The 112,118-nt window shown below is 65.5% G+C and carries 115 protein-coding genes (1 of these 115 running past the window's edge); 65 read left to right on the top strand and 50 right to left on the bottom strand.

Annotated features, from left to right (window positions below; translation table 11 throughout):
• The 8 genes in view from ccoN to ccoS are tightly spaced (at most 10 nt apart) and all read left to right on the top strand, a layout consistent with a single transcriptional unit that may run on beyond the window.
• Positions 1-1,361, top strand: the 3' portion of a protein-coding gene (gene ccoN / locus ABD050_RS27295; RefSeq protein ID WP_343892733.1) for a cytochrome-c oxidase, cbb3-type subunit I. It extends 295 nt beyond the left edge of the window; only the last 1,361 of its 1,656 coding nucleotides appear in the window; its start codon lies off the left edge, out of view; it ends in the stop codon at positions 1,359-1,361.
• A gap of 10 nt (positions 1,362-1,371) precedes the next feature.
• The gene (gene ccoO / locus ABD050_RS27290) at positions 1,372-2,106 is read left to right on the top strand and encodes a cytochrome-c oxidase, cbb3-type subunit II (RefSeq protein WP_343892732.1); all 735 of its coding nucleotides are present in this window, start codon (positions 1,372-1,374) and stop codon (positions 2,104-2,106) included.
• Positions 2,103-2,267 (top strand): cbb3-type cytochrome oxidase subunit 3, encoded by a 165-nt coding sequence (locus ABD050_RS27285; RefSeq protein ID WP_343892731.1) that lies wholly within the window; start codon positions 2,103-2,105, stop codon positions 2,265-2,267. The genes ccoO and ABD050_RS27285 overlap by 4 nt, the downstream gene beginning before the upstream one ends.
• Positions 2,260-3,213, top strand: a complete 954-nt coding sequence (ccoP, locus tag ABD050_RS27280; protein WP_343892730.1) for a cytochrome-c oxidase, cbb3-type subunit III — start codon at positions 2,260-2,262, stop codon at positions 3,211-3,213. Before ABD050_RS27285 ends, ccoP begins: the two co-directional genes overlap by 8 nt.
• Position 3,214: 1 nt before the next feature.
• The gene (ccoG, locus tag ABD050_RS27275; protein ID WP_343892729.1) at positions 3,215-4,735 is read left to right on the top strand and encodes a cytochrome c oxidase accessory protein CcoG; all 1,521 of its coding nucleotides are present in this window, start codon (positions 3,215-3,217) and stop codon (positions 4,733-4,735) included.
• On the top strand, positions 4,732-5,190 hold the full coding sequence (locus ABD050_RS27270; RefSeq protein WP_343892728.1) for a FixH family protein: 459 nt from the start codon (positions 4,732-4,734) through the stop codon (positions 5,188-5,190). The genes ccoG and ABD050_RS27270 overlap by 4 nt, the downstream gene beginning before the upstream one ends.
• On the top strand, positions 5,187-7,328 hold the full coding sequence (locus tag ABD050_RS27265) for a heavy metal translocating P-type ATPase (protein ID WP_343892727.1): 2,142 nt from the start codon (positions 5,187-5,189) through the stop codon (positions 7,326-7,328). Before ABD050_RS27270 ends, ABD050_RS27265 begins: the two co-directional genes overlap by 4 nt.
• Positions 7,325-7,477: a cbb3-type cytochrome oxidase assembly protein CcoS gene (gene ccoS, locus ABD050_RS27260; RefSeq protein ID WP_343892726.1), complete on the top strand. Its 153-nt coding sequence runs from the start codon at positions 7,325-7,327 to the stop codon at positions 7,475-7,477. Before ABD050_RS27265 ends, ccoS begins: the two co-directional genes overlap by 4 nt.
• Positions 7,478-7,527: 50 nt before the next feature.
• On the opposite strand, the gene ABD050_RS27255 is transcribed toward ccoS, so the two are convergent.
• Positions 7,528-8,181 carry an OmpW/AlkL family protein gene (locus ABD050_RS27255; protein ID WP_343892735.1) on the bottom strand — a complete coding sequence of 218 codons (654 nt, stop codon included), beginning with the start codon at positions 8,179-8,181 and terminating at the stop codon, positions 7,528-7,530.
• Positions 8,182-8,313: 132 nt separating this feature from the next.
• Between ABD050_RS27255 and hemN the strand changes: the two genes are divergently transcribed.
• The 3 genes from hemN to ABD050_RS27240 all read left to right on the top strand — a co-directional run bounded on the left by hemN (position 8,314) and on the right by ABD050_RS27240 (position 10,649).
• Complete coding sequence (hemN, locus tag ABD050_RS27250) at positions 8,314-9,663, top strand: oxygen-independent coproporphyrinogen III oxidase (RefSeq protein ID WP_425542519.1); 1,350 nt, start codon at positions 8,314-8,316, stop codon at positions 9,661-9,663.
• A complete protein-coding gene (locus ABD050_RS27245) occupies positions 9,653-9,883 on the top strand; it encodes a hypothetical protein (protein ID WP_343892725.1) in 231 nt (76 codons plus the stop codon). The genes hemN and ABD050_RS27245 overlap by 11 nt, the downstream gene beginning before the upstream one ends.
• Before the next feature lie 61 nt (positions 9,884-9,944).
• Positions 9,945-10,649, top strand: a complete 705-nt coding sequence (locus ABD050_RS27240) for a Crp/Fnr family transcriptional regulator (protein ID WP_343892724.1) — start codon at positions 9,945-9,947, stop codon at positions 10,647-10,649.
• Here ABD050_RS27240 and ABD050_RS27235 read toward each other — a convergent pair.
• The 4 genes from ABD050_RS27235 to ABD050_RS27220 all read right to left on the bottom strand — a co-directional run bounded on the left by ABD050_RS27235 (position 10,646) and on the right by ABD050_RS27220 (position 13,282).
• Entirely contained in the window at positions 10,646-11,131 is a 486-nt protein-coding gene (locus tag ABD050_RS27235; RefSeq protein ID WP_343892723.1) for a hypothetical protein, read from the bottom strand. The two genes, ABD050_RS27240 and ABD050_RS27235, sit on opposite strands and share 4 nt — an antisense overlap.
• 173 nt (positions 11,132-11,304) lie before the next feature.
• The gene (locus tag ABD050_RS27230; RefSeq protein ID WP_343892722.1) at positions 11,305-11,805 is read right to left on the bottom strand and encodes an NUDIX hydrolase; all 501 of its coding nucleotides are present in this window, start codon (positions 11,803-11,805) and stop codon (positions 11,305-11,307) included.
• 56 nt (positions 11,806-11,861) lie between these two features.
• The gene (locus tag ABD050_RS27225) at positions 11,862-12,386 is read right to left on the bottom strand and encodes a murein L,D-transpeptidase catalytic domain family protein (protein ID WP_343892721.1); all 525 of its coding nucleotides are present in this window, start codon (positions 12,384-12,386) and stop codon (positions 11,862-11,864) included.
• 158 nt (positions 12,387-12,544) lie between these two features.
• Entirely contained in the window at positions 12,545-13,282 is a 738-nt protein-coding gene (locus ABD050_RS27220) for a response regulator transcription factor (RefSeq protein WP_343892720.1), read from the bottom strand.
• Between the two features lie 282 nt (positions 13,283-13,564).
• Between ABD050_RS27220 and ABD050_RS27215 the strand changes: the two genes are divergently transcribed.
• From ABD050_RS27215 to ABD050_RS27200, 4 genes are all read left to right on the top strand, one after another.
• Positions 13,565-15,046: a PAS domain-containing sensor histidine kinase gene (locus ABD050_RS27215; protein ID WP_343892719.1), complete on the top strand. Its 1,482-nt coding sequence runs from the start codon at positions 13,565-13,567 to the stop codon at positions 15,044-15,046.
• Positions 15,039-15,650 carry a response regulator FixJ gene (gene fixJ, locus ABD050_RS27210; RefSeq protein WP_343892718.1) on the top strand — a complete coding sequence of 204 codons (612 nt, stop codon included), beginning with the start codon at positions 15,039-15,041 and terminating at the stop codon, positions 15,648-15,650. The genes ABD050_RS27215 and fixJ overlap by 8 nt, the downstream gene beginning before the upstream one ends.
• A 68-nt stretch (positions 15,651-15,718) precedes the next feature.
• Positions 15,719-16,105, top strand: a complete 387-nt coding sequence (locus ABD050_RS27205; protein WP_343892717.1) for a response regulator — start codon at positions 15,719-15,721, stop codon at positions 16,103-16,105.
• Positions 16,106-16,185: 80 nt separating this feature from the next.
• Complete coding sequence (locus ABD050_RS27200) at positions 16,186-16,995, top strand: universal stress protein (protein ID WP_343892716.1); 810 nt, start codon at positions 16,186-16,188, stop codon at positions 16,993-16,995.
• Positions 16,996-17,225: 230 nt separating this feature from the next.
• On the opposite strand, the gene ABD050_RS27195 is transcribed toward ABD050_RS27200, so the two are convergent.
• Positions 17,226-19,886: a bifunctional acetate--CoA ligase family protein/GNAT family N-acetyltransferase gene (locus ABD050_RS27195; RefSeq protein ID WP_343892715.1), complete on the bottom strand. Its 2,661-nt coding sequence runs from the start codon at positions 19,884-19,886 to the stop codon at positions 17,226-17,228.
• Between the two features lie 140 nt (positions 19,887-20,026).
• Here ABD050_RS27195 and ABD050_RS27190 point away from each other — a divergent pair, with 140 nt between their 5' ends.
• Entirely contained in the window at positions 20,027-20,173 is a 147-nt protein-coding gene (locus tag ABD050_RS27190; protein ID WP_343892714.1) for a hypothetical protein, read from the top strand.
• Complete coding sequence (locus ABD050_RS27185; RefSeq protein WP_343892713.1) at positions 20,170-20,844, top strand: NAD(P)H-dependent oxidoreductase; 675 nt, start codon at positions 20,170-20,172, stop codon at positions 20,842-20,844. Before ABD050_RS27190 ends, ABD050_RS27185 begins: the two co-directional genes overlap by 4 nt.
• 75 nt (positions 20,845-20,919) lie before the next feature.
• On the opposite strand, the gene ABD050_RS27180 is transcribed toward ABD050_RS27185, so the two are convergent.
• Both ABD050_RS27180 and ABD050_RS27175 read right to left on the bottom strand, forming a co-directional pair.
• Positions 20,920-21,570, bottom strand: coding sequence for a BON domain-containing protein (locus ABD050_RS27180; protein ID WP_343892712.1), 651 nt, complete (start codon positions 21,568-21,570; stop codon positions 20,920-20,922).
• Positions 21,542-22,288, bottom strand: coding sequence for a sensor histidine kinase (locus tag ABD050_RS27175; protein WP_343892711.1), 747 nt, complete (start codon positions 22,286-22,288; stop codon positions 21,542-21,544). Before ABD050_RS27175 ends, ABD050_RS27180 begins: the two co-directional genes overlap by 29 nt.
• A 386-nt stretch (positions 22,289-22,674) precedes the next feature.
• Between ABD050_RS27175 and ABD050_RS27170 the strand changes: the two genes are divergently transcribed.
• The 6 genes from ABD050_RS27170 to ABD050_RS27145 all read left to right on the top strand — a co-directional run bounded on the left by ABD050_RS27170 (position 22,675) and on the right by ABD050_RS27145 (position 28,840).
• Complete coding sequence (locus ABD050_RS27170) at positions 22,675-23,637, top strand: L,D-transpeptidase family protein (protein ID WP_343892710.1); 963 nt, start codon at positions 22,675-22,677, stop codon at positions 23,635-23,637.
• A gap of 195 nt (positions 23,638-23,832) precedes the next feature.
• Positions 23,833-25,728: a PAS domain-containing sensor histidine kinase gene (locus ABD050_RS27165; RefSeq protein ID WP_343892709.1), complete on the top strand. Its 1,896-nt coding sequence runs from the start codon at positions 23,833-23,835 to the stop codon at positions 25,726-25,728.
• Entirely contained in the window at positions 25,718-26,341 is a 624-nt protein-coding gene (locus ABD050_RS27160; protein ID WP_343892707.1) for a response regulator transcription factor, read from the top strand. The genes ABD050_RS27165 and ABD050_RS27160 overlap by 11 nt, the downstream gene beginning before the upstream one ends.
• A 484-nt stretch (positions 26,342-26,825) precedes the next feature.
• Positions 26,826-27,176, top strand: a complete 351-nt coding sequence (locus ABD050_RS27155; protein WP_343892706.1) for an ArsR/SmtB family transcription factor — start codon at positions 26,826-26,828, stop codon at positions 27,174-27,176.
• Entirely contained in the window at positions 27,169-27,669 is a 501-nt protein-coding gene (locus tag ABD050_RS27150) for an SRPBCC family protein (RefSeq protein ID WP_343892705.1), read from the top strand. Before ABD050_RS27155 ends, ABD050_RS27150 begins: the two co-directional genes overlap by 8 nt.
• A gap of 301 nt (positions 27,670-27,970) precedes the next feature.
• Entirely contained in the window at positions 27,971-28,840 is an 870-nt protein-coding gene (locus ABD050_RS27145) for an SDR family NAD(P)-dependent oxidoreductase (RefSeq protein ID WP_343892704.1), read from the top strand.
• 3 nt (positions 28,841-28,843) lie between these two features.
• On the opposite strand, the gene ABD050_RS27140 is transcribed toward ABD050_RS27145, so the two are convergent.
• Together ABD050_RS27140 and ABD050_RS27135 are read right to left on the bottom strand one after the other, a co-directional pair.
• Complete coding sequence (locus ABD050_RS27140; protein WP_343892703.1) at positions 28,844-30,550, bottom strand: class I adenylate-forming enzyme family protein; 1,707 nt, start codon at positions 30,548-30,550, stop codon at positions 28,844-28,846.
• A 94-nt stretch (positions 30,551-30,644) separates the two neighbouring features.
• Positions 30,645-31,706 (bottom strand): AraC family transcriptional regulator, encoded by a 1,062-nt coding sequence (locus ABD050_RS27135; RefSeq protein ID WP_343892702.1) that lies wholly within the window; start codon positions 31,704-31,706, stop codon positions 30,645-30,647.
• A gap of 146 nt (positions 31,707-31,852) precedes the next feature.
• On the opposite strand from ABD050_RS27135, the gene ABD050_RS27130 reads away from it, so the two are divergent.
• The 3 genes from ABD050_RS27130 to ABD050_RS27120 are packed head-to-tail and all read left to right on the top strand — an operon-like array spanning position 31,853 to position 33,809.
• Positions 31,853-32,389, top strand: coding sequence for a nuclear transport factor 2 family protein (locus ABD050_RS27130; RefSeq protein ID WP_343892701.1), 537 nt, complete (start codon positions 31,853-31,855; stop codon positions 32,387-32,389).
• Positions 32,386-33,258: an SDR family NAD(P)-dependent oxidoreductase gene (locus tag ABD050_RS27125; RefSeq protein WP_343892700.1), complete on the top strand. Its 873-nt coding sequence runs from the start codon at positions 32,386-32,388 to the stop codon at positions 33,256-33,258. Before ABD050_RS27130 ends, ABD050_RS27125 begins: the two co-directional genes overlap by 4 nt.
• Positions 33,255-33,809, top strand: a complete 555-nt coding sequence (locus tag ABD050_RS27120; protein ID WP_343892699.1) for a nuclear transport factor 2 family protein — start codon at positions 33,255-33,257, stop codon at positions 33,807-33,809. The genes ABD050_RS27125 and ABD050_RS27120 overlap by 4 nt, the downstream gene beginning before the upstream one ends.
• An 80-nt stretch (positions 33,810-33,889) precedes the next feature.
• On the opposite strand, the gene ABD050_RS27115 is transcribed toward ABD050_RS27120, so the two are convergent.
• The 3 genes from ABD050_RS27115 to ABD050_RS27105 form a co-directional block, all read right to left on the bottom strand.
• The gene (locus ABD050_RS27115; protein WP_343892698.1) at positions 33,890-34,441 is read right to left on the bottom strand and encodes a methylated-DNA--[protein]-cysteine S-methyltransferase; all 552 of its coding nucleotides are present in this window, start codon (positions 34,439-34,441) and stop codon (positions 33,890-33,892) included.
• A 61-nt stretch (positions 34,442-34,502) separates the two neighbouring features.
• Positions 34,503-35,147, bottom strand: a complete 645-nt coding sequence (locus tag ABD050_RS27110; RefSeq protein WP_343892697.1) for a DedA family protein — start codon at positions 35,145-35,147, stop codon at positions 34,503-34,505.
• Positions 35,148-35,175: 28 nt separating this feature from the next.
• Positions 35,176-36,471 (bottom strand): glycoside hydrolase family 130 protein, encoded by a 1,296-nt coding sequence (locus tag ABD050_RS27105; protein WP_343892696.1) that lies wholly within the window; start codon positions 36,469-36,471, stop codon positions 35,176-35,178.
• Between the two features lie 186 nt (positions 36,472-36,657).
• On the opposite strand from ABD050_RS27105, the gene ABD050_RS27100 reads away from it, so the two are divergent.
• The 4 genes from ABD050_RS27100 (at position 36,658) to ABD050_RS27085 (ending at position 38,277) form a co-directional block, all read left to right on the top strand.
• On the top strand, positions 36,658-37,098 hold the full coding sequence (locus ABD050_RS27100; protein ID WP_343892695.1) for a GNAT family acetyltransferase: 441 nt from the start codon (positions 36,658-36,660) through the stop codon (positions 37,096-37,098).
• A 3-nt stretch (positions 37,099-37,101) separates the two neighbouring features.
• Positions 37,102-37,455 carry an arsenate reductase gene (locus ABD050_RS27095; protein ID WP_343892694.1) on the top strand — a complete coding sequence of 118 codons (354 nt, stop codon included), beginning with the start codon at positions 37,102-37,104 and terminating at the stop codon, positions 37,453-37,455.
• 10 nt (positions 37,456-37,465) lie between these two features.
• Positions 37,466-37,747, top strand: a complete 282-nt coding sequence (locus ABD050_RS27090; protein ID WP_343892693.1) for a DUF427 domain-containing protein — start codon at positions 37,466-37,468, stop codon at positions 37,745-37,747.
• Between the two features lie 92 nt (positions 37,748-37,839).
• Positions 37,840-38,277, top strand: coding sequence for a hypothetical protein (locus tag ABD050_RS27085; protein ID WP_343892692.1), 438 nt, complete (start codon positions 37,840-37,842; stop codon positions 38,275-38,277).
• Between the two features lie 15 nt (positions 38,278-38,292).
• Here the strand turns inward: ABD050_RS27085 and ABD050_RS27080 are convergent, their stop codons facing one another.
• The 3 genes from ABD050_RS27080 to ABD050_RS27070 are packed head-to-tail and all read right to left on the bottom strand — an operon-like array spanning position 38,293 to position 39,458.
• Positions 38,293-38,505, bottom strand: coding sequence for a helix-turn-helix transcriptional regulator (locus ABD050_RS27080; RefSeq protein ID WP_343892691.1), 213 nt, complete (start codon positions 38,503-38,505; stop codon positions 38,293-38,295).
• A complete protein-coding gene (locus tag ABD050_RS27075) occupies positions 38,498-38,968 on the bottom strand; it encodes a DUF2178 domain-containing protein (RefSeq protein ID WP_343892690.1) in 471 nt (156 codons plus the stop codon). The genes ABD050_RS27080 and ABD050_RS27075 overlap by 8 nt, the downstream gene beginning before the upstream one ends.
• A 1-nt stretch (position 38,969) precedes the next feature.
• Positions 38,970-39,458, bottom strand: a complete 489-nt coding sequence (locus ABD050_RS27070) for a hypothetical protein (RefSeq protein ID WP_343892689.1) — start codon at positions 39,456-39,458, stop codon at positions 38,970-38,972.
• Between the two features lie 111 nt (positions 39,459-39,569).
• Between ABD050_RS27070 and panB the strand changes: the two genes are divergently transcribed.
• From panB to ABD050_RS27045, 5 genes are all read left to right on the top strand, one after another.
• Positions 39,570-40,430: a 3-methyl-2-oxobutanoate hydroxymethyltransferase gene (gene panB, locus ABD050_RS27065; RefSeq protein ID WP_343892688.1), complete on the top strand. Its 861-nt coding sequence runs from the start codon at positions 39,570-39,572 to the stop codon at positions 40,428-40,430.
• Between the two features lie 57 nt (positions 40,431-40,487).
• The gene (locus ABD050_RS27060) at positions 40,488-41,201 is read left to right on the top strand and encodes a tetratricopeptide repeat protein (RefSeq protein WP_343892687.1); all 714 of its coding nucleotides are present in this window, start codon (positions 40,488-40,490) and stop codon (positions 41,199-41,201) included.
• Positions 41,198-42,523 (top strand): outer membrane protein assembly factor BamB family protein, encoded by a 1,326-nt coding sequence (locus ABD050_RS27055; RefSeq protein WP_343892686.1) that lies wholly within the window; start codon positions 41,198-41,200, stop codon positions 42,521-42,523. Before ABD050_RS27060 ends, ABD050_RS27055 begins: the two co-directional genes overlap by 4 nt.
• Before the next feature lie 85 nt (positions 42,524-42,608).
• A complete protein-coding gene (der, locus tag ABD050_RS27050) occupies positions 42,609-43,991 on the top strand; it encodes a ribosome biogenesis GTPase Der (protein WP_343892685.1) in 1,383 nt (460 codons plus the stop codon).
• A 155-nt stretch (positions 43,992-44,146) separates the two neighbouring features.
• Positions 44,147-44,560: an Hpt domain-containing protein gene (locus ABD050_RS27045; RefSeq protein ID WP_343892684.1), complete on the top strand. Its 414-nt coding sequence runs from the start codon at positions 44,147-44,149 to the stop codon at positions 44,558-44,560.
• A 19-nt stretch (positions 44,561-44,579) separates the two neighbouring features.
• On the opposite strand, the gene ABD050_RS27040 is transcribed toward ABD050_RS27045, so the two are convergent.
• A complete protein-coding gene (locus ABD050_RS27040; protein ID WP_343892683.1) occupies positions 44,580-46,871 on the bottom strand; it encodes a coiled-coil domain-containing protein in 2,292 nt (763 codons plus the stop codon).
• An 81-nt stretch (positions 46,872-46,952) separates the two neighbouring features.
• On the opposite strand from ABD050_RS27040, the gene ABD050_RS27035 reads away from it, so the two are divergent.
• From ABD050_RS27035 to ABD050_RS27020, 4 genes are all read left to right on the top strand, one after another.
• A complete protein-coding gene (locus tag ABD050_RS27035) occupies positions 46,953-47,246 on the top strand; it encodes an Hpt domain-containing protein (protein ID WP_343892682.1) in 294 nt (97 codons plus the stop codon).
• Between the two features lie 68 nt (positions 47,247-47,314).
• Positions 47,315-48,478, top strand: a complete 1,164-nt coding sequence (locus tag ABD050_RS27030) for a hypothetical protein (RefSeq protein ID WP_343892681.1) — start codon at positions 47,315-47,317, stop codon at positions 48,476-48,478.
• 56 nt (positions 48,479-48,534) lie between these two features.
• Complete coding sequence (locus tag ABD050_RS27025) at positions 48,535-49,626, top strand: DUF2336 domain-containing protein (RefSeq protein ID WP_343892680.1); 1,092 nt, start codon at positions 48,535-48,537, stop codon at positions 49,624-49,626.
• Entirely contained in the window at positions 49,623-51,011 is a 1,389-nt protein-coding gene (locus ABD050_RS27020; protein ID WP_343892679.1) for an ATP-binding protein, read from the top strand. The genes ABD050_RS27025 and ABD050_RS27020 overlap by 4 nt, the downstream gene beginning before the upstream one ends.
• Before the next feature lie 45 nt (positions 51,012-51,056).
• On the opposite strand, the gene ABD050_RS27015 is transcribed toward ABD050_RS27020, so the two are convergent.
• From ABD050_RS27015 to gltX, 3 genes are read right to left on the bottom strand one after another with little or no spacing between them, the layout of a single operon-like run.
• On the bottom strand, positions 51,057-51,233 hold the full coding sequence (locus ABD050_RS27015) for a hypothetical protein (protein WP_343892678.1): 177 nt from the start codon (positions 51,231-51,233) through the stop codon (positions 51,057-51,059).
• Between the two features lie 5 nt (positions 51,234-51,238).
• Positions 51,239-52,525 carry a citrate synthase gene (locus ABD050_RS27010; protein WP_343892677.1) on the bottom strand — a complete coding sequence of 429 codons (1,287 nt, stop codon included), beginning with the start codon at positions 52,523-52,525 and terminating at the stop codon, positions 51,239-51,241.
• Between the two features lie 22 nt (positions 52,526-52,547).
• Complete coding sequence (gene gltX / locus ABD050_RS27005; RefSeq protein WP_343892676.1) at positions 52,548-53,993, bottom strand: glutamate--tRNA ligase; 1,446 nt, start codon at positions 53,991-53,993, stop codon at positions 52,548-52,550.
• Positions 53,994-54,021: 28 nt separating this feature from the next.
• Here gltX and ABD050_RS27000 point away from each other — a divergent pair, with 28 nt between their 5' ends.
• Together ABD050_RS27000 and ABD050_RS26995 are read left to right on the top strand one after the other, a co-directional pair.
• Entirely contained in the window at positions 54,022-56,298 is a 2,277-nt protein-coding gene (locus ABD050_RS27000; protein WP_343892675.1) for a ComEC/Rec2 family competence protein, read from the top strand.
• Positions 56,295-56,915, top strand: coding sequence for a 2OG-Fe(II) oxygenase (locus ABD050_RS26995; protein WP_343892674.1), 621 nt, complete (start codon positions 56,295-56,297; stop codon positions 56,913-56,915). The genes ABD050_RS27000 and ABD050_RS26995 overlap by 4 nt, the downstream gene beginning before the upstream one ends.
• Here ABD050_RS26995 and lexA read toward each other — a convergent pair.
• The 5 genes from lexA to ABD050_RS26970 all read right to left on the bottom strand — a co-directional run bounded on the left by lexA (position 56,909) and on the right by ABD050_RS26970 (position 64,003).
• On the bottom strand, positions 56,909-57,592 hold the full coding sequence (lexA, locus tag ABD050_RS26990) for a transcriptional repressor LexA (protein WP_343892673.1): 684 nt from the start codon (positions 57,590-57,592) through the stop codon (positions 56,909-56,911). The two genes, ABD050_RS26995 and lexA, sit on opposite strands and share 7 nt — an antisense overlap.
• Before the next feature lie 75 nt (positions 57,593-57,667).
• On the bottom strand, positions 57,668-58,873 hold the full coding sequence (locus ABD050_RS26985) for a molybdopterin molybdotransferase MoeA (protein ID WP_343892672.1): 1,206 nt from the start codon (positions 58,871-58,873) through the stop codon (positions 57,668-57,670).
• Between the two features lie 51 nt (positions 58,874-58,924).
• Positions 58,925-60,841, bottom strand: coding sequence for a hybrid sensor histidine kinase/response regulator (locus ABD050_RS26980; RefSeq protein WP_343892671.1), 1,917 nt, complete (start codon positions 60,839-60,841; stop codon positions 58,925-58,927).
• 128 nt (positions 60,842-60,969) lie between these two features.
• Complete coding sequence (locus tag ABD050_RS26975) at positions 60,970-62,664, bottom strand: L-lactate permease (RefSeq protein ID WP_343892670.1); 1,695 nt, start codon at positions 62,662-62,664, stop codon at positions 60,970-60,972.
• Positions 62,665-62,683: 19 nt separating this feature from the next.
• On the bottom strand, positions 62,684-64,003 hold the full coding sequence (locus ABD050_RS26970; protein WP_343892669.1) for a glycerate kinase type-2 family protein: 1,320 nt from the start codon (positions 64,001-64,003) through the stop codon (positions 62,684-62,686).
• 163 nt (positions 64,004-64,166) lie between these two features.
• On the opposite strand from ABD050_RS26970, the gene ABD050_RS26965 reads away from it, so the two are divergent.
• The gene (locus ABD050_RS26965; protein ID WP_343892668.1) at positions 64,167-65,696 is read left to right on the top strand and encodes a TolB family protein; all 1,530 of its coding nucleotides are present in this window, start codon (positions 64,167-64,169) and stop codon (positions 65,694-65,696) included.
• A 4-nt stretch (positions 65,697-65,700) separates the two neighbouring features.
• Here ABD050_RS26965 and moaC read toward each other — a convergent pair whose 3' ends face one another.
• The 5 genes from moaC to ABD050_RS26940 are packed head-to-tail and all read right to left on the bottom strand — an operon-like array spanning position 65,701 to position 69,302.
• The gene (moaC, locus tag ABD050_RS26960; protein ID WP_343892667.1) at positions 65,701-66,168 is read right to left on the bottom strand and encodes a cyclic pyranopterin monophosphate synthase MoaC; all 468 of its coding nucleotides are present in this window, start codon (positions 66,166-66,168) and stop codon (positions 65,701-65,703) included.
• Complete coding sequence (gene trpC, locus ABD050_RS26955; RefSeq protein WP_343892666.1) at positions 66,165-66,950, bottom strand: indole-3-glycerol phosphate synthase TrpC; 786 nt, start codon at positions 66,948-66,950, stop codon at positions 66,165-66,167. Before trpC ends, moaC begins: the two co-directional genes overlap by 4 nt.
• A complete protein-coding gene (trpD, locus tag ABD050_RS26950; protein WP_343892665.1) occupies positions 66,947-67,942 on the bottom strand; it encodes an anthranilate phosphoribosyltransferase in 996 nt (331 codons plus the stop codon). The genes trpC and trpD overlap by 4 nt, the downstream gene beginning before the upstream one ends.
• A complete protein-coding gene (locus ABD050_RS26945; RefSeq protein WP_343892664.1) occupies positions 67,939-68,523 on the bottom strand; it encodes an anthranilate synthase component II in 585 nt (194 codons plus the stop codon). The genes trpD and ABD050_RS26945 overlap by 4 nt, the downstream gene beginning before the upstream one ends.
• 11 nt (positions 68,524-68,534) lie before the next feature.
• Positions 68,535-69,302 (bottom strand): phosphodiester glycosidase family protein, encoded by a 768-nt coding sequence (locus ABD050_RS26940; RefSeq protein ID WP_343892663.1) that lies wholly within the window; start codon positions 69,300-69,302, stop codon positions 68,535-68,537.
• Between the two features lie 153 nt (positions 69,303-69,455).
• On the opposite strand from ABD050_RS26940, the gene ABD050_RS26935 reads away from it, so the two are divergent.
• Positions 69,456-69,899, top strand: a complete 444-nt coding sequence (locus ABD050_RS26935) for a hypothetical protein (protein WP_343892662.1) — start codon at positions 69,456-69,458, stop codon at positions 69,897-69,899.
• 2 nt (positions 69,900-69,901) lie between these two features.
• Here the strand turns inward: ABD050_RS26935 and trpE are convergent, their stop codons facing one another.
• Positions 69,902-71,425, bottom strand: a complete 1,524-nt coding sequence (trpE, locus tag ABD050_RS26930; protein ID WP_425542520.1) for an anthranilate synthase component I — start codon at positions 71,423-71,425, stop codon at positions 69,902-69,904.
• The gene (locus ABD050_RS26925; protein ID WP_343892660.1) at positions 71,421-73,373 is read right to left on the bottom strand and encodes a peptidylprolyl isomerase; all 1,953 of its coding nucleotides are present in this window, start codon (positions 73,371-73,373) and stop codon (positions 71,421-71,423) included. Before ABD050_RS26925 ends, trpE begins: the two co-directional genes overlap by 5 nt.
• 149 nt (positions 73,374-73,522) lie before the next feature.
• Between ABD050_RS26925 and tpiA the strand changes: the two genes are divergently transcribed.
• Positions 73,523-74,269, top strand: a complete 747-nt coding sequence (gene tpiA, locus ABD050_RS26920) for a triose-phosphate isomerase (protein ID WP_343892659.1) — start codon at positions 73,523-73,525, stop codon at positions 74,267-74,269.
• Positions 74,270-74,385: 116 nt separating this feature from the next.
• Here the strand turns inward: tpiA and ABD050_RS26915 are convergent, their stop codons facing one another.
• On the bottom strand, positions 74,386-75,252 hold the full coding sequence (locus tag ABD050_RS26915) for a hypothetical protein (protein WP_343892658.1): 867 nt from the start codon (positions 75,250-75,252) through the stop codon (positions 74,386-74,388).
• A 443-nt stretch (positions 75,253-75,695) separates the two neighbouring features.
• Between ABD050_RS26915 and ABD050_RS26910 the strand changes: the two genes are divergently transcribed.
• The 10 genes from ABD050_RS26910 (at position 75,696) to ABD050_RS26865 (ending at position 82,768) form a co-directional block, all read left to right on the top strand.
• Positions 75,696-75,914 carry a hypothetical protein gene (locus ABD050_RS26910; RefSeq protein WP_343892657.1) on the top strand — a complete coding sequence of 73 codons (219 nt, stop codon included), beginning with the start codon at positions 75,696-75,698 and terminating at the stop codon, positions 75,912-75,914.
• 52 nt (positions 75,915-75,966) lie between these two features.
• Positions 75,967-77,292, top strand: coding sequence for an RHS repeat domain-containing protein (locus ABD050_RS26905; protein WP_343892655.1), 1,326 nt, complete (start codon positions 75,967-75,969; stop codon positions 77,290-77,292).
• Between the two features lie 330 nt (positions 77,293-77,622).
• Positions 77,623-78,183 carry a transposase gene (locus tag ABD050_RS26900; protein WP_343892654.1) on the top strand — a complete coding sequence of 187 codons (561 nt, stop codon included), beginning with the start codon at positions 77,623-77,625 and terminating at the stop codon, positions 78,181-78,183.
• A gap of 229 nt (positions 78,184-78,412) precedes the next feature.
• Positions 78,413-78,814 carry a hypothetical protein gene (locus ABD050_RS26895; RefSeq protein ID WP_343892653.1) on the top strand — a complete coding sequence of 134 codons (402 nt, stop codon included), beginning with the start codon at positions 78,413-78,415 and terminating at the stop codon, positions 78,812-78,814.
• Between the two features lie 71 nt (positions 78,815-78,885).
• Positions 78,886-79,422, top strand: coding sequence for a DUF2244 domain-containing protein (locus tag ABD050_RS26890; RefSeq protein WP_343892652.1), 537 nt, complete (start codon positions 78,886-78,888; stop codon positions 79,420-79,422).
• 53 nt (positions 79,423-79,475) lie between these two features.
• Entirely contained in the window at positions 79,476-79,676 is a 201-nt protein-coding gene (locus tag ABD050_RS26885) for a hypothetical protein (protein ID WP_343892650.1), read from the top strand.
• Complete coding sequence (locus tag ABD050_RS26880; RefSeq protein ID WP_343892649.1) at positions 79,673-80,155, top strand: copper chaperone PCu(A)C; 483 nt, start codon at positions 79,673-79,675, stop codon at positions 80,153-80,155. Before ABD050_RS26885 ends, ABD050_RS26880 begins: the two co-directional genes overlap by 4 nt.
• Positions 80,142-80,783 carry an SCO family protein gene (locus tag ABD050_RS26875; RefSeq protein ID WP_343892648.1) on the top strand — a complete coding sequence of 214 codons (642 nt, stop codon included), beginning with the start codon at positions 80,142-80,144 and terminating at the stop codon, positions 80,781-80,783. The genes ABD050_RS26880 and ABD050_RS26875 overlap by 14 nt, the downstream gene beginning before the upstream one ends.
• A 263-nt stretch (positions 80,784-81,046) precedes the next feature.
• Positions 81,047-81,697, top strand: a complete 651-nt coding sequence (locus ABD050_RS26870; RefSeq protein WP_343892647.1) for a hypothetical protein — start codon at positions 81,047-81,049, stop codon at positions 81,695-81,697.
• A 402-nt stretch (positions 81,698-82,099) separates the two neighbouring features.
• Positions 82,100-82,768, top strand: coding sequence for a helix-turn-helix domain-containing protein (locus ABD050_RS26865; protein WP_343892646.1), 669 nt, complete (start codon positions 82,100-82,102; stop codon positions 82,766-82,768).
• A gap of 231 nt (positions 82,769-82,999) precedes the next feature.
• On the opposite strand, the gene ABD050_RS26860 is transcribed toward ABD050_RS26865, so the two are convergent.
• Positions 83,000-84,376, bottom strand: coding sequence for a leucyl aminopeptidase family protein (locus ABD050_RS26860; RefSeq protein ID WP_343892644.1), 1,377 nt, complete (start codon positions 84,374-84,376; stop codon positions 83,000-83,002).
• On the bottom strand, positions 84,376-85,788 hold the full coding sequence (locus tag ABD050_RS26855) for a serine hydrolase domain-containing protein (RefSeq protein WP_343892643.1): 1,413 nt from the start codon (positions 85,786-85,788) through the stop codon (positions 84,376-84,378). The genes ABD050_RS26860 and ABD050_RS26855 overlap by 1 nt, the downstream gene beginning before the upstream one ends.
• Before the next feature lie 165 nt (positions 85,789-85,953).
• Between ABD050_RS26855 and ABD050_RS26850 the strand changes: the two genes are divergently transcribed.
• Together ABD050_RS26850 and ABD050_RS26845 are read left to right on the top strand one after the other, a co-directional pair.
• On the top strand, positions 85,954-88,335 hold the full coding sequence (locus ABD050_RS26850; RefSeq protein ID WP_343892642.1) for a membrane-bound PQQ-dependent dehydrogenase, glucose/quinate/shikimate family: 2,382 nt from the start codon (positions 85,954-85,956) through the stop codon (positions 88,333-88,335).
• Between the two features lie 176 nt (positions 88,336-88,511).
• On the top strand, positions 88,512-88,790 hold the full coding sequence (locus ABD050_RS26845) for a hypothetical protein (protein ID WP_343892641.1): 279 nt from the start codon (positions 88,512-88,514) through the stop codon (positions 88,788-88,790).
• On the opposite strand, the gene ABD050_RS26840 is transcribed toward ABD050_RS26845, so the two are convergent.
• On the bottom strand, positions 88,787-89,134 hold the full coding sequence (locus ABD050_RS26840; RefSeq protein ID WP_343892640.1) for a hypothetical protein: 348 nt from the start codon (positions 89,132-89,134) through the stop codon (positions 88,787-88,789). The genes ABD050_RS26845 and ABD050_RS26840 overlap by 4 nt on opposite strands.
• A gap of 76 nt (positions 89,135-89,210) precedes the next feature.
• Positions 89,211-90,542, bottom strand: coding sequence for a 30S ribosomal protein S12 methylthiotransferase RimO (rimO, locus tag ABD050_RS26835; RefSeq protein WP_343892639.1), 1,332 nt, complete (start codon positions 90,540-90,542; stop codon positions 89,211-89,213).
• Positions 90,543-90,666: 124 nt separating this feature from the next.
• Here rimO and ABD050_RS26830 point away from each other — a divergent pair, with 124 nt between their 5' ends.
• From ABD050_RS26830 to ABD050_RS26820, 3 genes are read left to right on the top strand one after another with little or no spacing between them, the layout of a single operon-like run.
• On the top strand, positions 90,667-90,939 hold the full coding sequence (locus ABD050_RS26830; RefSeq protein WP_343892638.1) for a pentapeptide repeat-containing protein: 273 nt from the start codon (positions 90,667-90,669) through the stop codon (positions 90,937-90,939).
• The gene (locus ABD050_RS26825) at positions 90,936-91,508 is read left to right on the top strand and encodes a DOMON-like domain-containing protein (protein WP_343892637.1); all 573 of its coding nucleotides are present in this window, start codon (positions 90,936-90,938) and stop codon (positions 91,506-91,508) included. The genes ABD050_RS26830 and ABD050_RS26825 overlap by 4 nt, the downstream gene beginning before the upstream one ends.
• Entirely contained in the window at positions 91,505-92,701 is a 1,197-nt protein-coding gene (locus ABD050_RS26820) for an exo-beta-N-acetylmuramidase NamZ family protein (RefSeq protein ID WP_343892636.1), read from the top strand. The genes ABD050_RS26825 and ABD050_RS26820 overlap by 4 nt, the downstream gene beginning before the upstream one ends.
• A 137-nt stretch (positions 92,702-92,838) precedes the next feature.
• Here ABD050_RS26820 and ABD050_RS26815 read toward each other — a convergent pair whose 3' ends face one another.
• The 13 genes from ABD050_RS26815 to ABD050_RS26755 form a co-directional block, all read right to left on the bottom strand.
• The gene (locus tag ABD050_RS26815; RefSeq protein WP_343892635.1) at positions 92,839-92,973 is read right to left on the bottom strand and encodes a hypothetical protein; all 135 of its coding nucleotides are present in this window, start codon (positions 92,971-92,973) and stop codon (positions 92,839-92,841) included.
• 179 nt (positions 92,974-93,152) lie between these two features.
• Complete coding sequence (locus ABD050_RS26810) at positions 93,153-93,842, bottom strand: immunity protein Imm33 domain-containing protein (protein ID WP_343892634.1); 690 nt, start codon at positions 93,840-93,842, stop codon at positions 93,153-93,155.
• Positions 93,842-95,020, bottom strand: coding sequence for a vWA domain-containing protein (locus ABD050_RS26805; protein WP_343892633.1), 1,179 nt, complete (start codon positions 95,018-95,020; stop codon positions 93,842-93,844). Before ABD050_RS26805 ends, ABD050_RS26810 begins: the two co-directional genes overlap by 1 nt.
• 16 nt (positions 95,021-95,036) lie before the next feature.
• A complete protein-coding gene (locus ABD050_RS26800; RefSeq protein ID WP_343892632.1) occupies positions 95,037-96,149 on the bottom strand; it encodes a hypothetical protein in 1,113 nt (370 codons plus the stop codon).
• Positions 96,150-96,267: 118 nt separating this feature from the next.
• Positions 96,268-96,996: a class I SAM-dependent methyltransferase gene (locus ABD050_RS26795; RefSeq protein WP_343892631.1), complete on the bottom strand. Its 729-nt coding sequence runs from the start codon at positions 96,994-96,996 to the stop codon at positions 96,268-96,270.
• A 58-nt stretch (positions 96,997-97,054) separates the two neighbouring features.
• Complete coding sequence (locus ABD050_RS26790) at positions 97,055-97,618, bottom strand: CHAP domain-containing protein (protein ID WP_343892630.1); 564 nt, start codon at positions 97,616-97,618, stop codon at positions 97,055-97,057.
• 116 nt (positions 97,619-97,734) lie between these two features.
• The gene (locus ABD050_RS26785; protein WP_343892629.1) at positions 97,735-98,589 is read right to left on the bottom strand and encodes an AAA family ATPase; all 855 of its coding nucleotides are present in this window, start codon (positions 98,587-98,589) and stop codon (positions 97,735-97,737) included.
• Positions 98,590-98,713: 124 nt separating this feature from the next.
• Positions 98,714-99,379: a DUF6975 family protein gene (locus ABD050_RS26780; RefSeq protein WP_343892628.1), complete on the bottom strand. Its 666-nt coding sequence runs from the start codon at positions 99,377-99,379 to the stop codon at positions 98,714-98,716.
• 111 nt (positions 99,380-99,490) lie between these two features.
• Positions 99,491-100,402: a hypothetical protein gene (locus ABD050_RS26775; protein ID WP_343892627.1), complete on the bottom strand. Its 912-nt coding sequence runs from the start codon at positions 100,400-100,402 to the stop codon at positions 99,491-99,493.
• Positions 100,403-100,539: 137 nt separating this feature from the next.
• Positions 100,540-102,567, bottom strand: coding sequence for an RNA polymerase sigma factor RpoD (rpoD, locus tag ABD050_RS26770; protein WP_343892626.1), 2,028 nt, complete (start codon positions 102,565-102,567; stop codon positions 100,540-100,542).
• Complete coding sequence (gene dnaG, locus ABD050_RS26765) at positions 102,567-104,438, bottom strand: DNA primase (protein WP_343892625.1); 1,872 nt, start codon at positions 104,436-104,438, stop codon at positions 102,567-102,569. The genes rpoD and dnaG overlap by 1 nt, the downstream gene beginning before the upstream one ends.
• Positions 104,435-104,854, bottom strand: a complete 420-nt coding sequence (locus ABD050_RS26760) for an endonuclease domain-containing protein (RefSeq protein WP_343892624.1) — start codon at positions 104,852-104,854, stop codon at positions 104,435-104,437. Before ABD050_RS26760 ends, dnaG begins: the two co-directional genes overlap by 4 nt.
• Before the next feature lie 42 nt (positions 104,855-104,896).
• Positions 104,897-105,349, bottom strand: a complete 453-nt coding sequence (locus tag ABD050_RS26755; protein WP_343892623.1) for a GatB/YqeY domain-containing protein — start codon at positions 105,347-105,349, stop codon at positions 104,897-104,899.
• 128 nt (positions 105,350-105,477) lie between these two features.
• On the opposite strand from ABD050_RS26755, the gene carA reads away from it, so the two are divergent.
• The 6 genes from carA (at position 105,478) to ABD050_RS26725 (ending at position 112,052) form a co-directional block, all read left to right on the top strand.
• Entirely contained in the window at positions 105,478-106,650 is a 1,173-nt protein-coding gene (gene carA / locus ABD050_RS26750; RefSeq protein ID WP_343892622.1) for a glutamine-hydrolyzing carbamoyl-phosphate synthase small subunit, read from the top strand.
• Positions 106,647-107,009: a ribonuclease E inhibitor RraB gene (locus tag ABD050_RS26745; RefSeq protein ID WP_343892621.1), complete on the top strand. Its 363-nt coding sequence runs from the start codon at positions 106,647-106,649 to the stop codon at positions 107,007-107,009. Before carA ends, ABD050_RS26745 begins: the two co-directional genes overlap by 4 nt.
• Positions 107,009-107,527 carry a hypothetical protein gene (locus ABD050_RS26740; RefSeq protein WP_343892619.1) on the top strand — a complete coding sequence of 173 codons (519 nt, stop codon included), beginning with the start codon at positions 107,009-107,011 and terminating at the stop codon, positions 107,525-107,527. The genes ABD050_RS26745 and ABD050_RS26740 overlap by 1 nt, the downstream gene beginning before the upstream one ends.
• Complete coding sequence (carB, locus tag ABD050_RS26735; protein ID WP_343892618.1) at positions 107,527-110,862, top strand: carbamoyl-phosphate synthase large subunit; 3,336 nt, start codon at positions 107,527-107,529, stop codon at positions 110,860-110,862. Before ABD050_RS26740 ends, carB begins: the two co-directional genes overlap by 1 nt.
• A gap of 81 nt (positions 110,863-110,943) precedes the next feature.
• Positions 110,944-111,420, top strand: a complete 477-nt coding sequence (gene greA / locus ABD050_RS26730) for a transcription elongation factor GreA (protein ID WP_343892617.1) — start codon at positions 110,944-110,946, stop codon at positions 111,418-111,420.
• A gap of 53 nt (positions 111,421-111,473) precedes the next feature.
• The gene (locus ABD050_RS26725; protein WP_343892616.1) at positions 111,474-112,052 is read left to right on the top strand and encodes a rhomboid family intramembrane serine protease; all 579 of its coding nucleotides are present in this window, start codon (positions 111,474-111,476) and stop codon (positions 112,050-112,052) included.
• Positions 112,053-112,118: the final 66 nt, after the last annotated feature.

The following is a 112,118-nucleotide window of genomic DNA, read 5'->3' as shown; positions in this document are numbered from 1 at the left end:
AGCTCGCCTTTCCGCTGCTCAACCTCCATTCCGAATTCAGCACGTTCGGCCGGCTGCGGCCGCTGCACACCTCAGCGGTGATCTTCGCCTTCGGCGGCAACGCGCTGATCTGTACCAGCTATTATGTCGTGCAGCGCACCTGCCGGACCCGGCTTGCCTTCCCCTGGCTCGCCCGCTTCGTCTTCTGGGGATACCAGCTCTTCATCGTGCTTGCGGCGTCCGGCTATCTGCTCGGCATCACCGAGGGCCGCGAATATGCCGAGCCCGAATGGTATGTCGACATCTGGCTGACGATCGTCTGGGTCTCGTACCTGGCGGTGTTCGTCGGCACGATCGTGCGCCGCTCAGAGCCGCACATCTATGTCGCCAACTGGTTCTATCTCGGCTTCATCATCACGGTGGCGATGCTCCACCTCGTCAACAACATGTCGATGCCGGTCTCGCTGGTCGGCTCCAAATCCTATTCGGCCTTTGCCGGTGTCCAGGATGCGCTCACTCAGTGGTGGTACGGCCATAACGCAGTCGGCTTCTTCCTGACCGCCGGCTTCCTCGGCATGATGTATTATTTCGTGCCGAAACAGGCAGAGCGGCCGATCTACAGCTACCGGCTGTCGATCATCCATTTCTGGTCGCTGATCTTCCTCTATATCTGGGCCGGCCCGCACCACCTTCACTACACCGCGCTGCCCGACTGGGCGCAGACGCTCGGCGAGGTCTTCTCGGTGATGCTCTGGATGCCGAGCTGGGGCGGCATGATCAACGGCCTGATGACGCTCAACGGCGCCTGGGACAAGATCCGCACTGATCCGATCATCCGCATGATGGTCTTCGCGCTCGCCTTTTACGGCATGGCGACCTTCGAGGGGCCGATGATGTCGGTCAAGGAGGTCAACTCGCTCAGCCACTATACCAACTGGACAATCGGCCATGTCCATTCCGCCGCGCTCGGCTGGAACGGCATGATCACCTTCGGCGCTCTCTACTTCATGGCGCCGCGGCTCTGGGGCCGGACCCGGCTCTATTCGCTCCGGATGGTCAACTGGCACTTCTGGTTGGCGACGATCGGCATCGTTCTCTACGCCTCGTCGATGTGGGTCGCGGGCATCATGCAGGGGCTGATGTGGCGCGAATATGGGCAGGACGGATACCTCGTCTACTCGTTCGCCGAGGTGGTCCAGGCACTGCACCCCTATTACACGATCCGGGTCGCGGGCGGCTTGCTCTACCTCGCTGGCGCGCTGGTCATGGTCTGGAACATCTGGATGACCATAGCCGGGAAGCTTCGCGACGAGGCGCCGATGTCGTCACCCGTCTACGATCCGGCGCGCGATCGCCCGGTCCTCACCCCACACGCCGCGTAAGGACGAGACGATGGCAAGCCTGCTCCACCGCCACAAGGTGATCGAACGCAACGTGACGTTGCTCGCGATCTTCGCCTTCCTCGTTGTCGCGATCGGCGGCATCGTCGAGATCGCGCCGCTCTTCTGGATCGACTCGACCGTCACCAAGGTCGAGGGTGTGCGACCCTATTCGCCGCTCGAGCTGGCCGGCCGCGACATCTATGTCCGCGAAGGCTGTTATGGCTGCCACAGCCAGATGATCCGTCCGTTCCGCGACGAGACCGAGCGCTACGGCCATTACAGCCTCGCCGCCGAGAGCATGTATGATCATCCGTTCCAATGGGGTTCGGAGCGTACCGGTCCGGATCTCGCGCGGGTCGGCGGCCGCTATTCGGACGAATGGCATGTCCAGCATCTGAAGGATCCGCGCGCGGTCGTGCCTGAATCGATCATGCCGCCTTACGCCTTCCTCGCTGACCGGGATCTCGATCTCAGCCATATCGGCGATCACCTGGCCGCGCTGCGCCGGGTCGGGGTCCCTTATAGCGACGAGGATATCGCCAAGGCAGCCGACGACGCCGCGGCCCAGGCCTCGGGCGAGGGCGACACCGCCGGACTGGCGAAGCGCTATCCCAAGGAACAGGCCCGCGATTTCGACGGCAATCCCGGCCGGCTGACCGAGATGGATGCGCTGGTCGCCTATCTCCAGGGCCTCGGCACTCAGGTCGACTTCAAGGCAGCTGCGCCACGGGAGGAGAAACGATGAGCTACGACGCACTGCGTACCTTCGCCGACAGCTGGGGCCTGATCCTGATGGGTGTCGCCTTCCTTGCCTTTGTCGGCTGGACCTTCCTGCGCTCGGTGGCCGCCGGCCACCGGCACGCAGCAATGAGCATCTTCGAACAAGAGGACGAGATCGATGGCTGATGACAAGCACGTCGGTGATGGGCCCATCGGTGGCGGGCGCATCGACGAGCCGACCGGCACCAGCTTTGTCGGCCACGAATGGGACGGCATCGAGGAACTCGATACGCCGATGCCACGCTGGTGGCTTTACACCTTCTACGCCTGCATTGCCTTCGCGCTCGTGATGGTCGTGCTCTATCCGGCGATCCCGATGCTGCACGGCGCGAGCCGCGGCACGCTCGGCTGGACCAGCCATGGCGAGCTGGAAAAGGAGATGATGGTCGAACATGGTCGCCGCGCGCCGACGATGCGCGCGCTGGCGATGACGCCGATCGAGAGCCTGTCCGGCAACAAGCAGCTGCTGCGCACGGCGCAGGAGGGCGGGCGTTCGGCGTTCAAGGTCTATTGCACCCAGTGCCACGGCGCCGGCGCGGCCGGCAGCAAGGGCTATCCCAACCTCAATGACGACGACTGGCTGTGGGGTGGCGATCTCGCCACCATCCAGCAGACGCTCGAGCATGGCGTCCGCCAGCCCGGCGACGACAAGACCCGCATGTCGCAGATGCCGGCCTTCGGCCGCGACGGCATCCTGAAGCCGGAAGAGGTGCAGGACGTCGTGTCCTATGTCCGCTTCGTGTCGCATCAGGAGGGCGCGAACGCCTCGGCGCGGCGCGGCGCAACGATCTTCGCCAACAACTGCGCCGTCTGCCACGGGGCCAATGCCAAGGGCAATCGCACCGTCGGCGCCCCGAACCTGACTGACGGCATCTGGCTCTATGGCGGGGATCGCGACACGCTCACCGAGACCGTGACCAACGCGCGTTACGGGATCATGCCGGCCTGGGGATCGCGGCTCGATCCGGTGACGATCAAGATGCTCGCCAGCTATGTCCATTCCCTGGGCGGCGGGGAGGCGTCGCCCCCAAAGCCCGCTCCGGCCAAGCCGTTGACGGTGGCGCAGAAGTGACATGACCAGCCTCCACGAGCTGAGCGCGCCCGACGAGCACTTCTTCGAAGCGCGCCGCAAGGTCTTCCCCAAGGCGGTCGACGGTCCGTTCCGGCGCCTGAAATGGGCGATCATGGCGGTCGCGTTGCTGATCTACTACGTCACCCCCTGGCTGCGCTGGAACCGCGGACCCTGGGCGCCCGACCAGGCAGTGCTGATCGATCTGGCGCATCGCCGCTTCTACATGTTCTCGATCGAGATCTGGCCGCACGAATTCTATTATGTCGCCGGCCTGCTGATCATGGCCGGGATCGGGCTGTTCCTCGTCACCTCGGCGGTCGGGCGGGCGTGGTGCGGCTATGCCTGCCCGCAGACCGTCTGGACCGACCTGTTCGTCCATGTCGAGCGCGCGATCGATGGCGATCGCAACGCGCAGATCAGGCTGCAAAAGGCGCCATGGGGGCCGGCGAAGATCGCGAAGCGGCTGGCGAAGCACACGATATGGCTGGTGATCGGGGCGCTGACCGGTGGCGCATGGATCTTCTATTTCGCCGACGCGCCGACGCTGGGGCAAGCCTTCGTCCACGGCACCGCGCCCTATGTCGCCTATGCGACGGTCGGGGTCCTCACCGCGACGACCTATATCTTCGGCGGCCTGATGCGCGAGCAGGTCTGCATCTATATGTGCCCCTGGCCGCGCATCCAGAGCGCGATGCTCGACGAGAAATCGCTGACCGTCACCTACAAGGCCTGGCGCGGCGAGCCGCGCACGCACGGCCTGAAACGGGAAGCGGCGGCGCAGGATCTCGAACATGGCGGAATGCCGTCGCTTGTCGCGCTGGCGTCCGACCCGTCGCTCGCGCCGCGCATCGGCGACTGTATCGACTGCAATGCCTGCATTGCCGTCTGCCCCACCGGCATCGACATCCGCGAGGGGCCGCAGATTGGCTGCATCACCTGCGGTCTCTGCATCGATGCGTGCGACGGCATCATGGCGAAGATCGGCCGGCCGAGCCGGCTGATCGGCTATACGACTGATCTCGACGAACGCCTGGCAGCGTCAGGGAAGGAACCCTTGCCGGTGCTGAAGCGCCTCTTCCGGCCGCGCACGCTAGTCTATTTCGGTGCCTGGGCCGGGATCGGCCTTGCGATGCTGTTCGCGCTCGGCAACCGCACCCGGCTCGACGTCAGCGTGCTCCAGACGCGCAATCCGCAATGGGTACGGCTGTCGGACGGCAGCATCCGCAATGGTTATACGGTCAAGGTCCGCAACATGGAGGAGCGCCCGCGCACGGTCGAGATATCGATCGATGGACTACCGGGCGCCTCGCTCTGGACCGAGGCATCGGGCCGTGGCGGCGCATCGACGCGCCTGAAGCTCGACGTCGCGCCGGACCAGGTCGCTCAAACCCAGTTGTTCGTCGCCGCGCCCGGCAGCGGGCCGCAACGCGCCGACATGGCCTTCACCGTGCGCGCGCTTGATGCCGAAGGCGGAGTCGCCCACGACAAGACCTATTTCGAGCGCCCGGAGCAAAGCCAATGACCCGCGTCTTCACCGGCTGGCACATGACTGGAATCATCGTCGCGATGTTCGGGCTCGTCATCGCCGTGAACTTCCTGATGGCCGGCTATGCGATCGGCACCTTCGGCGGCACCGTGGTCGACAACAGCTATGTGGCGAGCCAGCAGTTCAACACCTGGCTGGCCGAGGCGCGCGCCCAACGCCGCCTGAACTGGACGATGGACGCGACGGTCGGCACTGACCGGCGCATCGTCGTGACGGCCCTCACACCGGCCGGGCCCTTGTCCGGGGCAAGGGTCGAGGTCGTTGCGACTCACCCGCTGGGCCGGCTGCCCTCACGCACCCTGGTGCTGCAAAGCGCCGGGCCCGGCAGGTTCGTTGCCGCACAACCTCTGCCCGCCGGAAGATGGCTGCTGCGGGTCGACGTTCGCGCGGGCGGAAACAATGCCCGGTTCGACGACGAGATTCCGGCATGAACGTCGCGGCGGGGTTTGACGAGAGCACGCGCCTCGCGACCTCGACGTTCACCGTGGACGGGCTGCGCTGCGCTGCCTGCATCGCCAAGCTCGAATCCGGCCTGCCGCAGATATCCGGCGTGGTGTCGGCGCGGGTCAATTTCACCAGCAAGCGGGTTCGTATCGACCATGCCGCCAATCTGGCGGACGAGGATTTGCTGTCGGCGATCGGCCGGCTTGGCTTCCAGGCGCAGCTCTTCGTCGGTGAAAGCGACGCGGCGACCAATAGCGAGAGCCGCAGGCTGATGACCGCGCTCGCCGTGGCTGGGTTCGCGGCGATGAACGTGATGCTGCTCTCGGTCTCGATCTGGTCGGGCGCCGGCGGGTCCACGCGAACGCTGTTCCACTGGCTGTCGGCGGCGATCGCGCTGCCCGCGATCGCCTATGCCGGGCGGCCCTTCTTCAGCAACGCCTGGAGCGCCCTGCGGCATGGCCGCACGAACATGGATGTGCCGATCTCGATCGGCGTCACGCTGACCGCTGCGATGAGCCTTTACGAAACGGTGATCGGCGGCCCCCATGCCTATTTCGACGGCGCGGTCATGCTCCTGTTCTTCCTCCTCGCCGGGCGCTTTCTCGACAGCGCGATGCGCGCGCGTGCCGCCGACGGCGTCGCTGCGCTGATGCGGCGGGTCCCGAGCGACGTGCTGGTCCGGCTTCCAGATGGCGCGACCCAGCGGCGTCTGGCAGCCGAGCTTGCCCCGGGCATGCGGATGATGGTGGCGGCCGGCGAACGGATCGGCGCCGACGGCGTGGTCGAGGCGGGCCACAGCAGCGTCGATTGCTCGCTCGTCACGGGCGAAAGCGTCGCGGTCGCGGTGGACATCGGCGACACGGTGCTGGCCGGTACGATCAATCTCAACGGTCCGCTGACGATCCGCGTTACCGCCGCTGGCGATGCGACGATGGTCGCCGATATCGCGCGGCTGATGGAGAACGCGACCCAGGGTAAGGGGCGCTATGTCTGCATCGCCGATCGCGCCTCAAGGCTCTACGCGCCGGCGGTCCACAGCCTTGCCGTACTGAGCCTGGTCGGCTGGCTGATCGCGGGCACGGGCCTGCATCAGGCGATGACGGTCGCGGTCGCGGTGCTGATTATCACCTGCCCCTGCGCGCTCGGCCTTGCCGTGCCGATCGCCCAGGTCGTCGCGGCCGGCGCGCTGATGCGGGCCGGAATCCTGCTCAAGGACGGCTCCGCGCTCGAGCGTCTCGCCGCGGCGGATACCATTTTGCTCGACAAGACCGGGACCGTGACGCTCGGTCGGGTCGAGCCGCTTGCTGGCGTCCCGGTCGATCCGTTCGAGCGCGGCGTCCTGCTCTCGCTGGCCCGGGCGAGCCGGCATCCCTTGTCGGTGGCGATCGCCGAACGGCTCGAGCGCGAGGGGGCGGTATCGGTGGACCTGATCGACTGCAGGGAGGAGTCGGGTCTAGGGGTCAGTGCGCGGCTGGGTGCCCAGATCGTGCGTTTTGGCCGGCCCGACTGGGTCGGCGCGCCGGCGATTGGGGATGGCGAGACTGTCGCTGCGTTCCGGATCGGCGGCGGCGCACCGCAAGTGATGACATTCGGCGATGCGATGCGGCCCGATGCCGCGGCGGCAGTTGCACGGCTCCAGCGCCAGGGCTTCGCGCCGCGCCTGCTCTCGGGGGATTCTGCCCGGGTGGTCGACACTATCTCGGACGCGCTCGGCATCGCCGGCGGCGCTCGCATGGCGCCCGCCGACAAATACCGCGTCATCGACGAATTCGCGGCTGAGGGACGGAAAGTGCTGATGGTCGGTGACGGCCTCAATGACGGACCAGCGATGAAGCGCGCTTTCGTCGCCATGGCGCCGGCTTCGGGCACCGATGTCAGCCAGCTCGCCGCCGATCTCGTCTTCTTCGGCGACCGGCTGATGCCGGTGCCGGTCGCCATCGCCGCCGCGCGACGCACGATGCGTGTCGTGCGCCAGAATTTCGCGCTTGCGATCGGCTATAATATCCTCGCCGTGCCGCTTGCGATCGCCGGGCAGGTCACGCCGCTGATCGCAGCGCTCGCCATGTCGGGATCGTCGCTGATCGTTGTCGCCAACGCGCTCAGGTTGCGCGGAGCCGCGAAATGACTGGGCTGGTCGTGCTGATCCCGATCGCCCTTGCGCTTGGACTGGCGGGTCTTGCGGCCTTTTTCTGGGCGGCGCGCTCGGGTCAGTTCGAGGACCTCGACGGGGCAGCGCTCCGCATCCTGATCGAGGATGACGACCCGATCCCATAAAAGGGAGGCGGCATCGCTGCCGCCTCCAGGGGGGGAACGTGTCGCGACGATCAGAGGCGAATACCGACGCCCGCGCCGAAGACGAGCGGGTTGAGGTGGACCATCATCGTCTGCGTGCCGATAGCGGTGGTGGTCAGCGTCGCCTTGGTGGACATCCTGATATATTTGACATCCAGGTTGAGGAACACGCGCGGCGAGATGTCGACATCAATGCCGGCCTGCCCGGCCAAGCCGAAGCTGTCGTTCATATGCACCTTGGTCGGGCCGACTGCGGCCACCAGGCCGTTCGACGCCTTTTCGTCGATGAAGATCGTGTAGTTGACCCCGGCACCGACATAGGGGCGGACATGACCTTGCGGGTTGAAATGATATTGCGCGGTAAGGGTCGGCGGCAGCACCCAGGTCGAGGCGAGCTTGCCAATGCTGCCGGTCGTGCCGCTGGTGCCTGAGGCCGTGTGCTTGGTCGTCGCCGCGATCAGCTCGAAACCGATATTGTCGGTCGCCATATAGGTCAGGTCGACCTCGGGCATGACTGAATTGTCGACGCTCGCATGCTCCGACGGGAAGGTCGGCCTGATCCCGCTTGTCGTTTCATTGGGGGCGACGAGGATGGCGCGCACGCGCAACAACACATCGCCTGCCTTGATTCCTCCCTCCTCGCTCTGCGCTGCGGCAGGCGTTGCGACCATGGCCAGGCCGAGCATCGCAGTCGCCGCGAATAGATTTCTGTGTTTCACTAAAAGCCTCCTTTGCTGTCGGAGGTGGCATTAGGCGGGCCGGTTACGGGCGGCCTTGAGCGCGCTCAACTGGTCGTTTGACCGTGGTCAAAGCGGCTGATGGCGGTTGCGGGCAGGCATGACGACATGTGGCGCTATCACCCCGACCTGCTCGCGACACCCGTGCCGCGCTATACCAGCTTCCCGACCGCAGCCGAGTTCGGCGATGATGTCGGCCCGCATGACATGGAGGCGGCGCTCGCGACGATTGGCGAGGATGATCCCGTCTCGCTCTATCTGCACATTCCCTATTGCCGCGAGATTTGCTGGTATTGCGGCTGCAACACCGGCGCGGCGAACCGTAGCGGCCGCGTCTCGGCATATCTCCAGCGGCTTGGCGAGGAAGTCGATCTGATCGCCCGTAACCTCGCTGGCCGGGGCCAAGTACGCCGGATCGCCTGGGGCGGCGGCAGCCCCAACGCGATCGCGCCCGAAGCGTTCGACGGCTTGATGCTCAGGATCAGCCAGGCCTTTCGCTGCAACGATCCGGTCGTGTCGATCGAACTGGATCCGCGGTGCTTCGACTCCCCATGGGCGGACGCGCTGGGCCGCAACAATGTGAGTCGCGCGAGCCTCGGCGTCCAGACCTTCGCGCCGCACGTACAGGAGGCGATCGGTCGGGTGCAGCCGCATTCGGATATCGTCCGCACCGTGGCGCAGCTGCGCGGCGCCGGGGTCGATTCGATCAACTTCGACCTAATGTATGGGCTGCCCGGCCAGAGCATGGGGGATCTGACCGAGACACTCGACGCGGCAGTCTCCATGCGCCCGGACCGTCTGGCGGTATTCGGCTATGCCCATGTCCCGCACCTGCTGCCGCGCCAGCGCCGGATCGATGCTACGGCATTGCCCGACGGCCGCATGCGCTTCGGCCAGGCGGCACTGGCCCATGACAGACTGTGCGGCGCTGGATATCAGCCGGTCGGCTTCGATCATTTCGCGCTGCCTGGTGATGCGATCGCCGTCGCGGCCAGAGCGGGGAGGCTGCGCCGCAATTTCCAGGGCTTTACCGAGGACGAGTCGGATGTGCTGATCGGCCTGGGCGCCTCGGCGATCAGTGCCTTTCCGGGCTGGCTGTTGCAGAATGAGAAAAATGCCGGGCGCTATCATCTCCAGATCGGCAATGGCCGCCTGGCAACCGCCCGCGGCCTGCGTCGCTCGCCGCGTGACCGTCTGACCGGCAGGCTGATCGAGCGGTTGCTGTGCGATGGCCGGGCTGATGTGACAGGTCTGCCCGATCTTGCGGGCATCCGACATCGGCTCGCCGGCTTCGAGAGCGAAGGGCTGATCGCCTGGTCCGGCAACCTCCTGCTGCTCGGCGACGGGGGGCTCCCCTATGCGCGCGGCATCGCGGCTGCGCTCGATCCTTACCGCAAGCACAGTCAAATCCGGTTCAGCAGTGCCGTCTAGCATCGGCGCCTTGCTTGCGGTGGCAGCGCTGGGGGGCCTTTCGGTGGCCAACATGCCGCCGGCCGCGGCCCCGGTGGCGCTCGCCGTCGAAATATGCGGCGGCCATGGCGTCGTGACGATCCCGCTCGATGGGTCGCCTCCGGCTCGGCATCGCGATTGCCCGGCGGGCTGCCATGCGGTGTGCGGACGCAGGAACCTGGTTGAAGCTGACGAGGACTGATCGGGCCGAATAAGGAGATTCACGTAGAGGCTGTGACATCTGGTCATGGCATCGCTGCCCCATGGCCACAGCAAGCAACCAATGCCTGGACTGCTCAGTTCGCGACACCTCTTTGTGCGGAGGGGCCGATACCGACGACCTGGCGGCGCTGAGCGCGATCGGACGGCGGCGCACGCTGGGTGCGGGCCAGGTCCTCACCTGGGCGGGAGATGCCAACCTGCTCTGTGCGAATGTCGTCGCCGGGATCCTGAAGGTGACGGCGGCGACCGCCAATGGTCGCGAGCAGATCGTCGGCCTGTTGTTCGCCGGCGATTTCGTGGGCCAGCCTTTCACTGACGATTCGACGGTGACGGTGACGGCGCTCTCCGAGAGCGATCTGTGCATCTATCCGCGCGAGCGCTTCGAGCGAGTTCTGGGCAAGGCTCCCGGCCTCGAACATGCGCTGCTGCGCTGGACCATGGCCGCGCTCGATAACGCGCGGGAACGCATGCTGACCCTCGGCCAGCGCGGCGCGCAGGAGCGGATCGCTGGCTTCCTGCTTGATCTGGTCGATCGTGCCTCGCCTGGTGGCCCAAGCAACGTGATCAGCATCGACGTTCCGATCAGCCGGGGGGACATGGCCGATTTCCTGGGGCTTACGATCGAGACGGTGAGCCGTCAGCTTACCCGTCTCAAGGGAATGGGCGCCGTCGCCCTGCCGAGGGGAGGCCGAACGATCCTCGTGCAGGATCGGGCGATCCTCGAAGCGCTGGCCAATCTGGGCTAGCCTTGGTGAAGCGCCTCTCGCTCGATCAGCGTCAGCACCATATTTTCCAACGCAACCGCCCGGCGGCAGCCGTCGAAAAAGCAACGCAACATATATCCGAACTCTCCCGGACGGGCGACGGTACCGCGCGCAACGCTGTCCCACAACACCGAGATCAGGTCCTCGCCGTGCATCGTGTCCATCGCATGCATCTCGGCCAGCTGCTCCAGCGCGCCTGACGCCGGCGGGACGTCAAATCCGGCCGCAGCTTCTGCAAGGATCGCATCGGCTCGCCTGAAATGGATCGACGTGACGATATCGATTTGATTGCAGAGCCGCCGGACCCGTGCCGGGGTGGGCAGGGCGGGCAAGGCATCCGCCAGCTGCTCCAGCTCGGTGCAGAGAGCCGCGCGCGCATCCTGATCGTCCTGGAGCAGGGCGCGGAGTGGCACTGAGGCGCTGTCGTCCTGGGCCGAGTCGATGAACACGTCGCTTTCCGCCATGGTCGGTCCGGTTCCATTGATCTTCGCGCCCTTTTTCTGCCTTGCGCGAGCGAGGAAGGATTTGACGCGGATCAAGCGCGGAGCGGCAGGGCGGGACCTGTGCGCGTGTTCGAGTCGATGCCGTCGCGTCGCGACCTGCGGGGCCAGGCGCCCGAAGGGGAGCCGGTGTCGCCCTACCGAGCTCCCAGCAGAGTCTCGAGGCGGTCGAGCAGCGGCAGCTGGCTCGCCAGCATCGCGGCGCGGGCCACGCCGATCGGGAACCACCCGGCGCGGTCGATCTCGGGGAAGGATCGGACGATGCCGCTGCGCGGGGGCCATTCCAGATCGAACCGATTGCTGACGATGGCGTCCGGGTCGATCTCCGCTGCCAGCGTGAACGCCTCGACCCATTTCCCGCCCGCCTGGCGTATGCGGCCAAGCGGTTGGAGAACGCCCGAAGGCTCGTTGCCGATCTCCTCGCGAAATTCGCGCCGCGCTGCGTCGGACGGGTCTTCGTCCGGTTCGACCATCCCCTTGGGGATTTGCCAGGCGCCCTGGTCGCGCGCTGCCCAGAACGGGCCGCCCGGATGGACAAGGAAGACCTCGACCGTCCCCTCATGATGGCGATATGCGAGAATTCCCGCGCTCAGGCGCCGACTTCCGCGCTTGCTGTTTGCCACCGGCATCGATTGCATTTCTGTCGCAGCGTTAAGGCGCCGGACTAAATCGCGACCGTCACCCTTGTCGAGCTTTACGTGCGATCGGCGTAGATCATGAACCCAGCGGGCAGCCGTTCCAGGACATGGGCGATATCCCCGGGCGATACCGCCAGGCATCCTTCGCTACGGCCGATCTTGCCTTGCTCGCGCGCGATCCTGTCGCCCACATAGGCGGCGGCGTGGATGACGATGGCGCGGGCTTCGGCATTGCTGTTGCCGGGATCGAGACCGATGAGCCGGCGCGAGTGGCCGTGTTTGCCCTCATAGATATCCCCGGTCAGATAGGCCCCTGCGGAAGAGGCCTGCGACCGCGGCACGTTCGAGAATCGTTCGAGCCAGCCGCTATGCTCGGGGTCCGAACCCCGGCCATGCGCGACGAGGATCGCGCTGCTTCTTCCGGTGGCGGTATCGAGGATATGGAATCTGGGGGTGGACGATGGCTTGCTGAAATCGACGATTCCAACCCGCTCGAGTGTGGCGATCCGCCCGCGATGGCGCTGCGCGGCCTCCAGGGCTCGCCTGACCAGTGTGGCGGGTGGCCCCGCCGATTCGGCCATAGTGGACGTTGCATATGCCGGGCATGCTGCTGCCAGGGCGACACTGCCTGCGCCGACGAGCGCGAGGCGTCTCGATATCAATTTCATGTAGGTACGGAACTCTTGTCGGGAGCGTCGCTTTACCATTGTCGCGGCGGGGCAGATATACGTGCGGACCCTTATGGTTGTGGCGCCCCCGTGGACGAGCCCGACTGCGGGCCACCGGAGACACGGTGCGCCGGTGAACCTTCCCGCATCCTCGCGCGAAGGGCGAAACCGATTTCCAGCAATTCGGCAAGACGGGCGACGCCCAATTTACGCATCACCCGGCCGCGATGAATCTCGACAGTACGGTGGCTGATCCCCAGTTCCGCACCGATCTGCTTGTTGGTCATGCCGCCGATGATACAGTCGAACACTTCCCGCTCGCGGTCAGTCAAGGTTTGGAGAACCGCGGGGCCAGGCGGCGGGGAAGGGGGCGCTACCGCCTGCCGGGCGCGGGCTATTGCCTGGTGCAGATGGTCAAGGCTGCAAGGGCGGACGATCACGTCAGAGGCTCCCATCCGTATCGCCGTTACAGCCTGCGCAACATCGTGGCGAGCCAGGGCGACTAGAACGAACGCCACCGCTTTGCGCCCGACGATCTCGGACAGATCGGCGAGCCGGGCGGCCTCATCTGACGGAGCAAGGATAACGGCGCCGCGCGCAAGATGCGGTGCGACGGCGAGAAAGGACTCAACATCGGCAAAGTGGCTGAGTCGCGTCTTGGGATCGGCGACGGCAACCACCTCGTCGAACGCCCGCCGATCGCCGATGACGTATATCCGCGACGGGATCGCCAGAGGGCCGCGCGTCATAAAGGGATCGCCGGACAAATCATTTCCGGAGGCTACGGCCGTCCGGTGCCATTTTGACATACGCAAAGCTACCAAGGTCGGGTTTTCGGCGATCTGGTGGTCTGCCTGCTCAGGGAGGTGCCCGTCCCTTTTCCGCCCGCTGGCGTCGGGGCCTCGGGACGGTCGCGGTCGCCTACGGGATTCTACGAATGGTCGGCGCGGCTGCCCTTGATCAAGGCTCGAGTTACCGATGAAGTCAGCTTCCTCTCTTGTCGACGCCGCGGGCCGGTCCGATCCCGCTCCACAGCAAGGCCTGTGATGGAAAATACACTCCCAGGCGTTGGCCTCTCACTGGCATCCGATATGGCGCTCTTCATCGACAGCGCCGCCGATCGGGCTATGTTCGTGACCGATTGCGCCGGCGTCGTACGGAGCTGGAACAAGGGTGCCGCCCTGCTGACCGGTTGGGACGCGGCGGAGATCATCGGGCGCCCCGTTGCCTTGCTATACCCCGGTGCCGACTTCGACCGCGGTCTTCCCGCGCAGGAGCAGGCCGCAGCGGAAACCGGAGCCATGCTGAGCAGGGAGGGGTGGCGCGTTCGCAAGGATGGTTCGGAATTCCTGGCGGAATTGACGATCGTCGCGTTGCGCGGGCCGGATGGCACTCATCACGGCTTTGGCCAGAGCATTCAGGATATCACCAGCCGCAAGGCGGCCGAACAGGCGCTGGCGCGCAGTGAAATGCTGTATCGCTCGATCTTGCAGACGGTGCCCGACGCAATGGTCGTGATCGACGACGTCGGCAAGATCCAGTCCTTCAGCAGCGCGGCCGAACGCCTGTTCGGCTATGATGAAGCCGAGGTCATGGGCCGCAATGTCGATATCCTGATGCCGAGCCCGTATCGCGAGCGGCACGATGCGTACATCGCCCGATACAAGCAGACCGGGGAGCGACGCATCATCGGCATCGGTCGCGTCGTTGTCGGCCGTCGCCGCGACGGCACCGAATTTCCGATGGAACTTTCGGTCGGCGAAGCCAGCAGCGACGGGCACCGGATCTTCACTGGCTTCATCCGCGACCTGACCGTGCAGCAACGGTCGGCCCTCAAGGTGAAGGAGCTGCAGGCTGAGCTGATCCATGTGTCGCGGGTAAGTGCGATGGGTACGATGGCCTCAACGCTCGCGCACGAACTCAATCAGCCGCTCGCGGCGATCGCCAATTATCTGGAAGCCGGGCGAGACCTGCTCGACGACCCCTCGGTGGACGCCAAGGCGCTGGTTCGGGAGGCGGTCGAGGAGGCTGCCATCCAGGCGCTGCGCGCCGGGCAGATCGTGCGGCGGCTGCGCGATTTCGTCTCGCGCGGCGAGACCGAAAAGCGGGTTGAGGATCTTCCCACGATGATCGAGGAAGCGGCCCGGCTCGGGCTGATCGGCGCTCATGAACGGGGCATTCGCGTCTTCTACGCGCTCGACCCGGCGATCTCGTCAGTGGTCGTGGATCGCGTGCAGATCCAGCAGGTGCTGGTCAATCTGTTCCGCAACGCCTTCGAGGCAGTGACCGATCGCGCCGAGCGCGACATCTTCGTGACCACGGCTGCGGATCGAAAGGGCCTGGTGCGGGTGTCAATCGCCGACACCGGGTGCGGTATCGATCCTGGCCTTGCGCCGCGCCTGTTCGAGGCGTTCGCCACCTCCAAAGAACGCGGCATGGGGCTGGGCCTGTCGATCTGTCGCACGATTGTCGAGGCCCATGGCGGCCGCATCTGGGCGGAGCCTCGCGAGGGCGGCGGCACGGTCTTTCACTTCACCATTCTCGATGCCGAAAGCGGGGACGCCGATGGATAAGCGCCTGGTCCATGTTGTCGATGACGAAGAGGCGATCCGCCGCTCGCTCGGCTTCCTGCTGCGCACGTCCGGCTTCAGCGTAAGCGTCCATGAGTCCGGTGTCGCCTTTCTCAAGGAGGTGAAGACCGCCGAGCCCGGCTGCATCCTGCTCGATGTCCGCATGCCCGATATGGATGGGCTCGCCGTCCAGGAGGAGCTCAACGCGCGCGGCGTGACCATGCCGGTCATTGTGCTGACCGGGCATGGCGACATCTCGATCGCTGTGCGGGCGATGAAGGCGGGCGCCGTCGACTTCCTCGAGAAACCCTTTGAAAAGCCGTTGCTGATGGACGCGATCGACCGGGCCTTCGAGCGGCTCGAACGCCGCGAGGAAGCCGCTGTATCGGAGCACGATGCCCAGGTCAGGGTCGCGGCACTGACGGCACGCGAGCAGGACGTGCTGCGCGGTCTCGTCCGGGGCCTGCCCAACAAGACGATCGCCTATGATCTGGGCATCTCGCCCCGGACTGTGGAGGTGCACCGTGCGAACTGCATGACGAAGCTCGACGTCAGGAGCCTGTCCGAGGCGCTGCGGATCGCCTTCGCCGCCGGCCTCGACACATAGGAAATCTGCGTAGAGACGGCGGCCGTCGAAATGGGCAAGTGATTCATCAGAAACAAGTCAGGTGCCCCATGTCCCCACTGCCACTCCCTCAGACCGATATCGACCCGCGTCGCCGCGCCGTCCTGGTCGAGGATGACGAGCCGGTCAGGCGGTCGCTGCAGCTCGTCCTCCATGCCCGCGGCTATGATGTCCGGTCCTTTGCCTCGGCTGCCCCCCTGCTCGACGATTTGCGGGTGGAATCGATCGACCTGCTGGTGACCGACTACCGGTTGCCGGACGGCGACGGACTGGGGGTGCTTCGCGCGATGCGGCGGGCCGGCTGGCAGGGCCGGGCGATCCTCATCACTGCGTTTCCCTCGCCGACGCTGGTCGAGAGCGCTCGTGCCTGCGGCTTCGACTCGATCCTGGAAAAACCTTTGAGGCCCAATGAATTGATCGGTGCGCTGGCTGGCTGAATCGGCTCCGTACATATCCCAATGTCGCGGCACCCCGGTCGACCCTACCCCTGAACCGAACCTATCTTTCGGAGGCTGATATGAAGAATATCCTGCTGCTCGTGCATGACGACGCCGGTCAGGAGGCGCGGTTCCAGGCTGCGCTTGACCTGGGCCGCGCGCTCGAAGGCCATCTCGTCTGCCTCGACGTCACCATCCTGCCGGCGCTGGTCGGCGCCGATTATGTTGGCGACGCCGGATTCAGCATGCTGCTGAAGGACGAGCGCGACCGCGAGGCGACGAATCGGACGAAGCTCGAGGGCCGCCTCGCGCACGAAGATGTGCCCTGGGAATGGAAGGAAGCGACCGGGACCCTTGCGCCCTGCCTCAGCGATGCAGCTGAACTTGCCGATGTGATCGTGGTCAATCGTCAGCTTGACGATTTTCCGCTGCCGGACATGCGCACCGTCGCCGGCGAACTGGTGGTCGGTTCGGGCAAGCCGATCCTCGCCGTTCCCGATTGCCTGAAGCGGCTCGATCTCGACACCGCGCTGGTCGCATGGGACGGCTCGCCGTCGTCGGCAGCCGCCCTGCGCGCTGCCGTACCGCTGCTGCGCCTCGCTACCCGTGTCACGATCGTCGAGATCGAGGACGACTCGATCCAGGCGCCGGCCGAGGAAGCAGCGACCTATCTTTCGCGCCACGACATCCATCCGGAGATCCGGCGCCTGCCGGCGGGTGACAAGGGCGCGGCCGAAATGATCCTGGGCCAATTGGCCGATGACGGTTTCGGGTATCTCGTGATGGGCGGGTTCGGGCATCGCCGCTTCGCTGAGGCGCTGTTCGGTGGCGTCACGCGCGCGATGCTGACCAAATGCCCGGTGCCCGTGTTCCTGGCGCACGAAGGGTAACCCTACGGCGGAACCCGGCCGCTGCTGCGGCCGGGGCGAGAGCGGACTAGCCGCATCGAGCGGTTGGCGATGTTCCGGCCTTCTCCCGGGCAGCCGAACGGACCTCCGCACAACATGATAAAGAACGGGGCGGCGCTTTTCGGTAAAGCGCGCGCCCCGACTTTGTACTCGCATCCGCTACCGATAAGGTGGTGCGCTAAAGGGCGCCGCCATTCCCTCGGCCTGGCGGATCAGCGTGCCGCGATCTCGCGACGGACCGTGATCTCGGAGCCCGAGCTCTCGCTGGCGACAGTGGTGAATCCAGCTTCGCGCTCAAGCGCCAGCGCCGAACGATTGTCGGCGCTTTCGACTGAGTCGATCGTCTTGATCCCCTCGCTGCGGGCATAGTCGATGACATGCTGGACCAGGGTCCAGCTGACGCCGCGGGCCTTGAAGTCGCTGCGCACCGAGACCGCCAGCTCCGCGCGTTCGCCATCGGGATCGGAGGCCAGCATGGCGGTTGCGATCAACGTGCCGTCCTCAGCGAAGGCCAGGAAGTTCATGGTACGGCGATAGTCGATCTGGGTCATCGCCGCGAGCCGGTCCCGACCGACCTCGCGCAAGCCGGTCAGGAACCGGAAGCGCAGGTCGTCGGGCGAGACGTGGCGGAAGAAATCCGCCAGCACAGCTTCGTCGTCCGGCCGTACCGGGCGCACGTCCATAGTGACGCCGCCGCGCGTCGTGAGCCTGGCCGCCCACTGCATCGGGATCGGCCGGATAACGGGCGGGGAGGCTTTGGCGTCATCGGCGATTCGGATGCGTGCGTCGAGCGCGATCACCCCGCGGCTGTCAGCGAGCAACGGATTGATGTCGAGTTCGGCGATCTCCGGAAAATCGACAGCGATCGCGGACAGTGCGTTCAGCACCTTGACGATCTCCGCCTGATTGGCCGGCGGCACATCCCGATACCCGCCAAGAATGTGGGCGATCCGCGTTGCCGCAATCATCTCTCCCGCCAGTGCGTCATCGAGCGGGGGCAGACCGAGCGCGCGATCGTTGACGATTTCGACCGCCTTGCCGCCCGCGCCGAAGGCGATGACCGGCCCGAAAGTCGGGTCGCGGGCAATGCCGGCGAGCAGCTCGCTGCCGTCGCGGCGCACCACCATTGGTTCAACCTCGAAGCCGGTTAGCGATGCAGTGGGATGTTCGTGCCTGAATCGCTCGGCCATTGTCTGCGCCGCTGCCACCGCGTCATCGGGGGTGGCAATGCCGAGAGCGACACCGCCAATGTCCGATTTGTGCGGGAATTGCGGCGAGACCAGCTTGATCGCATATGGGCCCTCGACCCTGGCGCAGGCGTCGGCGACCGCGTCAGCGGAGCGTGCAAGGACGCCGGAAACGCACGGCACGCCGTACGCCGTCAGCACCGACTTGGCCTCGCAGGCACTCAGCACCGTGCGACCCTCATTGCGCGCGCCGATGATCATGGCGCGGGCACGGGCGCGGTCGCTGTCGGCAATGCTGATCCCGGCCGGCGCGCGCATCAGCGCGTCGCGGCCTTTCCGCGCCTGCAGCAAATAGCCGAAGCCCCGGACGGCATCGTCGAGATTGTCAAACAGCGGAATGCCGGCGGCGTCGAACAGGCTGCGCACCGATGCTGCGTTGTCGGTACCCATCCAGCACGCGATCACCGGCTTCGCCACGTGCGGATCGGCGGTTTCGATCATCTCGATCACCCCGCGGGCAATTTCCGATCCGGCGGCGACAGCGGTTGGGCAGTGGATCACGAGCAACGCATCGACATCGGAATCCGTCAGCGCCGCGCTGGCGGCGAGCGCGAATCGCTCGGCGCGGGCATCCCCGACGACATCGATCGGATTGGCGCGCGACCAGGCACCGGGCATGTGCGGCTCGAGAGCCGCGAAGGTTTCCGGATGAAGCGTTGCCAGCCTGCCGCCGGTTGCCGGGAGCGCGTCCGCGGCCAGCACGCCGGCGCCGCCGCCATTGCTGACGATGGCGAGCCTTTCCCCGCAGCGCGGCTGGTGCCGGCACAGCACCTGGGCCGCGTCGAACAATTCGGTCAGGCTGTCGACCAGAATGATCCCGGCGCGATGAAAGGCGGCGGCATACACATCATAGGATCCGGTCAGCGCCCCGGTGTGCGACATCGCGGCGCGGCCCGCTGCGTCCGAGCGGCCGGCCTTGATCGCGATCACCGGCTTGATCCGGGACGCGGCGCGGGCTGCCGACATGAACTTGGCCGGGTTGGTGACACCCTCGACATAGAGCAGGATCGCGTCGGTCTTCGAGTCCGCCGCGAACAGGTCGATCAGGTCGCCGAGATCCACATCGGCCATGTCTCCGGCCGAGACCACGCCCGAAAAGCCGATCTCCTTCGCGCCGGCCCAATCAAGCATCGCCGTCACCAGCGCGCCGCTCTGGGAGATGAAGGCAAGCCGGCCAGGCACGGCGCGGCGCGGCGCGAACGAGGCGTTGAGCTTGGCGTGCGGCATCAGCACGCCCAGGCAGTTGGGCCCAACGAGGCGCAGAAGATGTGGCCTCGCCGCCTCGAGGATGGCGGTGCGGGTTGCCTCGTCATGCGGCTCGGCCGAGATGATCACGGCGACTCGCGTGCCACGCGCACCCAGTTCGGCGACGATACCCGGCACGGTATGCGCTGGCGTCACGATCACCGCCATGTCCGGGGTCTCGGGGAGCGCGTCGATCGTCGCCGCCCATTGGACGCCTTCGACATCCACCTGCTTCGGGTTCACCGCGAACAGCGTACCGCTGAAGCCGCCGTCGAGCAGGTTCGACAGGACGAGCTGGCCGAGCGCGCCGGGGCGCTGCGATCCACCGATCACGGCGACATTGCGCGGATGGAGAAGGGCGTCGAGATTGCGGATGGTCATGAGTCGTTCCCGTCATCGGGGCATAGCAGCGCCCCGGACCTTCAATCCCATGGCGATGGGTGGGGAGACATCCGTATAGTTCCGCATATGGCGAACCCTAAAGAAAGATAGGCTGGCGGCCGCAATGACGGGAGGCCGATATGACGACGAAAATTCTTGTGATGTCCGGCCGCGCGACCGCGCTCGCACACCGCCAGCCGCGGCTCGCGGTCGGTGGCTCGATGCTCTTCTGCATCATCCTGGCAGAGATTGTCACAGCGATGGTGCTTCACGGCGGCGCAGCGTGACGAGCGGCGTCGATCCGGCGGGCATTGGACATCTCGTCCTGCTCGGTCACCCGGCGCCCGGCAGCTTCAACCACAGCATGGCCATGGCCTATTGTGCCGCGGTTCGTGCCTGCGGGCAAAGCGCGACGCTGCGCGACCTCTATGCCATCGGGTTCAATCCGCTGCTGGGGTTCGAGGAGCGCCCTGACGCTGATTTCGCACCAGCCGCGGATGTCGCGGCGGAACTGGACCTGATCAGGGCAAGCCAGGTCATCACGCTGGTCTATCCGATCTGGTTCGGCATGCCGCCCGCAATCATCAAGGGCTATATCGACCGCGTCCTCGGCGCCGGTTTCAGCGCGCGCGCGATCAAGACGGGCGACCGGCACGAGTTGCTCCAGGGCAAGCACCTCGTCATCCTGAGCTCATCGGCTGCGACCCGGCCATGGCTCGACGAGCGGGGCCAATTGGAGGCGCTGCGCCAGGCCTTCGACAGCTATCTGACGACCATCTTTTCGCTCCACGGCTGCGACCATGTCCATTTCGATGCCGTGGTCAGCGGTATGAGCGCGCAAGTCGTCCGCGAGGATATAGAGATAGTCGAAACCCAGGCGCGCAAGACCTGCAGCGAGGTCATCGCGGAGCGGCACGCCCTGCAGGCGGAACAAAGCCTCGCGCGCCGACACTCCTGAGCGCCATCGCCGCAAGGCAGAAGAAGGGAAGGCCGCGCGAAGGCATCGGGGGCCGCTGGCCCCCGATGCGGAGGTTTACGCAACGACGATATTGTCAACGATGCTGGTCACGCCGGGCGCCGCCCAGGCCGCGCGTTCGGCGATCTGGCGTTCGGTCCAGGCTTTCACCCGGCCCCCAAGCGTTACCTTGCCGCCGTCGGTCAGCACGGTAACCGACGCAGCATCGTCGCTGGCGGAGCGCTTGATCGCCGCCATGATGCGTTCCTTGACGTCGCTCGCCACCGGCACCTGGCGCAGGCTGATGAGATTGGTGACGCCGACGACGCCGGTAATCCGGCCGGCCGCGCGGCGCGCTGCCTCCTTCTGGTAATACCAGTCGACAGTGCCGGTCAGGGTGACCCAGCCCTGTTCGACCTTGACCTTGATCCGATCGTCGGGAACCAGCGCGTCCCAGGCAAGGACGTCGACGATGCGCTTGGCGATCTCGCTGTCCGCAGTCTTGGCATCGGCTGGATAGCGGACCTTGAGCTCCTCGGCGATCGCCTTGGTGCCGGCTACCCGGTACGCGGCCTTCTCTGCTTCGAGCTTCTCGGCATAGCTGCGCACCAGACCGGACAGGGTGACGACACCGCCTGTTACCGAGACGCCGATATCGGCGTGATGGATGCTGGGATCCCATTCCAGCTCGGCCATGACATCATGCTGCAATTGGCTGTCGGTTTTCACGGATTTTCTCCTTGGCTTGGGGGAAATGACGCGCCTTGGGCGCGACGGACTCATCGACGGCCCCGCTGATGACCATCGGCAAGTTCAGCGAAACGACCGTACCCCGGCCCTTGCGGCTGCGAATGTGCATGCTGCCATCGGCCTCACGCGCGAACCGGCTCACCCGGCCAAGGCCGGTGCCGTTTGCCGATTGCGTTTCCCGGCCGTCCAGCGCGGTCGCCAACGTGCCGGCGTCCATTCCGTCACCATCGTCAGCGACGGTAAGCCAGATGCGCTTGCCTGCCGCATGCACCCGGACTGTGATGTGATTCCAGGCGGAGAGTGCCGCGCGGGCGTTGGCGACCAGTTCGAGGATCGCGGCATCGAACCCGGCCGTATCGGCGCGGACGGGCAGGGGGCCTTTCGGGCGATCGATCCGGATGGAGGCCCGTCCAGCCAGCGCCTGCATCATCGGCTCGAGCGTGGCGAGCCGTGCGCAGGCATCGAACGCGCTTGGCTCCACGGGCCAGCGGCGCGCCAGCAGATCGGTGGTGAGCTGACCACCGCGCTCGGCGGCGCTCGCAATCGCACTCAGGAGTTTTGCCCGACGCGCTTCTGAAGGGTCGTCTTCGAGCAGCCGGCCCGCGGCGGCCAGCACACCGAAGAGATTGCGAAGGTCATGAATGACCTCGCGGCTCGGTGGCGTCGACATCGTGGCAAGAACCGGTTGATCGTGCATGAAGGGTTCCTCGCTGGGAGCCGTTGTTTTCGGCTCCAGAGGGCTGGCGGAAAATGCGTAGTTGTCCGTAAGCGCCGATGCGTACCGCGGGATTCCGCCCTTTCCGGGCTGGCGGCGGTCGGGTTGGCCGAGAGGCGTAAATCCTGCCTTGCCCGGAGAAGCCACGAAGCGATCCCGAGAGGCTTTGCCCGACGTACGTAGACATCCCGATAGAGCAGCCGCCCGGCGACGCTAGAGTCGTTTGCAGCTTCGCTGAATCGGCACCAGCCCGCTCCCCCACCCGACCTCCCATCCAGGATATTCTGTGGGAGGTCGGGTGGGGGAGCGGGCTGGTGCCGTCTTACTGAAAACGACTCTAGACCGACGGCGTCGAACGGGGAAACGGGATGAATGCGCCAGTTATTGTCAGATTCCTGATCGGCCTGTGCCTGGCTGCCGCTATTGCCCAACCGCATGCCGCGGCGATCGCCGGCGACACCCAGGCGCTCACCGCCGGCACTGTGCTGGACGCGGTCCTGCGCCTGAAGCCCGGCGAATATCTATGGGCGCCGCAGGTCGCACCGAGCGGACCGCTTCTGCTGGTCGTGAACGTCACAACCCAGCGGGCCGTGCTCTATCGGAACGGCGTGCCGATCGGCGTCACGACCGTATCGACCGGCCGCCGCGGCCATCTCACCCCGCTGGGCGTCTTCCCGATCCTGCAAAAGCAGGTCGAGCATTATTCAAGCATCTACGACAATGCGCCGATGCCGTTCATGCAGCGGCTGACCTGGGGTGGCGTGGCGCTTCATGGCGGATCGCTGCCGGGCTATCCAGCGTCGCATGGTTGTATCCGCCTGCCGCTCGAGTTCGCCCGGCTTCTGTTTGCCGAGACCAGGCTCGGCATGACAGTGATGGTCATGCAAAGCGCCAGGCCGCACGTCCTCTCCCCCGACATCGATCCACTGCCGGCTGCGGCGGTGACGTCTCCTCCCTATATCTGGGCCCCTGAACGCTCCCCCTCGGGACCGATGGTTCTCGTCCTGAGCACGGCCGATCATCAGCTGGTCGTCCTCAGGAACGGCCGGCAGATCGGCGCCGCCCCCGCCGATGTGGACGGACAGGTCGACCAGCCGCTTCTGTCAGTCCTTCAAACGGCGGGCGCCGACGGTGCTCACTGGTCGCGGGTCGCCCTGCCCGGCCAGGACGTGACGGGAGCACCCGCGCTGGGTCTCCAGGATATCCATGCCGATGACTCGTTCAGGGCGTCGGTCGCCGCGGTGATCGAGCCAGGCACCACCCTGGTGATCACGGGGGATTCCCTCGTGCCGGCTGCGGATGAGGGCTCGAAGCCGAGCGGGAGCAAATAGCGACTATAGTTTCCCGCGCGCGAGCGACAAGCACGGCAGAAAAGCTTGATTCCTTATCCTCGCCGACGGATTCACTGCGTGAATTTTGTAACCACGCCTGTTTTTAATCTTGTATATTGCCAGTCCCATACGTGATACTTCACCAAGGTTAGGGCGCCGTCACGACGAACCGTACGGCGACCCGGGGACCGAGTGATGCAGCGTAAATCGGGAAACTGGATACCGGTCGCGCGGGCGGTCCTCAAGGCCGGATCGATCCAATGGTGGGGGGTGATCGGTGCTTCGATCGGTATCGCCGCACTTTTGAGCGCGGGCCTCCATGTCTTTCTGCCTGGCGTCGACCCCTATCTTCCCTTCGTCGTAGCAGTTCTCGTGATCGCGATGCTCGCCGGCGCCCGCGCCGTTCTGCTTGGTGCTGCCTTGTCGCTCGCCATGGTTGCGATCCTGGCCGGCAATCGTTTCGCGGAATCGAGCCTTGCGAATAGCGCCGTCTTCATCGCCGCCTGTATCGTGATCATGGTCGTTGCTGAACGGGCCGGCCTTCGGCCTGATCGCAAGGGCGATGCCTATCCAGGCAAGGAAACTGCGCGCGACCTTGCCGAAGAGCTCAATCTGCTGATCGACGGTGCCACCGATTACGCCATCTATATGCTCGATACCGACGGGCGGGTCACGATCTGGAACAAGGGAGCAGAGCGCCTCAAGGGCTGGACCGAGGAGGAGGTGCTCGGCCAGCACACCATGATGTTCTATTCGCCGCAGTCGCGCGCCGCCGGCAAGCCCCTTGAAGACCTTGCGCGCGCCGAGCGGCTCGGCAAGTTCGAGGAAGAGCGATGGCGCAAGCGCAAGGATGGCTCGGAGTTCCTCGCTCATATCTCGATCACCGCGCTACGCGATGAGGAGGGGAAGCTGCGGGGGTTCGGCAAGGTGATCCGCGACATGACCGATCAGCGCGCCGCCGAGCGCGAGCTCGGTGCCAATGCGGCGCATCTCGGCTCGATCCTCTCGACCGTGCCCGATGCGATGGTGGTGATCGACGACCGCGGCTCGATCATCTCGTTCAGCGCGGCGGCGGAGCGGCTGTTCGGCTTTGCCGAGGCCGAGGTGATCGGCACCAATGTCAGCCGTCTCATGCCGTCTCCCGACCGCGAGCAGCATGACAGCTATCTGCAGCGGTATCTCGCCACCGGCGAGAAGCGGATCATCGGGATCGGCCGGGTCGTCCGGGGCTTGCGGCGCGACGGGACCACCTTCCCCATGGAACTGTCGGTCGGCGAGGCGATCGCCAACGACCAACGCATCTTCACCGGCTTCGTGCGCGACCTTACGGAGAAGGTAGCGGCCGAGGAGCGGATCGAGGAGCTGCGCTCCGACCTGATCCATGTCGCGCGCGTCAGCGCGATGGGAACCATGGCGTCGACCCTCGCTCATGAACTCAACCAGCCGATCACCGCGGTCATCAACTATGTCCAGGCGGTCAGCGACCTGCTCGGCACGCCCGATCCCGAGCACCTCCCGATGATCAGGGACGCGCTTCGCGAGACCGCCAGCGAGGCGCTGCGGGCCGGCAACATCGTCCGGCGGCTGCGCGACTTCGTCGCCCGCGGGGATGTCGAGAAATCAGTCGAGGATCTGCCGTTGCTGATCGAGGAAGCCGCCAAGCTCGGGCTGATCGGCGCACGTGAAAGCGGCGTCGACGTAACGTTCGAGCTTGATCCGGATGCTTCCCCCGTGCTCGTGGACAAGGTCCAGACGCAGCAGGTGCTCATCAACCTGATGCGCAACGCGACCGAAGCGATGGCCGGCCAGACGGTGCGCCGGCTTCGGGTCACCAGCAGGGTTGACAGTCCCGGGTTCGCACGGGTCTCGGTCATTGATACCGGGCCGGGCCTTGCCGCGGAAATCGCCGAGAATCTCTTTCGCGCCTTCAACAGCACGAAGAGCCAGGGCCTTGGCCTGGGCCTGTCGATCTGCCGTACCATCGTCGAGGCAAATGGTGGCCATATCTGGATGGAACCGTGCGAAGGGGGTGGCGCCGCCTTCCATTTTACGCTGATGATGATCGATGAAGGGAGCAACGATGGCCGATAATCGCCTGATACATATCATTGACGACGAGGAGGCGATCCGGCGGTCGGCTAGCTTCATGCTCAAGACGTCCGGTTTCAAGGTCGAAACCTGGAATTCCGGTACCGACTTCCTGAAGGAGGTGCGCCACGTCGAGCATGGCTGCATCCTGCTCGATGTTCGCATGCCCGACATGGACGGACTCGAGGTCCAGCAGGCGCTGATCGAGCGTGGCGTTACCATGCCGGTCATTGTCCTGACCGGGCATGGCGATGTCTCGATTTCCGTTCGGGCAATGAAGGCGGGTGCCGTCGATTTCATCGAAAAGCCGTTCGACAAGGCAGTGCTGATGGGCGCGATCGCGGCGGCGTTCGAGCGGATCGAACGTGCCGACAGTGTCGCCGCCCGAGAGGAGGGCGCTGCGGTCCTTATTGGGGCGCTGACGGGACGTGAGCGCGAAGTGCTGGAAGGCCTGGCCGAGGGCCTGCCCAACAAGACGATCGCCTATGATCTCGGGATTTCACCTCGGACGGTCGAAGTCCACCGTGCCAATATCATGTCCAAACTGCAGGCGCGCAGCCTGTCCGACGCGCTGCGCATCGCCTTTGCCGCTGGGTTCGGCGCCGACAAGGCGTAGCGTCGGCCCCCCTGTTCAGCGACCGGAATGCGCGCTGGGCGCGCGCGCCGATGGCATTGCAGCCGGCACCGTCACAAGCGGGAATCCCATGAAAGCCGAGATGCCGTGACTGATCTTGCCGTGCTCTTCGAACATCCTGCCTGGTTCAGCCGTCCGCCGCGGGCCTCTCCCTGTTCCTCCCTGTTATCTTGTTATTTTCGCCGCGACCCGGCCATTCTTCATCTTTATCGTTCAATATCAATGGCATGACTTGATATCATGCCCTGCCTGTCGGTGAATAACAGGGAGGGCATTCTCCCTGTTCCGGAAATTAACAGGGAGGGTTTTTTCCATAACAGGGAGGCTCCTGGCGATAGCGGCGGCGACAAGGCCGGGTCACTCAGATGAGGTGATCCGGAGCGACCTTATCCTGTGGCGCCTGGATTTGAATCGCGAGGACGGGATGCCGCGCCGGTTGACACTATATGCATAGTGATGCATATGCATGATCATGCATTTAGACCCGTTCCAGACCCTGGCCGATCCAACCCGCCGTCGCGTGATCGACGCGCTCAGCAAGGGCGAGCGGCAGGTCAACGATCTCGTCGCCGAGATCGGCATTCACCAATCGGGCGTGTCCCGTCATCTGCGGATCCTGCATGAGGCCGGGTTCGTCGCGATGCGGCCGGACGGGCAGCGGCGGCTCTATTCGCTGCAGCCTGATCCGTTCCGCGAGCTCGACGCGTGGCTGGGCAAGTACCGCGCGTTCTGGGAAGCGCGGCTGGACCGCTTCGGCGCAGCGCTTCAGGCGCGCCAGGAAAATCGCAAACGCGAAGGGAAGGCTGAAAATGAGTAGCCAGATCGAATCGAGCATCGTCATCGAGCGCGTCTATCAGGCCGATGTCGAAGAACTCTGGGACTTGTGGACGACGAAAGAGGGATTCGAATCCTGGTGGGGTCCGCGGGATTTTCGCGCCGATGTCCACACCCTCGAAGCGCGTCCCGGCGGCGCGCTGCATTATGATATGGTCGCCGATACGCCGGCGATGATCGCGGCGATGAAGAATATGGGCCAGCCGGCATCGCACGCATGCCGGGGTTCCTTTACTGAGTTCAGGCCGCATGAGCGGCTGGTCCTCACGCAGCTCATCGATTTCCTGCCGGGCGTCGAACCCTATGACAGCACGATGGTGGTCGACTTCCTTCCCGTGGCTGACGGGCGCGTCCGGATGGTGGTCACGCTAAGCCAGATGCACGATGCACAGTTCACAGAGATGCAGAAGCAGGGCTTCACGAGCCAGCTTTCCAAGCTGGACAAGCGCTATGGGTGGCTAGCTCGTAGCCAATAAGTACCGCGCGACGGCTTCGTGATCATCAGGCGGCGCTGGTGCAGGCGAAGAACGAGAAGGCGAGGCGCTTCAATCTCGCTTGTGCTGAAGTGGGCGAATCCTGCCGACAGTCGAACGCTGTTCCTGCCAATCGAGACGGTGACCGCGGCGTTCAGCTGACATGGTAAAGCTCATCTGAGGACGCTGAAGGCGGATCGCGTTGATCGCCGAGACGATCATCCGGGATATCGACGAGAATCGCCTAGGCAGCGCCCGCTGCCTGGGCGATCTTCGTTGCACATTCGGTAAGGAGGAGGCGGCCATGGCACCAGACCAGTCGCGCGTCGCGGTCGTGACCGGGGCCAGCTCGGGCATCGGCAAGGAAGTCGCGAAGGCGCTTGCGCGCCAGGGCTTCAGCGTGATCGGCACCGGCCGCGACGCGGAGCGCATCGCGGCTGCGGAGGCGGAAATCCGGTCGGCGTCCTCGGGCGGCCACGTCCACATGCTGCGCGCCGATCTCTCGCTCATCGCCGAGGCCGAGCGGACCGCGCGCGACATAGCCGCGCTCACCGATCGCGTTGATGTGCTGATCAACAATGCCGGGGGCATGGCGAGCGGACAGGTGATGACAGAGGAGGGACATGAGGCGAATTTCGCCGGCAATCACCTCGGCCCCTTCGTGCTGACCCGGGCGCTGCTGCCCTTGTTGCGGGCTGCCGCAGCCACATCGCCGCCGGCTTCAGTCCGGATCATCAACACGGCATCCGACGCCAGCGAGATGATCCCGATGATCAACCTCGACGATCTGGAGAGCCTGACCGCCTTCAACCCGGGCCTCGCCTATTGCACCGGCAAGTTGGCCAATGTGCTCTTCGCCCGCGCGCTGGCGAAGCGGTTGGCAGGCGACGGCATCGTCGCGCACTCGGTTCATCCGGGCGCGGTGGATTCGAATTTCTTCTCCTATGCCCCCGCGGCCACGCGGGAGCGGGTGAAGGACATGCCGAAATTCTCGACCGAGGAGGGTGCCGACACATTGGTCTGGCTGGCGACCTCGGAAGAGGGCGGGCAGGGCAGCGGCGGATACTGGCATCAACGCAAGCCGCGCGTGCCCAACCCGCTTGTCGACGACGATGCGATCGTCGATCGATTCTGGAAGGAAAGCGAAAGGCTCGTGGCCGGCATTGGTGCCTAGCCGCTAGCCGTTGTCGTCAAGTCTTTCCGCGATCAGCCGGCGCAGCTCGGCGGTCTTGACCTTTGCGCTGCCGGTCAGCCGCAGGTCGCTTTCAGCGAAGAACAGGACGCGACGCGGGACCTTGTAGCTGGCGAGCTTCTCCCGGGCGAAGCTGCGCACCATTGCCTCGTCGAGGCTGGCTCCGGCATGCGGGACGATGCAGGTCACGACGAGTTCGCCCAGCGTGTCGTGCGGGATGCCGACGGTCTGCGCGATCTTCACGCCCGGGCAGGCCTGGATCACGCTGTCGATCTCGACCGGCGACACATTGGCGCCACCGGTCTTGATGATGTCATTGAGCCGCCCCTCCCAGACCAGGCGCCCGGCCGCATCCAGATAGCCGCCGTCGCCGGTGCGGAAATAGCCCTGATCGTCGAGGGTTTCGTCGAGCGGGATGCCGAGATAGCCAAGCATCAGCGTCGGCCCCTTGATCGCGATCTCGCCACGCTCGCCGCGCGCGACGATGGCGCCGGTCATCGGATCGACGATCTTCAGGCTGTTGCCGGGCAGGGGCGGACCATGGCTGTCGCCGGCTTCTGCGCGCGATGTGCCGGCGGGGCAGGCGGTGCCGAGGGTGAAGGTTTCGGTATTGCCATAGGCGTGGCGAGGCTCGATCCAGGTCGTGCGTACCGTCGGATGGCGCGCGATGGGGGAGTCGATATCGACATGAGTGAGCGCCGAGAGGTCGGTGCTCTGCCAGTTCGCTGCCGATACCAGCTGCTCCCATTGATGCGGCCAGGCGAACAGGAAGGTCACCCGCTCAGCCTCCATCAGCGTCAGCGCTTCTTCAGGCTGGAATGTCCGCTGCAGCACCAGCGTGCCCCCGGCCGCGAGCGTCGCGCCGAGAACCATCGCGAAATTGCCCGACCAGAAAAAACCGTTGGCGGTCCAGTAGCGGACGCCGTCCTCCAGGCCTTGCTGGCGCCGCATGCGCCACATCTGGATCGCGACCCCACGATGGGCGCTGAGGATTCCCTTGGGCTTGTTGGTGGAGCCGGAGGAAAAGAACAGCATGCCGGGATCGGCCGGTGTCACGGTTGCGGCACGTGCTTCGACGATCGACGGATCGACGGCTGCGCCGCGCGCGAGAAAGCTCTCCCAGCGTTCGATGGCGCCCAGCGGCATATCGCTGTCGAGCATCGCCAGATGCCGAAGATAGGGGAATTTGATCGACGCCAACGCACCGGGCCGAGCCGAGCCGATGCCCCGATCAAGGTCGCACAGCATCTGCGTGAAATCTTTCTTGAGGACCCGCCGATCAAGCAGCAACACCGAGCAGGCGGCGCTTGCCACGAGATGCTCGAGCTCGTTTGCAGTGGAAAAGCTGCTGAGCGGCGCAGCGACGCCCCCGGCCAGTGCCGTGCCGAACACCGCGGTAAGGAATTCAGCCCGGTTGGTCATGAGCACGCCGACCCGCTCGCCCTTGCCGAGGCCGCAGGCGACCAGCGCCTTCGCGACCTCGACCGAGCGGTCCCATAGCTGGGCATAGGACCAGCGATCGGCGGTGTCGTCGGCGAGACGACGGACGATAGCCTCCCGATCGGAAAACCGCGCCGTCACCGCGCGCAGGAAGCCAGGAAGGGTCAGGTCGCCGAGCCCGGCTTCCTCGGCCAGGGGCGGACCATGGACGATCGATTGACTCATATCGGCAGGGAACTCGTTGATCGTCATTCAGGCGCCTCGAGCGCGGCGCCGCACGCTTCGCTGCCCGCACCGCCCCGTGTGCGGCCGGGATCGATGCCGGACTTGACCGATTTCGACAAAGTCAGCCGCGGCGAAGCGCAGCCGCTCTCAGATCAGTCGGCGAAACGGCGAACCATTTATGGCAGCTGCGCGTCATCACCGATTGCTCGGCAAAGCCCAGCCTCTCGGAGATTTCGGCAAAGGCCAGCCCGGTCTGCTGGAGATAATAGAGCATGATATCCGCGCGGACCTCGTCCTTGATCCGCTGGAACGACGTACCCTCTGCCTTGAGCCGGCGATGCATGGTGCGCGCATGCAGGTTGAGCTCGCTTGCGACCCGCTCATTGGTGCACAGGCCGCTTCCCAGGAATCTCATCACCAGGCCTCGCGCCTCGGCGTGAAGCGGTGGGCGGTGCCGGGTGAAGTGCGCATCGATAAAGGCGATGGCCGATTGATAGGCCGAGGCATCCGACGCCACGATCGGGCAGGCAAGGTCTCTCGCCGAATAGACCACGCCATCCTCATTCTGGCCGAAGCGTATTTCGCAGCCGAAATAGCGGCGATAGGTTTTGAGCGGCGAGACCGGCTGGTGGCGGAAATGAACCCTGCGCACGCGGCCATGGCCGCCGGTCATTTCCATTGCGGCGAGATGGCCGTCGAGCAGAAGCTGCTCGATCGCCTGGCTCCGGTTCGGCATCTGGCTGAGCAGGATATCATGACCGACGAAGACGCTGTCGTCCTCGGGCGACCGTTTGAGCCAGATCCTGGCGGCAAGGCTGTGCGCATAGCTGTGCTTGCTGACGTAATCGAGCGCGTCGCCGAAGGTCAGCGAGTTTCGCATGACCTGGCCGAGCGGACCGAACATCGCGCCGCGGCTCTGCAATTTCGCGAGGCGCATGCCGAAATCGCGGCATTCGAGCTCGGTCGCCGCGAGATCGATCAGGCCGACCATCTGCCGATAGGTCGCGTTCACGCTGCCGTCGGCAATCGCGCCGGGGTCGATCCCGGCCTGCTGAAAAAGCCGTGCCGGATCGCCGCCCAGCTCCTCGACCAGATCGGGAAAGAAGCGCAGCAGGCGGGCATGCACCACGTCGAAGATATCGGCGCTCTCGGCAATCCGCTCCGGTGCGACACTGCGCCCCACATTCATCTCCAGGCACTGGCTGCGCTTTTCGCAAGGCGCGCATTTGTCCGAATTAGTCAAGCGATGCCGAGCCGGCGGGCGATAACGTCCCGGCGAGAAGCGCGCATCGGGACTCACCCGATCCCCTGACCCAGGAGAGAGCTGAGATGGACGCCACGGCCGACGATCTGCGAGCGATGCTCGATCGCGACAGGATCCGCGACTGCCTCGTGCGCCTCGCCCGCGGTGAGGATCGCCGTGACGCAGTGACGATCAGCGCCAGCCTCTGGCCGGATTCGATCACTGACTATGGCGTCTTCAAGGGAAGCTTCGATGCGTATCTCGCCTGGGTGGTGCCCGGCGCCGACGCGATCACCAATACGCAGCATGTGCTGGGGCAGAGCTTCATCGATCTCGACGGCGACAGCGCGAAGGTCGAGACTCAGGTGATCTCCTACCACCGTGTCGACATGGGCGAAGGGGAGCGCGACACCTGTATCGGTGGCCGCTACCTCGACCGGATGGAAAAGCGCGACGGTGTCTGGCGCATTGCCGAGCGGATGATGCTCTATGACTGGTTCCAGGACTGGGGCGCGGCGATCGACTGGTCGCACGGCGTGATGGGCATGGGCTTCAGCGGGCCGCATTTCTCCGGCCGCTCGGTCGGGGATCATAGCGAGACTTTCTTCGGGAAGGGGCGATGACGGGGTCGCTCAGCGGCAAGGTTGCGGTGGTCACCGGCGCAAGTCGCGGGATCGGCAAAGGCATCGCGCTTGCGCTCGCCGCGGAGGGCGCGACGGTTTACGTTACCGGGCGTACGGTGATGCAGGATAGCTACCCACTGCCCGGGACGGTCGGGGAGACAGCCGAGCAATGCACGAGCCGCGGCGGTCAGGGGATCGCCGTCGCGGTCGACCATGCCGATGATGCGCAGGTCGCCGCGTTGTTCGAGCAGGTGCGGCGCGAGCAGGGGTGGCTCGACATCCTGGTCAACAACGCCTTCGCGCTGCCCGAGGACCTGACCGAGCCGCAACCCTTTTGGGAGAAGCCGCTCTCCAATCTCGACATGTTCGAGGTCGGGGTGCGTTCCAACTTCGTTGCGGCATGGCACGCGGCGCAGATCATGGCGCCGCAGAAATCCGGCCTGATCGTCGCCATCTCGGGCTATGTCGGCGTCACCTACACCTATGGGGTCGTGTTCGGCACCTGCAAATCGGCGGTCGACCGGATGGCGCGCGACATGGCGGTCGAGCTGCAACCGTACAATGTCGCCTCGCTGTCGCTGTGGCAGGGGCTTACCTTTACCGAGCGGGCCAATCGCAACATCGCGCTCAATCCGGCGATGCAGGCGAGCATCGTCACCAACCCGCTGATCGGCTGCTCGCCCGAACATCCCGGCCGGGTGATCGCTGCGCTCGCCGCCGATCCCGAGATCATGAAGCGATCGGGAGGCACCTTCATCACCGCCGAGGCGGCGCAGGATTATGGCATCACTGATGTGGACGGGAAGGTCATCCCCAGTCTGCGCGACCAGCGCGGATCGCCGATCTGGCGCCCGATAGGGGAGGCATGACGATGGCCCCCGAGCGCCTTGCCCGCCTCGAGCGCCTGGCCGATCGCCAGGACGTGGTCGATTGTCTCACGCGCTTCAGCCGGGGCATGGACCGCCTCGATCGCGACATCTTCCTCTCCGCCTTTCATCCGGACGCCATCATCGCGGCGGGCCCCTTTGTCGGGAGTCCGCCTGATTGCTTCGACTGGGCGGCGCCGATGCACGAGGCGGGGCAGGTGGCCACGCACCATAATTTGCTCAACATCACCTGCGAGATCGAGGGCGATACGGCGCATAGCGAGACCTATTACCTGTTCGTCGGGCGCAATCGCGACGACAGCAACTGGATCGCGGGCGGCCGCTATATCGACCGGCTCGAGCGCCGCGACGGGGAGTGGCGCATCGCGTTCAGGACCAATGCGATCGAATGGTCGGGCATTGTGCCGACCATGGCGCTCCCTTTCGCCGATGTGCCGGACATTCATGGCAATGGCGCGCCGGCACGGAGCAAGGACGATCCCTCCTACCGCCGTCCGCTGGTCAATCTGCGCGATCTGGTCACCCCCGGCTGATGACGAGCGGCGATACGGGATTTCCGGGGAAGAAGAAGGAGTTGGGCGAATGCCTTGTCGCCAGATTCACCGCACTGCGCCTAAAAGGCGAACCCGGCCTGAGCCGGTGCGGGCGGGGTCAGGTCGACCCCCTCGATCGCGAGCATCTTCGCCTTGGAGTCCGAGCCTCCCGGGGCGGAGAAGCCGCCGATCCTGCCGCCCGCGGCGAGGACACGGTGGCAGGGGATGATAAGCGGGATGGGGTTGGCCGCCATCGCCTGGCCGACATCGCGCGCTCCTTCAGGCCCCTCGCCGAGCGCCCTGGCGACAGCGCCATAGGTCGTCGTCTCGCCCCAGCCGAGCGCCCTGACGATTTCGTAGATCTTCGCGAAAAGGGGCGTTTGCGCACCGAGATCGAGGCGCGCCGCCGAGAAATCGACCTGCTCGCCGTCGAAATAGCGGCGTGCGGCGTCAATGGTGCCGGCAACGTCCTCAGGCGGCTCGCCCGGCACGGCGTCCGGGAGCCGCCTGAGGATGGCGCGTTCAGCTGCCGCGGCGGAGCGTTCGGGCAGGCGAAAGCTGGTAATGCCGGCCGCGTTCCAGGCGATCGCGGCGAAGCCGCTTGCTGTCTCGATGACCTGATATCCGTGCACGAAATAGCTCCTCGCGCGGCCTGTGCCTGTCGCAGGGACATCGTCGGTTATGGCGGGTTTTTCAATGCCCGTTGCCCCAGGAAGCGTCTGCCTGCGGCCCGGCGGCCAACCCCGCTGCCGCCGATCTTGCGACGCACGTGTCGCCATAGCGATGGTGGATCCACCGCACCGTCTGGGCCACGGCGAACAGAAGCGCGATGACGATCGTCGCGATCGGCAGAATATGCCCGAGGGACACGGAGTCGCCGACCAGCCGTTCGATGCCGCCGCCAAAGGCATAGCCGATCCCGGTGAACAGGATTCCCCAGAAAAAGGCTGAAAGCGCGTTGAGCGCCAGGAAGGTCCGCGTCCGCACATGCGATGTGCCGATCGCCATCGGGCTCACGGTGCGCAGGCCGTAGAGGAAGCGGAAGCCGATGATGAACAGGGTAGGGTGCCGCTCGAAGATCGCGATCGCCTTGGCGAAGGCCGGTTTGCTTTCGACCTTGCGGACGCGCGGATGCTCGCGGAAATAGCGTCCGGCGGCGAAGAAGAGCTGGTCGGCGGCGAACGATCCAGTCGATGCCGCCGCTATCGCCGCCCATAGAGGCAGCAAATGGCGGTGCGCGAGGACGCCTCCGGCGACCACCGATGTCTCGCCTTCGACGCCGGCGCCGACGAAGATCGCGGCAACCCCGTAATGGACAATAAGGGCCTCGATCGTCATCGCAGGCGCCTCTCAGGCCCCAATTCTCTCACGCCATCGCCGCCAGCAGGTCGTCAAGCGCGACACTCGCAAAGGTCGTGAAGCTGTCGGCGACGCCATAAGGCAGCAACAGCCGCCGATCATGGACCAGCGCGCCGCAGCTATAGACGACATTGGGCACATAGCCGTCGCGTTCCTTCGGGCTCGGATGGACAAGCGGCAGCATCATCCGCTTGATCAGTTTGGAGGGATCGTCCTTGTCGAGCAGGCAGGCGCCGATGCAATAGTTGCGGACGGTGCCGACACCGTGGGTGATGACAAGCCAGCCCTCCTCGATCTCGATCGGCGATCCGCAATTGCCCATCTGGACGAACTCCCAGAACCATTTGGGCCTGATGATCCTGGTGCCGCCCTCCCAGGTGTAGAGATCGTCGGAGAAGAGCAGCCAGACATTCTCATTGTCCTGCCGGCTGAGCATCGCATAGCGCCCGCCGATCCGCCGGGGAAACAGCGCCATGCCCTTTGCGGCCGCGGCCGAGCCACGCAGGGGGCGCATTTCGAAGGTCCGGAAATCGGTGGCGCGCAACAATTCAGACCGGGCGACCGAACCGCTATAGGCCGTGTAGGTGCCGAGATAGTGGATGCTGCCGTCATCCTCGACAAAGCGGACCAGGCGGAGATCCTCGATCCCCTGGCGCTGGCTCGCCGTCACGGGGAACAGCACCGATTCCGACACGTCCTTTGCGCCCGGGCAGTGGATCCGGGTGACAGCCTCGTCGCCTTCGCCCTCGACTGCCTCGATCCGCGGCGAGACGACGATGTTGCTTGGCGGTTCGATGATGATCTGGTCGTCGGCGGCCCAGGTGCCGCGGCGAAAGGTCACTGAGGAAACATGTCCCTCGCCGATCCCGCGCAGCGACATGGCGAAACGGATTGTCCCCTCCGGCAAGCCCGACTGGTTGGAATGAAGGACAATGCTCGGATTGAACAAGGCGGCCGATTCGAAGGAATATTCCTCGCTGAAATAGGCGCCGATCAGCAGCGCATGGTCGCGGCTGACGGCTGCCCGGTCGATCGTCAGCCCCTGGACGTCGGCGAAACGGCGCATGAGCACGTCCTCGACATCGCGGTGGCGTTCGCTGAGCGACCTCACGACCCGCTCGAGCTCGAAGTCGAGCTCGTCCTTTTCGAGCGAGAAGATGCGATCAACGATCCGTTGCGCCCGGCTGTGATCCTTGACGGCGAAGGGGGCGGGGTCTTCGAGATCGAAGGGCCTGATCACCGTGCGGGCCGGGTCCGGCCGCAGGATGAGCGGCGAGTGAGTCATGATATCGGTCCCGGGCATTCACGATTCTCCTGATTTGCGGTCGTCTCCGTCCCGCGGACTCGATAGCGATGTAGCGCCTTTGCCCCCGAAAACGCACGGCGAAGTGCAAACCGCCGGCCGGCCGCCTGGATCCACTCCGGGACGAAATCCCTGAACGATTCCGATCAGGCTTGCGCCGCGCCGCCCGCTCGGCGACAGCGCGCCATGGCTGACGCGGGAGAAAAAATGGGGATCATGCTGCGCGAAGCGGACCTCGCCGACGCGCCAGCGGTCATTGCCTTGTGGGAAGCGGCCGGGCTGACTCGCCCGTGGAATGACCCCGCGCTCGATTTCGACCGTGCGCTCGGCGCGGCGGATGCCGCCGTGCTGATTCTCGAGACGGGGGGCTCCGTGGCGGGGAGCGTGATGGTCGGCTATGACGGCCATCGCGGCTGGGTCTATTATCTCGCGGTCGCGCCGGCGCATCAACGGGCAGGCCATGGACGCGCGTTGATGGATGCAGCTGAAGCCTGGCTCCGCCGGCGCGGCGCCCCCAAGATCCAGCTCATGGTTCGCGAGGATAATGCAGAGGCGCTCGGCTTTTACGAAGCGCTGGGGCTCGAGCGGCAAAAGGTCGTGACGCTCGGCCGGTTTTTTAAGGACTAGACGATGGCGACGACGCTTCACGGCATCAGGAATTGCGATACGATGAAAAAGGCCTGGACGTGGCTCGATGCGCACGGCGTGGCCTATGATTTCCACGACTATAAAAAGGCCGGGATCGACGAGGCGACGCTCAGGCGCTGGGCTGGAATCGTGGGATGGGAAGTTTTGCTCAACCGCGCCGGCACCACCTTCCGCGCGCTGCCCGACAGCGACAAGACCGGCCTCGACGAGGACAAGGCGATCGCGCTGATGCTGGCCAACCCGTCGATGATCAAGCGCCCGGTGCTCGAATCCGGCGGCACGCTTCTGGTGGGGTTCAAGCCCGATGCCTATCTTGCGGCAGGGTTGACCAAATAAGGATGTGATCATGCCGACTGCACGCTGGAATGGAGCCGTCATTGCTGAATCGGACGACACGGTAGTCGTCGAGGGCAATCATTATTTCCCGCCGGAAAGCGTGAACGAGGTGCTGTTCGAGGCAAGCGATTCGCATACGACCTGCCCGTGGAAAGGCGTTGCGAGCTACAAGAGCCTGCTGGTCGACGGGAAGCGCAACCCCGATGCCGCCTGGTATTATCCCGATCCCAAGCCGGCCGCGGCCGAGATCAAGGGGCGCTATGCCTTCTGGAAAGGCGTGACGGTCGAATAGGGCGGTGTGATCGAGGGTAGCTCAGCCCGGCGATTGCCATTCCGTAACGGAAGGAGCAGCTTTCCCGCCTCGAAACCGAGGGGAGAGCCATCATGGCCTATGGAGCGCAAAAGCCGCCCGCATGGTATTACATCGTCGCTGTATTGCTGACCGTCTGGGACGCGATCGGGTGCTATTTCTGCTATATGCAGTTCAAGCTCGGCGCTGAGGCAATGGGGCCCGCAACGGCTTACGACCGCGCGCTCTATGCGAGCATGCCGGGCTGGTACAATGTTTGTTACGCGCTCGCCGTCGGCGGCGCGACGCTCGGCGGCATCTGCCTGCTCGTGCGATCGGCCTGGGCGAAACCCGTCTTCCTCGTCTCGCTGGTCGCGATCGTCGTCCAGTTCGGCTATCTGTTCGCGACGACAGACATCATCGCGCACAAGGGCTTCGCCATGGTGGTGCCGTTCCCGGCCTTCATCGTCGCGGTCGCTGTCTTCGCTTTGTGGTTCGCCGGCTTCGCCAAACGCAAGGGCTGGATCACCTGAACCTTGTGGGGGGCATCAACCCTCCCACTGGAACACTTCGTCGAGCGTTTTGCCGAACACCTGGGCGATCCGGAACGCAGCCTCGAGCGTGGGTGAATATTTCCCCGCCTCGATCGCGGCGATCGTCTGTCGAGTCATGCCGATACGGGCACCGAGATCCGCCTGGGTCATCTCGCCGGCCAGGAAGCGCAACGTGCGGATATTGTTGACGATCCGGGTGCTAGCCATGCCAGCCTCGGCGATAAGCGGCGATGGCGGCGCCGTACCGCACGATCTCCGCGGCCACGAGCCAGAACAGGGCAGCGTTGGTGATCGCCCGGCCGTGATCGGTGAACGGCATGACGATGCCGACAAGGGTCATCCCGACCATCAGCACCCAATAGGCGATCGCGGTCGATCGGGCGGCGATCGCCCGGTCGCGCTCATCGGCAGGAAACCGCGCATCGGCGGGGGACTGAGCCCTGACCACGAGCATCGCGAGGCCGAGAATCAGCAGTCGCACCGCGGATGCGGTAGCGAAGAAGGCAAGCAGTGTCAGCGTATCGTGCGGCTCGCCGCTGCGGGGCGCCACCGTCACCGCGATGAAATAGCCGCTATAGGCAATCACCATCGCCGCAACGGCAATCCAGGCGGTTTTCTCGCGGAACGGCATGCTCATGGACAGGCCGGCACCTGAACTGTTCGCCCTCATCTCAGCTCCCCCGGCGATAGAGAAAGAGCTGAGTTGCCGAACGCACCAGCTCGGCGATCACCAGCGACAGCAACAACGCGTTGCTGATCACGATCGGCGCCAGGCTTCCCGGCCTGCCGCCGAGCCAGGCCGGTGCGGTCGCCATGGTCATCGGCGCGACAACCGTCAGCGTCGCGATCAGCACGCTGAGCGTGACGAAGGCGGCGCGATAGGCAAGCAGCGCGAATTCGCGGTCGCGGTCGTCAGCCGGCGCCTGCGCATCGGCCGGCGAGGAAATCGCCAGCGCGATCGCAGCCACTACCTGCACGACAACCAGCGCGACCACCGCGAACAGGAATTTGCCGATTTCGCCACCGACATTGAACGACGGCGCCTCCAGCGCCCGCACGAACCCAAGGAAATACCACCCCCAGATCACGACCGTCGCAGCGGCCGATGCCCAGAGCATCTTTTCACGGAACGCCATTTCCACCTCCGACGTCAGCTTCATGCAACATCATGTAAAAAATATATAACATAGAGTCAATTTTTATCTACATGACCTTAGCCCGGATGCTCTCCAGCGCTGGCGCGGGGCGCGCTGCGGCGCTAACAGCACCCCATGTCAACGACCTACACGATCGACACCTCGACCAGCCGGGCGAACCCAACGCCGGCGCCGATGAAGCGGCTGACGATCCCCGCGATTCGCAAGGCGAAGGGCGGCACGCCGCTCGTGATGCTGACTGCGTACACAGTCAGGACCGCGCAGCTGCTCGATCCGCATTGCGACATCCTCCTGGTCGGGGACAGCCTCGGCCAGGTCATCTACGGACTTCCCTCGACCGTGCCGGTGACGCTCGACATGATGGCGGCGCACGGCGCCGCGGTGGTGCGCGGCAGCTATCATTCGGTGGTCGTGATCGACATGCCGTTCGGCAGCTATGAGGCATCGCCGGAAAAGGCGTTCGAAAACGCGGCGTGGATACTGAAGCAGACCGGTGCGGCGGCGGTGAAGATGGAAGGCGGCGAGGCGATGGCGCCGACGGTCCGCTTCCTGTCCGAACGCGGCATCCCGGTGATGGGCCATGTCGGGCTCACCCCCCAGGCGGTGAATATCCTGGGCGGTTATGGCGCGCGCGGCCGCAGCAAGGTCGAGGCTGACAAGATCGTCGCCGACGCCGTGGCGGTGGCCGAGGCCGGCGCCTTCGCGATCGTCGTCGAAGGCGTGGTCGAGCCGATCGCGATCGAGATCACGCAGAAGGTGGTTTGCCCGACGATCGGCATCGGCGCCTCCGCCGAATGCGACGGCCAGGTGCTGGTCGCGGAGGACATGCTCGGGATGTTCGAGCGCACGCCGCGCTTCGTGAAGCGTTTCGACGATCTCGCCGGCCGTATTTCCGCCGCGGTTGAGACCTATGCCGCTGACGTCCGATCACGCCGTTTTCCGGGGTCCGAGCAGACCTACGCGCCCAAGGATTGATCCCTTCCGTTTGCCCGCGACCATCGCTAAGGTCCGCGCCTTTCCCGCCTTGCCCCGATGGAGCACCAATTGGCCGTTACGCCGAATACCGACGAAGCATTCCTGCGGGAGGTCGATGAGGAACTCCGCCGCGACCAGCTTGCCTCGATCTGGACTCGCTATGGCCGCTGGCTGCTGGCGGCGATCGTGCTTGCGCTCGCCATCTTCGGCGGCGTGCTTTACTGGCGTTATCACCAGACCGAGGTCGCCGGCGAACAGGGCGAGAAGCTCCAGCTGGTCTATGACGATCTGGTCGCGCAGAATCTCACCGCGGCCAAGGCGCCGCTCGATGCGCTCGCTGCCTCGAAGATCGCCGGCTACCGCGCCATGGCGCGATTCACCCAGGCGGACCTGCTTCTCCAGAAGAATGACCTGAAGGGTGCCGCCGCGAAGTTCAGCGAGATCGCCGGTGATGCGTCGCTCGGCCAGCCTTTCCGTGACCTGGCCCTGATCAGGCAGACATCCGCTGAATTCGATACGCTCAAGCCCCAGGTCGTTGTCGACCGGCTGCGCCCCCTGGCGGTGCAGGGCGGGGCCTGGTTCGGCAGCGCCGGCGAGCTGGTCGGCGCCGCCTATCTGCGAATGAACAAGCCCGATCGGGCAGCGGGAATCTTCGGCCAGATGGCGCGCGACGAGACGGTGCCTGAATCAATCCGTCAACGTGTGGTCAAGATCGCTGAAACCCTGGGCGCCCAAGCCCCCGATCACCCTGAGGAAAAGAAAGCGCAATGATGTACAAGAACCGGGTGTCGCTCGCGATCGCGGCGCTCCTCGCGCTGAGCGCTTGCGGTGTTTTCAAGGGCGGCCACAAAAAGACCCCGACATTGGGCGATCGCGTGCCGATCCTGGTTTCCGAGAGCGAGGTGACGTCGGACAAGTCGCTTGCCGATGTGCAGGTGCTGCTGCCGCCGCCAACCGCGAATGACAGCTGGGCTCAGCCCGGCGGGAGCGCCTCCAAATCAAACGGCCAGCTTGCGCTTGGCAGCACGCTGTCGCGAAGCTGGAGCGCCCAGATCAATGGCGGATCGAACCGCCAGCGCCTCGCCGCTTCACCGGTTATCGCTGACGGCAAGCTGTTCGCGATGGACGTCGATGCGACCGTCCATGCCTTTGCGTCGGACAGCGGCAACAAGCTCTGGTCGACCACGATCGCCAAGGACAGCAAGAAGACGCGCAGCGCCCGCTTCGGCGGCGGCGTGAGCTATGATGACGGCAAGGTCTATGCCGCTGACGGGCTTGGCGATGTGGTGGCCCTGAACGCCACGACCGGTGCCGAGCTCTGGCGCGCCAAGCCGGGCGGCCCGTTGCGCGGCGCGCCGTCGATCTCGGATGGCAATCTCTATGTCCTGAGCCAGGACAACCAGCTGTTCGCGCTGTCGGAGACTGACGGCTCGGTGGTCTGGACTCAGTCAGGTTCGCTCGAAACCCAGGGCGTGTTCGGCGTTGCGGCGCCGGCGGCAAGCCAGGGGACGATCGTCGCCGGCTTCTCCTCAGGCGAGCTCAACGCCTATCGCTATGAAAATGGCCGGACTCTCTGGCAGGATGCGCTGTCGCGCTCGAGCATCTCGACCTCGGTTTCGTCCCTCGCCGATATCGACGCCGATCCGGTGATCGATCGCGGCCTGGTGTTCGCGGTCGGGCAGGGCGGCCGTACCGTCGCGCTCGAGATCGTCTCGGGCACGCGCATCTGGGAACAGAATTTCGCCGGCATTTCCACCCCCTGGGTCGCCGGCGAATGGCTGTTTCTCGTGACCGACGATGCCCGCCTGGTCTGCCTTGCCCGCGCGACCGGCAAGGTGCGCTGGATCCAGCAGCTCCGCCATTACAAGAACGAGAAGAGCCACAAGAACCCGATCACCTGGTTCGGACCGGTGCTGGCGGGCAACCGGCTCATGCTGACCAACTCGCGCGGTGAGATCACCTCCGCCTCGCCCGAGACGGGCGAAGTGGGCACCGTGATCAACGCCAGCAAGGCGTTCACCCTGCCGCCGGTCGTTGCCAATTCGACCCTCTATGTGCTCGATCAGAAGGGCCGGATCTCGGCCTGGCGCTGAGCTCGGCCCGAAGCCCGGTTGGCCTCTTTGTCACCCCGCCGCGACGGCGGGGTGACGAAAGGGCGCAAGCGCGGTAAGGCGCGCCATGTCCAATCTCCCCGTGGTCGCGATTATCGGCCGGCCGAACGTCGGCAAATCGACCCTGTTCAACCGCCTTGTCGGCAAGAAACTCGCGCTGGTCGATGATCGACCCGGTGTGACTCGCGATCGCCGCGAGGGCGATGCGTCGCTCGTCGGCCTGGAATTCCGGGTGATCGATACCGCCGGCTATGAAGATGAGGACGCCGCTTCGCTGCCCGGCCGGATGCGTGCGCAGACCGAAGCGGCGGTCGCCCAGGCGGATGTCGCCTTGTTCATGATCGACGCGCGGGTCGGGCTCGTCCCGCTCGACGAAGAGATTGCACGGTGGCTGCGCGGTTCGAAGACGCCGGTGATCCTCGTCGCCAACAAGGCCGAGGGCAAGGCGGGCGAATCGGGCATTCTCGAATCGCTGTCGCTCGGTTTCGGCGATCCGGTCGCGCTCTCCGCCGAGCATGGCGAGGGGCTTGTCGAGCTGTTCGAGGCGCTGCTCCCGCATATCGAGCATGAGGATGATGGCGAAGCGCCGGTCGATGAGAATGTCGACGAGGACGGCTACAACCCGGACGCACCGCTGAAGCTCGCGATCATCGGGCGCCCCAATGCCGGCAAATCGACCTTGATCAACCGGATGCTCGGCGAGGAGCGGCTGATTACCGGCCCCGAGGCGGGCATCACCCGCGATTCGATTGCGGTCGACTGGACCTGGCAAGACCCTGACGGCGAGCGCCGCGCGGTTCGGCTGATCGATACCGCCGGCATGCGCAAGCGCGCCAATGTGCAGGACAAGCTCGAGAAATTGTCAGTCGCCGATGCGCTCCACGCGATCGACTTCGCCGAGGTCGTCGTGCTGCTGCTCGACGCGACGCGCGGGCTCGAATCGCAGGATCTGCGCATCGCCGATGCCGCTCTTCAGGAGGGGCGGGCGCTGATCGTCGCGATCAACAAATGGGATGTGGCCGAGAACGCCAGCTCGCTGTTCAACGGCATCCGCACGGCGCTTGAAGACGGGCTGAGCCAGATCAAGGGAATGCCGGTACTCACCGTTTCAGCGGCGACGGGGAAGGGGATCGATACCTTGCTCAAGGTCGCGTTCGAAACGCGCGAGGCGTGGTCGCGCCGGATCGGCACCGGCGAGCTCAACCGCTGGTTCGAAAAGGCGATCGAGGCCAATCCGCCGCCCGCACCCGGCGGCAAGCGGATCAAGCTACGCTATCTGACCCAGGCAAAGACGCGGCCGCCGGGCTTCGTGCTGTTCGGGACTCGCGTCGACCAGTTGCCGACCAGCTATCAGCGCTATCTGATCAACGGCATCAGGCGCGATCTCGGTTTCGGTGCGGTGCCGGTTCGCCTGACCCTGCGCGCCCCGAAAAATCCTTTCGATCGGTGAGCCACCATCTGAAGCGGAGAGCATATTTCAAGCCGCTTCAATGTGTTGAGAGGTATGCAACGAAGCGATCAGCACCCGGTCGTCAACCCATCCTTTACTCTCCCAAGCTATGAGCTGGACTATCCTCGCGGTCTTTAGCAGCCCGGAGGGGGGAGATGTCAGTGTCAGTTGAGGATCGCAGTCTGGTCGACTGGACCGTGTTCACCCGGGCTCGTAGCGAGCTTGGTGCCGGTTTCGTTCGCATCCTCGGCTATTTCCGCGAAGACGGAGTCAAGTCGGTCGCCCAGATCGTGGCCGCGATGCGTGCGCTGAATGCGGCCGCCATGGTGCTTCCCGCGCATACGCTGAAGGGTGAGGCCCGCCAGTTCGGTGCCGAGCCGCTCGGCGCGCTCGCCGAGGTCATCGAGTCGATCGCACGCGGCTGCGTCGAGACGCGCGACACCCCTGAGGAGGCCCTCGAGCATGTCGTCGCACTTGGCCCGTTGTTCGAGAGCACACTGGCGATCCTCGAGCGCGAAGCAAACCCGCTGGTCGAGCGTCGGCCCACCTTCGGCCGCCGCGTCGGCTGATATACCGGGGAATAGCGTCCTAGGTGCGCAGCCGCTCGATTGCCTGGGCGAGCGCGACATAGAGCTTGCCCATATCCGAGGACAGCAAGGTTACGCCGAGCGTCGATCCATCGCGTTGCGCGAGGATTGCGCGCAGCATCGCCTCGAAATCATGGATGTAGCGATTGACCTGCTCGCGGAAGGCGGGATCGTCGTCATAGAGCCGCACGATCTCGCGCGCCTCGCCCGAATCGAGCAGCCGCACCGCGCGACGCGTGAAGGCGCCGCGATCGCCCTTCAGATAGGCCGACCATGCACTGTCCGATACTTCGGTCGAGAGCGACTTGGCGATGTCGATCGAGGCTGAGTTGAGCGATTCGATCAGCAGCGACACGCGCCGCGAGAAAGTGTCCTTGTCGGAATTCTCGCGTTCGGCTCGCGCTTCCTCGATGCGGCTTTCGACGATTGCGGTCGTATCGGCGATCGCGAACATCTGGCGCGTCAGGCGCTCAGACGCGCGCGACGCAGCCTCGGCAGCTGCTTCACCTGCTTCGACCAGCAAGGCGATCTGGTGCTCGACGGCCCTGGAAGAAGCGCGCTGCATCGCCTCGGCGCTCGCCGTTTCGAGCGCGTGGGCAGCCTCGGGGATGACAGCGGCCAGGGTTTCGCGGGCGCGGTCGGCCGTCGCGCTCGCCGTGTCGCGGACCCGGAGCAGGGCATCGACGAGGCGCGGCGCGGCTTCGTCCGAAAAGCGGTGGGTGCGGCCGATCGTTTCCTCGACCGCCTCGCCCAGTGCGTCAGCCTTGGTGCGGCTGCTGTTGAGCGTCTCGAGCAGCTTGCCCGAAAGCTTGTCGAGAGAGGCGCGCTGGGCCGAAATGACCTGAGCGATCGCCTCGACTGCGTCATGCGTGCTCTCGGCAGCGGTGACGAGGGCGAGGAGCTCGGGCTTGACCTCGCCCACCAGGTTGCGGCTGTCGGCGATCCGCGCGTCGAGCCGTGCGAGCGCCCCGGGCAAGGTCTCGTCGATTTCGCGAGATGCTGCGTCGAGCGCGGTCAGCAGCCTTTCAGTGCTGGCGATCGCAGCGGTGGCCATCACATCGCCTGCCCTCAGCGACTCGGTCATCGCATCGGCGGATCCGCCGAGCGCGCTGATCGAGGTGGTGAGGGCTTCGGTGCGATCCACGCCTTGTGCGTGAAGTGCGTCGAGCCGGCCGGAGACTCGGGCAATCCCGCCGTCGAGCTCAGTGATGATCGTTTCGCCGGCGGCGCGCTGCTCGTCGAGTCGCGCGGCGATTCGGTCGATGATCTCCTCGATCGAGGTGATTCGGGCGGCAAGCGCCTCGGCGCTGTCACGGCCCGCTCGATCGAGAGCGGCCTGGTTGGTGCCCAGCATGGCAAGCATCGCCTCGCCCTGGGCGGCAATGCCCTTGCGCGCTTCGTCGACCGCCTCGGCGGTGCGATCGAGCAGCGCGTCGACCGCTGACGACATTTCGCCCGTCACTGACTCGAGGCGGGCACCCGCGGTCTCGCTGGTCGATTCCATCCGGGTAATATGTGCGGCGAGCTTTTGCGCCGCGCCGCTGGCGACGGCGTCCGCGTCGCGACCGCGTTCGGCGAGCGCGACGAGTTGCGCGTCGAGCGCGCTGACATGTTCGCCCGCCGTCATGCCGGTCTGCTCGAGCAGCTTGGCCATCTCGGCGGTTTCGTCATGCGCCTTCGGCAAGGTGGCAAGCAGGATATTCAGGCTTGTCTGCGCCCGGGTTGCCGCCGCGGCGAGGGTTTGGGCACGCTGGTCGGCGATCCCTACCTGATGCGTGATGTCGGTGCCCACCTGTGCGAGTTTGGTAACGGCATGGTCACCAACCTTCATCAGTGCGCTGGTCTGCTCCGCAAGTCTTTGCCGGTTGAGGTCGATCTCATGCGACAGAACGGCGACCGTCCGCTCCAGGCTCGCCGCTTCGGCGCGCATGGCCCGCGCGGTCTTGCCGAAACGCCGCGCCTCGGCAGTGCTGGTGCGCAGGCCGAGCAGGAGCAGGATACAGATCAGGGCGGGTGGAACGCAAAGCGCGGCGATGAAACCTGTCAGCGCGACAGGCTCGATTGCGGGTAGCGTCGGCCAGGCGAGCCAGACCATTGCCGCGACCCAGCCGAGCGACAGGATGATCGCAGCGGTCGGAACGATCCACCGGCCCCCGGATTGCGGTATGTCCTCGTCGGCATCCGCAATTTCGGGTTGTTCGACGGCGATGGGCTCAGGCGTAGCGGCACACTCCTTGGGCTCGGCGGGGCCGCTACCCGCTCGTAAATCCAGGATACGCGAACTCCCGCTCATGCCAGCTGTTTACCATTATTTATGTGTTCGGGAAGCGAATAGCGAAACCTTGTCTTAAGTGCTCCCCTGTAAAAATGCGACATGGCCTATGATCCCGGTGCAATCGATGCGACTCTGGCGGCGGCGGTGGGCGATGAGCCCCAGCTGATCGCTGAACTGCGTGAGGCGTTTCTTGACGGCGTGCACCGGGGGCTGGACGGCCTCGAGCGTGCGCGCGACGCACAGGAGTGGCGCGTCTCGGCGCTGCGACTCAAGGGCCTGGCGGCGAGTTTCGGCGCGATCCGGCTGATGGCGATCGCTACCGAAGCGGCAGAAGCCGAGCTGCGGAATATCGACGTGCTGCGCAAGCTTCGCCGGGCAGTCGAGCGGCTCTGAAGAGCGCCATCAACTCGACCCCCAACCCATCCTTTGCCATTGGCGGTTCGACCGCCTAACAGCCCAGCATGCTGGCGGGGTTGATTTTCGCGACGGAGGATGCCGACGATCGCTCGGGAGTCCTTGCGGCGACTCTGCCGTTTGGCGGGCTGACGCTGATCGAGTTCCAGGCGCGGCTGCTGGTCGCGGCCGGCGCGGCGCAGATCGTCCTCGTTATTGCCCGCCTCACCCCGGAGCTTCTCGGCGCGATCAATCGGATCGGTCGGCGCGGCGTTTCAGTGGACGCGGTCCGCACCGCCGGTGAGGCAGCTGAAAAGCTGCATCCGCTGTCGCGTGTGCTGGTCGTCGCCGACGGCCTGATGACGACTAACGAAGTGATGACCTCGATGCTCGGGATGGCCGGCGACGTTTTGCTGGTCACCGGCGCCGGCGATGGCCCCAACCGATTCGAGCGGGTTGGGGCGCAGACTGTCTGGGCCGGCCTCGCCCTGCTCGATCCCAAGCGAATCGCGGAAGTCGCGACCATGCCGAAGGATTATGATTTCCAGTCGACGCTGCTGCGCGTTGCGGCGCAGGCGAGCGCCGAACAGTTGTGGCTACCTGCCGCCGCTTCCGCCGAGGGGCATGGCATTGAACGCGATTCGCAGCGGCTGGCGGAAAAGGGCAAGGCGATCCTCGCCGCGCTCGTCCCGAAGCCGGCGCCCTGGGCCGACCGGTTCGTGCTCGCGCCGCTCGCGCGCCTCGCGCTGCCGCTCCTGATTGCCCGAAGCGTGCCGAGCGGCGGGGTCGGCGCGGCGGCCGCGACGCTTGGGCTGGCGGGATTCGCGGCGCTTTATCTCGGCTGGCCGATCTCCGGGCTGTTGCTGGCGATCGTCGCGATGATCGGCTTCTCGCTCGGGGGAACCGTCGCGTCGCTCCGCGACGAGGCAATTCAGGTCCGGATCCAGCACGGCGGCATACTGGCGACGCCGATTTTCGCGGTGATGCTGCTCGGCCACGGCTCGGCGGCGGGCTGGATCGCGGCGGTTTCAGCGATCATCGCGGCTGCGCTTGCCGAGCGTGCCGGCAGCCCGCCGGCGCGGCGTCGTTGGTGGGCGAGCCCGCTGGCCTATCCGATCGTCATGCTGCCCCTTCTCGCCTGGGGCCAGTCGCTGGTCGCGCTGATTGCCGCGGGGCTTTATGCGGTGGCGACATTGAGCGCGGCCATTGAGACGTTTCGCGAAAAGCCTTAGGCTCGTCTTAACGACAAATCCCTAAGCCGAGGCGCATGTCGAGCAATGACGGCGACATGGATGATGGCACCCACAGGGGGGTCAGCCAGCTGCTCGCTCGCGCGGCGGCCGCGGATCTGCGCGCCGATCACAGGCTTGTCGTTGCGATCGACGATTTCTTTCTCGCTGACGAAGCGCGACTCGATGAGCGGACGCGTGCCGCGCTCGGCCGCACCCTCGCGGCGCTCGTCGGCGCAGTCGAAACTGCGGTTACCCGGCATGCCGCGCGCCTGCTCGCTACTCGCGACGCGCGCGAGCTCTCGGCTGCGCTCGATGCAGGCGGCGCCCCTGTTCTCGAGCGGCTGGTCTCAGCCGGGCTTGTTCGGGATGCCGAACTGATGCGTGAGCTGCTTGGACGCGTTCGCCAGGATATACTGGTCGGGGCTTTGCCGGTCGAGGCACCCGAGGACATCGACCGTGCCAGCATGCTCGCGCGCCTGATCCAGCATCCCGATACCGTGGTCAGTGCAGCGGCGATGGCGCTGATTGCCGCCGAGAGCCGCAGGCGAGGCGAAGCCGATGCGCCGCCGAGCCGGACCGATCTCCCTGCCGAGCTTCATCACCGGCTGGTCTGGTGGGTTGCCGCAGCCCTGCGGGAACGATTCGCCGCAACGGCCGGCGCGGCGCTGCCGGCGCTCGATCGCGCGCTTGTCGACGCCGCATTGCGCAGCGTTGCGGCGCATGATGAGAGCGATCGGCTCGAAGCTGCGGCAATGCGGCTGGCCGCCGCGCTCGACGCCCATGCCGACGAGCTTGCACCGTTGTTGGCGGAGGCGCTGGCTGATCATCGGCCGGCGTTGTTCATTGCCCTGATCGCGCACGCCATCGGGCTCGATCATGCCGATGCGCGCGAGATCGTGCTCGATCCCGACGGTGATCGGCTCTGGCTGGTGCTGCGCGCGCTCGAGATCGATCGAGCGTCGATCGCGCGAATCGGGCTTGCGCTGAGTGAAGCGGACCCTCGCCGCAACCTCGATATCTTTGCCGAGACGCTCGAGGATGTCGCCGCGACCCCGCCTGCCGAGGCGCGCGCCGCGCTGGCGCAGTTGCTGCTTCATCCCGATTATCGCGCTGCGATGCTCGCGCTCGGCCGCGGAGCGAATACATGAACGTGACTGACCCGATGCTGCCGCCGGTGCGCGGCCTGGTCGATCGCGGCGGCCGGCTCATCGATGCCGACCAGCGGCTTCACGATCTCAACGCGCGTGCGGGCGGCGGCATCGGCCAGCCGATCGCCATCCCGCAGATTGCGACGCTGACCCGGCTTGCACAGCGTCTCGGCATCCTGGTGTCGCGCGGCGTGGTCGCGGCCGATGGCGATGACGACGTGGAATTATGGGTCCGTGCCGAGCCCGGGATCGATGGCGTGCGCCTCACCATCACCGGCTGGCGCACCCGCGCCGCCTGGTATCCCGAGGCATCGCAGGGCGAGCGCGACAGTGATTTCCTGCGCAGCTCGGGCGACTGGACCTGGGAGAGCGACTCGGCGCTCCGGATCACGTTCCTGTCGATCAGCGCGGGTGCGAAATACGGGTTCGATGCAGGCTTGATGCTCGGCCAGCCGCTGACCAAGCTATTCTCGCTTGGCGAGGATCGCGAAGGCGCCTTCCCGATCCTCGGCGGAATCGCAATGCATCAGAGCTTTGACGACCAGCGCGCAACGCTCCGCCCGACGGGACGCGCCGTTCGCCTGTCGGCGACGCCGCGGACCGACGCGAGCGGCGCGTTCGCGGGCTTTATCGGCGCCGTGCACATGATCGACGATACGCCCTGGGGAGCGCAGGTGCAGCCAGACACGTCGCAGGAAGGTGTGTCTGAAGCTTTCGCCGTCCGCCTCGACCAGGCGCTGCGCACTCCGCTCGGCCGGATCATCGCCAATGCCGACAGCATCAACGCCCAGTCCGAAGGGCCGCTCCGCCAGGATTATGCCGATTACGCGGCCGATATCGCGAGTGCGGGCCGGCATCTGATGGGGCTGGTCGACGATCTCGTCGATCTCCAGTCAATCGAGCGGCCGGATTTCGTCGTGGCGAAGGAACCGGTCGATCTCGCCGATGTCGCGCGCCGGGCCGCCGGGCTGCTCGCGGTCCGCGCGTCGGAGGCGCAGGTACGGATCGACAAACCGGGCGTCGAGGACGTGCTGCCGGCGACCGGCGAGTTCCGCCGCGCGCTCCAGGTGCTGGTCAACCTCATCGGCAACGCAGTGCGCTATTCGCCGGCCGACGGCATGGTGTGGATCCGCTCCGAGCGCGAGGACGCCATGGCGGCGATCATCGTCGCCGATCAGGGCAAGGGCATCGCGCTCGAGGATCAGGAGCGCATCTTCGAGAAGTTCGAACGCGTCGATCCGCACGAGCCGGGTGGTAGCGGGCTTGGGCTGTATATCGCGCGGCGGCTGGCGCGGGCGATGGGCGGCGACGTGACGGTGGATAGCGCACCGGGGCAGGGCGCTCGGTTCGTGTTTACGCTGCCCTATGGAGATCCCTCTCCCTAAAGGGGAGAGAGCGTTGGGCCGCTCATGCCCCCATGGGGAGTAGGATTAGCGCCGCCCAATCCTGATCACCACGATCCCGACCACCGCGAGCAGCGTGCCCCACAGCGCCCAGATGCGCTGATCGAGCATGAAGCTCGATGCCGGCCAATGTATGTAGCCGGTTCCCTGGCCGATCCAGAGCAATCCCATCAGCAGCGCGAGCACGCCGATGATGGTGGTCACGGTTTTCACGAGCGCTTGTCCACGGGCACGTAATCGCGCTGAACCGGGCCGGTATAAAGCTGGCGCGGGCGGCCGATCTTCTGGGCGGGGTCCGAGATCATCTCGTTCCACTGCGCGACCCAGCCGACGGTGCGGGCGAGCGCGAACAGGGCGGTGAACATCGTCGTCGGGAAGCCGATCGCGGACAGGATCACGCCCGAATAGAAATCGACATTCGGGAACAGCTTCTTCTCGATGAAATAGGGATCGTTGAGCGCAAGCTCCTCGAGCCGGAGCGCCACGTCGAACACCGGATCGCTGACGCCGAGCGCGCTGAGCACCTCGCGCACGGTTTCCTGCATCACCGTCGCACGAGGATCGTAATTCTTGTAGACGCGATGGCCGAAGCCCATCAGGCGGAACGGGTCGTTCTTGTCCTTCGCCCGATCGATATAATGCGGGATGCGATCGACCGTGCCGATCTCGCGCAGCATGTTGAGGGCAGCCTCATTGGCGCCACCATGCGCCGGGCCCCACAGGCAGGCAATGCCGGCCGCGATGCAGGCGAAGGGATTGGCGCCAGACGAGCCCGCCAGCCGGACGGTCGAGGTCGAGGCATTCTGCTCGTGATCGGCGTGGAGGATGAAGATCCGGTCCATCGCCTTTTCGACGATCGGGTTCACCTCATATTCCTCGGCCGGCACGCCGAACGTCATGCGCAGGAAGTTGCCGGTGTAGCTGAGGTCGTTCTTCGGGTAGAGGAAGGGCTGACCGATCGAATATTTATAGGCCATCGCCGCAATCGTCGGCATCTTGGCGATCAGCCGGTGGCTCGCGACCATGCGCTGGTGCGGATCGGTGATGTCAGCTGAATCATGATAGAAGGCCGAAAGTGCGCCGACCACGCCGCACATGATCGCCATCGGGTGCGCATCGCGCCGGAAGCCGCGATAGAAGGTCGCGAGCTGCTCGTGCAGCATCGTATGGCGGGTGATGGTGTAAGTGAAATGATCAAGCTCGCTCCTGTCCGGCAGCTCGCCGTTCAGCAGGAGGTAGGAGACCTCCATGAAGCTCGATTCCTTGGCCAGCTGCCCGATCGGATAGCCGCGGTGGAGCAGCACGCCTTCGTCGCCATCGATATAGGTGAGCGCTGATTCGCAGCTCGCGGTCGAGGTGAAGCCTGGGTCATAGGTAAACATGCCGGTATCGGCATAGAGCTTGCGGATATCGATGACCTCAGGCCCGACGCTGCCGGCCAGCACGGCATAATCGTGATTCCCGATATTGATCCGGGGCGTCGCGGCGTCGCTCATCAATATGTCCTTTCTCGAACTCTCAGGCGATCATCCGGTCGGCGATGCGTCCCAGGCTTTCGTCGCGCCCGAGCAGCTCGAGCACATCGAAAATCCCGGGCGAAGTCTTGCGCCCGGTCAGCGCTGCCCGCAACGGTTGCGCGACCTGGCCAAGCTTCACTCCTGCATCGTCCGCTACCCGGCGAACCGCATCTTCGAGCGCCTCTGCATCCCAGTTGCCAACCGCGTCAAGGGCAGCGTGCAGGCGCCCGAGCAGCGCCGGCGCGTCACCCGAGAGCAACGATGCTGCATCGCCGTCCATTTCCAGTGGGCGAGTGCGAAAAAGAAAGGCCGCTCCGGACACAAGATCGTTGAGATTCGCGGCGCGGGGCTTCAGCGATTCCATGCTGCGCTGAAGCATTTCACGTTGCTGTGCCGTTAGTTCGAAACCGAGTCGCGGGGCGACCAGATCAGCCAGACGCGCATTGTCGGCGCTCCGGATATAATGGCCGTTCAGGTTCTCCAATTTCTTCAAATCGAACCTGGATGGTGATTTTCCGACATCAGCGAGGTCGAACCAGGCGGTCGCCTGCTCGCGGCTGATGATCTCGTCATCGCCATGCCCCCAGCCAAGCCGGAGCAGGTAATTGCTCAGTGCCTCGGGCAGGATGCCAAGCTCGTCGCGATAATATTCGACACCGACCGCACCGTGGCGTTTGGAAAGCTTGCCACCGTCATGGCCATGAATCATCGGCACATGAGCGTAGATTGGCTCGGGCCACCCCATCGCCCTGATGATGGGCAGCTGGCGGAACGCGTTGTTGAGGTGATCGTCGCCGCGGATGACGTGAGTCACGCCCATGTCGTGATCGTCCACCACCACTGCGAGCATATAGGTCGGCGTGCCGTCCGAGCGGAGCAGGACGAGATCGTCGAGCTCGGCATTCTGGACGGTGATGCTGCCCTGGACCCGATCCTCGATCGTGGTCGCGCCTTCCTTCGGCGCCTTGAGCCTGACGACGAAGGGCGCGCCCTCGGGCGCCTCGGCGGGGTCGCGATCGCGCCAGCGCCCGTCATAGCGCATCGGCTTGCCGGCCGCCTTCTGGCTTTCGCGCAGGGCCGTCAGTTCCTCGGGCGTCGCGTAGCAGCGATAGGCATTGCCCTGTTCGACCATCTGATAGGCGACCTCGGCGTGGCGCCTGGCACGCTCGAACTGGAAGACGGCCTCGCCGTCCCAATCGAGGCCGAGCCACTGCATCGAGCTCAGGATCGCGTCGATTGCGGGCTGGGTCGACCGCGCACGGTCGGTATCCTCGATTCGCAGCAGGAACTTGCCGCCATGATGGCGCGCGAACAGCCAGTTGAACAAGGCGGTGCGCGCACCGCCGATGTGCAGATAGCCCGTTGGCGACGGCGCGAAGCGCGTCACCACTGCGGGCGTGTCGGGCGTGCCGGTATCGGCCGCCGCGGTTTCAGACCTTGCGCCCAAACGCGCTTGCTCCCAGACTTGAAAATCGATGGCCAGTATAGCCGCCGAGGCCCCTAGCACGCGACTTCAGCGCCTCCAAATCGCGGGCTTCGACGGGCTTCGCCGGGGCAAGGCGGCGCTGGAACGCTGGTTCGAGGCCGAGCGGGACCAGCTACCCCTGTGGATACCGGTCGCCCTGGGCGGCGGCATCACAATGTGGTTCATCCTGCCCGATTCGACCTGGTGGCGAGCCGCGCTGCTTGGTTCACTCGGTTTGGCGTTTCTGGCCATGGCCGTCGGACGCCATGGCAGGGCGGGCCGTACCGTCGCCCTCGCCGCGCTGCTGGTCGCGGCGGGCATCGCGCTGATCTGGTGGCGTGCCGAGAGAGCCAGCGCGGCAATCCTCGCGCGGCCGGCGATCGTGACGTTCGAGGCACGCGTCGAGCGCGTCGAACCGTTGCCGCCACGCGGGCTCGTCAGGTTGCGGCTCGCGCCCATACGGGTGATCGCGACACCGCCGCGGCCGTGCAAGGGTCGCCGGTGCGGTTCGCGCGGGCACGAGGGCCGTTACGACCCGGCACAGGGCAGTGAGCTGCGCCCCGTGGAGCTTCCACCGCATCTCCGCGTCAACCTTGCCGATGCCGATATGCCGCCGGGGCTCTCGCGCGGGGCGACGATTCGGCTCGGGGCGCGGCTGATGCCGCCACCCGAGCCGGCGGTGCCCGGCGCTTATGATTATGGCCGCGTCGCCTGGTTCGATGGCATCGGCGGGACGGGGCGGGGCTTCGGGCCGGTCACGATCGTCGCGCCGGGCGTGGCGAACGGCAACGGGCTGCGGGAGCGGCTGTCGCGGCACATCCAGGAAAGCGTCCCCGGCGGGGCGGGTGCCATCGCCGCGGCGCTCGCGACCGGCGATCAGGGCGCAATCCCCGAAGCCGACAATGATGCAATGCGCCGATCGGGGCTCGCCCATCTCCTCTCGGTCAGCGGCTTGCATATCACGGCCGTGGTCGCGGCGGTGATGTTCCTGGTGCTTCGCCTGCTTGCGCTCAGCCCCTGGCTCGCGCTGCGGTTCCGCCTCCCGCTGATCGCGGCCGGCGCGGGCGCGCTGGCGGCGATCGGCTATACCCTGCTGACCGGCGCCGAGGTGCCGACAATCCGCTCCTGCGTTGCGGCGCTGCTCGTGCTGGTCGCGCTCGCGATGGGCCGCGAAGCGCTGACGCTGAGGCTGGTCGCGGCGGGCGCCTTCGTCGTGCTGCTCCTCTATCCTGAATCGCTCGCCGGCCCGAGCTTCCAGCTTTCCTTTGCGGCGGTCGCCTCGATCATCGCGCTGCACGAGCATCCGCGGATCAAGGCCTGGTTCGCGCCGCGCGAGGAGGGGCGGCTGCGCAAGCTCGGTCGCGACCTGACCTCGTTGCTGCTGACCGGCATCGTCGTCGAGCTTGCGCTGTTGCCGATCTCGTTGTTTCATTTCCACAAGGCGGGGATTTACGGCTCAGTCGCCAATATCGTCGCGATCCCGCTGACGACCTTCGTGACGATGCCGTTCGAGGCACTGGCGCTGTTGTTCGATTCAGTTGGTCTCGGCACGCCTTTCTGGTGGCTGACCGGGCGTTCGCTCGATCTGCTGCTGTGGATTGCGCACAAGACCGCCAGCATGCCCGGCTCGGTCGCCGCGCTGCCGGCGATGCCGGGCGGGGCTTATGGCCTGATGGTGATCGGCGGGCTGTGGATCGCGCTGTGGCGGACTCGCTGGCGGCGGCTTGGCGCGGTGCCGCTCGCGATCGGTGCGATCTGGGCGCTGCTGACGCCGACACCCGACCTGCTCGTGACGGGCGACGGCCGCCATGTCGCGCTCCGCACCGCGAGCGGTGGCCTCGCGCTGCTGCGCGACCGGGTCGGCGATTACACCGCCGATATGCTGGCCGAGAATGGCGGCGCCGACGAGAATCTGCTGCTGCTCTCCGATCAGCCCAATGCGCGCTGCAGCCGCGACCTGTGTCTCGTCGAGCGCCCGGCGGGCGGTCGCACCTGGCGGGTGCTTGCCACGCGCAGCGCCTATCTGGTGCCGACGGCGGAATTGGTCGCGGCATGCGGCGGCGCCGACATCGTCATCAGCGAACGCCGCCTGCCCGTCGCATGCCGCCCACGCTGGCTGAAACTCGACCGCGCCACGCTGGCGCAAACCGGCGGCATCGCGATCGCGCTGGGGAATAGCCGGGTCGTGACGGTCAGGCACCCGGGCGATGAGCACCCCTGGCTCGCCTCCGCCGTGCCGCCAGCGTCGTTGCGGACTCACCGGCATGGCGCGATAAGCCCGCAATGAGCGTCCAGCCCAGCCTCCTTGACCAGCCCGCGCCGCACATCCTGCGGCGCGCCTTCCTCCCTGTGGCCGAGCATCGCGCGATCCTGGACTGGTCGCTGGCACATCGCGCCTGTTTTGCGCCGTCGCTCGTCGACAGCGCGCAACTCAGGGCGAATATCCGCAGCTCCTTGACCGCGCGGCTGCCCGAGCAGGCTTGGGTGGAAGCGTTCAGGCGAAGGGTGCTGGATGCCGTCCCGGCCCTGGCCAGCGACCTCGGCATGGCGCCGTTCGCGCCGGAGACGGTGCAGCTTTCACTGATCGCCTATAATGACGGCGACTTCTACCGCCCGCATGTCGACACCGAAACCAGCCCGGCGCGCAAGAGCGACCGGGTGCTGAGCGCGGTCTATTATTTCCACACCGAGCCGAAAGCCTATTCAGGCGGCGAGCTGCGTCTCCATGCGTTCAACCCGGCCAGCAATCGCTCCGCCGACATCGCGCCCGAACAAAACGCCCTGCTGGCCTTCGCCTCGTTCGCGCGCCACGAAGTGCGTCCCGTCGCCTGTCCGTCGGGCCGGTTCGAGGATTCGCGTTTCGCGATCAATTGCTGGGTGCGTCGGGCGCTCCCGGCTCAATAGCGCCTGAGCAACCCGGCAAGCTTGCCCTGCACACGGACCTGATCGGGCGCATAACGCTGCGGATCATAGGCACGATTGGCTGGGTCTAGGCGGATCATCGCGCCTTCGCGCCGGAAATATTTGAGCGTCGCCTCGCTGTCTTCGATCAGGGCAACGACGATCTCGCCGTCGCGGGCGACATCGGTGCGCCGGATCAGCGCGTAATCACCGTCAAGGATGCCGGCCTCGACCATCGAATCCCCCGACACCTCGAGCGCATAATGCTCGCCGCCGCCGAGCAGGGCTGCGGGCACCGCGAGCATCGAATGGCCCTCGAACGCCTCGATCGGCACGCCGGCCGCGATCCGGCCGTGCAGCGGGATCTCGATCACGTCATTGGCCGGCTCGGGAAGCTTGCGGACATTACCCGCCAGTGCTGGGCCCGCCGGGGCGGTGGCGGCGGATTTTTTCGCGGTTTCGGGCCGCTCGGGCACGCGCAGCACTTCGAGCGCCCGGGCGCGGTTGGGCAGGCGGCGGATGAACTTGCGTTCCTCGAGCGCGCTGATCAGGCGGTGGACGCCCGATTTGGACTTGAGATCGAGCGCTTCCTTCATTTCCTCGAACGAGGGGGAGACCCCGGTTTCGGCGAGGCGATCATTGATGAAGCAGATCAGCTCGTGTTGCTTGCGCGTTAGCATCCCAGATCCTCCGTCGGGAACAGACTGGGAACGTTTACGCAATGTTCCAACAGTCTGTCAAGCGCCAACCCATTGTCAGGCGATGACGAGGATCTCCACCGGATCGCCCGCCATGATGGCGGGTGCGTTGGCCGGGCGAACGATCAGGCAGTCCGCGCGGGCGAGGGTGAGGAGCATCGAACTGTCCTGCAGGCCCGCCACGAAAACCAGGCCATCGCGGGTTTCGGCGCGGAGATAATCCTCGCGGTGGTCGTTTGCGGGAAGATCCTGGCCGAGGATCGCGGTGGCGAAGCGCGGCAGGGGATCAAGGGCACCCGACATGGCCGCGATCAGCGGCCTGAGGAACAGGGTGGCGGTAACGAAGGCCGAGACCGGGTTGCCGGGCAGCCCGAGCACGACTGCCTGGTTCAGCCGCCCGGCCATCATCGGCTTGCCGGGGCGCAGCGCGATCCGCCAGAAATCGAGGCTGCCGCCTGCCGCCTCGAGCGCGGGCCGGACGAGATCATGGTCGCCCACCGACGCGCCACCGGTGGTGACGAGGATATCCGCGTCGACGCGCCTGAAGGCGGCCACCGTCACATCGAACCGGTCGGGCAGGATGCCGAGGTCGAGAATCTCCACGGGCAGGTCGGCGAGCATTGCGGCGAGCATCGCGCCGTTGGATTCGGGCAGTGAGTCGCCGCCAAGCGCGATGCCGGGTGCGACGAGTTCGTCGCCGGTCGCCACGATCGCAACGCGGAGGCGGCGATTGACGGGGAGCGCACCGAGCCCTCCGGTGGCCGCCACTGCGATCCGCGCGGGCGTGAGGCGCTCGCCTTTTGCGACCAGCGTGTCGCCATGCGAGAAATCGAGCCCCTTGCGGCGGATGTTGCGGCCCAGGGTGCGCGGCCCTTCACCAGTGAGTGTCACCCGGTCGCCCTCGCGCGCCGCCTCTTCCTGGACCAGCACGGTATCGGCGCCTGCCGGCATCGCGGCGCCGGTGAAGATGCGGACAGTCTCGCCGGCGCCGACCGTGCCGGGAAAGGGACGGCCAGCCGCGCTCTCGCCGATCAGGGTGAGCGGCCCCGGGAGATCGGCGAAACGGATCGCATAGCCGTCCATCGCCGAAAGATCGGCTGAAGGCTGGGTGCGGAGCGCGACGATGTCCGCGGCCGCCCAGCGCCCGGCAGCGTCGCGCAGCGGCAGCGTTTCGGCGGCGACCGGCACGGCAAGGGCGAAGAGACGCGCGCGCGCCTCTGTGACGGGGAGAAGAGGAGAGGCTGTGCCCGAGCGCATCATCATGCCCTAGCCCTTCGGAACGCGGGGAGCCACCGGTCTTCGCGCCGCGATCCGTCAGGCAGGTTGGCGAACCGTATCGTTGACCACCCTCGCAAGCGCCGCCGCCAGGCTGTCGGCGCCATAGGGTTTCGGCAGGATATCGAAATCGCCGGCACCCCCTTTGGCGATTTCTTCGCTGTAGCCGCTCGCGAGCAGCACAGGGAGGGCCGGAAATCTTTCCCGCACGAGCCGCCCAAGCTCGACTCCGCTTTGCCCCGGCATCACCACGTCCGAAAAGACCAGGTCGACCGGTTCGGCGTCGAGCACAGCGAGCGCCTGCTCGGCGGACTCGGCGTCGATCACCCGATAGTTGAGTTCAGTGAGCAGGATATGGGCGAAATTTCGCACCTGTTCGTTGTCCTCGACCAGCAGCACGGTCTTGCCGGCGCCGTCCACCGCCTGGTTTGCGAATGTCGACCTCGCTGCGATCGACTTGTGAGAGTGCGGCAGGAGAATCCGGATTGTCGTGCCTTTTCCGGAAACCGAGTCGATCTCGACCCTGCCGCCTGCCTGTGCGGCGAAGCCATGAATCTGGGACAATCCGAGCCCGGTGCCCTTGCCGACCGCCTTGGTGGTGAAGAAAGGCTCGAACGCCCGGTCAAGAACCTCTTTCGGCATCCCCGACCCGGTATCGGACAGGGCGACGCAGACCATGTCGCCGCTCTCGTCGGCGATATTGTGCGTCGACAGCGTCAGCGTGCCGCCATTGGGCATCGCATCGCGCGCATTGATCGCCGCGTTGAGCAGCGCGGTTTCGAGTTGGGTGGAATCGACATCGACGAGTCCGAGCGTCGGGGCAAGGTCGAGCTTCACTTCGACTCCACCCCCCAGCGTCCTCGAGAGAACCTCGGCAAGAGCATCGAGCCGCACATTGAGATCGATCACTTCGGGTTTGAGCGGCTGACGGCGCCCAAAGGCAAGCAGGTGGCTGGTCAGGGTCGTCGCATGATCCGCGGTCTCGATGATCGCATTCAGATATTGAGCCCGTTTTTTCTCGTCGAGGCCGCCGCGCCGGAGCAATTCAGCCGAGCCGCGGATCACGGTTATCAGATTGTTGAAATCATGGGCGATACCACCGGTCAGCTCGCCCAAGGCCTGCAGCTTCTGCGACTGGACCAGCGCGGCGCGGGCCTGATCGAGCTCTTCCTCGACATTGCGGCGCTCGGTGACGTCCCGGGTGATCTTGGCAAAGCCGATATGGCGGCCTGAATCGTCACGGATGGGGTCGATCACGACATGCGCCCAGAACCGGGTGCCGTCCTTGCGGACCCGGATGGCTTCGGCTTCATATTTGCCCTCGGCAAGCGCCGTCGCGAGCGCGCGTGCCGGCACTCCCGCGGCGCGATCCTCGGGGGTGTAGAAGCGCGAGAAATGCTCGCCGACGATTTCCTCGAATGAATAGCCCTTGATCGCCTGGGCGCCGGCATTCCAGTTGGTGACCCTGCCATCGGTGTCGAGCATGTAGATGGCGTAGTCAGTGACTCCCTGCACGAGCAGGCGGAACCGCTGCTCGCTTTCGTAGAGCCGTCGCTCGGCTGCCTTTTTCTCGGTGATGTCCCGGGTGATCTTGGCGAAGCCGATCAGCTCTCCGGCTTCGTCGCGGATCGGATCGATGACGGCGCTCGCCCAGAAGCGCGTGCCGTCCTTCCTGATCCGCCAGCCCTCCGCTTCGAACCGCCCTTCGACTTCGGCGGCCCGAAGGGCGCGTTCGGGCATCCCCGCCGCCCGATCCTCCTCACGGAAGAAGCGGGAGTAATGCTGGCCGATGATCTCATCCGCCTCATAGCCCTTGAAACGCCGGGCGCCGGGATTCCAGCTTACGACATGCCCGCCGCGATCGAGCATATAGATCGCGTAATCGGTGACGGCGTTGACCAGCAGCTGAAAGCGCTGTTCTGACAGATCAGAATCGAAACGGCTTGGATCAGGCATGGATGCCCTTGGAAAGTCCTGAAGACTGGTTCGCACTCATCACCTACGCACCGACTCCCGCTTTGAGCAATAGACAGAGATCAACGGCTTAGTCCCGAAACGCGCCGCCTGGCATGTTCTTTCCGACCTCAACGCGGTACCAGCAGCGTAAAGGGTGGAACATAGGCTATCAACATCACCACCAGCCCGACCAGTGACGCCAGCACGAAGCTGTGCAGGAAGACATAACGCAGGATTCGCCCTTCCTGCCCGAACCATTGGGTTGCGGTCGAGGCGACGACGATGCTCTGCGCGTCGATCATCTTGCCCATCACCCCGCCCGCGCTGTTCGCGCCCGCCATCAGGACCGGGGAAAGGTGGAGTTGTTCCGACGTGACTTTCTGCAAGCCGCCGAACAGTACGTTCGAGGCCGTGTCGGATCCCGTCACCGCCACACCGAGCCAGCCGAGCATCGTGCCGAAGAACGGATACATCACGCCAGTCGCGGCAAAGGCGAGCCCCATCGTCGCATCGAGCCCGGCGAAGCGCGTGACGTTGCCGAGCGCGAGCATCGCGGCGATCGTCGAGAGGGAGGGGATCACCATCATGAAGGCGCGGCCATAGCTTTTCGCGATCCCGATCGGGCCGAGCCCGAGTAGCACGGCGCTCAGCACGCCGGCGAGCAGGATCGCCGATCCGGTCGCCGACAGCGGATTGAAGGTGTAAATCGCGGGCTCCGCCGTAGCGGTCGCGACGACGGGGGGCACGCGCAGGATCGCCATGTCGAGCCCGGGGAAATGGATCGCGCGCTTGTACACCGCGTCGAGCGCCGCCTTCACCGCCGGCATGCCCCAGAGGAAGACGACCCCCATCAGGATCAGCCAGGGCATCCACGCCTTGCGCATGGCGCCGCTATCGGGTGTGCCGGGAGCGAGGGCGATCGTGTCCTCATGCTCGGTGACATGCGCCGCGTTGATGATCGGCACGCGCTCGTCGCCCCTGGACAATGTCGCTTGGCCGACGTGCATGATGACCGCCGGTCGCCAGAAACGCAGGAACGCGACCAGGGCGACAACCGAGATCATCGCCGGTCCGATCGCGGCGAGCCACGGCCCGTGCAGATTGGAGATCAGCAACTGGCTGGTGCCGAAGGTGACCGAGACCATGACTGCGGCCGGCCACACGGCGAGCGTCCGCCGCCAGCCGCAATAGGCGACCAGCAGCCAGAAGGGCACGATCAGGCAGAAGGGCAGCATCTCGCGCCCGACCGTCGCTGACAGGTCCGCGAGCGGCAAGCCGGTCACCCCGGCGAGCGTGACCAGCGGCGTGCCGAGTGCGCCGAACGCGACCGGCGCGGTATTCGCGATCAGCGAAAGCCCCGATGCCTGGAGCCGCGTGAAGCCGAGCCCGATCAGCATCGCGCCGGTCACCGCCACCGGCGCGCCGAACCCGGCCGCGCCTTCGAAAAAGGCACCAAGGCAAAAGGCGATCAGCAGGAGCTGCAACCGACTGTCCTCGGTCACCGCGGCGATCGACTCGCGCAGGATCTGGAACTGCCCGCGCTCATTGGTCATCTGGAAGAGGAAGATGATGTTGAGGACGATCCAGCCGATCGGCAGCAGGCCATAGGCAGCGCCAAAGCCGGCGGCCCGGATCGCCAGGCTGGCCGGCATGCCGAACGCCAGGGTCGCGATCAGCAAGGCGGCGAGCAGGCCGAGCAGGGCGGCGACATAGGCGCGCATCCGCAGCAGGCCGATACAGCCGAGCAGGACAAGCAGCGGCGCCGCGGCCAGCCCGACCGAAAGCCAGGCATCATATGGATGATAGTCCTGCGACCATGTCATCGCGCATCCCCCCCTTTTATTATGTCAGGTCAGGCATCCCTTCAGGCGCGATCAGGATCGCACGCAGATCATTGACGTTGGTCCGTGTCGGCCCCGTGATGACGAGGTCGCCGAGCGCGTCGAAGAAATCATAGGCCAGGTTCGAACACAGCATCCGGCGCGCGTCCAGCCCGAGCGCCCGGGCGCGCGACAGCGTGCTGGGCGTGACGATCGCGCCGGCATTGTCCTCGGTGCCGTCGATGCCGTCAGTATCGCAGGCGATGGCGTGGATGCGCGGTGCGCCGTCGAGCGCGATGGCGAGGCCGAGCAGATATTCGAGATTGCGGCCCCCGCGACCGTGGGGATTGGTGACCCGGACGATGGTCTCACCGCCCGACAGGATCACGCGCGGCTGGCCGTCCGCCGACAAGCGCAGGGCGAGTGCTGCGTGGTCGGCGCCGAGCTGCTTCGCCTCGGCCTCGAGACGATCGCCGAGATCGGTGACCGCATAGCCCTGCTCTTCCGCGAGCCGCCGCGCCGCTGCCAGTGCATCGGCCGCCCTTGCGACGATCCGCACCTCGCTGCCGGCGAGGCCCGGCGAATCCGGTGGCGGCGTCTCATTCTCCGGGTTGCGGAGTGCCGCGATCACGCTGGCCGGCACATCGATGCCGTTGCGGGCGAGGATCTCGCGCGCCATGCCGAGGCTGGTGTGATCGGCGACAGTCGGGCCGCTCGCGACGAAGGAGGGGTCGTCGCCGGGGACATCGGAGATGATCAAGGTTGTGACCTGCGCCGGTGCCGCGGCGACGGCGAGCCGGCCGCCCTTCACCAGCGACAGATGCTTGCGGACGCTGTTGATCTCGGCGATCGTCGCGCCCGAGCGCAGCAACGCCCTGGTAACTACCTGCTTGTCCCCGAGAGAAACACCTGGCACCGGCAGCGCGAACAGGGCTGATCCCCCGCCCGAGACAAGCGCCAGCAACCGGTCTTGCGCCCCCAGCCCTCCGACCAGTTCGAGCGCATGGCGGGCCGCAGCCAGGCTTTCGGTGTCGGGCACTGGATGGCCCGCCTCGATGATCTCGAAATTGGCCGGCAGACTGTGCGGCGGGCCGGAATGGCCGTGGCGGGTTATCACCAGTCCCGATAGCGGGCCATTGATCTGACTGGCAGCGACCGAAGCCATTGCGGCTGCCGCCTTGCCGATCGCGATGATCAGCGTCCGGCCGCTGGTGGTCTCGCGGGGGATTGCGGGTGGCAGGCATCGCTCGGCGGAGACAGCGTCAACGGTGGTTTCGAACAGCGCGCGGAGCAGTGCCTGCGCGGCGGTGGAGGATGAAGATGGCAGCGGACTTCCCGACATCACAGGCTCCTCGCTCCGAGCGCTTGTCGATACCAAAGCGCTCGCCTTGCGATCCCGGTAGCGTTACCATTCGTGCCACGCAAAACCGTCCCGGACGGCATGCCGATCCGTGACGCGCAAGGGAAGGGGGACTGAAATGCAGCCGGGCCGGATCGTCGCGTGCATGCTGATGATATTCGCATTGGGCGGTGGCACCGGCGCGCGACAGCCGGGCGCGCCACATCGCCAGTCACTCGGCCTCTTCGGGCACCAGGCCGATATCGGTGCGCCGGCGCTGGCCGGTACGGCGACGTTCGACGCGGCGGCCGCGACCTATCGGGTGACCGGCGGCGGTGCGAATATCTGGGGCGGGAAGGATGCGTTCCATTTCGTCTGGACCCGACGCTCGGGCGATCTGCATGTCGCCGCCGATATCGACTGGATCGGCACCGGCGGCGATCCGCACCGCAAGGCCGGGATGATGATCCGTCAGAACCTGACTCCCGGATCGCCCTTCGCCGACGTGATGGTGCACGGCAACGGCGCGACCGCGCTGCAATATCGCGAGGTCCAGGACGGACCGACACGGGAAATCTCGTCCAATGTGCGGGCGCCGCACGGCATCCGGCTCGAGCGCGAGGGAGACTATGTCTATTTCTCGGTGACGGGCGCTGATGGGGCGCTGCACCACGCGGGCGGCAATTTCAGGATTGCACTGCCGGGCTCCTGTTATGTTGGCCTCGCAGTCTCCGCGCATGACGACAAGGTGACGGAGACAGCGGTCTTCAGCCATGTTGCGCTGACGGTGCCGGTGCTCGCCGTCGTGCCGGACACGGGGTATCCGGCAAAGGTCGAAAGCACGCTCGAGGTGATGCCGGTCGGCGTCGATGACGTCTATCGGCGGGTCGTACGCCATTTCGACGGCAAGATCGAAGCGCCGAACTGGACCCGCGACGGCACTGCCCTGGTCTATAACAGCGGTGGACTGATCTACCGGATTCCGGTGGCGGGCGGCGAGCCGGTCGCCATCGACACCGGGCCTAACCGGAAGAACAACAATGATCATGGCCTGTCGCCGGACGGGCGCGAACTGATCATCTCCGATCAGTCCGAGCCCGACAATCTGTCGCGGATTCATCTCCTGCCGCTGGCCGGATCGGCAGCGCCGCGGCTGCTGGTAAGCCATGCCGATGCGCGATCCTATTGGCATGGCTGGTCGCCGGACGGGAAGACGATCGCCTATGTCTTCGTGCGCTCGGCGACCAATGAGTATGACATCTATGCCCATGACATCGCCGACGGGGTGGAACGGCCGCTGATCAAGGGGCCGGGGGTCGATGACGGCCCTGAATATACGCCGGACGGGCGTTTCCTCTATTTCAACTCGACCCGGACCGGGGCAATGCAGATTTGGCGGGCGCTGGCGGACGGGAGCAATCCCGAGCAGGTGACGCGCGACGCCAATTATCGCGACTGGTTCCCGCATATCTCGCCCGACGGGAAGTGGATCGCGTTCGTGTCGTTCGGGCTCGATGTCGATCTCGGCGACCACCCGCCCAACCGCAACGTGATGCTGCGGATCATGCCGACCGACGGCAGCGCGCCGCCGCGGGTGCTGACCCGGCTGTTCGGCGGCCAGGGGACGATGAACGTGCCGTCCTGGTCGCCCGACAGCAAGTCGATCGCATTTGTGAGCTATCGCCTGGTGCGCTGAGGGCTCAGGCTTTCCAGTCGCCCGATTTGCCGCCGGTCTTGGTGAGCAGGCGGATGCCGGTGATCGCCATGGCTTTGTCGATCGCCTTGGCCATGTCGTAGATCGTCAACAGCGCGACCGAGACGGCGGTGAGAGCTTCCATCTCGACGCCTGTCTTCGCGTCGGTGGCGGCGGTCGCGGTGGCGGTTACGCCGGTTTCGTCCACTGTCAGGTCGATCGCGACGCGGGTGAGCGGCAAGGGGTGGCAGAGCGGGATGAGTTCGGCGGTCTTCTTGGCAGCCATGATGCCGGCGACGCGGGCGACGGCAAGGACATCGCCTTTCAGCACGGTGCCTGTGCGGATTGCGGTGGCGGCTTCGGGCGACATGATGATGCGACCGGTGGCGACCGCCTCCCGCGCGGTCGTCGCCTTGCCCGAGACATCGACCATATGCGCCGCGCCGGCGTCGTCGAGATGGGTGAGGCGGCTCATCCCACCAGCGCCCGAGTCGCCGCCTCGATATCGTGCTGGCGCATCAGCGCCTCGCCGACCAGGAAGCAATGGATGCCATGCTCGGCCATGTGGTCGAGATCGGCACGGATGGTGAGGCCGCTTTCGGCGACGAAGGTGCAGTCCTTCGGCGCCTTGTCGGCCAGCCGGTAGCTGTTCTCGAAATCGACCGTGAAATCGCGCAAGTTCCGGTTGTTGACCCCGATCAGCCGCGATTTGAGCTTCATCGCGCGCTCGAGCTCGCGCGCGTCATGGACTTCCACCAGCACATCCATGTTGCAGTCGATCGCGCTTGCCTCGATCTCGGCGAGCAGGCTGTCGTCGAGCGCCGCCATGATCAGCAGGATCGCGTCAGCGCCGATCGCGCGCGATTCGGGGACCTGCCAGGGATCGACCATGAAATCCTTGCGCAGCACCGGCAGGGTGCAGGCGTCGCGCGCTGCGGTGAGATAGCTGTCAGCGCCCTGGAACCAGGGCTCGTCGGTGAGCACCGACAGACAGGTCGCGCCACCGGCCTGATAGGCGCGGGCATGGGCGGGCGGATCGAAATCGGCGCGGATAAGGCCCTTGGAAGGGCTCGCCTTCTTGATCTCGGCGATCAGCGCATGGCCGATTGCGGCGCGGGCGTCGAGCGCGGCGCGGAAGCCGCGGGGCGGGCTCTGGCGTTCAGCCGCTGCGTCGAGCTCGGCGAGCGGCATCGTCGCCTTGCGCGCGGCGACCTCGGCGCGCTTGGTTTCGAGGATGCGGTCGAGGATGTCGGTCATGGGTAGGCGATCCAGCGGTTCAGCAGCGCCTTCGCGGCGCCGGAGTCGAGCGCTTCGGCGGCTTGCGCTGCGCCCTCGACAAGATCAGTGGCGCGCGCCGCGACCATCAGCGCGGCGGCCGCGTTGAGCAGGACGGCGTCGCGATAGGCGCCATGCTCCCCTTCGAGGAGCCGGTGGAGCGCGGCGGCGTTATAGGCCGGGTCGCCGCCGCGGATCGCCGCGATGGCGTGGCGCGCCAGGCCGGCGTCCTCCGGGGCGATGCGCGCGGGCATCGAAAGGGTGCCGACGCTGATTGCGACGGTGGGGCCGGCGCCCGAGACTTCGTCCAGACCTTCCTCGCCCGAGACGACGAGGGCCGCCTCAGTGCCGAGCTGCTCAAGCGCCTCGGCATAGGGCGCGGCATAATCGGGACGCGCGATGCCGATCAGCTGGCGCGTGACATGCGCCGGGTTGGCGAGCGGGCCCATCAGGTTGAAAATGGTGCGGCGGCCGATCCGGCGGCGGATCGGCGTGATGCGCTTCATCGCCGGGTGGTGGTTGGCGGCAAACAGAAAGGCAATGCCGATATCGCGGAGCGAACCTTCGGCATTGAGCCCGGCGCGCTCCATATCGAGGCCGAGCGCCTCGAGCGTGTCGGCGGCGCCGGCCTTGGACGAGGCGGCGCGGTTGCCATGCTTGGCGACGGGGACGCCGCAGGCAGCGACGACGATCGAGACCGCGGTCGAGACGTTCAGGGTATGGTGGCCGTCGCCGCCGGTGCCGCAGACATCGATCGCGCCGTGAGGCGCTTCGATCGGGATGAGTCGGGCGCGCAGGGCCCGGGCGGCCTCGGCGATCTCGATGCTGGTCTCGCCGCGGTCGCTGAGCGCGATGAGGAATTCGGCGACTGCCTCTTCGGAGGTCTTTGCATCGAGGATGTCGGCGAAGGCCTGGGCTGCGCTTTCATGGGAAAGCGGGGTCGAGGGATCGGGAAGGAGGGCAAGGGTGGTCACGCCGGCGCCTTCACATCGATGCCGGCAAGCCGCACGAAATTGGCGAGCAGCGCATGGCCGTGCTCGGTCGCGATGCTCTCGGGGTGGAACTGGACGCCGTGGATCGGCAGCGTCCTGTGGCGGAAGCCCATCACCGAGCCGTCGTCGGCGGTTGCGTTGACGATCAGCTCGGCGGGAATGTCCTCGACGATCAGCGAATGATAGCGGGTCGCGGTGAAGGGCGAGGGCAGGCCCTCGAACAGGCCGGTGCCGTCATGGCTGACCGGCGAGGTCTTGCCATGCATCAGACCGCCGCGCACGACATGGCCGCCGAAATGCTGGCCGATCGCCTGATGGCCGAGGCAGACGCCAAGCAGGGGCTTTCCGGCCTGAGCACAGGCAGCGACGAGATCGAGGCTGATGCCGGCCTCATTGGGCGTGCAGGGCCCGGGCGAGATCAGGAACGCTTGGGCATTGCTCGCGATGGCGTCGCGCGCGGTGAGCGTGTCGTTGCGGACGACCTTCACCTCAGCGCCGAGCTCCATCAGATAATGGACGAGGTTCCAGGTGAAGCTGTCGTAATTGTCGATGACGAGGATCATGAGCGGGGCCGCTACCGCTTTTGCAGCACGACCACAATCGGCCCGATTTTCGCGCCCCTATCCATCCGTCCCGCCACCGGATCCCAGAGGCGGGAAATCGAGCCGTCGAAATAGAGCGCGTCGGCGCAGCCGAGCTTGCGAAACAGCCGCGCGAAGCGGCCGAACGAGACGGGCGCATCGCTGATCGCGAACAACGCCTCGCCGTTCGCCGCGATGCCGACGCCGTTGCGGATGTTGAGCGAGGCGCCGTTCGCATCGAAGCCGGGATTGATCGCGCCGTCGATCACCAGCATCGGGCCTGACTGAGTCGCGAAATCCGGTGATGCAGGCCCGCGTGCGGCGAAACGGGCGGTTGTCACGATGTGCCAGCCCTTGCCATCGCCGAAGAACACGCCGTTCGGCGGAGGCGTGTAGAAATTGCCGAACCCGGTTCTCCGGTTGAGCCGTACCGCGCGCCGGCCATTTTCGACATAAAGACCGATCGGCAGGCCGGTGACGCCGAACATCCCGGCATTCATCGCAAAGGCGACGCGTGGGAGGTCCTTGCCGAGCCGGTCGGGCAGGGCAGTGAAGTCGCGCAGCGGCGCGCCGCTTGTTCCGCGATCCACCAGGATGATGTCATGCCGGGCGCGGTCGGCCGTGCAGAGGGTGAAAGGCGTGCCTTCGAACGTTTCGGCACGGCACGCCGATGCCGGCTGCGCGGCCGGGCGAGTGGTGGCGCTGCTCGCCATCGACAAAAGCGCGATGGCGGTGCAGGCGAGAAGCGGTCTCGATCTCACCGGCGATGTCCTGTTTCGGGGCCTGTTTTTGGGATTTGGCCGGCACGCCATAGCGGCGTGCCGTGGTTATGCCTATATTCGGACGACGTGGCGCTTCATTCAGGATGGAGCAATCGCGGCGGGCACATTTTTTGAGGCCTCAAGGAGATTTTCATGCTTCGCATCATCGCCGTCGCCGCCCTGATGTCATTGCCCGCGGTGGCGATCGCTCAGACGGCCCCCGCCGACGGCCAATCGGCCTCCGAGGTCAAGCAGGCTGAGACCGGCAAGCCGCCGGCGCGGATTCGCAACGTTCAGCTGACCGCCAATGAGAAATGCCCTGCGCCGGTTGGTGACGAGGTGCTGGTCTGCACGACCATCGTCGATCCGTACCGAATCCCCAAGGCACTGCGGAACCCGCCCAAGAAGGATGCCGCGAGCCAGAGCTGGGTCAATCGCGCAGCGACGCTGGACGAGGTCGGGCGCCGCGCGGGCGGGCTGCCGGACACCTGTTCGCCGGTCGGCTCGGGCGGCCAGACCGGGTGCACCGCGCAGATGCTCCAGCAATATGCCGCCGAAAAGGCCGAGAAGAAGCGCGAGGACAGCGCCATTCCCTGACCCTACTGACCGAACCCCGCATCCGCCGCCCGCGCGATCGCTTCGCGTGCGGCGGCGAGCAGGGCACCGGCTTTCGCCTCGCATTCGCGCTGCTCATAGGCGGGCTCGCTGTCGGCGACGATGCCCGCGCCGGCCTGGACGTGCATGACGCCGTCCTTCACCACCGCAGTACGGAGCACGATGCAACTGTCCATCGAGCCGTCGGGCGAGAAATAGCCGACCGCGCCGGCATAGGCGCCGCGCACCTCGGGCTCGAGCTCGGCGATGATCTCGCAGGCGCGGACCTTGGGGGCGCCGCTGACGGTGCCGGCCGGGAAGCCGGCGAACAGCGCGTCGAGCGCGTCATGGCCCGAGGCGAGCCGGCCGACCACGTTCGAGACGATGTGCATCACATGGCTGTAGAATTCAGTCGTGTAACTGGCGGTGACGCGGACGCTTCCCGCCTCGGCGACGCGGCCGACATCGTTGCGGCCGAGATCGAGCAGCATGAGATGCTCGGCGCGCTCCTTGGGATCGGCGAGCAGGCTTTCGCGATTGGCTTCGTCCTCGGCCGCGGTCTTCCCGCGCGGCCGGGTGCCGGCGATCGGGCGGATCGTGACCTCGCCGTGGCGGACGCGCACCAGGATTTCGGGGCTCGACCCGGTGATCGCGAAGCCGGGCAGATCGAGATGATAGAGGAAGGGCGAGGGATTGATCCGGCGGAGCGCGCGGTAGAGCTCGAAGGCGGGCAGGGTGAAGGGCGCGGTGAAGCGCTGGGCGAGGACGACCTGGAAGATGTCGCCGGCGAAGATATACTCCTTCGCGCGGGCGATCATCGCCGCGTAGCGCCCCTCGGGCAGTGCCGGGGCGAGCACGATGTCGGCGGCGTCGGTATCGCGGACGGGCGGCGGCAGCGCCGCGCTTGCGAGGCGCGCGGCGACCGCGTCGATCCGGTTCTGCGCCGCGGCGACGATCGCCTTCGGCGTGCGCGCCGGATCCGGCCAGACGGGCGCGACGAGAAACAGGGCGTCGGCGAGACGATCGAAGATCAGCACGACCGTCGGGCGCACGAACATCATGTCGGGCAGATCGAGCGGGTCGCTTGCCGGGCGAGCGAGGCGCTCGACCAGCCCGACCGTCTCATAGCCGAAATAGCCGACCAGGCAGGCGATCGCCGGGGGCAGTTCGGCTGGAACCTCCATCCGGCAGGTGGCGACGAGATCGCGCAGCGCCTGGAGCGTCGGCGCTGCACAGGGCTCGAAGGCGGCGCGGTCAGTCAGCCAGTGGCGGTTGATTTCCGCGTGGGGACCTTCGGCGCGGAAGACGAGATCGGGCGCGAGGCCGATCATGCTGTGCCGCCCGCGCGTCTCGCCGCCCTCGACCGATTCGAGCAGATAATCGCCGCGCCCGGGCTCGATCAGCTTGAGCGCCGCGGCGACCGGCGTTTCCGTATCGGCGATCTGGCGGCGCCACACCAGGGCCGGCCGCCCCGCGGCGAGCGCGGTGAGGGCGGCCGCGAACGGGGTCCCGGCGGTCTCCCGACTAATTGGAGCCGCCCTGGCCGGTCAGCGCAGCCTTCATGTCGGCGATCGCCTTGGCGTTCTTCTTGACCCCGACCACGCGGCGCACCGCCTCGCCGAACTGCGCGGCATATTCCTGGCCCATCGCCTTGCCGAGATCGCTGCGCGTCTGATCGATCAGACCGGGCTGCTTGCTGGCATCGCCGCGCTCGATATGGTTGAGATAGACGATATACCAGCCGGCCTTGTTGGGCGCCTCGAGCATCCTCGCGGTCTTCTCCTTCATGCTGAACAGCATCACCAGCGGTGGTGGCGGCGGCGTGCCGCGCGGCACATTGGCGAGCTGCAGGCGTGTCACGTCCGGAATCGGCTTGGAGGGGGGAAGCTGCAGCCTGGTCGCGGCGAGCGACTGGGCAAGCGGCATGCCCTTGTTGACCCGCGCGACGACGTCGATCGCCGTCTGGCGCGCGGCGCGCTGTGCCCGGTCGATGACGAAATCGCTCGCCACCTTGTCATGGATGTCGGCAAGCTTGCGGGGCGCCGCGGGGACGATGTCGGAGAGCGACACGATCGCGAAGCTGTTGCCGCCCTGGCCGAACGGAACGATCTGCGGTTCGTCGCCCTTTTCGGCGCCGAAGGCGGCGGCGAGCACCTGAGCGAAGGCCGGATCGGGCTTCGAATTGGGATCGTCCGGGTTGACGCCGTTCGACAGCAGGGGCGGCGACAGTTTCGCCTCGAGCTTCTGATCACGGACGAGCTCGTCGAAGGTCGCGCGGTTGCCGATCGCGTCGTCGATCTTGTCATGCGCGTTGCTCATCGCGATCAGCGTCTTCTGCGCGGTCAGCGCGGTGACCAGCTCGGGCCTGGCCTGCTCGAGCGATTTGCCGGCGATCTGCTGGATGCCGTCGACGCGGACGACCGTATAGCCGAGCGCCGAGCGGACCGGGCCGATGACGGCGCCCTTCGCGGCGCTGAACGCCGCGTTGGCGATCTCGGGCGAGCTCTGCGCTGCATAGGTGCTCTTCTCGACTGCCTTCAGCACGTTCGGTTCGAGGCCAATGGCGCGCGTGGCGGCGTCGATCGGCGTGCCGGCCTTCACCTTGGCGGCGAGCGCGTTGGCGGCGGCCTGGTCGGCGATGACGACCTGGACGAGGTCGCGCTTCTCGGTCGGTGCGTATTTCGCGCGGCTGGCCTGATAGGCCTGGGCGATCTCGGCGTCAGTCGGCGTGACGGCCGCCTTCATCTGATCCGGCGTGACGATCGCATAGCGGATCAGGCGCCGCTCGGGCACGGTGTAGCGCGCGATATTGCGCTTGTAGAAAGTGGCGAGCTCGGCGTCGCTCGGGGCCGCGCCCTTGCCCATCGCGGGGGTGTCGATGAAGCCGATCTCCCCGTTGCGCTTCTCGAGCAGCAGCGAGGCGTAGGGCTGGGCCACGCCGAGCGGAACCTGGGTTGCGCCGAAGGTCGGGTCGAGCAGGTGCTGGGTCAGCGTGTCGCGGGCGACTTCCTCGTGAATCTGCTTGTCGCTGAGATGCTGGCTGGCGAGGAGCTGGTCATAGGCAGTCTGGCTGAACTTGCCATCGACACCCTGCACCGACGGAATGCTCGCAATCCGGCCATCGACCAGCCTGGTCGAGGCGACCATCCCCTGCATCCTGGCATATTGGCTCAGCGCGTTGGTGTTGATGATCCCTTCGAGGGTGTTGTCCACGCCGCCGGCGGCGACGAACTGGACCATGTCGAGAGTCGGCTGCTGCTGGCGCGCATTCTGCCAGGCATTCTGGACGCGCTGGCGCAGATCGGCCGCGGGAACGTCCTCCCTGCCGACGCTCGCGACCGAATCCTTGCCGAGATTGCCGTTGCGAAGGCCGCTCACATCGCCCAGCCCGAACATGACAGCGACCAGGCCGAGCACGATGAAGGTGACGATGAGGCCGGCCTTCGAGTTGATGATACGGCGGATGAAGCTGAGCATGGTCGAAACGAGCCGATCTGATGGAGACGCGGGGAAGATGGATCGAAGCCGCTTTACGGGGAGCGATGCGCTCCTTCAAGCTTGTGCGATTCCGGCGGCACGTTATCGGCTGGCCGGCAATAAGGACTGGGGCAGGAAGGAGAAGGCTTTTGGCACGACGCAGGCTGGTTGCTGGCAACTGGAAGATGAATGGCGATCTCGCCGCGCTGGCCGAGCTGGACGGAATCGCGGCAGCGGCCGCGGCGGCGCCGGGGCTTGACGTCGCGATCGCGGTGCCGGCGACGCTGATCATGGCGGCGGCGGCGCGCACGGCCGGCCTCGCGATCGGCGCCGAGGACGTGCATCCGGCGGAGAAGGGCGCGCATACCGGCTGTATCTCGGTGGGGATGGTGCGTGATGCCGGGGGTCGCTTCTCGATCGTCGGGCACAGCGAGCGCCGCGCCGATTGCCATGAGACCGACGCCGAGGTCCGCGCCAAGGCCGAGGCGCTGCACCGGGGCGGGCTGAGCGCGATCCTGTGCGTCGGCGAGACGCTGGCCGAGCGCGACGCGGGGCAGGCCGTTCAGGTGGTGACGGGCCAGCTCGCCGCCTCGCTGCCCGGGGGCGCCGCGGCCGGGTGGCTCTCGATCGCCTATGAGCCGGTCTGGGCGATCGGGACGGGGCGGACGCCGACCGTCGGCGACGTGGCGGCGATGCACGGCGCGATCCGCGAAGAGTTGCGGGCGCTGGTGGGGAACGAGGCCGAGCGCATTCGCATCCTCTATGGCGGATCGGTGACGGGGGACAATGCGGCCGAGCTGCTCGGCGCGGGTGATGTCGACGGCGCGCTGGTCGGAGGCGCCAGCCTGACCGCGGCGAAGTTCGTGCCGATCATCGAGGCGGCGGCGCTGGGCTGAACGATCGGGGATCTCGCGACCTGTCAGGCGGGGCTCCGGCGAGACCGGCGTGATCGCGACAGCAGGCGTCTGTGCCCGCCATGATGCAAGGACAGGGGAAGCAGGGCTGACCTCCATCATCTGATCTTGGGCCGACGGGCGGCGGGCGGGACCAGCCACTCCGGGGGACCCGGCGTGATCGGGGCGTAGACCGGGATGTGGAAGATGGCGCGGGGAGGCTCCTCCGGGACCGGCAGCGGCACAGGCAGCGGCGGCGGCGGGGACTTCGGGGGGCGTCCTGGGTTCGAAGCCGGGTCTGGCGCGGGGGGCGGTTCCGATATGGGCTCCGGATCGGCCTCGGGCTTTGTTGCGGCGCCCGGTTCCGGCTCCGGTTGAGCAGCTTCGGGCTGCGTCTGGCATGGCTCCGCTCGAAAGGGTGACTCGGGGTCGTTAACGCGGGCGAGCGCGCGTTCGAACATTTCGATGATGCCGGGCTCGTCCTTGTCTTCCGCCTGGCCGCCCCATTTCTTCGGCTGGCGGACGCGGAGCCAGTTCAGCGCGGCGACCGGATCGGGCGGGAGATGCTCAGTGCAGGTCGCGTAGACCGGATCGGGGTCGCCGGCATGCTTGAAGACTTTGGTGCGCTGGACGGAGCATCCGACGGCGCGGGAATAGAGCGCGCGTTCGACCCGGGCATCGGCGTGCTCCTTGCCGGCGACGACCGCCTCGGCGAATTCCTCATGCGTGTTGCGCCAGCGATAGATGGTGCGGACGCACACCCCGAAATGCTCGGCGAGCTCTTCGTCGGTGGCGCCGAGGCGGCACATGGCGCGGGCCTGATCGGCGAAGTCTGGGCTGTAGATCATGGCGCCGGGGTAGCGCGGGTTGGGTTGGGGTTGAATCGCGGTGGGCGGAGTCAGAATGTCATGAGGGTTGCTGACATTTTTGGGTGGGGAGGTGTGTGCAGATTTATTATTATAAATCAATAGGTTGATCGACCGCATTTGGAGGGTAGGCAAACTGGCACCGAAATCCTCGGTCTCGGTCGCAGGTCAAGGCTGCGATGGATATCGAGACCGGCTGCTGGCAGATGGCACTCTGATCCAGCGTGCTCCCCATCGCCGCCGTCAAAAACACGCAACGGATGCACCACCGTGCCATCGGGTGGATCCGGCCGCGTAATGATTTGAGATATCGCCATTTTGGATGTTCCGGTGATTTCCGCCTTGCCTCGAACCCCTGTCTTTCATCTACTCCGGAGAGGCTCAACCGAGTCGCTTCTTCGAGCGACTTCTCTTTCGACGTTTCGACAGCGTTACACGTCTGCATATCCGGCCATTGCGGTCAGGTGACTGCCTGACCTCAACCGGGGGGTTGCAATGTTGGATTTCGCATGTTCTTTGTTTGTTCTCGGGCCGGGCTCGGCCAAACGGTGGGGAAATCGCACATGCCACGGAAGCGAATCATGGAGCTTGTGGTGATCGGCGCGCTGATCGCAGCGGCCGGCATCGCCAGCGCGTCGGAAACGATCACCTACACCTATGATGCCAAGGGCAGGCTCATCCTTGTGCAGCATAGCGGCACGGTGAACAACAATGTGGTGGCGAACTATACGTTCGACACGGCCGACAACCGGCGAAACATCAAGGTGACCGGCGCGCCGTAGCGGCCGCCTCACCGACTCCAATCCATATTCATTTTTCATGGGAGGACGAACGATGTTCGCGCGCGCCTTTCTTGCATCCACTGCCATCGTCGGGACCGGCTTTGCCTTGCCGGCAATGGCGCAGACGATACCTCCGGCGCCCGTGCGCCAGTCGGTCGATCCCAATGGCGTCGATCTGTTCCTGGGCACGGTCAACGTGGACGGTCCGGCCCTGACCGCCGGTGCCGCCGGCTCCCCATCCATATCCTATTACAATGTGTTTCGAGGATCGGCCTTTGCCGATAGTGTCACCGCTCGCTTCTATATCAGCGGCAGCACCGTCACGATCAGCTTTGGGACTGAGTCCGATCGCTTCACGGTTTCCGGAACGACTTATAGGTCCACGGAAGGAAGTGGAGCGACGCTGACTTACAACGCGACCACCACGATCTATTCCTACACGACATCAAGCGGCGTCGTTTATCATTTCAAGAATCAGTGGGGGACGAATGGCGCGCAGGGTGGCGTGGCCGATATCGTTTATCCGTCGGGTCGGACGCTGACTTATACATATCAGCAGTTCGTCCGCTGCAAGACTCACCTCCTCGACGATCCTTCGACCTGCACCCAGTACGTCGCAAGCTATGCGCTGTCGAAAGTGGTGAGCAACGACGGCTATGAGCTCGACTTTAATCGCGAAGGCGACACCGACGAGTTCCCGGGCCAATTCCTCGGCGTTTCGATGAAGAATACCGTATCCGGTTCGACGACCGTGCGATCGCAGACTTATGACGATCAGAGTATCGACGGCACCGTTCAGATTACCGACCAGATGAGCCGCCTGACGAAATATCGTTTCAGTCTGGCCGGCGTGGTGGGGATCACCCATCCGGGCAGGACCGCGGAAGACGTTACGATCATCTATGACACGTCGAACCGCGCGGCGAGCGTGACCAATCCGGTCGGCACCACGACCTATGGCTATGCCGACTCCGCCGGCGTGCGAACGACGACCGTGACCGATCCGGGCGGGCACTCCACGGTCTATACATTCGATATCGCCTCGCAACGCATGCTGTCGATAACCAACCCGTTGAGCAAGACAGTCAGCAAGCAATATGACACGAGCGGTCGCCTCACGCGGGTGACGGCGCCCGAGGGCAATTACACCCAATATACCTATGATGCCCGTGGCAACGTTACCGAGACGCGTACCGTGGCGAAGAGCGGATCGGGCCTGGCAGATATCGTGACGGCCGCGGGGTACGACACCACCTGTGCCAACACGGCCACCTGCAATAGCCCCAACTGGATCAGAGACGCGATCGGCAACCAGACCGACTACACCTATGGAGCGGATTTCTCACAAACGAGAGAAGGCATATGTCGTCAAGAATGAAGAAGTTCTGGATCGGAACGTGTTCTTTCATGATTATTGCATTTCTGATCTCTAGAACTATAACCATTAACAACTTGAATGCGGATTTTTATACATCTCTGGCACTATTTGCTGCGCTAATATCATATTTTCTGTTTACGCTAAATATGTTAAAAAAAGTACATCGTGGAATACGATTTATTTTAGTTTCGATAACGCTTGCTGTGGTATTTTTTCTAAGCGTAATTGACCATAGATTTTCTATAATATTTTTCATTTTTTGGGTGCTTGTATTAATAGATTCGTGAGTTCGTGCATGCGCCGGAGCTCGTCTCTTATACCTCTGATCATGTGATTACGGTGACAGTGCACGAATTGCGCGAGCCCATCGCGTCATGCTATGTCCGCCATCGTGGCACGGCTGGCACGCGCAGTCTTTCCCGGGCACCGCACCACGTGACCCAGCGCGGCAATGGCCGTGCGCAGACCTTTTTCGAGGATGGCGATCATGCGCTGTACCGCGACCTGCTGGCCGAGCATTGCGCGGCGGCGGGGGTCGCGGTCTGGCCGTGGGTGCTGATGCCCAATCCTGTTCATCTGATCCTGGTGCCGGGCGATGCCGACGGGCTCAGGCGGGCGCTGGCGGTGGCGCACCGGCGTTATGCCGGCCGAATCCACGCCCGGCTGAAGCGCACCGGCCATTTCTGGCAGGGCCGGTTCGGCTGCGTCGCGATGGACGAGGCGCATCTCGGCGCGGCGCTACGCTATGTCGCGCTCAATCCCGTGCGGGCGGGCCTGATGGAGCGGGCGGTCGACTGGCCCTGGTCGAGCATCCATGCCCAGCTCGGTCGCGACGATGGCCTGACCGACGCCGCGCCGGTGGCACGCGCTATCCCGATTTCGCGGCGCTGATCGCCGCGGGCGAGGAAGAGGAGATGGCGGGGCGCCTGCGCCGCGCCGAGACGATCGGGCGGCCGATTGGCGACGCTGCTTTTCTCGCGGGGCTTGAACGGGACGCCGGGCGATCGCTTGCGCCGGGCAAGCGGGGGCGCAAGAGCGCTAAAAGTGCATTGTCGCCGTAATATGTCTGGCCCCTCAATCGGAGATGACTTTCGATTGCGGAGGATCTAATGACGCCGCCATGGGAGCAGTCCGCAACCTTGTCAGGCAGCATAAGCGGCTAGCGTTCGTGCTGGTCGCCTGCGTGCTGTTCGCCAAGGTTATGATTCCCTCGGGCTTCATGCCCGCCGCAACCAGCCACGGCATCGTCATCCAGATTTGCACCGGCATGGGGCCGGCGGCCTTGACGATGACGATCCCCGGCCTGCCGGCGCCGCATGACGGTCACAAGGGCGGCAAGGCCGAGAGCCCTTGCGCCTTTGCCGGCCTCAATGCGCCCTCGCTTGCCGGCGCCGACCCTTTCCTGCTCGCCATCGCCGTCCTGTTCGTCATGGCGATGGGTATGCGCGCGGTGCGACCGCAGGCGCTTTCTTCGACCGACCATCTGCGACCGCCGCTGCGCGGCCCGCCCGCCCGCGCCTGATCCTTCGCCACTGATGTGAACGCCAGCGTGCGGGGCCTCGTGCCCGCGCGCTCGATCAGGACAGCATTTTCATGGCATATCAGCTTGCCGGTCATGGCGACCGGGAGGCAGCGTCGGCTCATCTCGAGCGGGTCACCGATGCCCGTTTCGCGCCGCGCAGCTTCAGACTCGACATGGTTTCCAACCGTTCGTTCATGCCGGAACGAACCAATCTCATCCTCCTCGGCTTCGGCACCGCGCTCGGCCTGATGTCCTTGCGCTTCGTGCTGCTTGGCGCCTGGCCAGTGGCAATCTTCGCGCTACTCGACCTGACGGCACTGGGCGGCGCGCTCTTCGCCTTCCGGCGCAGCCACGTCCCGGCCGAGACGCTGACGATCGCCGACGGGCAGATCGTCCATCTCGCGATCGACGCGCGAGGCCTTGAACGTCGCGCGACAATGCCAGCCTATTGGGTGAGGCTCGAGGCGATCGAGCGCTCGCCGCTCGATCTGACCTTGTGGCTGCGGTTCCGGGGGCAGCGGCATCCTGTCGGTCAATGTCTCGGACTCGACGAGCGCCGCGAAGTGGCAAAGCTCATCGACCGCGCGCTCGGCGGGTGGCGGCCATGAGTGCGGTGCTTGAGGCGCCGCCTTTCGTCCGGTGGCTGCGCCGACAGCGCCGAATGACCTGGCGCGCGATCTTCCTGTGTTCGCTGCTGTGGATCGGCGAGGCCGCTCCGGAGACCGACACCCTGTTGCCGAACCGGCTGGCGGAGGCGCCGACGCCCGCCGGGCAATGCCGCTTCGCCACAGCGCCGCGGGCGATCGACGCGCTCGCGCGGCCCGATGCCGCCGCGCCTTCCAACACGGAGTCCAGTTCATGAAACCAGCTTCCCTCGCGCCATTCGCGCTCGCCATCCTCATCGCCGCCCCGCTTGCCGCTCACGAATACAAGCTCGGCCCGCTAGCGATCGCTCATCCGTGGGCCCGCGAAACTGCTGTCGGCCAGACCGTCGGCGGCGGCTTCACGACGATCGCGAACCGCGGCGCGCGCGACGATCGCCTGCTGGCGGCGACGAGCCCCGTCGCCGCCCAGGTTCAGCTTCACACCATGAGCATGGATGGCGGCATCATGCGCATGCGCCAGGTGACGGACGGCATCCCCATTCCCGCGCACGGTGCGGTCGAGCTCAAGCCCGGGGGCCTCCACATCATGTTCATGGGGCTCGTGCATCCCCTCCGCCGGGGCGAGCGCATCCCCGCCACTTTGCGCTTCCAGCATGCCGGCAATGTCCGTGTGGAATTCCTGGTGCAGCCGGTCAGTTCGAGCGAAGCGGGGGAGGCTGGCCATGGAGGACATTGAACCCGAGGCGAGCGAGCATCTCGAGGAGACGGGCAGCGGGTCGCCGCGCCGAATCCTGTGGCTCGTCCTGCTGCTCGTCGCGGTCGTGATCGCGATCAGCGTCTTCAATCGTGGAACCGGCCTGGGCGATCCGGCAGGCGACTACGCCCATGCCTTCGGCGGACCGTTCACGCTGACCGCGCCCGATGGTTCGACCGTCACCGAGAAGACGCTCGCGGGGAAGCCCTACGCGATCTTCTTCGGCTATACTCGCTGTCCCGACGTGTGCCCGACCAGCCTCGCCCGCATGGCGCGACTGAGAAAGCAACTCGGCGCACAGGCCATGAAGTTCGCCATCGTCTTCGTCTCGGTCGATCCGGGCCACGACAAGCCCGCTGACCTTGGAAACTATGCAGCGCTGTTCGGCACGCCGATCCTCGGCCTGACCGGCACCGACGCCCAGCTCGAGCAGATCAAGAAGGGCTACGGCGTCTATTCGGCCAAGGTGCCGCAGCCGGGCGGCGACTACACCATCGACCACACTGCCGCGATCTACCTGATGACCGCCAAGGGCGCGTTCGCAGGCACCATCGACCATCAGGAATCTGACGCGATCGCGCTCGAAAAGCTGAAGCGCCTGATCGCGTGACTTCCATTCAACAGCGGGGATTACGGTGGGGATTACGGGGATTACGGGATTACGGTGACAGTGCACGAATTGCACGCGCCGACTCCATCTTGGAATGCACCCCTGTGGTGAGACACGATACTCACAGCGCGCAGCTCTTGCGCGCGACGCGGGGTCATCGTCGGACACTGTTTCCGTCCCGGTCGAGATAGTTTCCGCGCGAAGGACCTTCACGAGAGCTTTACCCCCGACCGGTATCGCAGCCGCGTACGAAGGGAGCGGGAATGAGGGGAAGTACAGTCTTCGCGACGGCGCGCGTCCGCCCGCTGCTCCGTCGAGCCATTCCGCTGCTCGCCCTGGGTGCGCTGCTGTCAGGCACCTGCTCGGCCGCGACGGCGCAGTCGTGGCAATGCCACGCGCCGCAGGGGACCTATGACGAGCGCGATATCGATGTGCCCAGGGCGGCAACGCAGTTCACCGGCGCGATGACGATCCACAAGGCGCCGGGGCCCGGCCAGTGGAATCCGACGGCGACAATTGCGTTCAACGACCTCGGGCTCGCCGATTCCGGATGCCATTGCAACGGTATCGTCGCCACGCTGTATCCGGACAATCCCGCGTCTTTCCTCGTTTCCCTCTCCGCCGATGGCAAGGAAACCCCGCTTGGGCTCGTCCCCTACGACAAGCCGGTAAAGTTCAACCTCACCTTCACCTGGGACGGCAAGCTGAGGCTCGAGGTGGGGACCGGAGTCGTGACCGGCACGTCGTCAACGCCGCTGCGCAACAATCTGCATCTGAGCTGTTCGACCGCCGATGTCGATTTCGAGGTTGCCGTCATTCCCCCGGTTCCGCCCGCGCCTGAACGGTGCCCCTTCGCCGCGCAGGAGCAATGGGCGCAGGCTGATGTCGAGCGCTATTGCAAGATAGGCGGCTAGCGGGATTGCCGCGCCGGTTAACCCGACCCTTCACCGCCGCCCGCCGGCCCTTGCGGTGCTGCGCGACCGCCCGACCGCCGTTCATCGCACGAAAGCGCCTGCGCCGCGGCGGCCGTCCGCGGCATCGGGCCGGCTTCGGGTGCCGTGCTTGTGATGAAAGGCAATATTCCGTAGCGGAACAGGATAAGAAACGTCATCGACTGGGTTGCCGCGCATGTCGAATCTGAAGATGGATTTCCGCCAGCCCAGCGCCGGGCTGGCCGATCATTTCTCGTTTTTCTATCATTTCCAGCAAAGCGACGATCGCTTCGAGGCGGTCGACCGCGCCGATTATGCGCAGTTTCGCTTCATTCTGCAGGCCGCAACGCCCGCTATCGCTTTGTCGACGGTACCGAGCAGGCAATGCCGGACATCTATATCCTGGGCCCGACCACGGGATGTTCGAACCTGAGCTGCGACGGCACGGCCGAGGCGATCGGCGTCGGGCTGATGCCGCATGGCTGGGCGGCGTTGGTGCCGATGGATGCCTCGGCGGCGGCGAACCGGTTGTTCGACGCGAAGGATCTGTTCGGCGACATCGTCATCGAGACCAGTGAGAAACTGCGCGCGACGCAGGATTTCGATGCGCGGGTCGCGATCTTCGAGACGATGCTGGTCACGCTGATGAACCGGCAGAAGCCAGGCTATCAGGCGTTCGTGAGCCAGGTGAACGCATGGCTCGCCGAGTCGACTGCGCCCGATCTCAACGACCTGGTCGCGCTGACCGGCCTGTCGCTGCGGCAGGTCCAGCGCGGCTGCAACCGCTATTTCGGTTCCCCGCCCAAGGAGCTGGCGCGCAAATACCGGGCGCTGCGCGCGGCGGTGGCGATGACGCATGGCGATCCCGATCTCGAGGAGATGCTGGTCGACGGTTTCTACGACCAGTCGCATGTGATCCGCGAAATCAAATATTTCACCGGCATGACCCCGCGCGCCTTCGCCGAGCATCCGACCGAACTGAACCGCGAGATCGCCAAGCGCATCGCGCTTGAACGGCAGAACCCGCTCAGGCGCAGCGGCGTGATCACCTGACGCGGAGCGCGTCGCGGAGCTGGGATCGCGCTGGACGGTTCTCCGCACATCAGCCCCGAAGACGAAGATGTTCACGCGAAGACGCGAAGGCGCGAAGATGTATCGCTGGAGGGAGACGGCCCTCCTTCTCTTCGCGCCTTCGCGTGAACTACCTGTATTTCCTATTGTCCCCGGCCTTCGCCCGGGAAGGGAGGATGCCCGGCTCGCGGGCGGTGATCCGGCGAATGCCGGTCAGCAGTACCGCGCCTTCAGCATTGCCCATGCCGCCCTGAGGCCGAGCGCATCGCCGCCCTTGGGACGGCCGGGCCTGGCGGCGGGGCGCCAGGCGAAGGTGTCGAGATGCGCCCAGGGCGTGCCGTCGGGAACGAAGCGGCGCAGGAACAGGGCGGCCGTGACCGCGCCAGCGAAACCGCTATCGGGCGCGTTGACCATGTCGGCAATGTCGGATTTGAGCATCTCGTCATAGCCATCCCACAAGGGCATCCGCCAGAGGGGATCGTCGACCTCCCGGGCAGCGGCGAGGAGGGCCTCGGCGAGCGGTTCGTCATTGACGAAGGTGGCGGGGAGATCGGGGCCGAGCGCCGTCCGCGCCGCGCCGGTGAGGGTGGCGAAATCGAGGATCAATTCGGGCTTGTCCTCGCCGGCCCTGGTGAGCGCGTCGCCGAGGATCAGCCGGCCTTCGGCATCGGTATTGGTGTTCTCGACCGTCAGCCCCTTGCGGGTGGCGAGCACGTCGCCGGGGCGGAAGGCATTGCCCGCGACCGAATTCTCGACCGCCGGGATCAGCAAATGGAGCCTGACCTTCAATCGCGCGGCCATCACCAGCCCGGCAAGCGCGAGCGCATGCGCCGCGCCGCCCATATCCTTCTTCATCAGCCGCATGCCCGAGCTCGGCTTGATATCGAGCCCGCCCGAATCGAAGCACACGCCCTTGCCGATGATGGCGATGCGGGGATGTTTCGGATCGCCCCATTCGAGCTCGATCAGCCGCGGCTCGCGGCCCTTCGCCGCCGCCTGGCCGACGGTGTGGATCATCGGATAGCCCTTGGCGAGCGCGTCGCCCTTGGTGACGGTCAGCACGCCGTGATGGGCGTCGGCCAGCATCCTCGCCTCAGCCTCGAGTTCAGCGGGGCCGAGATCGGAGGCGCCGATATTGACGAGGTCGCGCACCCTGGCGGTGGCTGACGCGATCTTCAGGGCGTCGGCGATCCGCGCCGGTTCGCCGGAGAGCAGGATGCGCGGCCCTTCGCCTTCGGGCTTGCGGTAGCGATCGAAGCGATATTGGCCGAGCACCCAGCCGAGCATCGCCGCGCCGGCCTCGGCGCCCGAGAGCCGGTAGGCGCCTTCGGGAAGCGTTTCGGCGAGCCGGGCAAGGTCCCACACGCCGAGCGCACCGTCGTCAACAGCGAGGGCGACCGACCAATCGTCGCTGTCGCCCGGCAGGATGGCGCTGCTGCCCGGCTTGCCGCTCATCTTCTGTGCCGCGACCGCCGCCCGGGCACGGGGCGGCTGGGCGTTGAGCCAGGCGGCGAAGCCCGTCGCCGCCACGATCTCGATCGTGCGCGCGGCCTGGCCGCGATCGGGCTGGAGCAGGTCCCGCGCCGACATCAGGACACCGCCGGCGCGACGAGGAATTGCTCGTAGCGGCCCTTGTCGCCGGGTTCGGCATAAGTGGTGATGACGAAATCCTTTTTGCCGAGGTGCACCTTGTAGTTGCGGTTGACGAAGCCGCCGCGCAGCCGCGTCTTGCCGGTCTGCACGAAGGAGACAGGCTTGCCGAGCGGCGCCAGGCTCGATTTATAGTCGCCGAGGGTGAGGTCAGTGAAATAATAATTGCTGTCCTCGGTCATCAGCGAACGGTCGAGGGCGCCGGTGCGGAGCTGATCGAGCATCGCGCGGGCCCGGGCCAGCGCAGCGGTGTCGGCGGCGTCGGCCGGGGGCGGGGGCAGGACGGCTTTGGCGATCGCCTGCTCGATCGCGCCGGTGGCATTGCCCGACCAGCTGTTGGTCAGGACGACGATCGCTGCCTTCTCGTCGGGAAAGACGATATTCTCGGAGAGAAAGCCGACCGCCTCGCCGCTATGCTCGACATAGCGGCGGCCGCCGGTGGCGCCGGTCGAGACGCCGAGGCCATAGCCGTTTGACGACCCGTCAGCGAGCTTCACCGGGGTTTCCTGCAGCTTCCAGTCTTCGGGGGTGAGGATCGTGCGATCGATCCGGGCGACATCCCATTTGGCGAGATCGCGCGCGCTCATCGACAGCTCGCCGGCGGCGAACAGCCAGCCGGGCGCGGCGGGGGTGACGGGGCGAACCGGGCCGAGCGCGGCGCGGCCATAGCCTTGCGGGAAGCCGGGGCCGATCGCGCGATCCTGATCATAGGCAGTGATGCCCAGCGGCGTGAAGATGCGGGCCTTCAGGAAATCGAGCAGCGGCTGGCCGGATATCTTCTCGACGATCAGGCCGGCGACGACATAGCCGGTGTTCGAATATTGCCACTGAGTGCCGGGGGTGAAATCGAGCGGCTTCTTCGCCCAGCGATCGATGATTCCCTGGGGCGAGACGGGCGTCGCCATCGCCTTGAAGCTGTAATCCTGCGGCCAGTAATCCTGCAGGCCAGCGGTATGGCTGAGCAGCTGGCGGATGCTGATCGTGTCGCCGGCGGTGATATCGGGGATGTATTTCGAGACCGTGTCGTCGAGGCTCAGCTTGCCGTCATGCTGGAGCAGCAGGATCGCGGCGGCGGCGAACTGCTTTGAGATCGAGGCGATCTGATAGGGCGCGTCGTCGCGCGCCACGGGCGTGGTTTCCGATTGCCTGCCATAGGCGCGGGCGAAGACGATCTGCCCGCCGCGCACGATGGCGACCGATGCGGAGGGAACGCCGCTGGAGGCGAGGTTTTTCGCGACGATCCTGTCGATCTGGGCGGTTTCGGCCGGGGTGAGGGCCTGGGCGAGAGCGGGAGCCGATGCGATGCAGGCGATGGCGGCGGCGAAGGAGAGAGCTGAGCGGAGCGACGTCATTGAATATCCCGAAGGCCTGGGGGTTACATAGTAGATGATGCAACCCCCCGGGCGAGGCAAGCCGCTTCGCCGCCTGGTTCATGACGGTTTTGTCATGGGAACATCAGCGATGCTGGCCGGTTGCATGATCGGGCTTAGCCGACAGATAGAACAGGGAGAGGCGAGATGGGCCGAAATCGCAGTTGGGCGGCGTTCATCGTCGGCTCGGTGGTGGGGCTGATCGGCCTGGTCCTCGCGGTTGGCGGGGCGTGGCTCGCGGCTTTGGGCGGCTCCATCTATTATGTGCTGACCGGCGCGGCAATGCTTGCGTCGGGCGTGCTCTTGATCCGTCAGCGCCTGCTCGGGGCCTGGATCTATCTCGCCGTCGTCGCGCTGACGATCCTATGGGCTTTCTTCGAAGCCGGGACCAACGCCTGGGCACTGGTGCCGCGCATCGTCGCGCCGATCGTCCTGCTGATCGTGGTGATCGCCGTGATGCCGACCCTGTCGACGGCGGCGAACCGATGGAAGCTGGCGCTCGGATCAATGGCGGGGGTGCTGATTGCGACCGCGCTGTTGTTCGTCGCCCTCGGCTCGGTCGATTCAACCGCCATCGCAGCGCTGCCAGCGCCGCAGGCGCCTGGCATGGGCGATCCTTCCGGGCAGGCGACCGGCGCTGACTGGCCGGCTTATGGCGGCACCTACAGCGCCCGGCGCTTCTCGCCGCTGGCCGAGATTACGCCGGCCAATGTCAGCGGGCTGAAGCGGGCATGGATCGCGCATACCGGCGACATGCCGGCCACGCCGGACGCGGCCAAGATGTACGGCGCCGAGACGACCCCACTGAAGATCGGCGACACGCTTTATCTCTGCTCGGCCAAGAACATCATGCTGGCGCTCGATGCGGGGACAGGCAGGCAGAAATGGCGGTTCGATCCGCAGGTGCCGGACAAATGGATTCCCTACACCGCTGCCTGCCGCGGCGTTGTCTATTATGCGGTGCCGGGGGCAGCGGTGGGAAGCGCCTGCGCCCAGCGCATCCTCGAAGGCACGCTCGATGCCCGGTTGATTGAGGTCGATGCGCTGACCGGCAAGCCCTGCGCCGATTTCGGCACCAACGGCCAGGTCGACGCCAAGATCGGCATGGGCAAGGTCTATCCCGGGCTGGTCTCGATCAATTCGCCACCGACGGTGGTGCGCGGCATCGCCGTGGTCGGGCATCAGGTGCTCGACGGGCAGGAGCGCTGGGCGCCCTCAGGCGTGATCCAGGGCTTCGACGTCGTCTCAGGCAAGCTGCGCTGGGCCTGGGACATGATGCACCCCGACTGGAACGGCGCGCCGCCGCCAGGACAGGAATGGGCGCGGGGCACGCCCAATATGTGGACGGCGAGCTCGGGCGACGAGCAGCTCGGCCTGGTCTATCTGCCGATGGGCAATGCAGCGGTCGATTATTGGAGCTCGAAGCGCCGCCCGCAGGAGGATGCGTTCGCAACCTCGCTGGTCGCGCTCGACGTGACGACCGGCAAGCCGCGCTGGCATTTCCAGGCAGTGAAGAAGGACGTGTGGGATTATGACTTCGGCAGCCAGGCGACGCTGATCGACTATCAGGGCACGCCCGCGCTGGTGCTGCCGTCGAAGCAGGGCGATCTTTATGTGCTCGACCGCCGCACCGGCCGGCCGCTCACGCCGATCGGGGTGATCAAGGCGCCGGGCGGCGGGGTCGAGCCGGGGCAGCGCGCGCCGACCCAGATCGTCTCGCTCTGGCAGACTCTCCGCAAGCCGCCGCTCACCGAACGCGACATGTGGGGCATGTCGCCGATCGACCAGATGCTGTGCCGGATCCAGTTCCGCCGTGCGAGCTACAAGGGCTTCTTCACGCCCCCCGAGACCGACCGCCATTCAGTCGAATATCCCGGCTATAATGGCGGCAGCGACTGGGGCGGGATCGCGGTCGACCCGGTGCGCGGGGTGATCGTCGCCAATTACAACGACATGCCCAATTATGTCAGGCTGGTGCCGCGTGCCGAGGCCAACAAGCTGAAATGGTTCACCCGCGAGCAGAATGGCGGGCCGACGCCGGGCGCCGAGGGCGCCGGCGATCCGCAGGCCGATTCACCCTATGCGATCAGCGTCAATGCGGGGTGGCGGATGAAATATACCGGGCTGCTGTGCAAGCAGCCGCCTTATGGCGGCATCCGGGCGATCGATATCCATAGCGGCAAGACCCTGTGGGATCGCCCGCTCGGGACGGCGCGCAAGAACGGGCCGTTCTCGATACCGTCGGGGTTGCCCTTCCATATCGGGACGCCGAACAATGGTGGCTCCGTGGTGACGGCGAGCGGACTGATCTTCGTGGCCGCCGCGACTGACGACCTGATCCGGGCGATCGACCTCAAGACAGGCAAGACTCTCTGGTCCGACGTGCTGCCGGCGGGTGGGCAGGCGACTCCGATCGTCTATCAGCAGGGCGGCCGGGAATATCTGGTGATCATGGCGGGCGGGCATCACTTCATGGAGACGCCGATCGGCGACTCAGTCGTGGCCTATGCGCTGCCGGCGCGTGGTTAGAGAAGGCCTGGTCGCGCTGCAGAAGTAATTGTCCTGATTCATGAAGTTAAGCTCAAATAACATTCAAATCGGTTCCATAATCCCTTGAATATGGAGTAAATGAGAGGATGCTCCCCGCCATGACGCCGGGTAACAAGCCCGGAGTCGATTGCGGTGTCCGAGGGGAGGTTATCTTCATGGGATATGCATTTCTGGCAATGATGGGCTGGTGCGGGACGAAATGGCCGGGCTGGTGGCGTGGGCCGCACCCCGTGCCGGATCCCGAGCCCTGGTGGGATCTCGCTTACGGGATCCTCGGTGCGATCGGCGGCATTGCCTCGGGCGAGATTTTCCGCCCGGTCATCGGCGAGGCGGGTGTCATGACCACCGCCTTGACGGCCTTCTTCGGCGGGACGTTCGTCGCGAGCGCCGTGGGTGCGGTGATGGCCCTGGGAGGCCGCAAGACCGCCGGTTAGGACGTGCCGTGTTTCTCGCGGCGGATCGTCTGGGTGCCGGCCTGCAGGGATTCAGCCTTGCAGGCCGCGCCGCGCGCGCCGGTCGTCATGCAATAGGTGCTGCCGGCGCCGATGCTGGTGACGGTCGCGACCTCGCCCTTCGTCACGGTGAGCGATTGCGGCTGCGCGCCGGGATCGTCGAAGCGGAAGACGCATTTGCCGCTCGAGCTGTCCTTGCAGGTGAAGGCCGCCGTGCCCCGCGCGCCGTCAACCTCGACTGAATAGGAAATCCTGTCGACCTGGCCGCGCCCGCAGGCAGCGAGCGGGATGGCCAATGCTGCCGCCAGAAGCACCGACCTGCTCATTGCCGCCTCCTTGCTTGAACTCTATTTGGTGTATTATAGCATCAACACACAGTCAATGCGGAGGCGCGGGGGAGGCTCAGGCGGGCACGCCGAACAGGTCGTGCTCGTCGGCATCCTCGATTGCGACGCTGACAATGTCGCCCTGGGCGAGATGGCGGGCGTCGCGGAGATGGACCTCGCCGTCGATCTCGGGTGCGTCGGCCTTGGAGCGGCCGGTGGCGCCGCCGCTTTCGGGGTCGACCGCATCGATGATCACGTCGAGGGTGCGGCCGATCTTCGCCTGGAGCTTGTCGGCCGAGATGCGCGCGGTCAACTCCATCAGCCGGGCGTAGCGCTCTTCCTTGATCTCCTCCGGCACCGGGTTGGGCAGGTCGTTCGCCGCGGCGCCCTCGACGGGCTCGAAGCGGAAGGCGCCGACGCGGTCGAGTTGGGCTTCTTCGAGCCAGTCCATCAGATAGCGGAAATCATCCTCGGTCTCGCCGGGGAAGCCGACGACGAAGGTAGAGCGGATCGCGATATCGGGTTCGATCGTCCGCCAGTTGCGGATGCGTTCGAGGATCTTCGCTTCGTTGGCGGGGCGCTTCATCGCCTTGAGCACCGCGCGCGAGGCGTGCTGGAACGGAATGTCGAGATAGGGGAGGACGAGCCCCTCGGCCATCAGCGGGATGACCTGGTCGACATGCGGATAGGGGTAGACATAGTGCAGCCGCACCCAGGCGCCGAGCTTGCCGAGTTCGCGCGAGAGGTCGGTCATATGGGCGCGGACCTCCTGGCCGTGCCACATACGCGGCTGGTGGCGGATATCGACGCCGTATGCCGAAGTGTCCTGGCTGATGACGAGCAGTTCTTTGGTGCCCGCTTCGATGAGTTTTTCGGCTTCGCGCAGGATCGCGTCTGGGCGGCGGCTGACGAGATCGCCGCGGAGCGACGGGATGATGCAGAAGGCGCAGCGATGGTTGCAGCCCTCCGAGATCTTCAGATAGCTGTAGTGGCGCGGGGTGAGCTTCAGCCCGGCATCGGGAACGAGGTTGAGGAAGGCGCTGGGCGGCATCGGCGCCGCCTCATGGACCGCGCCGACCACTTCCTCATATTGGTGCGCGCCGGTGACGGCGAGGACATTGGGGAAGCGGGCGCGGATGACGTCCGCTTCCTTGCCCATGCAGCCGGTGACGATGACCCGGCCATTCTCGGCGATCGCCTCGCCGATCGCCTCGAGGCTCTCCTCCTTGGCCGAGTCGAGGAAGCCGCAGGTGTTGACGAGCACGACATCGGCACCGGCGTAATCCGGGGACATGGCATAGCCGTCCGAGCGGAGCTTGGTGAGGATGCGTTCGCTGTCGACCAGGTTCTTGGGACAGCCGAGCGAAACCATGCCGATTTTCGGCGGGGTGGGGAGGATTGTTGCCATGGGAAGCGGCGCACATAGGCCATGTCGAGCGATTTTTCCAGCCGCTGCGGATTCGGTGCGTGTCGTGGTTGGAATCCTGCCTGATTGGGCATAGCCAGATCGGGCAGCCAATCGGGGTCACGCCATGAAATTGCATCAGACACGCGCGCCGCTCGAGGCGCTCGATTGCAACCTCGCCGGCTCCTCTTTCGAGGATGTCGATTTGTCGTCAGCGGCCTTTCGGAACGTCACGCTGGTCGGGGCTTCGATCAGCGACGCCAATCTGGCGGGCGTGTCGATCAGCGACGCCAACCTGGCGGGCGTGACGATCACGCATTCAGCGGTCGAGGAAATGACGATCGACGGCGTTCGCGTGGGGGAATTGTTCAGGGCGTATTGGGCTTCGCAGGAGACGTGAAGGGGCGCCGCCTTCCTTCGTCCGCGAAGCAGCGGTTTGAACTCATTCCGCACCCCGATTTTCCGAGCCGGGCGGTTCGTTCGATTTCGGTTGAAGTATGGAAAGCGAATGGCAGCCTCGAACTAAGATATCATGTGCGCGGCGCGCTTGAGGATGTGCTCTGGCCAGAGCCAACAGAGATCGGGCGCGCGGATCGCCTGTGGGAACATACCTGTTTCGAGGCGTTCGTTGGGTCGCCCGGAAAGCTGGAATATACCGAACTCAATTTCGCACCGTCGGGGCAATGGGCGGCATATGGTTTCGAGGATTATCGCGCGGGCATGTGGATCGGCTTGGAAACGGTCGGCAGCGTTGGTTGCTTCGATAGGCCGGATGGAGTCGCCTTGTGGTGTTCCGCCTATTTGATGGCCTTGCCGTATCGACGGGAGTGGCAACTCGGCCTCTCCGCCATCATCGAGGCCAAGGACGGCACCAAATCCTATTGGGCGCTCGCGCATGCGCCGGGCCCGCCCGATTTCCACAACCGGGATTGCTTTACCGCCCGCCTCGCGGCACCCAGCGGGGCATGAAATTCGGTATCGATCGCCTGCTCGCCGACCCTGTCTTGCGCAAACCTTTGGAGGGCAAGCGGGTCGCGTTGCTCGCGCATCCTGCCTCGGTCACCGCTGACCTCACGCATTCGCTCGACGCGCTGGTGGCGAGCGGGCTGAACGTCAGCGCCGTCTTCGGGCCGCAGCACGGGGTGCGCGGCGACCTGCAGGACAATATGATGGAGTCGCCCGACTTCACCGATCCGACCTACGGCATGCCGGTGTTCAGCCTTTATGGCGAGGTACGGCGGCCCACCGGCCAGTCGATGGGCACATTCGACGTGATGCTGGTCGACATGCAGGATCTGGGCTGCCGCATCTACACCTTCATCACCACCTTGCTCTATGTGCTCGAAGCTGCCGCCGAGCATGGCAAGGCGGTCTGGGTGCTCGACCGGCCCAATCCCGCCGGGCGGCCGATCGAGGGGCTGACCTTGCTGCCAGGCTGGGAGAGTTTCGTCGGCGCCGGCCCGATGCCGATGCGGCACGGGATGACTTTGGGCGAGCTCGGGCGCTGGTTCATCGCCACGCGCGGGCTCGACGTCGAGTACTGCGTGATCGAGATGCAGGGCTGGGAGCCCGAGGCCGCGCCGGGGTTCGGCTGGCCGAGCGACCGGGTGTGGATCAACCCGAGCCCGAACGCACCCAATCTGGCCATGGCGCGCGATTATGCCGGCACGGTGATGCTCGAGGGCACGACGCTTTCCGAGGGGCGCGGCACGACGCGGCCGCTCGAACTGTTCGGCGCACCCGATATCGATGCGCGCGCGGTGATGGCGGCGATGCGGACGCTGGCGCCGGAGTGGCTCGCCGGGTGCGTGCTGCGCGACATCTGGTTCCAGCCGACCTTCCACAAGCATGTCGGCCAGCTCTGCAATGGCGTGCAGATCCATGCCGAGGGGCCGGCCTATGACCATGCCGCGTTCCGGCCCTGGCGGGTCCAGGCGCTTGCCTTCAAGGCGATCCGGCAGCTTTATCCGGATTATCCGCTGTGGCGCGATTTTCCGTATGAATATGAGTTCGGCAAGCTCGCGATCGACGTGATCAATGGCGGGCCGGGCTTGCGCCTATGGGCCGATGACGGGGCGGCGATCCCGGCCGATCTCGATCGCGCTGCCGGTGTCGATGAAAGCGCCTGGACCGAAGTGCGGCAACCCTATCTGCTGTACTGATGCCGGTCGGGGCGGTTGCGCCATAGCCCGGCGCCTCCGGTCGGGCTGCGTTGCGCTGACTCGTCCGACAAGACGGGCCAGCGAGGTGACGGCGCGGCGGCGGTCTGCATCGCCATGGCCGCCGGCCGAGACGCCCGTCAATCGCGCTTGGTGGGCCGACCCGTATTGCGCTCAATGAAGCTGATGAGCCCGCATCCGACGATGAACGAAATCATCGCGAAGAGCACCAGGTAGAGGAAAGCGTCCGTGGTCAAACTCGGCATGTCGATCATCCTTGTCGCTGACATGGACGATTTTGCCGTCGCAAAGCGGAGTCGCCTTGACCAAAGTCAAATCATGCCGTGCGCCCGTACCCGCCAATCGCGCGGCGAGCCATAAGGTGGGCCGGATCGCGTCGCAGGTTAAAAAAAAGACCCGGGCACCGCTCGCCGTGCGCTGACATGCGATGCCTTCAATCAGCGCAGGCTTCGAATAGCCCGGTTTCCCAGTTACGCCTGAACCTTGCCCCGACCGGCGCATCGATCAGGTGCAGCCAGCCATCATCGCGATTCAGGACGACGCCGAGCGCGATATATTCTGCCTTCCTGTCGTCGAGCTCAGCATCAGTGGCGTTGCGATCGTCACCCCTGATACGCCATCCGCTGTCCGGATAGCTATCGTCCGGGTCAGCCATGTCGGGCTCCTCGCGGTAAATATAGTCGACCTTGACCCCGTCATCGACCACGCATCGGTCGACCAGACAGCGCTCCCAATATTCACGTCGCTGCGCTGCCGGCGGCGGCGGCGTCATCCGCGCCTCGTCCCAGATGATGTCGATGACGTCCGAGCGCCTGAATTTCACGACATCGCCGGCCTCGAGTTGCGGCATGTCAGAGGGATGATTGTCGAGGGTCCCGGTCAACCAATCGCGATCCACTGAGGTGATGGCCACCCACATCCTTTCCGCTTGCCATATCCGTCCCGGGGGAATCGAGCGAAAGACGATCTTCGCCAGGTCGCCGGGCGCGAGCGCCAGCAGCTCATTTTCGCCAGGCAGGAAGTAGGTGTAGGGCGCTCCCTCGGCGATGGGCCGCGGATCATCGATCTCGTAGCGACCGAACCATCGGCGCCATTGGCGTTCGATCGGGCCGGGCAGGCGCATTACCGCTTCCGCGTGAGCTCGCGCATCGCATCGTCGAGGCCGGCCAATGTCAGCGGGTACATGCGGTCGTTCATCAACTCGCGGATGATCCTGACCGACTGCGAATAGCCCCATTGCTGCTCGGGCACGGGATTGAGCCAGACCGCTGCCGGATAGGTTGTGGTCAGCCGGTGCATCCACACCGCACCCGATTCCTCGTTGAAATGCTCGACAGAACCGCCGGGATGGGTGATCTCGTACGGGCTCATCGAGGCGTCGCCGACGAACACCAGCTTGTAATCATGGCCGAATTTGTGGAGGATATCCCACATCGGCGTGCGCTCGGTGAAGCGGCGGCGATTGTCCTTCCACACGCCTTCATAGGGGCAATTGTGGAAGTAGAAGAATTCGAGATTCTTGAATTCAGTGGTCGCGGCCGAGAACAGTTCCTCGCAGAGCTTCACCCAGGGATCCATCGAGCCGCCGACATCGAGGAACAGCAGCAGCTTCACCGCATTATGCCGCTCGGGGCGCATCACCACGTCGAGCCAGCCCTGGCGCGCGGTGCCGTCGATCGTCGCGTCGATGTCGAGCTCGTCGGCGGCGCCTTCGCGCGCGAAGCGGCGCAGGCGGCGCAGCGCGATCTTGATGTTGCGGGTGCCGAGTTCCTTCGTGTTGTCGAGATTCTTGAAGTCGCGCTGGTCCCAGACCTTCAACGCCCGCTTGTGCTTGCTCTCGCCGCCGATCCGTACCCCTTCCGGGTTATAGCCCGAATTGCCGTAAGGACTGGTGCCGCCGGTCCCGACCCATTTGTTGCCGCCCTGGTGGCGGCCCTGTTGCTCCTCGATCCGCTTCTTGAGCGTCTCCATGATCTCTTCCCAGGAGCCGAGCGATTTGATTGCTTCCATCTCCTCGGGCGACAGATATTTCTCCGCGACCGCGCGGAGCCATTCCTCGGGGATCTCGGCGTTCTGCGTGCCAAAGGTCGTGGAGATTCCCTTGAAGACCTTGGCGAAGACCTGGTCGAACCGGTCGAGCAGGCCTTCGTCCTTCACGTACACGGCGCGGGAGAGATAATAGAAATCCTCGGGCGTCCGCTCGATCACGTCGCGGTCGAGCGCCTCGAGCAGGAGGAGATGCTCCTTCATGCTTGCCGGAATGCCGGCGGCGCGGAGCTCATCGAGGAAGTTCAGGAACATCGCGCTGCCTTCGGGATCATTTCAGCATATCGGGGTCAATGTTGATGGTCGACTTTCCGTCCGGTGTGAAGACTGTGCTCGATCGGATCATCGCACCGCGCCTGTCAGTGCCGCTCACGATCGCGCCGAGCTGGGCAAGGTTGGGCATCTTGTCGAAACTGCCCAGCACGTCGACGACACCGATCCCGTACCGCTTCACGACAAAACCCTTGCCCATGTCCTTGTCCAGCAACAGCAACGGCTCGACGGCAACGGTGCCGCCGGCATCGTCGAGCAGGACAAGGGCGATCTGGCCGTCATCGGCACTGGCTGGTGCCAGCACGTCCCACTGCGCTCCGCCTGCGGCTATCTTGCCGCGAATGCACAAGGTCGACGTGCCATTGTGTGGGAAGGCGAGCGGCGGCGCCTGTTCGGTCACGGTGCCCTTGGCCACATCCTTCACGGTGATGGAGCCACCCGTCAGTGACGAGAACAGGGCGTTGCTGCCGGAAGCCTTGTCGCCGAGAAAGCGCGCCGGCTTTTCGTCCGATGCCGGGCACGTGGCGGCAAGCTTGAGCGGGGCGGCGGGCATCGGCCTGTCCTTGCCGTCGAATCGCATGCCCGACAGCAGGGCGTCGAACGCACCCTCCACTTCGGGACGGCGTCCGGCCGGGCCGCTCACGCGCACGGCGATCATCCATCTGCCGGCCCGCACGAAGCCGGCGGCGGTGACCATCGGCTTCCCGGGCTCGAGTTCGGCCTTGTCATAGAGGCGGCGGGTCGCCGCCTGTGGCACGCCTCCCGCCGCCACAATGGTGTCGCTGACCAGAATGAGGTTGGGCCCGAAGCGTTCGTGGATCGCGCGGTCGGTCGCCCAGGTCGCAAGCGCGGTATCAGCGTAGGTCGCGTAGAAGATATAGATGGTGGCGAAGACCTTCCGGTCCTCGGATTCATATTGCGCGATATTGTCGACGCCTTTGCCCTTTTGCGATGCCTCGCCGGTCTGGCTCAGCGAGACGCTCCCGGCCTTGACCGGAACCGCGATGCCGCCGGTCGTGACCATGGCGAAGTCGCCCTTGACCTTCCACGCGCCGTCATCGGGACTGACCTGTGCCGAGGCCGGGATGGCGATCGCCAGGAGCGTGATCACGAGGAGCCTTTTGGCAGGCGCCCCGATCAACAAAAACGGATGCTTCGCCACCACGCGCCTCCCATTGGTCGCTTCAGTCTGTAGGACGATTCAGGATGCCGCAAGCACGGGCGGCGCATCAGGCCGGTTTCATCGCCGAGAAACGCCGGCCGAACACGCCCCAGAGCAGGATCGGCCCGCTCATCCGAAGATCGGCCGCGCCAAGCGCCTTCAACTGGCCGGCATAAGCGCGGGTGTGGCGGATGTCGTAGATCAGGATCTGTCCGCCGGGTTTCGTGACACGCCAGATCTCGGCGATTGCCCGGGTCCGGCCGTCGCGGTCGTCGATATTGTGGATCGCGGTCATCGAGACGATCACGTCGAACTGGCCGTCCGCATAAGGCATGGCGCGCATATCGCCTGTGTCGATCACGAGGCGGTCAGCGACCCCGGCTGCTTCGGCATTGGCCATCGCATTGTCGGGAACATTGTTGCTGAGATCGCGGGCTTGCCAGAGATCGAGGCCATGGACCCTGCCGCCCGGGCCGAGCCGCCGCGCCGCGCCGACCGCGACGAGCCCGCGACCGCAGCCGACATCGAGGACCTGTTCGTCGCCGCGCCAGCTATGGGCGTCGAGCAGGTGCCGCATGACGATGTGCTTGAACCACAGGCTCGAACTTACCATCCACAGCGACATCGCCAGGCAGATGATGCCGGTGGCCCGGATTGTCGGCAGCAGCGGCGCGAGCCACGGGGCGCTGCCGAAGAGACGGGCGCCGACGAGGATTCCCAGCAGAATGACAGCCGCGACGACGAGGTTCCGGGCCACGCCCGGTGCGTCGATCCCGTAATTTTCCCGCTTCTTCATTGCATGCCCCCCGATGCGCGTCGCGAGAGCATGGCACGGCGCGTCGAGGGTTCAAGCGTCAGCGGGCGTAGACGTCGATCAACGCGCCGACATAGTCAGGATTGCGGCCGGTAAGCTCGGCGGCGGGGCGGGCCTTCGGCACCCGCTTCGTGGCGGGCGTGCCGTAGATGAACCCATAGACCGGATAGGTCGTCGAGCCGAGCCCGTCGCGATCGCGGTACCAGACCATGACCTGGCTCCAGTCGTTGTCCCGGGAGACGTCGGTCAGCGTCACGTCCTGTTCGGCATGGCCCCGTTCGCCGTCGAAGCGAGACCAATTGGCATGGGTGACCATGACGACACGCGATGTGACGACCCGGCTGATCACAGCGACATGGCCGAGCGGCAGGCGTGACGTCTTCGCGAAGACCATCACCGCGCCGGCCTTCGGCACGTCACCGCGCCGGTATCTGCCCTCGGCCTGGTCCCACCAGGTCCAGGCGTCGCCATAGATCTGGATGCCGGACGCGGCACGGGCGAAGGGAACGCATTCGCCGACATAGTCGAGCAGGGAACTCGCACGCGCGGGGGCCATGCCGAAAGCCGAAGCCGCGAGCGCGATGGCGAAGAGGATATAACGCATACACGGGCACCATTGACGGTACCCCCCCAAAGCAAGGGTATTGGGGATTGGTTAATTTTTTATTAACGATGTTTCATGGTCCTGGCGCGTGAATTCAGGGCGGCAGGAACGGCTCCCTAGCCCTTGTTGGCCTGCCGCTTGGCCATGAAGGCGAGTCGCTCGAACAGCATCACATCCTGCTCGTTCTTGAGCAGTGCGCCGTGGAGCGGCGGGATCGCCTTGGTGGGGTCGCGGTTCTGCAGCACCTCGAGCGGCATGTCCTCGTGGAGCAGCAGCTTGAGCCAGTCGAGCAGCTCGCTGGTCGAGGGCTTCTTCTTCAGGCCCGGCACGTCACGGACATCGTAGAAGATATCCATCGCCTTGTTGACGAGGATCTTCTGGATGCCCGGGAAATGGACGTCGACGATCGCCTGCATCGTCTCGCGATCGGGGAACTTGATATAATGGAAGAAGCAGCGGCGCAGGAACGCGTCGGGAAGCTCCTTTTCGTTGTTTGAAGTGATCACGACGATCGGCCGCTCGGCGGCGCGCACCGTCTCCTTCGTCTCGTAGACATGGAATTCCATGCGATCGAGTTCCTGGAGGAGATCGTTGGGGAATTCGATATCGGCCTTGTCGATCTCGTCGATCAGCAGGACGGGAACTTCGGGCGCGGTGAACGCCTCCCAGAGCTTGCCGCGGCGGATATAGTTGGAAATGTCGTGGACGCGCTCGTCGCCGAGCTGGCCGTCGCGCAACCGGGCGACCGCGTCATATTCGTACAGGCCCTGCTGTGCCTTGGTGGTCGACTTGATGTTCCACTCGATCAGCGGCGCGCCGACCGCCTTGGCGATCTCATAAGCGAGTACGGTCTTGCCGGTGCCGGGCTCGCCCTTGACCAGCAGCGGACGGCGCAGCGTAACGGCGGCGTTGACCGCGACTTTCAGGTCGTCAGTCGCGACATAGCTTTGCGTGCCCTCGAAGCGTTTCATTCCGGTCCAATCCCGTTTCGAATATCGGGTTTGGGATAGAAGGATTTTGCCCCGGCGCGCAAGCGCCCCGTCTCAGGTATCGCGCAAGCGCCCCGTCTCACGTGTCGCGCAAGCGCCGGGATCGCTATTGGTGGTTGCGGGCGCTCGCGCGGGCTTCGAGCAGATCCCACAGGCCGCGGTGCTGGGCGAGGAGCTGCTGGGCGCCGAAGGCCATGGCGCGTTCGATCGCCGGCGTATCGGCGAGCGCCGAGACAAGGGACGCGGTCTCGAAACCGTCAGGCAGGATCGAGCGGGACGGTTCGATACCGAAGCGGCGCGCTGCGACATCGAGGGTGTCGCGGATCGAGGTCCAATCGAGCACCAGGGCAATCGCCGCGCCGGTCGCGCAACCGGTCCGGTCGGACTGGGCGAGCATGTCGAGCGCGTGGCGCTGTGCCGAGATCGCCGCCTCGGATTCAGCCTGGCCCGGGGTCGAGGGCAGGGGGCCGGAGGCGGCAGTGAGCTGAGCGAGATAGGCGCGTTCCTCGGTGAAGGCGGCGGCCGCCTCTTCGAGCCAATCCTGCGCGGCTGATTGTCCGCTATGTTCGAGGGCATGATCGATCACGCCGGGATGGCGGCCATGGAGCGCGCAGAGCGCATGGACCGAGTCGGCCAGGTCGCGCACCGCGACGTACGGCGCGGCAAGCAGTCGTGGCATTGGGTGGGTGGCGCTGCCGTCGGCCGCAGCCAGCGCAGCGATCGTCCCCCAGCTTCCGCCTATGCGTCGTTCTTGTGCCGAATCGAAAGCCATGATGCTCCGGATGTTGTGTTGATGCGCCGACAAGCCGGCTCAACGTCTTCTTGTGCCGCATGCAGTATCCGAAGGGCGTAAAGACCTGGTGTAGAGCGAGTTAAGTGTGTCTCAACCTTGAATCACCAGCGTCGCCGTAACCCCGTCCACAGCGAGGTGCGGCCGGTATGCCGCGAGGCCGACCTTGATCGGGATCGGCGTCGTGTGGTTGGCGAGCAACATCGACGAAAGGGAGCGGGGGGTGCCATCAGCGATCACCCCGTCGATCGCCTCGATCATGGCGGCGCGCGCGGACGAGTCGATCAGGGCTTCGAACCGCAGCCCGGCGAGCGAGTCGGGCGTGCGGCGGACAAGCGCCGCGAGCCCCGCATCGGGCTGTTCGAGAAAGCCGCGCGGGCTGATGCGGGCGGTGGCCACGCCGTCGAGGACCGCCAGCGATTCGGCAGCGGCGTGGCAGCGTGCCTCAGCGGCGCGGAGTTCCGATGCAGCGGTCGCATCCTGCACGAACAGCGCGATTCCGGTGGCATGCGGTTCGATCATGATCGTCAGCCGGCGTGCCGGATAGCGAAGGTCAGGCAGGTCGATCGTCTCGCTCATGCCCGACTGCATGACGCGGAAAATGGCCGCTTCATAAAGGCCTGGGTCGGGCTGGCGACAGAGGGCGAGAAGCGAAGCGCCGATCGCCGCACGCGACCCGAAGCGCGCGCGCGCGGCGCGACTCGCGGCGATGATGTCGAGGCCGGCATCAGCAACGATCACCATGTCCCGGATGCCATCGAGCAGCGCGGCCGCATCGATGGCCGCCGGCGTGGCGCCGGGCAGATGCGGCGCGCACAGCGCATTCATCACGTCGATCGAGGTCATGACGAAGCGCGGGCGCCCGCGGTGCAGGATATAGACCGGTGTCCGGGCCGCACGCTCCTGCCACACGCCGAAATGGCGGACGAGATCGGACGAGGTGACGACATGGTCGCCCTGGAGTGCTGCGGGAATGGTGTCGGATTGCTCGGCCCGGGCTGTCATGTCCGACAGGGACTGCAAGTCGGGCGGCGTGACAATCAGGCCGGTCCATTTCGGTTGCGCAATTGCCGCAACCTGCTCCGAAATGGAGCAGATTCATGGGATCAGCTTCCCCGGCGGCGGCCGGGGAAGGATTGATTCTACTGGTCGAGGAAGCTGCGCATCTTGCGGCTGCGCGACGGGTGCTTGAGCTTCCTGAGCGCCTTCGCCTCGATCTGGCGGATGCGCTCGCGCGTCACCGAGAATTGCTGGCCGACTTCCTCGAGCGTGTGATCGGTGTTCATGCCGATGCCGAAGCGCATGCGCAGCACGCGCTCCTCGCGTGGGGTGAGGCTCGCCAGCACCCGGGTGACGGTTTCCTTGAGGTTGGCCTGGATCGCGGCATCGACCGGGATGATCGCGTTCTTGTCTTCGATGAAATCGCCGAGATGCGAATCCTCCTCGTCGCCGATCGGCGTTTCGAGGCTGATCGGCTCCTTGGCGATCTTCATCACCTTGCGGACCTTTTCGAGCGGCATCGACAGGCGCTCGGCCATTTCCTCGGGCGTGGGCTCGCGGCCCTGCTCATGGAGGAACTGGCGGCTGGTCCGCACCAGCTTGTTGATCGTCTCGATCATGTGCACCGGGATGCGGATCGTGCGCGCCTGGTCGGCGATCGAACGCGTGATCGCCTGGCGGATCCACCAGGTGGCATAGGTCGAGAATTTGTAGCCGCGGCGATATTCGAACTTATCGACTGCCTTCATCAGGCCGATATTGCCCTCCTGGATGAGATCCAGGAACTGAAGGCCGCGATTGGTATATTTCTTCGCGATCGAGATCACGAGCCGCAGATTCGCCTCGACCATTTCCTTCTTGGCGATTCGCGCCTCGCGCTCGCCCTTCTGGACCATGTTGACGATCCGGCGGAACTCACCGAGCGACATGCCGGTCGCCTGGCTGATCTCGGAAATCTCGACCCGGATGCGATCGACCGCATCCCCTTCGTTGGTGACGAAGGCAGTCCATTTCTTGTCCAGCTTGGCGACGCTGGGCAGGAACTGCTCGTCGAGCTCATGGCCGATATAGCGGTCGAGGAAATCCTTGCGCGGCACCTTGTGGCGCTCGGCAAGGCGCAGCATCTGCCCGCCCAGCGCGGTGAGGCGCCGGTTGAAGGCATAAAGCTGGTCGACGAGATATTCGATCTTGGCATTGTGGAACTGGACGCTCTCGACTTCCGCCGTGAGCTCCTCGCGCAGCTTCTGATATTTGCGCTCTTCCGCATTGGACAGCTCGCCACCGGCCGACATCGAATCGAGCCGTTGCTGCTGGACCTTGGAGAATTTCTTGTAGAGCGAGGTGATGCTCGCGAAGCGCTCGAGCGCCTGCGGCTTCAACTGCTCTTCCATCTGCGCGAGGCTGAGAGTGTTGTCCTCCTCCTCGTCGTCCGATGCGCGCGGCGTGCGCCGCTCCTGCATCGAATCCTCTTCCTCCTCGGCGGGGGCCTCTTCGGGCTCTTCCTCTTCCTTGAAGGACGGGCCGGCGGTCTTTTCCGAAATCTCGCCCGACGCGTCGTCGTCGTCGGTCAGCGATTCAGGCGCCGGGTCCTTGGACAGCATTGCGTCGAGATCGAGGATCTCGCGCAGCTGCATCGTGCCCTCGTTGAGCGCGGTCGACCAGTCGATGATCGCGTTGAAGGTGATCGGGCTTTCGCACAGCCCAAGGATCATCGTGTCGCGGCCGGCCTCGATTCGCTTGGCGATGGCGATCTCGCCCTCGCGGCTGAGCAGCTCGACGGCACCCATCTCGCGCAGATACATGCGCACCGGATCGTCGGTGCGATCGATGACCTCTTTCTTCTTGGTCTCGAGCTGCGGCGCGCTTTCCTCGGACGCGTCGACCGACTCGACCTCGTCCTCGGGCTGCTCGGCCTCCTCGCCATCCTCGCCGGCCTCATCGTTCTCGACGATGTTGACGCCCATCTCGTTCAGCGCGGACATGACGTCCTCGAGCTGATCGGACGACATCTGGTCCTGCGGCAGCGCCTCGTTGAGCTGCTCATAGGTGATGTAGCCACGCTTTTTGGCGCGGGCGACCAGCTTCTTGATCGACGCATCGTTCAAGTCGATCAGCGGGGCGTCGGTCACTTCGCCGCCTTCGTCACCACCGCCACCGTTCATCTTCGTCATTAATTGCCCTCAGCATCAAAAGCTCTGGCGTCTTCGTTCGCTTGCACGAGATTTGCAAGTCGCGCGTCCAACGCCTGTTGTTCCTTCACCAGCGAAACCTGTCGTTCAAAGGCTTCATCCGTATAACCCGCCATCAGCGCCGTCGTTGCTTCCGCCAGCGCAGCGTCCACTTCAGGACGCGCCACCAGAATGGCGATCGCCTCGTCGAGATCCTCCCGCGCTCGGGCCGGCTCGGCGTCTTTCTGCGTGAACGAGCACGATAGCTGATCGGCCCGTAACAGATCAGTGGCAATTATATCGAATCCTGATTTTGCCAATATGGTGAGCAAGCCCTCGCTATCAAGCGCCTGATCTTCGACAGCGAGATCAACGACCGCCTCGAACAGCCTTCCCAGTGCATCATCGGCAAGCTTGAGCGACCCCAAAACCTCCATGTGGCGGGCGATTTCCGCCGGGTGGCGGATCAGTCCGGCGAGGACCGCCTTGGCGAGAATGCGGTCGATTCCGCTCGCGCGGACGCCCTTGGCCGCCTCGGTGACGGGGATATCCGGGGCCTTCCAGGGCTGGCCCGGCTTGCGCTTGGCTCGCTGGAAAGGGACGAAGGGCTGACGGGTGCGGGCATAAAGCGCCTCGAAGCGTCGGTTGAACTCCGCGAGATATTGAGTGCGGACATCGCCGTCAGCGATCGCCTGGGCGAGGCCGGTATAGCGCTGCTTGAGGCCGGCCTTTTGCTCGGGGGTGTCGAGCGGCTCGGCGGCGAGCTCGTGCGCCCAGAGGCGATCGACCAGCGGCTCGGGTTCGCGGAGCAGGCTTTCGAACGCGCCGGCACCTTTTGCCCGGACGAAATCATCGGGATCGACGCCCTGCGGCAAGGTAACGAAGGCGAGGCTGCGGCCGGGCGCCAGCATCGGCAGCGCGCGATTGGCGGCACGGATGGCGGCCTTCTGCCCGGCCGAATCGCCATCGAAGCACAGGATCGGCACATCGACAAGGCGCCAGAGCCGTTCGAGCTGCGCCTCGGTGAGCGCCGTGCCGAGCGGGGCGACTGCTTCGCCAAAACCGGCCTGGGCGAGGGCGATGACGTCCATATAGCCCTCGACGACCAGCACCCGGCCCGATTTGCGCGAAGCCGGGGCGGCGCGATCGAGATTGTAGAGATTGCGGCCCTTGTCGAAGAGTGGGGTCTCCGGGGAGTTGAGATATTTGGGCTCGCCATCCCCGATGATGCGGCCGCCGAACGCGATCGTCCGGCCGCGCGGATCGCGGATCGGGATCATCAGCCGGCCACGGAACCGGTCATAGGGCTCCTTGCCCTCGACCGAAATGAGCAGGCCGGCCTCGACCAGCATCGCATCGCCGAAGTCGCGCAGCGCCGTACGCAGCTTGCCGCGGGAATCGGGTGCGAAGCCGAGGCCGAAATCGCGGCGCGCGGCATCCGAGACGCCGCGTTTCCTGAGCAGGGCTACCGCTTCGCCGCCGTCCAGTCCGCCGAGCTGGGTTTCGAACCAGTCAGCGGCTGCCTTCATCACATCATGAAGGCCCTTCGATTGTTCCGCCTTTTCAGCGGCGCGCGGGTCCATCGCGGGCATTTCCATCCCCGCTGCCTGGACGAGCTCCTTGACCGCATCCATGAAGGGCAGGCCGCGCTGATCGGTCATCCAGCGGATCGCGTCGCCATGCGCGCCGCAGCCGAAGCAATGGTAGAAGGCCTTGTCGTCGTTGACGTAGAAGCTTGGGCTCTTCTCGTTGTGAAACGGGCAGCACGCGCGGAATTCGCGGCCGGCCTTTTGCAGCTTGGTGGTGCGGCCGATCAGCGCCGAGAGCAGGGTGCGGGCGCGGAGCTCGTCGAGGAATTGGGGGGAGAGGCTCATTGGGGCGTGTCGCGAGGGCGCACACTTCTACCCCCCTCCCGCTTGCGGGAGGGGCCGGGGGAGGGCCTGTCCGCCAGCGCGCGCTCGATAGTCGCCACGACTCCTTCGATATTCTCCAACACTTCATTGTTCCAGAAGCGAAGTACGGCAAATCCCCGCGCTTCGATGAATCTTGTCCGGGCGAGATCGGCGGCGGCGTTCCAATCGTGCTGACCGCCGTCGATTTCGATCACGAGCCTGACGGTTCGGGAGACGAAATCGCAGATGAAAGGGCCGATCGGGAATTGGCTGTTGAAGCGGATGCCAGCGACCTTTCGCGCCCTCAGCTGCATCCAAAGCGCGCGTTCGGCGTCTGTCGCGTTCGCGCGCAATTCGCGCGAACGCATGGTGGGTCTGGCGTAGCCTTTGTCCGACATGCCCTCCCCCAACCCCTCCCGCAAGCGGGAGGGGAGATTAAGTCAGCTCAGCGCCGCCTTCACCAGCCCGCTCGCCTTGCTCATGTCGAGCGTCTGCGCATGGCGTGCCTTGAGCTCCGCCATCACCCGGCCCATGTCCTTCATGCCCGAGGCGCCGAGCTCGACCTTGATCGCCTCGATCGCGGCGCTGGTCTCGGCCTCGCTCATCTGTTGCGGCAGGAAGCGCTCGATCACCTCGACCTCGGCATTTTCGGCATCGGCGAGTTCCTGGCGGTTGCCCTTCACGAACATTTCGATCGATTCGCGGCGCTGCTTGACCATCTTCTGCAGCACCTCGACCACCAATGTGTCGTCATCGTCGGGCGACTTGCCGGTGCGTGCCTCGATGTCGCGATTCTTGATTGCCGACTGGATCAGGCGCAGCGTGGCAGTACCCTGCTTGTCGCCTCCCTTCATCGCGGTGATGAGCGCAGCCTTGATGTCGTCGCGAATCATTGTCGGTCCTTTTCGGTAATCCGTCTCCCTAGCCGGGTAGCGCGGGTTTTAACAGATTGACGCTCCCGCCTCGCGGCTCTAGCGACCACCGCTTAGCGACATCGAAACCTGAAGGAGTGCCCGCCACGATGGCCGACGCCAAACCCATTGCCGCGCCCGAAGGAGCGACGGGCGTGTTGGTACTGGCCAATGGGGAGATCGCCTGGGGCCGCGGATTCGGCGCGGAAGGGGAGGCGGTCGGCGAAGTCTGCTTCCACACCGCAATGACCGGCTATCAGGAGATCATGACTGATCCGAGCTTTGCCGGGCAGATCATCACCTTCACCTTCCCGCATATCGGCAATGTCGGCGCCAATGCCGATGACATCGAGGCCGAGGAGCCGCACGCGCTCGGCATGATCGTCCGCGAGGATGTGACCACCCCGTCCAACTTCCGCTCGGTCGAGCGGCTCGACGACTGGATGAAGCGGCATGACCGGATCGGCCTGTCGGGAATCGACACGCGCGCGCTGACCCGGCGCATTCGCAGCGGCGGCGCGCCGAACGGGGTGATCTCGCACCGGGCTGACGGAATGTTCGATATTCCGCTGCTGCTGCAGATGGCGCGGGCCTGGCCCGGACTCGAGGGGATGGATCTCGCCATCTCGGTGACGACCGATACGCATTATGGCTGGGAAGGCGGCGTCTGGCGGCTTGGGTTCGGGTATGAGGACGACCTCGAGGAGGACGGTCGCCCGCATGTCGTCGCGATCGATTATGGTGCGAAGCACAATATCTACCGCAATCTCGTGAAGGCCGGCGCCAAGGTCAGCGTGCTGCCAGCAACCGCCAGCTTCGATCAGGTGATGGCGCTGAAGCCCGATGGCATCTTCCTGTCGAACGGCCCGGGAGACCCGGCGGCCACGGGCGAATATGCCGTGCCGGTGATCCGGGCGCTGCTCGAAACCCGCATCCCCTTGTTCGGTATCTGCCTCGGCCATCAGCTGCTCGGGCTCGCGGTGGGCGCCGAGACCACCAAGATGTTCCAGGGGCATCGCGGCGCCAACCATCCGGTCAAGCGACTGAGCGACGGCGCGGTCGAGATCACCTCGATGAACCATGGCTTCGCGGTCGTCTCGAGCACGCTCCCCGAAACCGCGCGCGAGACTCATGTCTCGCTGTTCGACGGTTCGAACGCAGGCTTCGAGCTGACCGATCGACCTGCGTTCAGCGTGCAATATCACCCCGAGGCGAGCCCGGGGCCGCAGGACAGCTTCTATCTGTTCGAGAAGTTCGTCGGATCGCTGGGGGTGGCGGCATGACCTTGCCTGAGGTGGACCCGAAGCGGTTCGAGGAGGAATGGGCGGAAGATCAGGAGGTCCTCGCCAATCTCGCGGAGAATGGCGACAAGCCCGAACTTCTGCGCTCGGTCGATGTGAGCTTTTGCGGCAGTGACGCTGACCTCGACCGGCTTGCCGACGATGCCGAAAGCCTTGGCTTCACCGTGCTCGAGCGCGAGGAAACCGAGGATGGCGAGATGGCTTTGTTCCTCGCGCGGGACCAGAAGGCCGATGCGGCGTCGATCAAGGCGCTGACCTTGCTGTGCCTGCAGATCGAGCTTCTCTACGATCTCGACTATGAGGGCTGGGGCTGCATGGCCGAAACGGGGATGATCCTGTGATGTCCACACGCTTCCTGCTGCCGGCCGTGCTGACTGCGGCCGGCTTGCTTTCCTGCGCCACCATCGCGCTCGCGCAGGACAGCGCGATCAACGTTGCCGGCTGGAATCTCGCCGATGTCGGCCACAAGCCGGGCGACGACAGCAACCGGCTCGTCTCGATCGAGAAGGCGCTTCCCGAGATCGACCTGATCTACCGTCCGAGCGAGAGCAATACGGGCGGCAGCATCCAGGCCGAGTTCAAGCCGCAAAATAATTGCGCCGGGATGAGCGTCAGTTCGGGCTTCGATTTCGACCTGCCGCCCGCCGATCGCGCTGCCCAGGTGCGCAAGGAGGTCCATGAGGCCTTTGCCGATTTCGCCAAGACCTGCCGGATGGCCAGGCCCGATATGGAGGCGACGCTGATGGCGGGCTTCAGCGAGGCCTTCGCTGCGGTGGACAAGTTGATGGTGGACAAGCCGAACGTCTATCCGAAGGAGCCGGCGGACGACGCGAATAGCCAGGATCAAAGCAACACATAATGCCAAAACGCACTGACATCTCTTCCATCCTCGTCATCGGCGCCGGCCCGATCGTCATCGGCCAGGCGTGCGAGTTCGATTATTCCGGCACGCAGGCGATCAAGGCCCTGCGCGAGGAAGGGTATCGCATCGTCCTGGTCAATTCGAACCCGGCGACGATCATGACTGATCCCGAGCTGGCTGATGCGACCTATGTCGAGCCGATCACGCCCGAAATCGTTGCCAAGATCATCGAGAAGGAACGGCCCGACGCCGTCCTGCCCACGATGGGCGGGCAGACCGCGCTCAACACCGCGCTTGCCCTGTTCAACGACGGCACGCTGGCGAAATATGGCGTGCAGATGATCGGCGCCGATGCGGAGGCGATCGACAAGGCCGAGGACCGGCTGAAATTCCGCGATGCGATGGACAGGATCGGGCTCGAAAGCCCGCGCTCGGCGATCGCGCATTCGCTCGACGAGGCGTTCGTCGCGCTGGAGCATGTCGGCCTGCCGACGATCATCCGGCCAAGCTTCACCATGGGCGGATCGGGCGGCGGCATTGCTTATAATCGCGAGGAATTCGTCGCCATCGTCACCTCGGGGCTCGACGCCTCGCCGACCACTGAAGTGCTGATCGAGGAATCGGTGCTCGGCTGGAAGGAATATGAGATGGAGGTCGTGCGCGACCGCCACGACAATTGCATCATCATCTGCTCGATCGAGAATGTCGACCCGATGGGCGTCCATACCGGCGATTCCATCACCGTCGCGCCGGCGCTGACGCTGACCGACAAGGAATATCAGATCATGCGCAACGCGAGCATCGCGGTGTTGCGTGAAATCGGTGTTGAAACAGGCGGTTCGAACGTCCAGTTCGCGGTCAATCCCAAGGATGGCCGCCTCGTCGTGATCGAGATGAATCCGCGCGTCTCGCGGTCTTCCGCGCTCGCTTCCAAGGCGACCGGCTTCCCGATCGCCAAGGTCGCGGCGAAGCTCGCGGTCGGCTACACGCTCGACGAGATCATCAACGACATCACCGGCGCGACGCCGGCCTCGTTCGAGCCGACAATCGACTATATCGTCACCAAGATCCCACGCTTCGCCTTCGAGAAGTTCAAGGGCGCCGAGCCGATCCTGTCGACCGCGATGAAGTCGGTCGGCGAGGTGATGGCGATCGGCCGCAACATCCATGAGTCGCTGCAAAAGGCGCTGCGCGGGCTCGAGACCGGGCTCTCGGGTTTCAACCAGGTCGATGCGCTGGCCGGCGCGCCGCGCGCGGTGATCGAGGCGGCACTGGCGCGCGCGACGCCTGACCGGCTGCTGGTCGCGGCGCAGGCGCTGCGCGAAGGCTTCACCGTCGCCGAGATCCACGCGATCACTTTCTACGACCCCTGGTTTCTCGAGCGGATCGCCGAGATCATCTCAGCGGAGGAAGAGGTGTGCCGGGGCGGCCTGCCGCGCGACGCGGCGGGGATGCGGCGGCTGAAATCCATGGGCTTCAGCGACAAAAGGCTTGCCTATCTCGCGCTCAAATCGGCCAATCTGCACGGCGGCATGGACCGCGGAATCGCGCGTGGGTCGGGGCTGATCCATGAGGCGGTCGTGGCGATGACCGGCGGCATCACTGAAGACGAGGTGCGCAAGGCGCGCCACAAGCTCGGCGTGCGGCCGGTGTTCAAGCGGATCGATACCTGCGCCGCCGAGTTCGCGGCAAAGACGCCGTACATGTATTCGAGCTACGAGGCGCCCAGCTTCGGCGAGCCCGAATGCGAAAGCCAGCCAACCGACCGGAAGAAGATCGTCATCCTCGGCGGCGGGCCGAACCGGATCGGGCAGGGGATCGAGTTCGACTATTGCTGCTGCCATGCCTGCTTCGCGCTGGCCGAGGCCGGCTATGAGACGATCATGGTCAACTGCAATCCGGAGACGGTGTCGACCGATTACGACACCTCCGACCGGCTCTATTTCGAGCCATTGACCGCCGAGGATGTGCTCGAGATCCTCCATGTCGAGCAGCAGAACGGCACGCTGGTCGGCGTGATTGTCCAGTTCGGCGGGCAGACACCGCTCAACCTCGCGCATGCGCTCGAACAGGCGGGGATTCCGATCCTCGGCACGAGCCCGGATGCGATCGACCTTGCCGAGGATCGCGAGCGCTTTGCCGCCCTCATCACCAAATTGGGACTTCGCCAGCCGGCCAACGGAATCGCGCGCAGCCGCGACGAGGCGATCGCGGTGGCCGAGCGGATCGGCTACCCGGTGCTGATGCGGCCGAGCTATGTGCTCGGCGGCCGGGCGATGGAGATTGTCGACGGGCCGGCGCAGCTCGATGATTATATCCAGACCGCGGTTCAGGTCTCGGGCGATTCGCCGGTGCTGATCGACCAATATCTGCGCGACGCGATCGAGGTCGATGTCGATGCCATCTCCGACGGCACCGACGTGACGGTCGCCGGCGTGCTCCAGCATATCGAGGAAGCCGGCGTGCACTCGGGCGACAGTGCCTGTTCGATCCCACCCTACAGCCTGTCGGATGGGATCATCGCCGAGATCGAGCGCCAGACCAAGGCACTGGCAAAGGCGCTATCGGTGGTCGGGCTGATGAATATCCAGTTCGCGGTCAAGGACGGGCTCGTCTATCTGATCGAGGTCAATCCGCGTGCCAGCCGGACCGTGCCCTTCGTCGCCAAGGCGATCGGCGCGCCGGTCGCCAAGATCGCGGCACGGGTGATGGCCGGCGAGAAGCTCGCCGACATGCCGCAGATCGACCGCGCGATCGATTATGTCGCGGTGAAGGAAGCGGTATTCCCGTTCAACCGTTTCCCCGGCGTCGATCCGATACTCTCACCGGAGATGAAATCGACCGGCGAAGTAATGGGAATCGATGGCGATTTCGTCATTGCCTTTGCCAAGGCGCAACTCGGCGCGGGGACGATCTTGCCGAAATCGGGTACCTTGTTCGTCAGCGTGAAGGACAGCGACAAGCCGGTCATCCTTCCCGCCGTCCGGTTGCTCGCCGCGAACGGCTTCACCGTCGTCGCGACCGGGGGGACCGCGGATTATCTCAGCGCCAACAATGTCACCGTCGAGCGGGTCAACAAGGTGGCGCAGGGGCGGCCGCATATCGTCGACCGGATCAAGGACGGCGATATCGACCTGATCTTCAACACGACCGAAGGCTGGCAGAGCCTCAAGGACTCGCAGCCGATCCGCGGATCGGCGCTCACCCAGAAGATTCCGTACTTCACCACGGCACCCGCCAGCGTCGCCGCGGCGCAGGCGATTGTGGCGCTTGCGACGCGCAGTCTTGAAGTTCGGCCATTGCAATCCTATTATTCGCACTCGCACAATTAATTCCCCACATGAGAGAGACGTGCGGGCGGGTCCTTAAGCGGGCCGGCCGATAGGGGAATTTTCGGGGACGAAGGAACTGGGATGGCTACCGTCGAAAAGATGCCGATGCTGCAGGAGGGCTATGAGAAGCTCAATGCGGACCTGAAGCGCCTGAAAGCGGAGCGCCCGACCATCGTTGACGCGATCGAGGAAGCGCGTGCGCACGGCGATCTCTCGGAAAACGCCGAATATCACGCCGCCAAGGAGCGCCAGGGCCAGATCGAGGCCTCGATCTCGGACATCGAGGACAAGCTCAGCCGCGCCCAGGTCATCGATCCGCGCGACCTGTCGGGCGACAAGGTCGTGTTCGGCGCGACCGTCACCCTGCTCGACGAGGATGAGAAGCCGATCCGCTACCAGATCGTCGGCCAGACCGAGGCTGACGCAAAGGGCGGGCGCATCTCCTATAATTCGCCGCTCGGCCGCGCGCTGATCGGGCGCAAGGTCGATGACGAGGTCGAGGTCACCGTGCCGTCGGGCGACCGCTATTACCTCGTTTCGAAGATCGAATTCATCTGAACGGAATCGACCTTCCACGCGGACGGTTCACTGATGCGCTGGTCGCGCTGTCGGTGTTCGTCGTACTTCTCGCCACCGCGGTAGTTGGCCTCGGCGTGGCAGCCTATCTGTTCGGCTTCGCGCCGCAGCCCTTTCTGGCCGGCGGCTGGAGGGACGAGCCCCTTTCCTGGCTGTCGCCGCTCGCCTCGGCTTTCCTCGCACGCGATCTCCTCTCCGGGGCTTTCAACCTCGTCTTCCTGCTCATCGCCGGCCGCTTCGTCGAAAAGGCGGTTCGGCCATTCGGGTTGGGGGCCATCTTCGTAGCCGGGGCTTATGGCGGCGCGCTTGCCCGGTTGATCCTGACGCCGGGCTCGATAATCCCCAGCGCAGGGGCTGATGCCGCGGTCTTCGCCGTGATCGGCGCCTATTTCATGCTTTATGGCGTGCCGCGCGCGATCCCGGTGTCTCGAGCGCATAGCCGATCAATCCAGATCGCGATCCTCGCGGCGGTCTGGATCGGGTTCCAGATCATCTTTGCCCTTGTGGCGGGGAGCTTCGAGCTGTCGGTTACGATCATCGAGCCGCTGGGTGGCCTGGCGGCGGGCGTCGCGCTGGCCCGGCCGCTGCTGGCCTGGACCTACCGAAAGGCCTGATACCAAGTCCCTGAGGGGATGACTCGCGAAGGGTTGCCAAGGGCGCTGGGTATTGATTCAAGATGG

The sequence above is a fragment of the Sphingomonas oligophenolica genome (genome assembly GCF_039522915.1).
Lineage (GTDB): Bacteria > Pseudomonadota > Alphaproteobacteria > Sphingomonadales > Sphingomonadaceae > Sphingomonas > Sphingomonas oligophenolica.
Note: the sequence above shows the minus strand (reverse complement) of the source record. Positions and strands in the feature narration are given on the sequence as shown.

Coding starts and splice junctions, on each gene's coding strand:
- ccoO (WP_343892732.1), top strand. CDS start 1,372: ATGGCAAGCCTGCTCCACCGCCACAAGGTGATCGAACGCAACGTGACG.
- ABD050_RS27285 (WP_343892731.1), top strand. CDS start 2,103: ATGAGCTACGACGCACTGCGTACCTTCGCCGACAGCTGGGGCCTGATC.
- ccoP (WP_343892730.1), top strand. CDS start 2,260: ATGGCTGATGACAAGCACGTCGGTGATGGGCCCATCGGTGGCGGGCGC.
- ccoG (WP_343892729.1), top strand. CDS start 3,215: ATGACCAGCCTCCACGAGCTGAGCGCGCCCGACGAGCACTTCTTCGAA.
- ABD050_RS27270 (WP_343892728.1), top strand. CDS start 4,732: ATGACCCGCGTCTTCACCGGCTGGCACATGACTGGAATCATCGTCGCG.
- ABD050_RS27265 (WP_343892727.1), top strand. CDS start 5,187: ATGAACGTCGCGGCGGGGTTTGACGAGAGCACGCGCCTCGCGACCTCG.
- ccoS (WP_343892726.1), top strand. CDS start 7,325: ATGACTGGGCTGGTCGTGCTGATCCCGATCGCCCTTGCGCTTGGACTG.
- ABD050_RS27255 (WP_343892735.1), bottom strand. CDS start 8,181: ATGCTCGGCCTGGCCATGGTCGCAACGCCTGCCGCAGCGCAGAGCGAG.
- hemN (WP_425542519.1), top strand. CDS start 8,314: ATGGCGGTTGCGGGCAGGCATGACGACATGTGGCGCTATCACCCCGAC.
- ABD050_RS27240 (WP_343892724.1), top strand. CDS start 9,945: ATGGCCACAGCAAGCAACCAATGCCTGGACTGCTCAGTTCGCGACACC.
- ABD050_RS27235 (WP_343892723.1), bottom strand. CDS start 11,131: ATGGCGGAAAGCGACGTGTTCATCGACTCGGCCCAGGACGACAGCGCC.
- ABD050_RS27230 (WP_343892722.1), bottom strand. CDS start 11,805: ATGCAATCGATGCCGGTGGCAAACAGCAAGCGCGGAAGTCGGCGCCTG.
- ABD050_RS27225 (WP_343892721.1), bottom strand. CDS start 12,386: ATGGCCGAATCGGCGGGGCCACCCGCCACACTGGTCAGGCGAGCCCTG.
- ABD050_RS27220 (WP_343892720.1), bottom strand. CDS start 13,282: ATGTCAAAATGGCACCGGACGGCCGTAGCCTCCGGAAATGATTTGTCC.
- ABD050_RS27215 (WP_343892719.1), top strand. CDS start 13,565: ATGGCGCTCTTCATCGACAGCGCCGCCGATCGGGCTATGTTCGTGACC.
- fixJ (WP_343892718.1), top strand. CDS start 15,039: ATGGATAAGCGCCTGGTCCATGTTGTCGATGACGAAGAGGCGATCCGC.
- ABD050_RS27205 (WP_343892717.1), top strand. CDS start 15,719: ATGTCCCCACTGCCACTCCCTCAGACCGATATCGACCCGCGTCGCCGC.
- ABD050_RS27200 (WP_343892716.1), top strand. CDS start 16,186: ATGAAGAATATCCTGCTGCTCGTGCATGACGACGCCGGTCAGGAGGCG.
- ABD050_RS27195 (WP_343892715.1), bottom strand. CDS start 19,886: ATGACCATCCGCAATCTCGACGCCCTTCTCCATCCGCGCAATGTCGCC.
- ABD050_RS27190 (WP_343892714.1), top strand. CDS start 20,027: ATGACGACGAAAATTCTTGTGATGTCCGGCCGCGCGACCGCGCTCGCA.
- ABD050_RS27175 (WP_343892711.1), bottom strand. CDS start 22,288: ATGCACGATCAACCGGTTCTTGCCACGATGTCGACGCCACCGAGCCGC.
- ABD050_RS27170 (WP_343892710.1), top strand. CDS start 22,675: ATGAATGCGCCAGTTATTGTCAGATTCCTGATCGGCCTGTGCCTGGCT.
- ABD050_RS27165 (WP_343892709.1), top strand. CDS start 23,833: ATGCAGCGTAAATCGGGAAACTGGATACCGGTCGCGCGGGCGGTCCTC.
- ABD050_RS27160 (WP_343892707.1), top strand. CDS start 25,718: ATGGCCGATAATCGCCTGATACATATCATTGACGACGAGGAGGCGATC.
- ABD050_RS27155 (WP_343892706.1), top strand. CDS start 26,826: ATGATCATGCATTTAGACCCGTTCCAGACCCTGGCCGATCCAACCCGC.
- ABD050_RS27150 (WP_343892705.1), top strand. CDS start 27,169: ATGAGTAGCCAGATCGAATCGAGCATCGTCATCGAGCGCGTCTATCAG.
- ABD050_RS27145 (WP_343892704.1), top strand. CDS start 27,971: ATGGCACCAGACCAGTCGCGCGTCGCGGTCGTGACCGGGGCCAGCTCG.
- ABD050_RS27140 (WP_343892703.1), bottom strand. CDS start 30,550: ATGACGATCAACGAGTTCCCTGCCGATATGAGTCAATCGATCGTCCAT.
- ABD050_RS27130 (WP_343892701.1), top strand. CDS start 31,853: ATGGACGCCACGGCCGACGATCTGCGAGCGATGCTCGATCGCGACAGG.
- ABD050_RS27125 (WP_343892700.1), top strand. CDS start 32,386: ATGACGGGGTCGCTCAGCGGCAAGGTTGCGGTGGTCACCGGCGCAAGT.
- ABD050_RS27120 (WP_343892699.1), top strand. CDS start 33,255: ATGACGATGGCCCCCGAGCGCCTTGCCCGCCTCGAGCGCCTGGCCGAT.
- ABD050_RS27110 (WP_343892697.1), bottom strand. CDS start 35,147: ATGACGATCGAGGCCCTTATTGTCCATTACGGGGTTGCCGCGATCTTC.
- ABD050_RS27105 (WP_343892696.1), bottom strand. CDS start 36,471: ATGCCCGGGACCGATATCATGACTCACTCGCCGCTCATCCTGCGGCCG.
- ABD050_RS27100 (WP_343892695.1), top strand. CDS start 36,658: ATGGCTGACGCGGGAGAAAAAATGGGGATCATGCTGCGCGAAGCGGAC.
- ABD050_RS27095 (WP_343892694.1), top strand. CDS start 37,102: ATGGCGACGACGCTTCACGGCATCAGGAATTGCGATACGATGAAAAAG.
- ABD050_RS27090 (WP_343892693.1), top strand. CDS start 37,466: ATGCCGACTGCACGCTGGAATGGAGCCGTCATTGCTGAATCGGACGAC.
- ABD050_RS27085 (WP_343892692.1), top strand. CDS start 37,840: ATGGCCTATGGAGCGCAAAAGCCGCCCGCATGGTATTACATCGTCGCT.
- ABD050_RS27080 (WP_343892691.1), bottom strand. CDS start 38,505: ATGGCTAGCACCCGGATCGTCAACAATATCCGCACGTTGCGCTTCCTG.
- ABD050_RS27075 (WP_343892690.1), bottom strand. CDS start 38,968: ATGAGGGCGAACAGTTCAGGTGCCGGCCTGTCCATGAGCATGCCGTTC.
- ABD050_RS27070 (WP_343892689.1), bottom strand. CDS start 39,458: ATGAAGCTGACGTCGGAGGTGGAAATGGCGTTCCGTGAAAAGATGCTC.
- panB (WP_343892688.1), top strand. CDS start 39,570: ATGTCAACGACCTACACGATCGACACCTCGACCAGCCGGGCGAACCCA.
- ABD050_RS27060 (WP_343892687.1), top strand. CDS start 40,488: ATGGAGCACCAATTGGCCGTTACGCCGAATACCGACGAAGCATTCCTG.
- ABD050_RS27055 (WP_343892686.1), top strand. CDS start 41,198: ATGATGTACAAGAACCGGGTGTCGCTCGCGATCGCGGCGCTCCTCGCG.
- der (WP_343892685.1), top strand. CDS start 42,609: ATGTCCAATCTCCCCGTGGTCGCGATTATCGGCCGGCCGAACGTCGGC.
- ABD050_RS27045 (WP_343892684.1), top strand. CDS start 44,147: ATGTCAGTGTCAGTTGAGGATCGCAGTCTGGTCGACTGGACCGTGTTC.
- ABD050_RS27040 (WP_343892683.1), bottom strand. CDS start 46,871: ATGAGCGGGAGTTCGCGTATCCTGGATTTACGAGCGGGTAGCGGCCCC.
- ABD050_RS27035 (WP_343892682.1), top strand. CDS start 46,953: ATGGCCTATGATCCCGGTGCAATCGATGCGACTCTGGCGGCGGCGGTG.
- ABD050_RS27030 (WP_343892681.1), top strand. CDS start 47,315: ATGCTGGCGGGGTTGATTTTCGCGACGGAGGATGCCGACGATCGCTCG.
- ABD050_RS27025 (WP_343892680.1), top strand. CDS start 48,535: ATGGATGATGGCACCCACAGGGGGGTCAGCCAGCTGCTCGCTCGCGCG.
- ABD050_RS27020 (WP_343892679.1), top strand. CDS start 49,623: ATGAACGTGACTGACCCGATGCTGCCGCCGGTGCGCGGCCTGGTCGAT.
- ABD050_RS27010 (WP_343892677.1), bottom strand. CDS start 52,525: ATGAGCGACGCCGCGACGCCCCGGATCAATATCGGGAATCACGATTAT.
- ABD050_RS27000 (WP_343892675.1), top strand. CDS start 54,022: ATGGCCAGTATAGCCGCCGAGGCCCCTAGCACGCGACTTCAGCGCCTC.
- ABD050_RS26995 (WP_343892674.1), top strand. CDS start 56,295: ATGAGCGTCCAGCCCAGCCTCCTTGACCAGCCCGCGCCGCACATCCTG.
- lexA (WP_343892673.1), bottom strand. CDS start 57,592: ATGCTAACGCGCAAGCAACACGAGCTGATCTGCTTCATCAATGATCGC.
- ABD050_RS26985 (WP_343892672.1), bottom strand. CDS start 58,873: ATGATGATGCGCTCGGGCACAGCCTCTCCTCTTCTCCCCGTCACAGAG.
- ABD050_RS26980 (WP_343892671.1), bottom strand. CDS start 60,841: ATGCCTGATCCAAGCCGTTTCGATTCTGATCTGTCAGAACAGCGCTTT.
- ABD050_RS26975 (WP_343892670.1), bottom strand. CDS start 62,664: ATGACATGGTCGCAGGACTATCATCCATATGATGCCTGGCTTTCGGTC.
- ABD050_RS26970 (WP_343892669.1), bottom strand. CDS start 64,003: ATGTCGGGAAGTCCGCTGCCATCTTCATCCTCCACCGCCGCGCAGGCA.
- ABD050_RS26965 (WP_343892668.1), top strand. CDS start 64,167: ATGCTGATGATATTCGCATTGGGCGGTGGCACCGGCGCGCGACAGCCG.
- moaC (WP_343892667.1), bottom strand. CDS start 66,168: ATGAGCCGCCTCACCCATCTCGACGACGCCGGCGCGGCGCATATGGTC.
- trpC (WP_343892666.1), bottom strand. CDS start 66,950: ATGACCGACATCCTCGACCGCATCCTCGAAACCAAGCGCGCCGAGGTC.
- ABD050_RS26945 (WP_343892664.1), bottom strand. CDS start 68,523: ATGATCCTCGTCATCGACAATTACGACAGCTTCACCTGGAACCTCGTC.
- ABD050_RS26935 (WP_343892662.1), top strand. CDS start 69,456: ATGCTTCGCATCATCGCCGTCGCCGCCCTGATGTCATTGCCCGCGGTG.
- ABD050_RS26925 (WP_343892660.1), bottom strand. CDS start 73,373: ATGCTCAGCTTCATCCGCCGTATCATCAACTCGAAGGCCGGCCTCATC.
- ABD050_RS26915 (WP_343892658.1), bottom strand. CDS start 75,252: ATGCGGTCGATCAACCTATTGATTTATAATAATAAATCTGCACACACC.
- ABD050_RS26910 (WP_343892657.1), top strand. CDS start 75,696: ATGCCACGGAAGCGAATCATGGAGCTTGTGGTGATCGGCGCGCTGATC.
- ABD050_RS26905 (WP_343892655.1), top strand. CDS start 75,967: ATGTTCGCGCGCGCCTTTCTTGCATCCACTGCCATCGTCGGGACCGGC.
- ABD050_RS26895 (WP_343892653.1), top strand. CDS start 78,413: ATGGGAGCAGTCCGCAACCTTGTCAGGCAGCATAAGCGGCTAGCGTTC.
- ABD050_RS26890 (WP_343892652.1), top strand. CDS start 78,886: ATGGCATATCAGCTTGCCGGTCATGGCGACCGGGAGGCAGCGTCGGCT.
- ABD050_RS26885 (WP_343892650.1), top strand. CDS start 79,476: ATGACCTGGCGCGCGATCTTCCTGTGTTCGCTGCTGTGGATCGGCGAG.
- ABD050_RS26880 (WP_343892649.1), top strand. CDS start 79,673: ATGAAACCAGCTTCCCTCGCGCCATTCGCGCTCGCCATCCTCATCGCC.
- ABD050_RS26875 (WP_343892648.1), top strand. CDS start 80,142: ATGGAGGACATTGAACCCGAGGCGAGCGAGCATCTCGAGGAGACGGGC.
- ABD050_RS26870 (WP_343892647.1), top strand. CDS start 81,047: ATGAGGGGAAGTACAGTCTTCGCGACGGCGCGCGTCCGCCCGCTGCTC.
- ABD050_RS26865 (WP_343892646.1), top strand. CDS start 82,100: ATGCCGGACATCTATATCCTGGGCCCGACCACGGGATGTTCGAACCTG.
- ABD050_RS26860 (WP_343892644.1), bottom strand. CDS start 84,376: ATGTCGGCGCGGGACCTGCTCCAGCCCGATCGCGGCCAGGCCGCGCGC.
- ABD050_RS26855 (WP_343892643.1), bottom strand. CDS start 85,788: ATGACGTCGCTCCGCTCAGCTCTCTCCTTCGCCGCCGCCATCGCCTGC.
- ABD050_RS26850 (WP_343892642.1), top strand. CDS start 85,954: ATGGGCCGAAATCGCAGTTGGGCGGCGTTCATCGTCGGCTCGGTGGTG.
- ABD050_RS26845 (WP_343892641.1), top strand. CDS start 88,512: ATGGGATATGCATTTCTGGCAATGATGGGCTGGTGCGGGACGAAATGG.
- ABD050_RS26840 (WP_343892640.1), bottom strand. CDS start 89,134: ATGAGCAGGTCGGTGCTTCTGGCGGCAGCATTGGCCATCCCGCTCGCT.
- rimO (WP_343892639.1), bottom strand. CDS start 90,542: ATGGCAACAATCCTCCCCACCCCGCCGAAAATCGGCATGGTTTCGCTC.
- ABD050_RS26830 (WP_343892638.1), top strand. CDS start 90,667: ATGAAATTGCATCAGACACGCGCGCCGCTCGAGGCGCTCGATTGCAAC.
- ABD050_RS26820 (WP_343892636.1), top strand. CDS start 91,505: ATGAAATTCGGTATCGATCGCCTGCTCGCCGACCCTGTCTTGCGCAAA.
- ABD050_RS26815 (WP_343892635.1), bottom strand. CDS start 92,973: ATGATCGACATGCCGAGTTTGACCACGGACGCTTTCCTCTACCTGGTG.
- ABD050_RS26810 (WP_343892634.1), bottom strand. CDS start 93,842: ATGCGCCTGCCCGGCCCGATCGAACGCCAATGGCGCCGATGGTTCGGT.
- ABD050_RS26805 (WP_343892633.1), bottom strand. CDS start 95,020: ATGTTCCTGAACTTCCTCGATGAGCTCCGCGCCGCCGGCATTCCGGCA.
- ABD050_RS26795 (WP_343892631.1), bottom strand. CDS start 96,996: ATGAAGAAGCGGGAAAATTACGGGATCGACGCACCGGGCGTGGCCCGG.
- ABD050_RS26790 (WP_343892630.1), bottom strand. CDS start 97,618: ATGCGTTATATCCTCTTCGCCATCGCGCTCGCGGCTTCGGCTTTCGGC.
- ABD050_RS26785 (WP_343892629.1), bottom strand. CDS start 98,589: ATGAAACGCTTCGAGGGCACGCAAAGCTATGTCGCGACTGACGACCTG.
- ABD050_RS26780 (WP_343892628.1), bottom strand. CDS start 99,379: ATGGCTTTCGATTCGGCACAAGAACGACGCATAGGCGGAAGCTGGGGG.
- ABD050_RS26775 (WP_343892627.1), bottom strand. CDS start 100,402: ATGACAGCCCGGGCCGAGCAATCCGACACCATTCCCGCAGCACTCCAG.
- rpoD (WP_343892626.1), bottom strand. CDS start 102,567: ATGACGAAGATGAACGGTGGCGGTGGTGACGAAGGCGGCGAAGTGACC.
- dnaG (WP_343892625.1), bottom strand. CDS start 104,438: ATGAGCCTCTCCCCCCAATTCCTCGACGAGCTCCGCGCCCGCACCCTG.
- ABD050_RS26760 (WP_343892624.1), bottom strand. CDS start 104,854: ATGTCGGACAAAGGCTACGCCAGACCCACCATGCGTTCGCGCGAATTG.
- ABD050_RS26755 (WP_343892623.1), bottom strand. CDS start 105,349: ATGATTCGCGACGACATCAAGGCTGCGCTCATCACCGCGATGAAGGGA.
- carA (WP_343892622.1), top strand. CDS start 105,478: ATGGCCGACGCCAAACCCATTGCCGCGCCCGAAGGAGCGACGGGCGTG.
- ABD050_RS26745 (WP_343892621.1), top strand. CDS start 106,647: ATGACCTTGCCTGAGGTGGACCCGAAGCGGTTCGAGGAGGAATGGGCG.
- ABD050_RS26740 (WP_343892619.1), top strand. CDS start 107,009: ATGTCCACACGCTTCCTGCTGCCGGCCGTGCTGACTGCGGCCGGCTTG.
- carB (WP_343892618.1), top strand. CDS start 107,527: ATGCCAAAACGCACTGACATCTCTTCCATCCTCGTCATCGGCGCCGGC.
- greA (WP_343892617.1), top strand. CDS start 110,944: ATGGCTACCGTCGAAAAGATGCCGATGCTGCAGGAGGGCTATGAGAAG.